Annotated in this window: 91 protein-coding genes and 8 tRNA genes (2 of these 99 running past the window's edge); 48 read left to right on the top strand and 51 right to left on the bottom strand. The window is 62.0% G+C overall.

Translation table 11 applies throughout. The features are described 5' to 3' along the window. Both argS and ACQRBR_RS03290 read right to left on the bottom strand, forming a co-directional pair. On the bottom strand, window positions 1-357 hold the 5' end (the start) of the coding sequence (gene argS, locus ACQRBR_RS03285) for an arginine--tRNA ligase (protein WP_204625156.1). Its footprint begins 1,299 nt before the window's first position; only the first 357 of its 1,656 coding nucleotides appear in the window; its start codon is at window positions 355-357; its stop codon lies off the left edge, out of view. A 30-nt stretch (window positions 358-387) separates the two neighbouring features. Continuing rightward, window positions 388-1,341 carry an ACP S-malonyltransferase gene (locus ACQRBR_RS03290; protein ID WP_427812310.1) on the bottom strand — a complete coding sequence of 318 codons (954 nt, stop codon included), beginning with the start codon at window positions 1,339-1,341 and terminating at the stop codon, window positions 388-390. Between the two features lie 97 nt (window positions 1,342-1,438). Here ACQRBR_RS03290 and ACQRBR_RS03295 point away from each other — a divergent pair, with 97 nt between their 5' ends. Beyond that, entirely contained in the window at window positions 1,439-2,107 is a 669-nt protein-coding gene (locus tag ACQRBR_RS03295) for a 16S rRNA (guanine(527)-N(7))-methyltransferase RsmG (protein ID WP_303899593.1), read from the top strand. 132 nt (window positions 2,108-2,239) lie between these two features. Next, the gene (locus tag ACQRBR_RS03300; protein ID WP_427812311.1) at window positions 2,240-4,522 is read left to right on the top strand and encodes an STT3 domain-containing protein; all 2,283 of its coding nucleotides are present in this window, start codon (window positions 2,240-2,242) and stop codon (window positions 4,520-4,522) included. A 74-nt stretch (window positions 4,523-4,596) separates the two neighbouring features. Here the strand turns inward: ACQRBR_RS03300 and ACQRBR_RS03305 are convergent, their stop codons facing one another. Beyond that, a complete protein-coding gene (locus ACQRBR_RS03305; RefSeq protein ID WP_204674929.1) occupies window positions 4,597-5,070 on the bottom strand; it encodes a 23S rRNA (pseudouridine(1915)-N(3))-methyltransferase RlmH in 474 nt (157 codons plus the stop codon). Between ACQRBR_RS03305 and ACQRBR_RS03310 the strand changes: the two genes are divergently transcribed. The 6 genes from ACQRBR_RS03310 (at window position 5,069) to ACQRBR_RS03335 (ending at window position 11,478) form a co-directional block, all read left to right on the top strand. Next, complete coding sequence (locus ACQRBR_RS03310) at window positions 5,069-5,737, top strand: L-threonylcarbamoyladenylate synthase (protein WP_427812312.1); 669 nt, start codon at window positions 5,069-5,071, stop codon at window positions 5,735-5,737. The genes ACQRBR_RS03305 and ACQRBR_RS03310 overlap by 2 nt on opposite strands. 115 nt (window positions 5,738-5,852) lie before the next feature. Then, window positions 5,853-6,344: an NUDIX domain-containing protein gene (locus ACQRBR_RS03315; RefSeq protein WP_204674933.1), complete on the top strand. Its 492-nt coding sequence runs from the start codon at window positions 5,853-5,855 to the stop codon at window positions 6,342-6,344. Then, window positions 6,344-8,185 carry a UbiD family decarboxylase gene (locus tag ACQRBR_RS03320; protein WP_321031649.1) on the top strand — a complete coding sequence of 614 codons (1,842 nt, stop codon included), beginning with the start codon at window positions 6,344-6,346 and terminating at the stop codon, window positions 8,183-8,185. Before ACQRBR_RS03315 ends, ACQRBR_RS03320 begins: the two co-directional genes overlap by 1 nt. Before the next feature lie 9 nt (window positions 8,186-8,194). Further along, window positions 8,195-9,847 carry an NAD+ synthase gene (locus tag ACQRBR_RS03325; protein ID WP_168934463.1) on the top strand — a complete coding sequence of 551 codons (1,653 nt, stop codon included), beginning with the start codon at window positions 8,195-8,197 and terminating at the stop codon, window positions 9,845-9,847. A 147-nt stretch (window positions 9,848-9,994) separates the two neighbouring features. Then, the gene (glpX, locus tag ACQRBR_RS03330; RefSeq protein ID WP_006006325.1) at window positions 9,995-10,978 is read left to right on the top strand and encodes a class II fructose-bisphosphatase; all 984 of its coding nucleotides are present in this window, start codon (window positions 9,995-9,997) and stop codon (window positions 10,976-10,978) included. Between the two features lie 17 nt (window positions 10,979-10,995). Next, window positions 10,996-11,478 (top strand): hypothetical protein, encoded by a 483-nt coding sequence (locus ACQRBR_RS03335; RefSeq protein ID WP_427812313.1) that lies wholly within the window; start codon window positions 10,996-10,998, stop codon window positions 11,476-11,478. A 551-nt stretch (window positions 11,479-12,029) separates the two neighbouring features. Here the strand turns inward: ACQRBR_RS03335 and ACQRBR_RS03340 are convergent. The 5 genes from ACQRBR_RS03340 to ACQRBR_RS03360 form a co-directional block, all read right to left on the bottom strand. After that, a complete protein-coding gene (locus ACQRBR_RS03340) occupies window positions 12,030-14,507 on the bottom strand; it encodes a hypothetical protein (RefSeq protein WP_427812314.1) in 2,478 nt (825 codons plus the stop codon). Next, window positions 14,504-16,546: a hypothetical protein gene (locus ACQRBR_RS03345; RefSeq protein WP_427812485.1), complete on the bottom strand. Its 2,043-nt coding sequence runs from the start codon at window positions 16,544-16,546 to the stop codon at window positions 14,504-14,506. The genes ACQRBR_RS03340 and ACQRBR_RS03345 overlap by 4 nt, the downstream gene beginning before the upstream one ends. Window positions 16,547-16,578: 32 nt before the next feature. Beyond that, the gene (gene mazG / locus ACQRBR_RS03350) at window positions 16,579-17,376 is read right to left on the bottom strand and encodes a nucleoside triphosphate pyrophosphohydrolase (RefSeq protein ID WP_168934459.1); all 798 of its coding nucleotides are present in this window, start codon (window positions 17,374-17,376) and stop codon (window positions 16,579-16,581) included. A gap of 21 nt (window positions 17,377-17,397) precedes the next feature. Continuing rightward, window positions 17,398-17,886 carry a CvpA family protein gene (locus ACQRBR_RS03355; protein WP_303878149.1) on the bottom strand — a complete coding sequence of 163 codons (489 nt, stop codon included), beginning with the start codon at window positions 17,884-17,886 and terminating at the stop codon, window positions 17,398-17,400. 324 nt (window positions 17,887-18,210) lie between these two features. Beyond that, a complete protein-coding gene (locus ACQRBR_RS03360) occupies window positions 18,211-18,675 on the bottom strand; it encodes a CvpA family protein (RefSeq protein WP_427812315.1) in 465 nt (154 codons plus the stop codon). A 340-nt stretch (window positions 18,676-19,015) separates the two neighbouring features. Here ACQRBR_RS03360 and ACQRBR_RS03365 point away from each other — a divergent pair, with 340 nt between their 5' ends. The 24 genes from ACQRBR_RS03365 to ACQRBR_RS03480 all read left to right on the top strand — a co-directional run bounded on the left by ACQRBR_RS03365 (window position 19,016) and on the right by ACQRBR_RS03480 (window position 50,472). Further along, window positions 19,016-19,798, top strand: a complete 783-nt coding sequence (locus ACQRBR_RS03365; RefSeq protein WP_204624979.1) for a class I SAM-dependent methyltransferase — start codon at window positions 19,016-19,018, stop codon at window positions 19,796-19,798. A 320-nt stretch (window positions 19,799-20,118) separates the two neighbouring features. Further along, complete coding sequence (gene nikR / locus ACQRBR_RS03370) at window positions 20,119-20,538, top strand: nickel-responsive transcriptional regulator NikR (protein ID WP_006006341.1); 420 nt, start codon at window positions 20,119-20,121, stop codon at window positions 20,536-20,538. Next, on the top strand, window positions 20,538-21,329 hold the full coding sequence (gene folE2, locus ACQRBR_RS03375) for a GTP cyclohydrolase FolE2 (RefSeq protein WP_006006345.1): 792 nt from the start codon (window positions 20,538-20,540) through the stop codon (window positions 21,327-21,329). Before nikR ends, folE2 begins: the two co-directional genes overlap by 1 nt. 274 nt (window positions 21,330-21,603) lie before the next feature. Then, window positions 21,604-22,479: a C40 family peptidase gene (locus ACQRBR_RS03380; protein WP_427812316.1), complete on the top strand. Its 876-nt coding sequence runs from the start codon at window positions 21,604-21,606 to the stop codon at window positions 22,477-22,479. A 71-nt stretch (window positions 22,480-22,550) separates the two neighbouring features. Further along, window positions 22,551-23,060, top strand: a complete 510-nt coding sequence (locus tag ACQRBR_RS03385; RefSeq protein ID WP_006006353.1) for a rhodanese family protein — start codon at window positions 22,551-22,553, stop codon at window positions 23,058-23,060. 114 nt (window positions 23,061-23,174) lie between these two features. Continuing rightward, window positions 23,175-24,269, top strand: a complete 1,095-nt coding sequence (gene gluQRS / locus ACQRBR_RS03390; RefSeq protein WP_427812317.1) for a tRNA glutamyl-Q(34) synthetase GluQRS — start codon at window positions 23,175-23,177, stop codon at window positions 24,267-24,269. A gap of 81 nt (window positions 24,270-24,350) precedes the next feature. After that, window positions 24,351-24,734 carry a hypothetical protein gene (locus tag ACQRBR_RS03395; protein ID WP_303878141.1) on the top strand — a complete coding sequence of 128 codons (384 nt, stop codon included), beginning with the start codon at window positions 24,351-24,353 and terminating at the stop codon, window positions 24,732-24,734. A 62-nt stretch (window positions 24,735-24,796) separates the two neighbouring features. Beyond that, a tRNA-Thr gene (locus tag ACQRBR_RS03400) sits at window positions 24,797-24,872 on the top strand. A gap of 750 nt (window positions 24,873-25,622) precedes the next feature. Beyond that, window positions 25,623-26,003, top strand: a complete 381-nt coding sequence (locus ACQRBR_RS03405; RefSeq protein WP_427812318.1) for a hypothetical protein — start codon at window positions 25,623-25,625, stop codon at window positions 26,001-26,003. Window positions 26,004-26,007: 4 nt separating this feature from the next. Further along, the gene (locus tag ACQRBR_RS03410; RefSeq protein ID WP_427812319.1) at window positions 26,008-27,285 is read left to right on the top strand and encodes a hypothetical protein; all 1,278 of its coding nucleotides are present in this window, start codon (window positions 26,008-26,010) and stop codon (window positions 27,283-27,285) included. Then, window positions 27,276-28,361 carry a hypothetical protein gene (locus ACQRBR_RS03415; protein ID WP_427812320.1) on the top strand — a complete coding sequence of 362 codons (1,086 nt, stop codon included), beginning with the start codon at window positions 27,276-27,278 and terminating at the stop codon, window positions 28,359-28,361. Before ACQRBR_RS03410 ends, ACQRBR_RS03415 begins: the two co-directional genes overlap by 10 nt. An 11-nt stretch (window positions 28,362-28,372) precedes the next feature. After that, complete coding sequence (locus tag ACQRBR_RS03420) at window positions 28,373-29,560, top strand: DEAD/DEAH box helicase (protein ID WP_427812321.1); 1,188 nt, start codon at window positions 28,373-28,375, stop codon at window positions 29,558-29,560. Window positions 29,561-29,607: 47 nt separating this feature from the next. Continuing rightward, window positions 29,608-30,645, top strand: coding sequence for an IS1595-like element ISSag10 family transposase (locus ACQRBR_RS03425; protein ID WP_002837184.1), 1,038 nt, complete (start codon window positions 29,608-29,610; stop codon window positions 30,643-30,645). A gap of 23 nt (window positions 30,646-30,668) precedes the next feature. Then, window positions 30,669-31,163, top strand: a complete 495-nt coding sequence (lnu(C), locus tag ACQRBR_RS03430) for a lincosamide nucleotidyltransferase Lnu(C) (RefSeq protein WP_019543803.1) — start codon at window positions 30,669-30,671, stop codon at window positions 31,161-31,163. 157 nt (window positions 31,164-31,320) lie between these two features. Then, entirely contained in the window at window positions 31,321-34,281 is a 2,961-nt protein-coding gene (locus ACQRBR_RS03435) for a hypothetical protein (protein WP_427812322.1), read from the top strand. A gap of 13 nt (window positions 34,282-34,294) precedes the next feature. Then, a complete protein-coding gene (locus tag ACQRBR_RS03440) occupies window positions 34,295-37,537 on the top strand; it encodes a DEAD/DEAH box helicase (RefSeq protein ID WP_427812323.1) in 3,243 nt (1,080 codons plus the stop codon). Window positions 37,538-38,408: 871 nt separating this feature from the next. Next, window positions 38,409-39,695: a thioesterase, FlK family gene (locus tag ACQRBR_RS03445; protein ID WP_427812324.1), complete on the top strand. Its 1,287-nt coding sequence runs from the start codon at window positions 38,409-38,411 to the stop codon at window positions 39,693-39,695. 532 nt (window positions 39,696-40,227) lie between these two features. Continuing rightward, entirely contained in the window at window positions 40,228-42,114 is a 1,887-nt protein-coding gene (locus tag ACQRBR_RS03450) for a hypothetical protein (RefSeq protein ID WP_427812325.1), read from the top strand. A gap of 45 nt (window positions 42,115-42,159) precedes the next feature. Next, window positions 42,160-43,308: a glycosyltransferase family 2 protein gene (locus ACQRBR_RS03455; protein WP_297137535.1), complete on the top strand. Its 1,149-nt coding sequence runs from the start codon at window positions 42,160-42,162 to the stop codon at window positions 43,306-43,308. A gap of 14 nt (window positions 43,309-43,322) precedes the next feature. Continuing rightward, window positions 43,323-44,483 (top strand): hypothetical protein, encoded by a 1,161-nt coding sequence (locus ACQRBR_RS03460; RefSeq protein ID WP_427812326.1) that lies wholly within the window; start codon window positions 43,323-43,325, stop codon window positions 44,481-44,483. Window positions 44,484-44,532: 49 nt separating this feature from the next. Further along, window positions 44,533-44,922 (top strand): hypothetical protein, encoded by a 390-nt coding sequence (locus tag ACQRBR_RS03465; RefSeq protein WP_303880298.1) that lies wholly within the window; start codon window positions 44,533-44,535, stop codon window positions 44,920-44,922. A gap of 442 nt (window positions 44,923-45,364) precedes the next feature. After that, entirely contained in the window at window positions 45,365-46,906 is a 1,542-nt protein-coding gene (gene ilvA, locus ACQRBR_RS03470) for a threonine ammonia-lyase, biosynthetic (protein WP_168934453.1), read from the top strand. Between the two features lie 310 nt (window positions 46,907-47,216). After that, on the top strand, window positions 47,217-49,376 hold the full coding sequence (locus ACQRBR_RS03475; protein ID WP_006003463.1) for a RelA/SpoT family protein: 2,160 nt from the start codon (window positions 47,217-47,219) through the stop codon (window positions 49,374-49,376). 337 nt (window positions 49,377-49,713) lie between these two features. Further along, the gene (locus ACQRBR_RS03480) at window positions 49,714-50,472 is read left to right on the top strand and encodes a carboxymuconolactone decarboxylase family protein (protein ID WP_204673852.1); all 759 of its coding nucleotides are present in this window, start codon (window positions 49,714-49,716) and stop codon (window positions 50,470-50,472) included. Between the two features lie 165 nt (window positions 50,473-50,637). On the opposite strand, the gene ACQRBR_RS03485 is transcribed toward ACQRBR_RS03480, so the two are convergent. Further along, window positions 50,638-51,579, bottom strand: a complete 942-nt coding sequence (locus ACQRBR_RS03485) for an AraC family transcriptional regulator (protein WP_427812327.1) — start codon at window positions 51,577-51,579, stop codon at window positions 50,638-50,640. Window positions 51,580-51,854: 275 nt separating this feature from the next. Between ACQRBR_RS03485 and ACQRBR_RS03490 the strand changes: the two genes are divergently transcribed. Next, window positions 51,855-52,262 carry a cupin domain-containing protein gene (locus tag ACQRBR_RS03490; RefSeq protein WP_303880293.1) on the top strand — a complete coding sequence of 136 codons (408 nt, stop codon included), beginning with the start codon at window positions 51,855-51,857 and terminating at the stop codon, window positions 52,260-52,262. A 162-nt stretch (window positions 52,263-52,424) separates the two neighbouring features. On the opposite strand, the gene ACQRBR_RS03495 is transcribed toward ACQRBR_RS03490, so the two are convergent. Next, window positions 52,425-53,945: an outer membrane homotrimeric porin gene (locus tag ACQRBR_RS03495; RefSeq protein WP_427812328.1), complete on the bottom strand. Its 1,521-nt coding sequence runs from the start codon at window positions 53,943-53,945 to the stop codon at window positions 52,425-52,427. A gap of 34 nt (window positions 53,946-53,979) precedes the next feature. Continuing rightward, window positions 53,980-54,417, bottom strand: a complete 438-nt coding sequence (locus ACQRBR_RS03500; protein ID WP_204673848.1) for a squalene cyclase — start codon at window positions 54,415-54,417, stop codon at window positions 53,980-53,982. Window positions 54,418-54,822: 405 nt separating this feature from the next. On the opposite strand from ACQRBR_RS03500, the gene ACQRBR_RS03505 reads away from it, so the two are divergent. The 3 genes from ACQRBR_RS03505 to ACQRBR_RS03515 are packed head-to-tail and all read left to right on the top strand — an operon-like array spanning window position 54,823 to window position 58,523. Then, window positions 54,823-55,800, top strand: a complete 978-nt coding sequence (locus tag ACQRBR_RS03505) for a DMT family transporter (protein WP_427812329.1) — start codon at window positions 54,823-54,825, stop codon at window positions 55,798-55,800. A gap of 40 nt (window positions 55,801-55,840) precedes the next feature. Further along, window positions 55,841-57,532: a hypothetical protein gene (locus tag ACQRBR_RS03510; RefSeq protein WP_303880287.1), complete on the top strand. Its 1,692-nt coding sequence runs from the start codon at window positions 55,841-55,843 to the stop codon at window positions 57,530-57,532. Continuing rightward, window positions 57,522-58,523 carry a glycosyltransferase family 2 protein gene (locus ACQRBR_RS03515; RefSeq protein WP_204673846.1) on the top strand — a complete coding sequence of 334 codons (1,002 nt, stop codon included), beginning with the start codon at window positions 57,522-57,524 and terminating at the stop codon, window positions 58,521-58,523. Before ACQRBR_RS03510 ends, ACQRBR_RS03515 begins: the two co-directional genes overlap by 11 nt. A gap of 97 nt (window positions 58,524-58,620) precedes the next feature. Here ACQRBR_RS03515 and ACQRBR_RS03520 read toward each other — a convergent pair whose 3' ends face one another. From ACQRBR_RS03520 to ACQRBR_RS03530, 3 genes are all read right to left on the bottom strand, one after another. Further along, window positions 58,621-59,001 carry a GtrA family protein gene (locus tag ACQRBR_RS03520; RefSeq protein ID WP_204673845.1) on the bottom strand — a complete coding sequence of 127 codons (381 nt, stop codon included), beginning with the start codon at window positions 58,999-59,001 and terminating at the stop codon, window positions 58,621-58,623. 281 nt (window positions 59,002-59,282) lie between these two features. Then, a complete protein-coding gene (locus tag ACQRBR_RS03525; protein ID WP_427812330.1) occupies window positions 59,283-63,233 on the bottom strand; it encodes an AAA family ATPase in 3,951 nt (1,316 codons plus the stop codon). Next, on the bottom strand, window positions 63,233-64,504 hold the full coding sequence (locus ACQRBR_RS03530) for a metallophosphoesterase family protein (RefSeq protein WP_427812331.1): 1,272 nt from the start codon (window positions 64,502-64,504) through the stop codon (window positions 63,233-63,235). The genes ACQRBR_RS03525 and ACQRBR_RS03530 overlap by 1 nt, the downstream gene beginning before the upstream one ends. A gap of 139 nt (window positions 64,505-64,643) precedes the next feature. Between ACQRBR_RS03530 and ACQRBR_RS03535 the strand changes: the two genes are divergently transcribed. Next, the gene (locus tag ACQRBR_RS03535) at window positions 64,644-65,729 is read left to right on the top strand and encodes a glycosyltransferase family protein (protein WP_427812332.1); all 1,086 of its coding nucleotides are present in this window, start codon (window positions 64,644-64,646) and stop codon (window positions 65,727-65,729) included. A 416-nt stretch (window positions 65,730-66,145) separates the two neighbouring features. Here the strand turns inward: ACQRBR_RS03535 and ACQRBR_RS03540 are convergent, their stop codons facing one another. The 14 genes from ACQRBR_RS03540 to ACQRBR_RS03605 all read right to left on the bottom strand — a co-directional run bounded on the left by ACQRBR_RS03540 (window position 66,146) and on the right by ACQRBR_RS03605 (window position 81,158). Continuing rightward, window positions 66,146-66,850: an ABC transporter ATP-binding protein gene (locus ACQRBR_RS03540; protein WP_006003506.1), complete on the bottom strand. Its 705-nt coding sequence runs from the start codon at window positions 66,848-66,850 to the stop codon at window positions 66,146-66,148. After that, on the bottom strand, window positions 66,843-67,631 hold the full coding sequence (locus tag ACQRBR_RS03545) for an ABC transporter ATP-binding protein (RefSeq protein ID WP_006003508.1): 789 nt from the start codon (window positions 67,629-67,631) through the stop codon (window positions 66,843-66,845). The genes ACQRBR_RS03540 and ACQRBR_RS03545 overlap by 8 nt, the downstream gene beginning before the upstream one ends. Beyond that, window positions 67,628-68,860: an ABC transporter permease subunit gene (locus tag ACQRBR_RS03550; RefSeq protein ID WP_303880342.1), complete on the bottom strand. Its 1,233-nt coding sequence runs from the start codon at window positions 68,858-68,860 to the stop codon at window positions 67,628-67,630. Before ACQRBR_RS03550 ends, ACQRBR_RS03545 begins: the two co-directional genes overlap by 4 nt. A 9-nt stretch (window positions 68,861-68,869) precedes the next feature. Further along, window positions 68,870-69,778 (bottom strand): ABC transporter permease subunit, encoded by a 909-nt coding sequence (locus ACQRBR_RS03555; RefSeq protein WP_168935217.1) that lies wholly within the window; start codon window positions 69,776-69,778, stop codon window positions 68,870-68,872. Window positions 69,779-69,866: 88 nt separating this feature from the next. Further along, window positions 69,867-70,997, bottom strand: a complete 1,131-nt coding sequence (locus ACQRBR_RS03560; protein WP_303880276.1) for a branched-chain amino acid ABC transporter substrate-binding protein — start codon at window positions 70,995-70,997, stop codon at window positions 69,867-69,869. A 167-nt stretch (window positions 70,998-71,164) separates the two neighbouring features. After that, complete coding sequence (gene der, locus ACQRBR_RS03565; RefSeq protein ID WP_040368902.1) at window positions 71,165-72,520, bottom strand: ribosome biogenesis GTPase Der; 1,356 nt, start codon at window positions 72,518-72,520, stop codon at window positions 71,165-71,167. A gap of 409 nt (window positions 72,521-72,929) precedes the next feature. Further along, window positions 72,930-74,072, bottom strand: a complete 1,143-nt coding sequence (locus ACQRBR_RS03570; protein WP_427812333.1) for a sensor histidine kinase — start codon at window positions 74,070-74,072, stop codon at window positions 72,930-72,932. A 104-nt stretch (window positions 74,073-74,176) separates the two neighbouring features. After that, a complete protein-coding gene (locus tag ACQRBR_RS03575) occupies window positions 74,177-74,650 on the bottom strand; it encodes a response regulator (RefSeq protein ID WP_006003526.1) in 474 nt (157 codons plus the stop codon). A 41-nt stretch (window positions 74,651-74,691) separates the two neighbouring features. Next, window positions 74,692-75,348, bottom strand: a complete 657-nt coding sequence (locus ACQRBR_RS03580) for a sensor histidine kinase (protein ID WP_303880270.1) — start codon at window positions 75,346-75,348, stop codon at window positions 74,692-74,694. A gap of 1 nt (window position 75,349) precedes the next feature. Then, window positions 75,350-75,760: a response regulator gene (locus ACQRBR_RS03585; protein WP_303880267.1), complete on the bottom strand. Its 411-nt coding sequence runs from the start codon at window positions 75,758-75,760 to the stop codon at window positions 75,350-75,352. A 1-nt stretch (window position 75,761) separates the two neighbouring features. Beyond that, window positions 75,762-77,483 (bottom strand): sensor histidine kinase, encoded by a 1,722-nt coding sequence (locus tag ACQRBR_RS03590; protein WP_303880266.1) that lies wholly within the window; start codon window positions 77,481-77,483, stop codon window positions 75,762-75,764. A 43-nt stretch (window positions 77,484-77,526) separates the two neighbouring features. Next, window positions 77,527-77,946, bottom strand: coding sequence for a DUF1634 domain-containing protein (locus tag ACQRBR_RS03595; protein ID WP_168935211.1), 420 nt, complete (start codon window positions 77,944-77,946; stop codon window positions 77,527-77,529). 27 nt (window positions 77,947-77,973) lie between these two features. Further along, window positions 77,974-79,062 (bottom strand): sulfite exporter TauE/SafE family protein, encoded by a 1,089-nt coding sequence (locus ACQRBR_RS03600; RefSeq protein WP_303880265.1) that lies wholly within the window; start codon window positions 79,060-79,062, stop codon window positions 77,974-77,976. 743 nt (window positions 79,063-79,805) lie between these two features. Next, window positions 79,806-81,158 carry an alanine/glycine:cation symporter family protein gene (locus tag ACQRBR_RS03605; protein WP_427812334.1) on the bottom strand — a complete coding sequence of 451 codons (1,353 nt, stop codon included), beginning with the start codon at window positions 81,156-81,158 and terminating at the stop codon, window positions 79,806-79,808. A gap of 207 nt (window positions 81,159-81,365) precedes the next feature. Between ACQRBR_RS03605 and ACQRBR_RS03610 the strand changes: the two genes are divergently transcribed. Beyond that, entirely contained in the window at window positions 81,366-82,319 is a 954-nt protein-coding gene (locus tag ACQRBR_RS03610; protein ID WP_303880258.1) for an alpha/beta fold hydrolase, read from the top strand. A gap of 250 nt (window positions 82,320-82,569) precedes the next feature. On the opposite strand, the gene ACQRBR_RS03615 is transcribed toward ACQRBR_RS03610, so the two are convergent. After that, window positions 82,570-83,826, bottom strand: coding sequence for a competence/damage-inducible protein A (locus tag ACQRBR_RS03615; RefSeq protein ID WP_427812335.1), 1,257 nt, complete (start codon window positions 83,824-83,826; stop codon window positions 82,570-82,572). A 39-nt stretch (window positions 83,827-83,865) separates the two neighbouring features. Beyond that, window positions 83,866-84,564, bottom strand: a complete 699-nt coding sequence (locus ACQRBR_RS03620; protein ID WP_427812336.1) for a glutamine amidotransferase — start codon at window positions 84,562-84,564, stop codon at window positions 83,866-83,868. A gap of 153 nt (window positions 84,565-84,717) precedes the next feature. On the opposite strand from ACQRBR_RS03620, the gene ACQRBR_RS03625 reads away from it, so the two are divergent. Continuing rightward, complete coding sequence (locus ACQRBR_RS03625) at window positions 84,718-86,409, top strand: diguanylate cyclase domain-containing protein (RefSeq protein ID WP_427812337.1); 1,692 nt, start codon at window positions 84,718-84,720, stop codon at window positions 86,407-86,409. After that, complete coding sequence (locus ACQRBR_RS03630; protein WP_303880248.1) at window positions 86,399-87,400, top strand: RluA family pseudouridine synthase; 1,002 nt, start codon at window positions 86,399-86,401, stop codon at window positions 87,398-87,400. Before ACQRBR_RS03625 ends, ACQRBR_RS03630 begins: the two co-directional genes overlap by 11 nt. Window positions 87,401-87,512: 112 nt before the next feature. Here the strand turns inward: ACQRBR_RS03630 and ACQRBR_RS03635 are convergent, their stop codons facing one another. From ACQRBR_RS03635 to ACQRBR_RS03660, 6 genes are all read right to left on the bottom strand, one after another. Next, window positions 87,513-87,908 carry a PaaI family thioesterase gene (locus ACQRBR_RS03635; protein ID WP_168935203.1) on the bottom strand — a complete coding sequence of 132 codons (396 nt, stop codon included), beginning with the start codon at window positions 87,906-87,908 and terminating at the stop codon, window positions 87,513-87,515. An 89-nt stretch (window positions 87,909-87,997) separates the two neighbouring features. Then, the gene (locus tag ACQRBR_RS03640; protein WP_427812338.1) at window positions 87,998-88,900 is read right to left on the bottom strand and encodes a Tim44 domain-containing protein; all 903 of its coding nucleotides are present in this window, start codon (window positions 88,898-88,900) and stop codon (window positions 87,998-88,000) included. Between the two features lie 169 nt (window positions 88,901-89,069). Then, window positions 89,070-90,056: a DUF4198 domain-containing protein gene (locus ACQRBR_RS03645; RefSeq protein ID WP_427812339.1), complete on the bottom strand. Its 987-nt coding sequence runs from the start codon at window positions 90,054-90,056 to the stop codon at window positions 89,070-89,072. Between the two features lie 83 nt (window positions 90,057-90,139). Further along, window positions 90,140-90,775, bottom strand: a complete 636-nt coding sequence (locus ACQRBR_RS03650) for a ComF family protein (protein WP_427812340.1) — start codon at window positions 90,773-90,775, stop codon at window positions 90,140-90,142. A gap of 182 nt (window positions 90,776-90,957) precedes the next feature. Further along, window positions 90,958-91,545, bottom strand: coding sequence for a flavodoxin family protein (locus ACQRBR_RS03655; protein WP_427812341.1), 588 nt, complete (start codon window positions 91,543-91,545; stop codon window positions 90,958-90,960). Beyond that, window positions 91,545-92,168, bottom strand: coding sequence for an MBL fold metallo-hydrolase (locus ACQRBR_RS03660; protein WP_303880231.1), 624 nt, complete (start codon window positions 92,166-92,168; stop codon window positions 91,545-91,547). The genes ACQRBR_RS03655 and ACQRBR_RS03660 overlap by 1 nt, the downstream gene beginning before the upstream one ends. Window positions 92,169-92,312: 144 nt before the next feature. Between ACQRBR_RS03660 and ACQRBR_RS03665 the strand changes: the two genes are divergently transcribed. Continuing rightward, complete coding sequence (locus ACQRBR_RS03665; RefSeq protein WP_427812342.1) at window positions 92,313-94,817, top strand: tetratricopeptide repeat protein; 2,505 nt, start codon at window positions 92,313-92,315, stop codon at window positions 94,815-94,817. Window positions 94,818-95,173: 356 nt separating this feature from the next. On the opposite strand, the gene ACQRBR_RS03670 is transcribed toward ACQRBR_RS03665, so the two are convergent. Both ACQRBR_RS03670 and ACQRBR_RS03675 read right to left on the bottom strand, forming a co-directional pair. Then, window positions 95,174-95,668 carry a protoporphyrinogen oxidase gene (locus tag ACQRBR_RS03670; protein ID WP_303880221.1) on the bottom strand — a complete coding sequence of 165 codons (495 nt, stop codon included), beginning with the start codon at window positions 95,666-95,668 and terminating at the stop codon, window positions 95,174-95,176. A 71-nt stretch (window positions 95,669-95,739) separates the two neighbouring features. Beyond that, window positions 95,740-96,669 (bottom strand): hypothetical protein, encoded by a 930-nt coding sequence (locus tag ACQRBR_RS03675; protein ID WP_427812343.1) that lies wholly within the window; start codon window positions 96,667-96,669, stop codon window positions 95,740-95,742. A 259-nt stretch (window positions 96,670-96,928) separates the two neighbouring features. Here ACQRBR_RS03675 and ACQRBR_RS03680 point away from each other — a divergent pair, with 259 nt between their 5' ends. The 3 genes from ACQRBR_RS03680 to queE all read left to right on the top strand — a co-directional run bounded on the left by ACQRBR_RS03680 (window position 96,929) and on the right by queE (window position 98,743). Beyond that, window positions 96,929-97,510, top strand: coding sequence for a manganese efflux pump MntP family protein (locus ACQRBR_RS03680; RefSeq protein ID WP_303880216.1), 582 nt, complete (start codon window positions 96,929-96,931; stop codon window positions 97,508-97,510). A gap of 139 nt (window positions 97,511-97,649) precedes the next feature. Continuing rightward, the gene (locus ACQRBR_RS03685; RefSeq protein ID WP_006003584.1) at window positions 97,650-98,066 is read left to right on the top strand and encodes a 6-pyruvoyl trahydropterin synthase family protein; all 417 of its coding nucleotides are present in this window, start codon (window positions 97,650-97,652) and stop codon (window positions 98,064-98,066) included. Beyond that, window positions 98,066-98,743, top strand: coding sequence for a 7-carboxy-7-deazaguanine synthase QueE (gene queE, locus ACQRBR_RS03690; RefSeq protein WP_427812344.1), 678 nt, complete (start codon window positions 98,066-98,068; stop codon window positions 98,741-98,743). The genes ACQRBR_RS03685 and queE overlap by 1 nt, the downstream gene beginning before the upstream one ends. A 409-nt stretch (window positions 98,744-99,152) precedes the next feature. Here the strand turns inward: queE and ACQRBR_RS03695 are convergent, their stop codons facing one another. From ACQRBR_RS03695 to ACQRBR_RS03735, 9 genes are all read right to left on the bottom strand, one after another. Then, a complete protein-coding gene (locus tag ACQRBR_RS03695) occupies window positions 99,153-99,806 on the bottom strand; it encodes a GntR family transcriptional regulator (RefSeq protein ID WP_168935195.1) in 654 nt (217 codons plus the stop codon). A gap of 231 nt (window positions 99,807-100,037) precedes the next feature. After that, window positions 100,038-100,112 (bottom strand) — tRNA-Gly (locus ACQRBR_RS03700). Between the two features lie 58 nt (window positions 100,113-100,170). Beyond that, window positions 100,171-100,245 (bottom strand) — tRNA-Gly (locus ACQRBR_RS03705). 19 nt (window positions 100,246-100,264) lie between these two features. Then, window positions 100,265-100,339, bottom strand: a tRNA-Gly gene (locus tag ACQRBR_RS03710). A gap of 31 nt (window positions 100,340-100,370) precedes the next feature. Further along, window positions 100,371-100,445: transfer RNA gene (locus ACQRBR_RS03715), tRNA-Cys, on the bottom strand. A gap of 8 nt (window positions 100,446-100,453) precedes the next feature. Next, window positions 100,454-100,528 (bottom strand) — tRNA-Gly (locus ACQRBR_RS03720). Between the two features lie 32 nt (window positions 100,529-100,560). Next, window positions 100,561-100,635: transfer RNA gene (locus ACQRBR_RS03725), tRNA-Cys, on the bottom strand. Between the two features lie 8 nt (window positions 100,636-100,643). After that, window positions 100,644-100,718: transfer RNA gene (locus ACQRBR_RS03730), tRNA-Gly, on the bottom strand. Between the two features lie 107 nt (window positions 100,719-100,825). Further along, complete coding sequence (locus tag ACQRBR_RS03735; protein WP_040368905.1) at window positions 100,826-102,130, bottom strand: phenylacetate--CoA ligase family protein; 1,305 nt, start codon at window positions 102,128-102,130, stop codon at window positions 100,826-100,828. 193 nt (window positions 102,131-102,323) lie between these two features. Here ACQRBR_RS03735 and rsfS point away from each other — a divergent pair, with 193 nt between their 5' ends. The 4 genes from rsfS (at window position 102,324) to ACQRBR_RS03755 (ending at window position 105,989) form a co-directional block, all read left to right on the top strand. After that, entirely contained in the window at window positions 102,324-102,716 is a 393-nt protein-coding gene (gene rsfS, locus ACQRBR_RS03740; protein WP_168935194.1) for a ribosome silencing factor, read from the top strand. Continuing rightward, window positions 102,713-104,248 (top strand): 2,3-bisphosphoglycerate-independent phosphoglycerate mutase, encoded by a 1,536-nt coding sequence (gene gpmI, locus ACQRBR_RS03745; protein ID WP_427812345.1) that lies wholly within the window; start codon window positions 102,713-102,715, stop codon window positions 104,246-104,248. Before rsfS ends, gpmI begins: the two co-directional genes overlap by 4 nt. Next, the gene (locus tag ACQRBR_RS03750; protein WP_168935192.1) at window positions 104,238-104,480 is read left to right on the top strand and encodes a hypothetical protein; all 243 of its coding nucleotides are present in this window, start codon (window positions 104,238-104,240) and stop codon (window positions 104,478-104,480) included. The genes gpmI and ACQRBR_RS03750 overlap by 11 nt, the downstream gene beginning before the upstream one ends. Before the next feature lie 93 nt (window positions 104,481-104,573). Further along, a complete protein-coding gene (locus ACQRBR_RS03755; protein ID WP_427812346.1) occupies window positions 104,574-105,989 on the top strand; it encodes a mannose-1-phosphate guanylyltransferase/mannose-6-phosphate isomerase in 1,416 nt (471 codons plus the stop codon). A gap of 490 nt (window positions 105,990-106,479) precedes the next feature. Here ACQRBR_RS03755 and ACQRBR_RS03760 read toward each other — a convergent pair whose 3' ends face one another. The 4 genes from ACQRBR_RS03760 to rpoB form a co-directional block, all read right to left on the bottom strand. Further along, on the bottom strand, window positions 106,480-108,078 hold the full coding sequence (locus tag ACQRBR_RS03760) for a (Fe-S)-binding protein (protein ID WP_303865987.1): 1,599 nt from the start codon (window positions 108,076-108,078) through the stop codon (window positions 106,480-106,482). Window positions 108,079-108,088: 10 nt separating this feature from the next. After that, the gene (locus tag ACQRBR_RS03765; RefSeq protein ID WP_279136794.1) at window positions 108,089-109,012 is read right to left on the bottom strand and encodes a respiratory nitrate reductase subunit gamma; all 924 of its coding nucleotides are present in this window, start codon (window positions 109,010-109,012) and stop codon (window positions 108,089-108,091) included. 677 nt (window positions 109,013-109,689) lie between these two features. Continuing rightward, a complete protein-coding gene (rpoC, locus tag ACQRBR_RS03770) occupies window positions 109,690-113,859 on the bottom strand; it encodes a DNA-directed RNA polymerase subunit beta' (RefSeq protein ID WP_303881409.1) in 4,170 nt (1,389 codons plus the stop codon). A 120-nt stretch (window positions 113,860-113,979) separates the two neighbouring features. After that, window positions 113,980-115,040 carry the final stretch of a DNA-directed RNA polymerase subunit beta gene (rpoB, locus tag ACQRBR_RS03775; RefSeq protein WP_300706156.1) on the bottom strand. 3,076 nt of this gene lie beyond the right edge of the window, so 1,061 of the gene's 4,137 nt are visible here — the last part of the coding sequence; its start codon lies beyond the right edge, outside the window; its stop codon occupies window positions 113,980-113,982.

The following is a 115,040-nucleotide window of genomic DNA, read 5'->3' on the forward strand; positions in this document are numbered from 1 at the left end:
CAGGGTCTTGCGGCCCTGGCCCACGCTGCTCTGGCCGTAGGCGGCACCGGCGGCTTCCACTTCACACACGGTCTTGCGCCAGAAGTGCTGGCTGAAGGTCACGTTGCAGAAACCGGGGCCGGCCACTTCCACCTTTTCGATGTCGGCGCAGCGCTGGGGCAGCTTTTCCACGAAGATCTGGGCCAGTTCGCGGGGATTCTTGTGGGCCTCACGGGCCAGCAGCATGGCGATGTTGGCAGCCAGGTCGCCGTGTTTGGGGTCGCGGGGCGGTTCAATGACCGCTTTGGCGGGCCAGTTGAGGCCCATCTCTTCCACAATGCCCATGAGGGCAGAGCGCAAAACGTCAGTAGCGCGCATGTATTTTATCTCCTGAGGCGGGGCTCGCGCCTACGCCGAAAAATTTTCCACGCTTTCGAGGCTGTTGACCAGTTCCACCCGCAGTTCCTGGCGGGCGGCCTCGTCCAGATGATTGAGGCAGGCGGGCACCATCTTGCCCAGCACGGCCTTGGGCCCCACTTCGACCCAGCGGCGCACGCCGTCGGCGTACTGGTTGCGCACGGTCTCGATCCAGAGCACGGACGAGGTCATCTGCTTGAGCAGGCTTTCCTTGGCGCTTTCACCATCGGTGACGGCGCGGCCGTGCAGGTTGCAGTAGACCGGGAATTGCGGCTTGCGCCACACGGCCTTGCGCAGCAGGGGCTCCAGCTCGCGGGAGGCCTTTTCCATCATGGGGCTGTGGAAGGCGCCGCTCACCTTGAGCTCGATGGCGCGGCCGCGGTGTTCCTTGGCCTTCTGGCAGGCCAGAGCCACGGCATCGCGATGCCCGCTGACCACGAACTGGGCCGGGGTGTTGTAATTGGCCACGATGAGCAGGGCGTCGGCTTCCACGGCGGCCTCGCGGGCCAGGGTCTCCACGTCTTCCTGCTTCATCTTGAGGATGGCGGCCATGCTGCCGGTGCCGTCGGGATCGGCCTCGGCCATGAGGCGGCCGCGCAGGGACACGATCTGCAGCACGGTCTCGGGATCCAGCACCTCGGCGGCGGCCAGGGCGCTGAATTCGCCCAGGCTGTGACCGGCGGCGGCACAGGGGCGCACCTTGCCCGCCAGCTCGCGCCAGAGGTTGATGTTGACCACGGTCAGCGCGGGCTGCAGGGCGCGGGTGTCGCTCATGGCGGCATCATCGCCTTCCCAGTAGATCTCGCGCAGCGGCAGGCCGCTGATGGCTTCGGCGCGCTTCCAGAGCGTCATGGCTTCGGGACGGGCTTCGGCCAGCTCCCGGCCCATGCCCGCTTCCTGCGAGCCCTGGCCGGGAAAAAGCAATGCACACGATGTCATTTTCATAGCTCCAAAAATGGATTGGCAAGCGGTATAAAGTTGTCTTTTTTACGACAGAGCGCCAGAGCTTGCAAGTCCCGCCGCCAGAGGCTACACAAGGCCCATGAAGCCCAACGCGAAACACGACGAAATCTCCCTGTCCGCCCTGGCGCGATGCGCCCGGGAGGCGGGCGTGACGGTGCCCGAGGCGGCCCTGCCCGGGCTGGCGGAATATCTGCAGCTGCTCTGCCGCTGGAACAAGGCCATGAACCTGGTGGGCGCGCATCACTGGCGCGACGCCATGCAGCGCCTGGTGGCCGACAGCTTCCATCTGGCGACCTTCCTCGACGGTCTGCCCCTGCCCGAAGATCCCCTGTGCTGGGATCTGGGCTCCGGTGCGGGCCTGCCTGCCATCCCTCTGCGTATGGCCTGGCAGCGCGGCACCTGCTGGCTGGTGGAGGCCCGGGAAAAACGGGCGCTCTTCCTTTCTACGGTGCTGGCCCGCGTGCCCCTGCCGGGGACCCATGTTTTCCGGGGCAGGGTGGAGCACTTTTTCCCCAAGCAGGCCCGCAAGGCCGATTGCATCACCAGCCGGGCCTTCATGCCCTGGCCGCAGCTGCTGGAACTGGTGGCCCCGCATCTGGCCGACGACGGCATCGTGGTGATCCTGGCCCGCGAGGAGCCGCCCGCCGCCGGGGACATCGACGGCTGGGAGCTGGTGGGCTCCTTCGCCTACACGGCCGACAACGTGCACCGCTGGTTCTGGGCCCTGCGCCGGAGAGCCGAAGGATAGTTATTTTGAGGGGAGGGGGCTGCCCACGCAAGAGGGCCCGGGCTCTTCTCCTTTTTCCGCACGTTTCTTCGTATCCCCGGGATGCGTCCCTTCTTCTGCCTGAAAACTCTCTTGCCACAAAGGAGAGCACGCATGACGGACAAACCGGTCTCCGTCTATTTTACCGCTGAAAACCGCACCTTCTGGCTGCACGGCCTGTTCTGGGGCCTGGTGACCCTGGGCCTGGCCTTTGCCCTGCGCATGCTGGAATGGCCCTGCTGGCAGAACCCGGAATACCGTCTGGGCTCGGAATGGCTGCTGGCCACGCACGATGCCTACCACTGGGTGGCCGGTGCCGAAGGTTTCGGCCATGCGGTGGGGCACCCCATGGCCGTCATGCTGCGCGGCATGGCCGATCTGCTGGGGACCTATCCCGCAGCGGTGGCGTTCTGGTTCCCGGCGCTGCTCTCCTGCTTCGTGGCCGTCATCGTCTACGCCTGGGTCTGGGCCCTGGGCAGTATGGAAGCCGGTGTGGCGGCGGGCCTGCTGACCAGTCTCGCACCGGGCTTTCTGGCCCGCACGCTGCTGGGCTACTATGACACGGACCTGGTGACCCTGTTCTTCCCCCTGCTCATGACCCTGGCGCCTGCCTGCTGGGCCATGCGCTACATGCTCCTGCCCCAGCTGATCCTGAAAAAGCTCATCGTGGGTTCCGGCCTGGCCGCGGCCAAGCGCCTTTGGGGCAGCTCGCTGGCCGAGCAGGACCTGCGCCTGGGCAACCCCCTGCGCTGGCAGTGGGTGGTGCTGCTGGGCGTTTCCGGCGTCATCTCCTGGTGGACGCAGGAATGGCACTCGGTCTTCCCCTATCTGACCCGCTATAATGTCTGCCTGCTGGCCTTCATGAGTCTGGTCATGGCGCCGCGCGGCCGCCGCAATCTCCTGCTGCTGGGCTCGCTGGCCTATGCTCTGCCCACGCTGGGCGGCCCCCTGTTCTTCGGTTTCAGCGCCCTGCTCATGACCGCGGGCTGGACGCGCGCCCGTCAGATGTACCGCCTGCGCCAGTGGCTGTGCCGCCCCTGGGTGCTCATCCTCCTTTGGCTGGGGGTGGGCTTCCTCTTCCTGTCGGGCGAGCTGTTGCAGACCATCACCCACCAGCTTTCCTTGTATATGAAGAAGGCCGAGGTCTCGGGCGGCAGCGGGGCGCTGGCCCTCATCTATCCGCCTGCGGGACAGGCCCTTACCGAAGTGCAGGACCTTGGCCTGCTGGCCGTGCTGGCCTATTTCCATCCTTGGCATGAGGCCGCGGCCCTGGGCCTGCTGGGCTTCGTGTGGGTGATCTTCCGCCGTCCCGGCGCGCTCTTCCTGCTGCCGCTGGCGGCGCTGGGCCTGCTCAGCACCAAGATGGGCGGCCGCATGGTCATGTTCGGCGCGCCCATCGTGGCCGTGGGCCTGACCCTGCCCCTGTACTGGATGCTCCAGCGTCTGCTGCGCAAGCTGCGCCCCAACGTGACGGGTATCCTGACCTCCGCGCTGCTGCTGGCGCTGCTGGTGGCCCCCTTCGTGAACATCATCCCGGCCATGTCGCAGGGCCCCATGATCAACCGCCGCCATGCCGAGATGCTCAGCCGGGCCCAGACCGTGGTGCCCAAGGATGCCACGCTCTGGCTGTGGTGGGACTGGGGCTACGCGGCCCATCATTTTGCCCACCGCCTCACCATCGCGGACGGTGCCCGCAATGCCGGAGCTCCGCTCTATCTTTCGGCGGCGGTGCTGGGTACGGACAATCCCCGTTTCGCCCGTCAGCTCATCCGCTATACCAGCCAGTTCGCCAAGGGGCGCGACCCCTTCGACGAGGAGGTGGCCAGCGAGGTCTTTGCCGGACTGGATGCCCAGCAGGCCCAGGACCTCATGGACAAGCTGCGTTCGCCGGAAACGGCGCTGGTGGAAGGCGAAGGGCGGCAGTTCGTGACGGTCAGCTTCGAGATGCTGCGCCTCGGTTTCTGGATCAGCAATTTCGGCAACTGGGATTTCGTGACACGGCAGGGAGAGGGCGCGGCCCTGTCCATCCTGCCGCAGGCCGTGGCCTACAATCTGGACAAGGGGGAGGTCCTGCTGGACGACAGCGCCACGCCCATCCGTCCTGCCTCCATCAGCGTGTTCGAGGAGACGGGCGTCACCCGCCGGGACTATATCCAGCAGTGGTTCGACAGCCATCCGCGGGCCACGGCGGCCCAGCGGCAGGAATTCCTTTCCGGACGCCGCAACGTGCACTTCTTCTTCAACCGCATCACGGACGAGAAGCTGGCCATGGATGCCAACCTTTACAATTCGCTCATGGTGCGCCTGCTGGTGGGCAATCCGCAGGACCCGGCCATCTCGCCCTATTTCAAGCTGGTTTATGACAACGTGTTCTGCCGTATCTACGAAGTGCTGTAGGGAAGGGCGGACGTTGAGGGATTCTTGAGGAGAGGAGCAAACCCTCTCCTCAAATTTCTTGTCCGCAGGCCGTATCAATGATGGTAGGGCACCTTGCGGATGATGCACTCCGCGCGGTAGAGCTGTTCCAGCAGGAGCACGCGGGCCAGCTCGTGGGGGAAGGTCATGCTGCTGAGGCTGACGAGCTTCCAGGCGCGCCGGCGCACGGCCTCGTCCAGACCGTAGGCGCCGCCGATGATGAAGCAGGCGCGGCCCATGGCGTTGTTGTCGATCTTTTGCAGCAGCTGGGCCAGCTGGGGCGAGGTCATGGTGATGCCGCGTTCGTCCAGTACCAGGGGCACGTCCTGCGGGCCCAGGGCCTCCAGCAGGCGACGGCCTTCCAGCTCGTTGCGCTGGGCCTGGGGCAGGGCGGGGTCCCCGTCCCGGACTTCCACACATTCCAGACGCCGCCAGCGGTTGATGCGCTGGCTGTAGTGGGCGGCGGCGTCTTTCCAGAACGGTACTTTCAGTTTGCCCACACTGAGCAGGCGCAAGGGTTTCCCTGTCATGATTCCTCGATCGTTGTGTCAGATATCCACGGCGGAAGACGCCGCCCGCAGACTGCGTGATGGCGGCGTGCTGGCCTTTCCCACAGAGACGTTCTACGGCCTGGGCTGCTGTGCCGACCAGGCCGTGGCCGTGGCGCGAGTGTATCAGGCCAAGCGCAGGCCCGTCCATATGCCTCTGCCCCTGCTGGCGGGCAGCCTTGATCTGCTGTGCCCCTATGTGACGCTGGAGCAGGCCCCCGAAGCGCTGCTGACGGCCTTTTGGCCCGGCCCGCTGACCGTGGTGCTGACCGCCCGGCTGACGCCGCTGGAAGGGCGTCGGCCCCTGGCCCCGCAGCTGGTGAACCCCAGAGGCAAGGCTGCCGTGCGCCTGACGCCCCATCCGCTGGCGGCGCGGCTTTCCTGCCTGGCAGGGGCTCCCCTTACGGCCAGCAGCGCCAACATCAGCGGCCAGGCGGCCGCCCGTGTGCCTGAGGAACTGGACGAACGCCTGCTGGCGGCCCTGACCGGGCCCGACGACGGCGTGGTGGTCAGCGGCCCGGCCCCGGCAGGCGGCGTGCCGTCCACCATCGTGGAGCCGCTGGCCGGTACGGACCTGCGCGTGCTGCGCCTGGGGGCCGTCAGCCTGGAGGCTTTGAAGGCCGCGGGCTTCACGCCGCACCTGGCCTGAGCCCGTTCCGTCGCCAAGGACGGAAGGCGCATCTTGGGGGGCGTCGAAATTCCTGCCGAACATGGAGCTTGCGGCCAACATGCTGCTGGCGTACCATGCGCCACTGGAGGCACCCATGCAGAAAGAACTCACCTGTCCCGCTTGCGGTCACAGCGTCATTCAGTATCTGAATCCCGCACCCACCACGGATGTGGTCATCTATGATCCCGAACGGGGCGTGGTGGTCATCGAACGTGTCAACGAGCCGCACGGCTTTGCCCTGCCGGGAGGCTTCGTGGACGACGGCGAGCAGGTGGAGCATGCCGCCGTGCGCGAAATGCGTGAGGAGACCGGCCTCGATGTGGAGCTGCTGGGCGTGCTGGGCGTGTATTCGCGCCCGGATCGTGACCCGCGCCGCCATACCATGAGCGTGGTCTTCGTGGGGCGTCCGCGTGATGCGGCGGCCCTGAGAGCCGGGGACGATGCGGCCCGGGCGGCCTTCTATCCTCTGGACAGGCTGCCGCAGCCCATTTGTTTCGACCATGCCCGCATCCTGGCGGACTTCGGCCGCTGGCTGGCGGGAGAACGTACGCTGGCGCCGGTGGAACCGGCAGGGGAGGATGACTGATGGGCTATCGTAACCTTCAGGAATGTGTGGCCGATCTGGAAAAGGTCGGACAGCTGCGCCGTATCGACGTCCCCGTGGACCCCAATCTGGAGCTGGCGCACATCCAGCGCCGGGCCTTCCGCTCCAAGTCCCCGGCCCTGCTGTTCACGCGGGTCAAGGGCTGCTCCTTCCCCATGCTGGCCAACCTTTTCGGCACCACGGAGCGCCTGCACTACATTTTTCGCGACAGCCTCGCCGGGGTGGAAGCCGTGCTGGCCGCCAAGGCCGATCCGGCCGCTGCCCTGAAGCATCCCCTGCGCAGCCTGCGGGCCCTGCCCGCCCTGCCGCACATGCTGCCCCGCCGCACCTCCAAGGCCCCCGTGCTGGAGAACCGTTGCGCCCTGTCGGCCCTGCCCCGTCTGGTGGGCTGGCCCATGGACGGCGGGCCCTTCATCACCCTGCCGCTGGTCTACAGCGAGGATCCCGCACGCCCCGGCCCGGATGCCTCCAATCTGGGCATGTACCGCGTGCAGCTGGCGGGCAATGACTACGCCGCCGACGAGGTGGGCCTGCATTACCAGATCCATCGCGGCATCGGCGTGCACCATGCCGAGGCCCTCAAGCGCGGCCAGAGCCTGCCGGTGAACATCTTTGTGGGCGGCCCGCCGGCCTTCACCGTGGCAGCGGTCATGCCCTTGCCCGAAGGCCTGTCGGAACTGCGCTTCGCGGGCCTGCTGGGGGGCTGCCGTGCGGCCATGCATTACAGCCGCCGTCTGCCCCTGCCGGTGCTGGCCGAGGCGGATTTCTGCATCAGCGGCCACATCCTGCCGCACCTCAAGCCAGAAGGTCCCTTTGGCGACCATGTGGGCTACTACAGCCTGAAGCATGATTTCCCCGTCCTGCAGGTGGAGGCCGTGCATCATCGCACCGGCGCCATCTGGCCCTATACGGCCGTGGGGCGCCCGCCGCAGGAAGACACGGTCTTCGGCGACTTCATCCACGAGCTCACCGGAGCGCTGGTGCCGCAGGTCTTCCAGGGCGTGCGCGAGGTCCACGCCGTGGACGCCGCCGGGGTGCACCCCCTGCTGCTGGCCCTGGGCAGCGAGCGCTATACGCCGTACGAGGCGCAGCGCCGCCCGCGCGAACTGCTGACCGCCGCCCTGCACATGCTGGGCACCACGCAGACGGCCCTGGCCAAATATGTGCTGGTGGCCGCGCATGAGGATGCGCCGGGACTGCGGGCGCGGGACGTGGTGGCCTTTTTCCGGCATCTGCTGGAACGCACCGATTTCGAGCGCGACCTGCATTTCATCACCCGCTCTACCACGGATACGCTGGACTACACCGGCTTTGCCCTCAACGAGGGCTCCAAGCTCATCTGGGCCTCGGCGGGAGAAAAGCGCCGGGAACTGGCGCTGGAAGTGCACGACCTGCCGTCGCTGCCCGAAGGCTTCGGCGACGCCCGCTGTGCCGGGCCGGGCATCCTGGTGCTGCGCGGTCCCCGTCATGAGCTGGGCCGCAACGAGACCGACCCGCGCATGGAAGAGCTGGCCGCCTGCCTGGCCCACTGGCCGCAGCGCGATGCCTTCCCGCTGGTGGTCGTGGCGGACGATGCCGCCTTCTGCGCCGCGGACTTCGACAATTTCCTCTGGGTGGCCTTCAGCCGTTCCGATCCCGCTGCCGACGTCTACGGCACCGGGGCCGTGGTCCGCGCGCGGCACTGGTCCTGCGAAGGGCCGCTGCTGCTGGATGCCCGCATCAAGCCCTTCCATGCGCCCGCTCTGGAGGAAGACCCCGCCGTTCAACGCCGTGTGGATGCCCTGGCCGCGCCGGGCGGCCCGCTGCACGGCCTTATCGAATAAGGATCGTCTATGAAGATCGCCCTCTTGCAATGCAATACCGTCACCGGTGACGTGGCCGGCAATGCCGAGCGCATCCTTGCCGCCGTGCGTGAGGCCGCCGCCCAGGGCGCCGACCTGTGCGTCACTCCCGAGCTGGCCCTGTGCGGCGTGGCCCCGGGCAGCTATCTGCGCGCCGAGGACTTCGCCGAGGGCTGCAAGGCCGGGTTGCAGATGCTGGCCGATGCCCTGCAGGACGGGCCGCCCCTGCTGGTGGGCGCGCCGGTGGCCAGCGTGTATGCCTCGGGCCTGCTCTCCAACGCGGCCATCCTGGTGCAGAAAGGGCGCTGGTCGGTGGTCTCGCGCAAGGTCTACCAGACCTACGGGCAGGACAGCGAGGCCCGCTTCTTCGACCGGGGCGTCTCCTGCGGTATCCTGGCCCTGGACGGCTGGCGCCTTGGCGTGGTGCTGTGCCAGGAATCGGCCACCGAGGACGGCGCCTTCTGGAAGACCCAGTACGCCAGCGGCCACAACCCGCTCATGGAGCTGGTGCAGCGCGGTGTGGACGCCATCGTCCACATGGCGGCGGTACCGTTCAGCAAGGGGGTGCAGCGCCTGAGCGAGCAGATGCTCTCGCATGTGGCGGCGCGGCATCATGTGCATCTTTTTTCCGTCAACATGGTGGGCGGCAACGACAGCCGCGTCTACAACGGCCAGAGCCTGGCCTTCGATCCCACGGGGCAGATCCTGGCCCGCGGCAAGGCCTTTGCCGAGGACGTGCTGCTGGTGGACACCGCGGGCAGCGGCGGCATCGTGCATCCGCGTCCCGCCTGCCTGCCCGAAGCCATCTGGGACGCCCTGACCCTGGGCGTGCGGGACTTCGTCCGCAAATGCGGTCTGGAAAAGGCCATCGTGGCCCTTTCCGGCGGCATGGATTCGGCCCTGGTGCTCTGTGTGGCTGCCGAGGCCCTGGGCGCGGACAACGTGACGGCCGTGCTCATGCCGTCGCCCTACAGCAGCGAAGGTTCGGTGACCGACTCTCTGGAGCTGGCCAAAAATCTGGGGGTGCGGACCCTGACCCTGCCCATCGAGCCGGTCATGGAGAGTTTTTCCGCGGCGCTGGCGCCGGGGCTCGACTTGTTCGAGACCTTCCCCGGTGACACCACCTTCGAGAACCTGCAGGCCCGCATCCGGGGCATCATGGTGTCCTCGCTGGCCAACCGGGCACGGGCGCTGGTGCTCAACACGGGCAACAAGAGCGAGTGCGCCGTGGGCTACAGCACCCTGTACGGCGATACCGTGGGCGCGCTGGGCGTCATCGCCGACCTGACCAAGACCGAGGTCTACACCCTGGCAGGCTGGTACAACCATCACCGTCAGGCCACCATCATCCCGCAGGCCATTTTCGACAAGGCTCCTTCGGCCGAGCTGCGGCCCGGGCAGAAGGATTCGGATTCCCTGCCGCCCTACGACGTGCTGGACCCGGTGCTGGAGAGCCTGATCTTTGCCGGGCAAACGGCGGCCCAGCCCCAGGAGGCCGACGAGGGCCTGCGCAAGGAAGTGCGCCGCAAGCTGTTCGCCGCGGAATTCAAGCGCCGTCAGGAGCCGTTGGGCCTGCACATCAGCCGCATGCCCTTCGGCACGGGCTGGCAGGTGCCGGTGGCCGGACGCTACCGTATGCCGTAGTGTCCGGGCGTTGTGACTTAACGAAGGGGACGCGCCGCAAGGCGCACGATATTTGATACCAAGGGAAGGCGGCTGCGGGAACGAGCATGGCCGCCGGAGCGCTCGCAGGAGCGCAGACAGACATCATTCGCATCTGGAGGAGAGACCATGCCTGAAGCACCAGAGAAAAACCTGGCTCTTGACATCGTTCGCATCACGGAAGCCGCCGCGCTTTCTTCGGCCCGCTGGCTGGGCCGCGGCAACAAGGAGGCCGGTGACGGCGCCGCGGTGGACGCCATGCGCAACAGTTTTTCCACCCTGCATGTGGACGGCATCGTGGTCATCGGTGAAGGCGAAAAAGACCACGCCCCCATGCTGTACAACGGTGAAAAGGTCGGCATGGGCGACGGCCCGCAGCTGGACGTGGCCGTGGACCCCGTGGAAGGCACCAGCCTGCTGGCTTACGGCCGTCCCAATGCCATCTCCACGGTGGCCGTGGCGCCGCGCGGCAGCATGTTCAACCCCGGCCCCAGCTACTACATGCAGAAGCTGGTGGTGGCCCGCGAGGCCCGCGATGTGATCGATCTGGATGCCCCGGTGGACGTCAACCTGCACAACGTGGCCCGCGCCCTGGGCAAGAACGTGCAGGACCTGGTGGTCTTCGTGCTGGACAAGCCCCGTCACAAGAAGCTCATCGAAGACATCCGCAGCACGGGCGCCCGCATCCAGCTGCATACCGACGGTGACGTGGCCGGCGCCCTGATGGCCGTTGATCCGCGTTCCGAAGTCGACGTCATGATGGGCACCGGCGGCACCCCCGAAGGCGTGCTGGCGGCCTGCGCCATCAAGGGGATGGGCGGTCAGATCCTGGCCCGTCTGGATCCCCAGTCCTATGTGGAGAAGGAAGCCATCAACGAGGCCGGCATCGACATCCGCGAAGTGCTGACCGTGCACGACCTGGTGCGCAGCGATGATTGCTTCTTTGCCGCCACGGGTATCTCCGGCGGCGATTTCCTGCGTGGCGTGCGCTACAGCGCCCGCCATGCGGTGACCCATTCCCTGGTGCTGCGCGGCAAGACCGGGACCCTGCGCTATGTGGAATCCTACCACAATATGGACAGGCTCTCCAAGATCAGCGCCGTGCAGTACTAAGCGAGGCTTGTTGCTTGATGAGAAAAACAGGATGCCAAGGCTGGCTGGCCGGCGGGCTGCTTTGCGGCCTGCTGCTGTGCGGCCTGACCGTGGTCGCCCCGGTGGACGTGAAAGCGGCCGCCGTGACGACGGTCTATGACGGGCAGAGCCCGGTGGAAGAAAAGGAACTGCTGCGCTTTCTCGAGGTGCTGCCCCAGTTCCGCAGCTGGGCCCGTGAGAACAGGATCGAGGCTCATCCCGTGGCCCGCAGGGGCAAGGCGGATTTCCTCTATCCCGAGGATGCCGCCCGCTGGGTGGAAGCCAAGGGCTGGGATGCCCGGCGCTTCTTCTGCGTCATGGGCCGCATGGCCGCAGCGCTTGTCATCGTGGAAGACGGCAATGACCTGCAGGCCCGTCCCAAGGATATGCCCATCGTGGACAAGACCGAAGTGGAGCTGGCCCGCAAGCATCTGGGCAGCCTGCTCAAGGTGAGCATGCCTGACGAGGGCATGTCCCACTAGCATCGCAGGCCCCTGCCTGCTGTTTTGAAAAAAAGGCGTCCGTCCCGTGTGGGATGGGCGCTTTTTTTATGTCGTTTGTTTGTGCGTTGCTTCTGTGTCCCTGTCTGCTGACGACGGATGTGGAGCATAGGGCCCCGACGATTCCTTCAGAGCCGTATCGGCGGCGACGGATGGAAACTCCGAACGGGGAGGATCTGCCGCCGAAACAGAGGGGCCGGGACTGTTGGCCTCTCTGCTTTACAGCTCAACATGGAAGCAGATCCGGTACGCTCGCCTAAGGTGGTGCGGTGTCGTGTTGCTTAGGGAAGATCTGCCATCTCGGATGACATTCTTTCCCTATGGTTGCGGCTACGCCGTCCGGCAGGGATAGAGGGATGCTGTCACAGCCCCGCTGTCCGAAATGGGCGGCGGCAGGCAGCCCGGCAGCAGACAGGTACAGGCGTCTTTGCCGAAGCTGGCGGGCGAAGTTTACGCTGGCAAGAAAACAGGAAACGCAAAAGGGGAGGGCCTTGGCAGGCTCTCCCCTTGTTTTTGGGATTATGAACGGGCGCTTACTGGGCCGGAACGGCTTCCGGAGGGATGGGCGCGCCGTGTTCGGGGCCCGCGGGCAAGGTCTGCACGGCGGGCGCTTCCTGCACGGGTTCGGCAGCCTGCGCGTTTTCCGCAGGCGCGGGCGTACCTTCCGCGGGAGCGGGGGCCGCGGCCTCCTCGGCCGGGGCAGCCGGCGTTTCAGCCGGAGCAGCGGCATCAGTCGCGGGAGCGGTGGCTTCCGGCGTTTCCGGGGCCGGGGCGGCTTCAGTCGGAGCAGCGGTTTCAGGGGCGGCAGGGGCCGTGCTTTCCGTCGCGGGAGCGGCTTCAGGGGCCGCTTCAGGAGCTGCCGTATCAGCAGGCGTTTCCGGTGCGGCCGTTTCAGCAGCTTCGGGGGCCGCAGGGGCAGCGTTTTCCTCAACAGCGGCCGGGGCTGCGGGAGCAGCGGCGTTCAGGGGCTGGGCGGCGGCGAGCTTGAGCTCGGCATGTTCGGCCAGCTGAGGGGCCAGCCACAGATGCGCAGGCTGGGCCAGAATAATGGCGAACAGGGTGCAGACCAGCAGGGAGCCGCCGGGCCAGGCGCGACGGGTGAAGCGGGCCAGCAGCACGGCAAAGACGATGCACAGGCCGCCCAGGACGGGCAGGGCATCCAGGCTGGTCAGCAGGGTTTCATACTGCTGGGGGATGGCCAGCGAGGTGGACGTGCGGAGCCATTCCAGCGCCACGGGGAAGTGCAGGGCGGCCAGCAGCATGCCCGCATGCAGGAAAAGCAGGGCGATGACCAGATAGAAGAACTTGCTGCCCAGGCTGCCCATGCGGACCAGGGCGCGGCCCAGCAGGATGGCCAGCAGACAGAGCGCGGGCGTGGCACCGGCAAGGCCGGAGCCCAGCAGGGACAGGGGCAGGGAGAAGAACAGGGCGATCCACAGGAAGGAGCTGCCGCTGTTTTCCTTGCGGCTGGCCCGCAGGGTCTTCCAGCTGGTGGCAAACACGCGGCCCCAGTTGACGCCGGTGACCACAAAGAGCCAGGGCAGGAGGCCGAGTACGGCCAGCGCCGGGGCCAGCCACCAGAAGGCGGGCAGGGGCCAGGGCAGGCTGATGAACTTGCCCGACACGGCCTGGGCGTAGCCTTCGGCCTGCACCCAGAAGATGATGGCGGCGGCCCAGAGGGTACCCAGCAGCAGGAGCAGGAGGAAGCCCGCCAGCGCGTCCAGACGCTGGGCGCGACGGATACGCCAGGTCCAGAACAGGTGGACGAGGCTGGTCAGCAGGGGCAGGATCAGGAAGAGCAGGCCGCCGGTCAGCGCGGCCAGACCGGAGGTCAGGAAGGCCAGCGGCAGGGAGATCCAGGCGTGTTCCTTTTTCCAGCCCATGCAGAAAAAGGCCATGGAGAGCAGGCACAGGCCGGTGGCCAGCCCCTGCGGGCCCATGAAATGCGCCAGCTGCGGGAACAACAGGCTGGAGAGCAGGATCAGGCCGGAGGCCAGGGCGGCCTGCGGGCCGAAACCGGCGGCACGGCTCAGGGCCCAGGTACCCCACAGACAGGCCAGCCCGCCCAGGGCGGCGCCCGCCGGCCAGACGAAGGCCGAAAGCTGCGGCACCATGCGGGCCACCAGGTCGAGGGCGGCCAGCATCCAGACAAAGACGGGCAGCTGGGCATCACCGTTATGCAGGGGCGCGAACCACTGGCCATTGGCCAGCGCTTCACGGACGGTATCCATAAGTTTCATTTCCGGCGGGCAGTACAGACCGCCGGTCAGGAAGGTGGGCCAGAGCTGGCAGACCAGAAGCAGGAGCAGGGCCAGGGGGCCCATCTTGGCCAGCACGGCAAAGGTTTTCTGGGCAGGCCCGGCTTCCAGCACGGCCACCGGCGCGGCAGCAGGGGCGGCCGGGGCTTCTGCCTGCGGGGCGGGCGCCTGGCCTTCTTCCGGCAGGGAAGCTGCTTCGGCAGCCGGGATCCGGTCATCCATCGCAGCGGGCTGCATGGTGGCCAGACCGCGACGTCCGCTGCGGGGCGCTTCGGCCATGGCGGCAGCCGCGGCGGCATCGGCAGCAACGTCCTCCGCAGAGGCTTCGCTGCCGTCGGCCTTTTCTTCGGCGGTGACGGCAGGCTCGGTCGCAGGTACGGACTGAGCAGCCTCGGCAGGGGCCGCAGGCGCTTCCCCGGCTTCCATGCTCAGAGGCGCTTCGGGCGTCTGGTCCGCGGCAGGGCCTTCCACCGGCGCGGCAACGGGCGCGGCGGGAGCGGTCGGGGCGTCCTCAGCCTGCACGGCCTCTGCGGCGGGCATGGGGATGGGGGCCTCTTGCTGCGGGGCGGGCGCCGGTTCCGGGGCCACAGACGCTGTGCCGGGGGCCGGGCTCTTCTGGCCGTCGGCAGGGGCGGGGCGACTCGCCCGGGCCCGGGCCTCTTCATCCAGCTGGGACCAGGGCGTCATGCCCATGGGGATCTCCTCTTCAGGGCAGGCCAGCTTGCTGGCGGCATCGGGATTTTTTTCTGTCATGATGGCTCCTTGGGCGATGCGGCGGCTCCGACCAGATAATGCCGGGCAGAACGGCCGTTCAGGGTCACGGTCAGACCTCCCTGGACAGCCAGGGACGTCTGTTCAACGATATTTTGCGCTGCACCGGAAACGGGCAGGGGGATGCGAAGGGTGGCGCTGGCGCTGCCGAAGTTGGCGGCCAGCACCCAGCAGCTGCCGTCAGGCAGACGGGTGACGGTGGCCAGAGTCCCGGCAGGGCCGCTGACCACGCGCAAAAGCTGGCCCCGGGCCACACCGGAGACGGCGCGGGCATGCAGCAGCCGGGCCATGATGCTTGCCGGGCTCCGGGGCAGGCGCAGCTCTTCCGAAAGCGGGCCAAAGGCCAGGGGCGCGGGCTCCACCTCTCCGGCGGCGGTCTCCGGCTCCAGCAGGGGGACGAGACCGCCGCTGGCAGCCGTGCCCGGCGTGGATTTGGGCAGGGGCAGGGCTCCCTGCAATTCCTGCGGGCTCACGAAGGCCAGACCGGGCAGGCCCACACGCCAGGCAAGCAGCAGCAGGCAGGCTTCTTCCAGCTCCGCGTCGCGCCGGTCGCGGGCGGGAACGGCATCGGGCTTGCGCCCAAGGGCTTCCCGGGCCAGCCCGGCGGGCGTGGTGGGCCAGAAATATTCGTCGTCATGCAGGCCGGCAAGACGGCAGGCACGCTGGAACAGGGCCTCGCCACCGGGCAGGTCGCGCAGGGGACGCCAGTCCACGCCCTGCCACTGGTGCAGGCCGCGGGCCAGACCCTCCTGCCGGACACCGCTGTTCATGGACTGGCGCAGCAATGAGGCCAGAGGCGCGGCATCGCCGGTGAGCAGGGCATATTCGGCGGCGGGGCTGGTGACGGTATCGCGGGTCAGATCCACGGGGGCCCGTTGGATAAGAGGTGTCAGCGACGGGGGCAGGATGTCGGCCTGCATGGCCCAGCCGCCGTAACGGTGGATCTCGCGGGCAAGGGCATCCAGGGCCTCCAGGCCGGGGGCCAGCTGGTCACGGGGGGAGGGCGCTCCGCCGTCGGGCGGCACGTCCAGGCCCATGACGGCTTCAAGGTGCAGCCCGGCCAGGGTCTGCTGCTGCAGGCCGGTATGCCGGATGACGGCGGCGGAGAGCACGCGCCGGGCCTGCCCCGAGGGGTCCTGCCAGAGCAGCACGGGGCGCAGCACGTTGCCCGCATAGCGGTAGAGCCAGCGCCGGGGCTTGCCGTCGGCCCCGCGCACTTCGCCGGTGACGGCCCAGCCGCCGGGCGTGGCCCAGGGCAGGCTGTCGCGCAGCAGGGCCGGAGGCAGCAGGCCCTTGTCGGTGAGGGCGCGACATTGCTGGGCGTTGAGGGGGAGACATTCCCATTCCTGCGGCGAAGAGGGCAAGGTGCTCCAGAGGGAGGACGGGGCCTCCATCATGGCGTACAGACCGCTGAAGCGGCTGGCGTGGCGGGCCTGAAGGAAAAAGTCCGGGCCCAGGCCTGTGGCGGCCGGGGGCAGGGAGCCGCCGAGCTGGAAGCCGCTGGTGGCGGCGCGGGCGTTGAGCCGGGCGAACTGTTCGTCATCGCCGCTGCGGGCGTCGAAGGCCAGGGACGTGGTGCCCGTGCCGAAATCGGGGCGGAGCTGGTTGTGCCAGAGGGCCCCCTGTTCCTGGGACGGGGACAGGTAAAGGCCGGAAAAGCCCATCCGCCGGAAGGCTTCCAGTGTGCCGGAGCGGGCCAGGGACTGCATGGCCGTGGCCTTGCCCCGCAGGGTGTGGGGATTGACCTCCAGCCAGCAGGGGGCGGCATCCAGCAGCAGGGGCAGGCGGTCATTGCTGCCGCTGTTGCCCCACAGGCGTTCCGAGCCCGAGACCTCGGCGGCCAGGTCATCGGCATTGCCCAGCATGGACTGGCGTTCCAGCCACTGGATATAGCCGGGATCGGCGCGCAGCAGGCTGCCGGGGGCCCTGTCGGGGCGTTCCGTCCCGGACAGGAGCAGCGGCTTGCGGCCGTGCGGGCCCATGACCTCCTGCGAACAGGCGCAGAGCAGCAGGGCCAGCACGACCGTCAAAAGCCGCCAAAGGGCAAAGGTCGCTAATGGGCGGCCTTTTCTTCTTCCTTGGCCGCGTTCCACAGCTCATCCTTCTCATCCAGCGACAGGTCGGGGAAGTCCTTCCCCTGCTGCCGGGCCAGTTCTTCCATGCGGGCAAAGCGGCGCAGGAAGCGGGCCGTGGCCAGGTCCAGGGCTTCGCTGGCCTTGATGCCCTTGCGGCGGCCCATCTCGGTGATGCTGAAGATCAGGTCGCCCAGTTCGTGCTTCTGGGCTTCGGCGTCGTCCCCGGCGGAGGCGTCCAGCCATTCCAGCCATTCGGCTTCCACCTGCTGCTCCACTTCTTCGTCCTCGGGCCAGGTGAAGCCCACGCGGGCGGCCTTGGAGTGGATGCGGTAGGCCTTGGTCAGCGGCGGCAGGCTGGAGGGCAGGGAGTCGAACAGGCCCTGGGGTTTGCCTTCGGCATCGGTGTGCTCGGCGCGCTTGATCTTTTCCCAGGTCTTGAGCTGCTCGTCCAGATTGTCGAAGGTCACGTCACCGAACACATGGGGATGGCGGCGCACCATCTTGGCCCGGTTGTTGTTCAGGGCGTCGTCCAGGCTGAACTGGCCGCGCTTCTGGTACAGATGGGCCACGAAGAGCAGCAGGAAGGCCACGTCGCCCAGTTCTTCGCACACGTCGGCCGTGTTGCCGGAGCGGATGGCGCTGACCAGCTCGTGGCTTTCCTCGATAAGGTATTCGGTCAGGCTTTCGGGGGTCTGCTCCTTGTCCCAGGGGCAGCCGTTCTCGGCATCGGTCAGCCGCTCGATGACGGCCTGCAATTCTTCCAGAGCGCTTTTCATGAAACTGTTCCTTGTGGAGGGTTAAAGTCCGAAACGGCTGATGAGGTCAGGCGGCAGCCAGCCGCGCACCTGGCTTATCAGGGAATTGAAATAGGGCAGGGCGCGCGAGTTGCGCAGGAATTCGGCATCGCCGAAGAGTTTTTGCAACAGCAGCAGGACCACGGCGCAGAGCAGCACGCCCTTGGCCAGGCCCAGCAGGCCGCCGGTGAGCTTGTCTATCCAGCCCACGAAGGAGAAAGCCAGCAGCTTTTGCAGCAGCCGCGCCAGCAGACCCACGGCGATGAGCACGCCCAGGAAGAGCAGCACATAGCTGGCGATGTTGCGCCAGGCCGGTTCGGTGATGAAGGTGAGGTGCGGGGCCAGCACGGTGTGGAAATGGTGGGAGACCCAGAAGCCGCCCACGATGGAGATCAGCCCGGCGACCTCGCCCACGAAGCCGGTCCAGAACCCGCGGGCCGCGAAGGCCGTCAGGACCAGCACGATGATGACGTCGAAAATATCCTGTCCCATAAGCTCCCTGCGGGAATGAAGGTCTTCCCGCGCCACAGGCCGCGACAATCCACGGTCCCCGGTCCTTCCCGGCGGCCGTCGCGTCCGCGCTCCTGTACGCAGGTACGCGGGCAGCATAGCAAAAGGGGGGGCGGGACACAATCCGTCCGTCGGGGCGGCGGGGGCCGCCGGAGTCGGGCTGCCAGACCAGGGCCGCAAGAAAGGAGGCACCGGGCCGATGCGCCGGGACAGGCGGTACGGCGCCTTTGGGCCAGGCGGCTCAGACAGCGGTGAAGCTAGTCGGAGATGGAGCGGAGACACACGGTCTTCCGGTCAGCAGTCCAGTCATCCGGGAAAACCGGGCGGCAGCCAGTCCCAGTCATGCACCTGCACCATGATGGGGGCGAAACAGGGCAGGACGCGCGAATGGCGCAGGAATCCGGCATTGCCGAAGATCGTCTGCAGGATCAGCAGGATGACGGCCATGATCAGCACGCCCCTGGCCAGGCCCAGCAGGCCGCCGGCGACCTTGTCGATCCAGCCCGTGCAGGAGAAGGGCAGCAGCTTTTGCAGCAGGCCTACGGCGATGAACACGGCCAGGAAGAGCAGCACGTAGCTGGCGAGGTCGCGCCAGGCCGTGATGAAGGTCAGGTGCTGGGCCAGCACGCTGTAGAAATGGGAGGCCACCCAGAAGCCGCCCACGAGGGAGAGCAGGCTGGCCGCCTCGCCCACAAGACCTGTACAGGCTCCACGGACCGCGAAGACCGCCAGGGCCAGCACGATGATGCCGTCGGAGATGATCTGTCCCATAAGCTCCTCCGCAGGCTGGAGGTCATGCGCTGCAGGAGATGGCGGCTCACGGTCCCCGGTCATCCCCGCGGCCCGCCCTATGCGCATCCCTGCACGCAGGTACGCGGACAGTATAGTAAAAGGGGGTACGGGGCACAATCCGTCCACCAGTGCGGGCAGGGCCGGCGGGCCGGAGCCATGGGGGAGAGGAACCGGGGAAGCGTTCCGCTCCAGTGCGTGGAGGATGGTGGGCCTGCTCCCCTCCGGGAGCCGTCGCGCCCGCATCCCTCTGCCGGGGCAGGGCGGCAGGACACAATCCGTCCGTCTGTACAGATGGGGGCCGATACGCTATGCTTGCGGGATGGATACGCGATTGGGAAACTTGCTGGAACAGGCCGGACTGGCCTGCAACAGTACGGAAGCTCCGGCGGCGGAGACCGCTCCCGGAGCCGAAGAGGAAAGCCACGGCCTGACGGCCTACACGCCCTTCATCTCCGTGCGGGCCTGCGGCCGTTTGTGGCGCCTGCAGCGCGCCGCCGACCTGGAGACCCTGTGGAACGCCATGCTGGACGATCCGCAGAACTTTGAGGACGAACGCCTGCCTTACTGGACGGAACTGTGGCCGTCCAGCATCGCCCTGTGCCGCTGGCTGGAAGAGCGCCGCGCCGAGATCGCCGGGCGCCCCTGTCTCGACCTGGGCTGCGGCCTGGGGCTCACGGCCATGGTGGGCCAGTGGCTGGGCGCGCAGGTCATCGGCATGGACTATGAGGAAGAGGCCCTGCACTTCGCCAGCCTCAACGCTCGGCACAACGGGGTGACCTCGCCCCTGTGGACCGTCATGGACTGGCGGCAGCCCGCCGTGCGGCCTCGCAGCATCTTCCGCCTGTGGGGCGGCGACATCATGTACGAAAAGCGCTTTGTGGCGCCGGTGATGCACTTTCTTTCCCATGTGCTGGCCGACGACGGCGCGGCCTGGGTGGCCGAGCCCGGGCGCGGCGTGTACGAGGCCTTTCTGCAGGCCCTGCACGGCGGCGGTCTGGAAGGGCGGCGCGTGTTCACCGAGCGTGTGGAACCCCTGTATGCCCAGCCCGTGCCCGTCACGGTGGCCGTATGGGAGATACGCCGCCGCGTCCGGCCCGCGTAGGCCCGGATCATGGCCCTTGGAGCCCTCCCGCTCCGGTAGCCGGCGCTGGTTGCCTGCATAAGGGCGGCTTGTCCCCGCAAGGCATACGGCTGTATGCGCAGGCAGGGCCTTCCGTATCCCTTGCCGCAGCGGCCCGGTATAACGGGTGCGCTTCTGTGGCCGACATCCGGTCTGCCTGCCCCTTTCCCGGCACGTTTTTTCGTGAAAGGCGCCGCTCCAGCGGGCAGGGGCGGAGAAAGGCCTCTGGATTTTCAGGAAGATTTTGCTAGATTCACCACCGGGCACCGCCGGACGGTGTCCCGGCCGCATGAGGGCGAACAATGGGAAAACTGACACGTTTTGGTGTTTCTCTGGATGAAGAGCTGCTGGAACCTTTCGACGCCCTGTGTGCCGTCAAAGGGTACAGCAACCGCTCCGAAGCCATCCGTGACCTCATCCGCAAGGCCCTTGTGGCCGAGGAGTGGCAACAGGCCGACGGCCAGGGTGCAGGCACGCTGACCCTGGTCTATGACCATCACAAGAACGACCTGGCCCGTCGCCTGACCCAGATGCAGCACGACGAGCATGACATCATCATCGCCACTCTGCATGTGCATCTGGACCATCACAACTGCCTTGAGGTGCTCATCCTCAAAGGCGAGGCCGCCCGCGTGCGGGCGCTGGCCGACAAGCTCATTTCCTGCAAGGGTGTCAAGCACGGCACCTTCAGCGGTACAACTACAGGACAGGATCTCGCATAATGGAAGACGTGCAACGCCATGCCCCCAAGGTTCCCATCAATATCGACCGCGTCGGTATCCGCGGCATCACCGTGCCGCTGCTGGTGCGCGACCGCGCCCAGGGCAGCCGCCAGACCGTGGCCCGGGTGGACCTTGGTGTGGATCTGCCCGCCTCGTTCAAGGGCACGCACATGAGCCGCTTCATCGAAGCGCTGGAAGAATGGAACGACGAAATCAACTACCAGTCGGTGCGCCGCCTGCTGGCCACGGTCAAGGAACGCCTGGAAGCGCGCCGTTCCTATGTGCGCTTCTGCTTCCCCTATTTCGTGCACAAGCCCGCGCCTTCGTCGGGCATCAAGAGCATCATCTCGTATGAATGCCGCCTGACCGGCGAGCTGGACGAGAAGGGCCAGTCCTTCCTGCTGGAAGTGGATGTGCCCGTGATGACCGTGTGCCCCTGCTCCAAGGCCATCAGCCGCGAGGGCGCGCACAGCCAGCGCACCATGATCCATCTGGCCGTGCGCATGTCGGGCTTCAGCTGGATCGAGGAATTCATCGAAATGGCCGAGGCTTCGGGCTCATCCGCCGTCTACACCCTGCTTAAGCGCGAGGACGAGAAATACGTCACCGAGCACGCCTTCGCCCAGCCCACCTTCGTGGAGGATGTGGTGCGCAACGTGGCCCAGCGCCTGACGGAGCACGAGCATGTGCGCTGGTTCCGCGTGGAGGTGGAGAGCATGGAATCCATCCACAGCCACAACGCCTTTGCCTGCATCGAACGCGACCTGCGAACGCAGGACGAACAGGCTTAGCCCACACCTGAGGAAGCCGGAAGAGCCCGGCTTCCTTTTTTTTGCACGATACTGCGGTCAAAAAATTTTTCCCAAAAAGTTTTTTACACTTGACAGCAGCCTGTGCTAATACTCTCACGCCCAAGTTTCGTATGGCCTTGGGGCAGGGCAGGCTGTCCGGCCGTCGTCCTGTCCCCCTCAGGGACTGTCCCTTTGCCGGCGGCATGCGGGGCTTTTCCCTGCCGCCCGGGCCCTTCCCCCGTTTTTGGTTGCGATTTCTTACCCCGGAGAAAGCATGCGTCTTGTCCCAAGACTGCTGATACCCCTTGCCATGGGCCTGTTGGCCCTGAGCGCCGGTTGCGCCTCCCATTCCGGGTCCGGCTCTTCCGGTTATCCTGAAGAATCCTGGTATGCGCAGCGCCAGCGCGCGGCGCAGGAAGCCCGCTTCCGCCGCTCCTATGAAGCCGTTTTCGATGAAAGCGCCGAGGAGGGCGGTCCCCGGCAGGCCAAGGCCGTGCAGGTGGCCCGTTCCGCCATCGGTACCCCCTATGTGCCCGGCGGGCGCAATCCCGGCGGTTTCGACTGCTCCGGCCTCGTCCAGTGGGCCTACAAGAGCGTGGGTATCAACCTGCCGCGCACGGCCCGGGAGCAGTCGGCCGTAGGCAAGCGCATCACCCGCGTGGAAGACATGCGCGCCGGTGACATCGTGGCCTTCCACCATCCCCGCCGCGGCTACCATACCGGCATCTATGTGGGGGACGGGAAGTTCGTCCACAGCCCCCGTCGCCGGACGCGTGTGCGCATCAACAGCCTTGACGACCCGTATTTCAGAACTACCTTCATGGGAGCCCGACGCGTGGAAGGCAGCGACGCCTTCAGTGCCGAGGAACTGCGCATGGCCGCCTATGCCGAAGAGCAGGCCGTGCGCGAGATCTCGCACAGCCGCAGCAAGAGCAAGGCCGGTGTCAGCCAGAAGAGCTCGCGTGACAAGAAGAGCAGCGTCAAGAAGAACAACAGCCGCAGCAAGAGCAAGAGCAGCGTCAGCCGGAAGGGCAGCAGCAAGAAGAGCAGCGTCAAGAAGAGCAGTCGCGGCAAAAGCAAGAGCAGCGTCCAGAAAAAGAGCAGCAGCAAGAAGAGCTCCGGCAAGCAGGGACGCAATACCAAGAAATAGTCCGTCCTTTTGTCGGCAACGGGAGGACGGCATGACCCGGGCCACAGGTCCGGCATACACGGGAGTCGATCATGCTTCCTCTCATGAGCCCCCAGGATGTCAAAAGGAAACTGGAAGCCGGCGAGATCCGGCTTGTGGATATACGCGAACCTGATGAAGTGGAGTCCCTGCGCATCGAAGGCGCGGAGATCGCCCCCCTGTCGGTCATCCGCTGGCAGGATTTCCGTCCCGTGACGGACAAGCCCGTGGTCTTCACCTGCAATTCGGGCCGCCGCACCAAGAACAACAGCGACCTTCTGGAACAGCTGGCCGCCGGTGAGGCCTGGCAGATGGAAGGCGGGGCCACGGCCTGGGACAAGGCCGGTCTTCCCGTGGTGCGCAGCCGCCGCAGCCTGCCCATGTTCCGCCAGATCCAGATCGGCGCGGGCGGCATGGTGCTGCTGGGCCTGGCCCTGAGCCTTGCCTGGCCCCAGTGGCTCTGGCTGAGCGCTTTCGTGGGCGCGGGCCTGGTCTTTGCCGGGGTGACGGGCTTCTGCGGCTTGGGTCTTTTGCTGGCCCGTATGCCGTGGAACAAGAAATAGTCTCCGCGCAGACAGATTTTCCCAAAGGGGAAGGTGCTCCTTGCCAGGGGCCCTTCCCCTTTCGTTCATATCCTTCACACCCAGACGACCCGTACGGGCGTTTCCGGAGGCGGCATGACCATCCCCTGCGCACTGCCCCGCAGCCTGCAAGCCTATCGTTACCATCCTGCGCCGTCAGCCTCTTCCCGTCCCGTGCGGGGACGGCTGGCCCCCAGCCCCACGGGCTACATGCATCTGGGCAATGCCTGGGCCTTCCTCCTGGCCTGGCTGGCGGTACGCAGCGCCGGAGGGACGCTGGTCCTGCGCATGGAGGACATCGACCCCCAGCGTTCGCGTCCCGAATATGCCCGGGCTCTGGTGGAGGATCTGCGCTGGCTGGGGCTGGACTGGGACGAAGGCCCGGCCGTGGACGGTATCATCCCGGCCGAGGGCGACATGGTGGAGCAGGGCCCGTGCGGCCCTTATTTCCAGAGCGCCCGCGCGGCCCTGTATGATGCGACGCTGGATGCCATGGACCGTGCCGGGCTGGTCTATCCCTGTTATTGCACCCGCAAGGAGCTGCGCCAGCTGGCCGGAGCGCCCCATGTGGATGATGCCGGGGCACCTTATCCCGGTACCTGCCGTCATCTGAGCCCGGAAGAACGGCGTCAGCGCGAGGCCCAGGGGCGGCGTGCCTGCCTGCGTCTGCGCTGCCCCGAGGGACGTTTCCATTTTCAGGACGGCCTGCTGGGCGAGCAATCTTTCACTCTGGAGGACTGCGGCGGCGATTTCGCCCTGCGCCGTTCCGACGGCGTGGTGGCCTACCAGCTGGCCGTGGCCCTGGACGATGCCCTGATGGGCATCACCCAGGTGGTGCGGGGCCGCGACATATTGACGTCCACGCCGCGCCAGCTGGCCCTGCTGCGTCTGTGGGGCTTCGAGCCGCCCGTCTATGCGCACATCCCGCTGCTTCTGGACGGACAGGGGGAGCGGCTGGCCAAGCGCCATCAGAGCCTGGGGGTGCGCGAGCTGCGCCGTCAGGGCGTCGCGGCGGCGGAGATCGTGGGCGTGCTGGCCCGTCTGGCAGGTCTGCGCCCGGACATACGACCGCTGGCGGCAGCGGATCTGCTGGCGGATTTCCGGCTGGAGCGCCTGCCCCGGCAGGACGTTTGCCTGCGGGACCTGCCCTGTGTGCCGGATTGGTTGCGGCCCTTGTGCCTGCCTTGCTGATGGGTGGATTTGTCTTTTATGAAAAAAAAAGCTATCTTTAGCTTTTGAAATTTTCTTGCCCGTTGTCGGGCTGGAGGCAATATGAGCAAGGTTCTTGATAAGGCCTTTCTTGAAAGTGTGTTCCCTCCGGAGCGCACTGAGGCTTTTTTCGACGCACTGTTCGGCGGCGCTGAGGAAGGCGCTTATGACATCGTTCTGGTCTGCCGCTCCGAAGGAGAAGGGAAGGCGGAACTGGCCTTTGAGCTGCATCAGCGTCCCGGAAAATGTCTTGCCTGCAATCTGACCTACGGACTGCCGCAGGTCTTCCAGCGCCATCCCATCCTCAATGTGGCGGGCGTGGCCCGTGCCGTGGCGGAAAAACTGGGCTGGCCCGGCGATAAAGTCCGCTGGTGGCTGGGTCATACTGAAGAAATCAGCCGCAGCCTGCACGTCATCCCCCTGTATCTGGAAAGGACTGCGGACTGATCCCCGAGCCGGGCATATTTCCGCTTGACAGTCCGGCCATATTTTGACACAACAAGCCGTCCGCCAGCTTAGCTCAGTTGGTAGAGCAGCTGATTCGTAATCAGCAGGCCAAGAGTTCAAGTCTCTTAGCTGGCTCCATAAAAAATAAGCCCTTACGGAATTTTCCGTAAGGGCTTTTTTTGTGGCCTTTAGTCCGTCGAACGTCGTAGAGGCTAAACAAAAAAGACACCCAATAGCGGGTGTCTTTTTTTGTTTAGTTAGTACGCGGATAAAAATAGAAATGACTATATTATCAATTGGTTGTGTTGATATGATTTAAATAAGTATTAAATATATAATAAGTATTTTATAGTTGGTAAAATATTGCTTGCTGTTAATATATTAGCAGGTATTATAAATTATTTAATAACTATAATGTTATTTACAATTGAGGGGGAAGAAGGCGCAGAAAATTTTTTCTCTTATAGTAATTTTACACAAAGGAAGATTGGAGTCAGCCAGACTGAATGGAAGTGAATCTCTGCGTCTGGTTTCCGATCGGTACGCTATGGGGATACCTCATTCGGTAGGGGCGTTCAGAAAAAAACAAAAAATTTTTGCAAGGGTGTGAAAATTCTTCGTACAGTTCCGGAAAAAGAAATAGCCAGGATGCTCATCAGGAGTCCACGGAGAAGGTACAGGCCTGCAGGAAATGTTTTTAGCCGTAGCGAGGAAATAACATGATGATTTTATTGTATATGGTTCAATACTTTTCTTTAAATCCTTTTTTGAGTATACTTTGCGGTTATATTGCATGTGTTGCTATGTAAGGAGCTGATTGGGGGTATAATTATGCAGAATTACAGTATATTTCCTCAAAATATGAACCTGCCGAGGTGGAAGAGGAACATGTTTTTTACAGGAGTACGCAATGCAACGCTTTTCAAATGGACTGTTGGAGGCTTTCCGGTAACAGAGGAACATAGCAAAAAGACAACACATCCCATTTTTGTTTTGGCTATCACGTCTTATGGCCCTGAAGTTTGTCCATGTAGCCGTAAAAACTGGTATGATAAGGATGACAGACGATATATCAGGGGCGGTGCATGCACGAGCACAAAGCATATCATCCGTGATACGACCTATCTTGTTGAAGAACATCGTTTTAGTATCCCACGTGGTGTTTGCTACGAAGAGGGATTCAAAGAGGATTTTACAAATATAGAGCACAGAGACTATCTTCCTCTGTATTGCATGGGAGTCGTGAAAGACGATGATATCAAAGGATAATCCGATGTCTGGAAAAAATACAGATGATAGGAAATGCACTCGAGAAAGGTTGTTCCCTGTATCTGACAATTCAGAAGGGTATGTAAGATCAGTCAACAGGATGCATGATGCCTGCAAAAAACTTCTTGAGAATGCAATTTACGTAATAAATAAAGATATTTCAAAACATTATTGTAACAAAAATGTTTTTATAAACGATATTTATGTATGTTTATTAAGTCTTTATATGTCAGAGAAGAAAGGGGAAGAGAGAAATACCTTGACAAGTGCTCTCAAATCACCAAAAGGGCTGAAATATAGGTTCGAATTATGGTATAGGGAGCGGGAAAATAGCTATAGTCATAGCCCGGGGGCGCAGAAAGACGCGGACCCCCTTCAAGCGTTCGACGAGGATCTGGGTTCAGTCCTTCGGCGCCGGGGATACTATCGTAAGCGTTTTCAGACTGTCTTGCGTGAGAATAAGCGAATCGTCGAAGAGGTCGCTGGAACCTTTTTCACCTATGGCTCTAGGGAGCTTCCTTGTTTGTCCCTGTTAATTTTTCGAGAGTATGTAGATGAGATCGCTTCCAGTTTCAAGCCAACATTGAGCGATCAAGACTTCTGGAAAGGGGAAGAGCCCATCTACAAGGACGGCGAGTGCACCGGGAAGCGTGAAGGGCCCAGCGCGGTACAACTTGACCAGTTCTGCGAGCAGCTGTTCCAGCATGTCGCCACACTATTCAGCTGCTCCTATCTGATCAGTCTGGATATGGTCATGGATATTCTTCCCAGATGCTATACCTACTTCGAGAGTAAAAATTTCCTTGCGATATCCTCTTCCTCTGGAGATGAGGACAAGGTCCCGGGGGAAATCGAGGAATCGCAGATCCCCGGCACCAGACGCTGGACGCAGGAAAGGGACTATCTTTGCAGTTTTGTCGAAAAAAACAGTGAACGGATCAGGACCGTAGTGCGTTCGCTGGATCAGAAAGAAGCCCTTCTGCTGTGCTGCAAGTTTGATGGCATGCCGCAAACCAAGATCTGCAGGGTTATCGGGCAGAAATCCTCTGGGCGAATACAGGAAAAGTGCGTCAAGGCCGCACAAAAATTGCGAACTGCCATCGAAAAAGCCGATTTGTGGCTGGATATGCATCGTCTCTGCGATAGTGACGAGGGAGCCAGCACCTTGCAAAAATACTATTTCGAGGAGATTCTTTCTGTTGTTCGGGATGAGTGGCGGGAAGAGATGGAACACGCCCTCCAGGCACTCGATGCATCTCAGGAGACGAAAAAATGGAACTGACCAGAGAAGAGCTTCTTCAGATGGTAGCACTGGCTGAACAGGAGCGTTTCTGCCCCAGCGCCGCTGTTCTCATGGAGAAAGAACACGGGGCAGAGTTGCAGGAGCATCTCGACCATTGTGCGCGGTGCCGTTCCCGGCTCGAATCCTCAGAGATCCTTGCCGGGGAACTGGCCTTTGAGAAACTGGCGGATATGTTCAATGAGGACATCTTTGCCCAGACGGTTCCCCAGCAGTTCGAACCGGGCCAGGTATGGCAGTTGGGCCAAAGTTATGGAGGCTGGGGTGCCTATGCATGTTACTATCACGCTCCCCAAGTGCTCGTGCTGGATGTTTTGCCCTATGATGTCGCGCGGGTGGCCCATATCAGTAGCTTCGGCGCTCTTAAGCATCAGGGCGATATCTCTTTGACGGATGATTCTTCTGACTGCTTTGCTGAATTCTGGAATGTCTACTCTGTGCCCACGTCATGGCTCGACGTGTATGTGGGCAAGGTCAGAGCGGGACTGATCGCGGCGGGCGATCTTTTGTTCCATGCACAGCAGGAGCAGGAAGGACCTGAAGAAGGGAGTCCCATCGATATGTTCCGGCAACATGAGCTGTTCCATAGCATGCATTTTGCCATGAAGGCTATGAGTACAGTTATGGAGCTGACGGAGGCATACTACGAGGAACAGCAGCGACAGGAGATCGCAAAATATTTCGACGAGCTTGGAGAAGGAGAGCGCTGGTCGCCTGTTTCGGTGGTCGCCAGAGATGATTCCCTCTATGCTGTTGCGGCGGCCTCGGCCATGCTGAAACTAGAGTTCGGAGAAGGGGATGAGAGGAATGTCTGTCTTGTAGAGTATGATGACGGCCAACTGTCATACAGTTTTGATTACATTCCCTCCCATACGACCTATGCCGTCATGCTGCTGCTGGATGATGTGCCCGTCTCCGTAAAAAATGAGCAAGGTGAAGAAAGCACCCGGGTCATCGTGGATTCCGATGCCGCGCAAATTCGCCATTGCGGATTGGACGAACAAGATTTCAACCGCTGTACCCTGCTGGTTTTCCAAAATACTGGTTCTCCCCGTTAGGAGATGTCGACATGCCCACGCCGCTTTACTTTCCCACAGTAGCCAAAGCCAATTCCGGGGGATCAGAATCTGTCCTGTGCAGCCTTACCCTGAAGAGGGGGGAAAAGCCGGGGCTTTTCCCCCAGGACCTGCCGGAGAAGACAGACGATAGATTCTGGCAGCCTTTGCTCCGTGTCGCCAAACGCTTGCCTATCGAGCTGAATGCCCGCGGTTTTAACATAAGTGAGCTTCGTTTCTCTGGTCCCTCCGCCACAGGCTGTGTCTCCTTCTTTGAAAAATATGATGTCGATGCCATGGAGGATGGAGGTGACCCCCTTCAGATCGCCATCAGTGTTAGGAGCGCCTATGATGACGATGGCGTGGACAAGGCCAAACGGGTCAGTGACATGGAGGCGAAAGTAAAGCTCTGCTTACGGTACGAGATGGACCTCTTCGTACTTTCCAAGGAAAATAAGCCTGATTTAGAGGGCATGACGATCGTTAAGGAGGAATATGAAACGCTAGATCTGGATACTGTCAGAAAGAAGGATCTCCAGCGCAGGATTCGAGAGAAAAAATTACTCATCCTGCTGGCGGCCAGAGACTGGGAGAAAAAATTGGCGGACCTTTTGGGCTTGCGGGAGCGGGATGACAGTCAACGCTCCATGCTGTCTGCCACTGAGGAAATAACTACGCAGCAGCCCCGCTTGTATGATCTCTTTCTTGCCGCCTTGGCTGGCGATGAGGAGGAGCAGCGGATGCTGCACAAAATTTTCCATGGGGGCGGTAAATCCCTGGGAGATGCCGGCATGAGCAGGGATACCTTTCCTTGGAAAGTCATGCACGAGCAGGATGAAGAAGGGAAGCCATATCGCGATATCGTCTTCGGAGACTCCTCTCTTGTGCTTTCCGGCTCCACGAGTACCGGCAAGACAACGCTGGCCAAAGCTCTGATGCTCCATGCGTTGGCCCAGGGAAAACAGACTGTATACATCGCGCCCACGCGCGCCCTGGTATATGAAGTTTATCAGGATTTTTGTGACCTGTTGGAATCCTTGCGTGCACGCGCCAAGGATCTGGATAAGGACGAAGGGAAGGGGGAGTACCGGCAGCTTATAGAAGATCTTGTAACTGCTGATGATTCCAGATTTGTCCTGTCCACGGGAGAAAAAAACGAAAGGCTCTGTCACAACAAATGGTTGATTTTTGACGAGAAATAGCGTATAATAATGGTAAGAAACAGTACCACCGAAGGAGGTAATTGGATATGCCTACTATCAAAGACGCATTAGATATTATCGGTAAGTTGACTGTCGCAGAGCAGGAAAGCCTTAAAACAATGCTTTTAAGTCCTGCCTTTGTAAAGTCTTTGAATATTGAAGATTTCGTAGCAAAGGAACGCTTTGCAAATGGTCGTGTATGCCCTCTTTGTGGCTGTATCCATGTGGTTCGCAATGGTCATCGTAAAGATGGCACACAGCGATATGTATGTAAGGATTGTGGCAAGTCCTTCGTGATTGCTACGAACTCCATTGTGTCTGGTACAAGAAAAGACTTGTCCGTGTGGGAGCAGTACATTGATTGTATGATGAATGGCTTATCCATTCGTAAGACTGCTGTTGCTTGTGGGATTCACAGAAACACCGCATTCCTTTGGAGACACAAGATTTTGGATGCACTTCAGAATATGGCAGACGATGTTACCCTTGACGGCATTATTGAGGCTGACGAAACTTTTTTCGCCATCTCGTACAAGGGCAATCATAGCAAGAGTAAGACATTTGCTATGCCACGCAAGGCTCATAAGCGTGGTCATTCTACACATATCAGAGGCTTGTCCCAAGAAAAGGTATGTGTTCCTTGTGCGGTTAATAGGAATGGCTTGTCTATCTCCAAGATTACGAATACTGGTAGAGTTTCTACAAGAGATTTACATCATATTTATGATGGTAGGATTAAGACCAATTCCACTCTTGTTACGGACAAGATGAACTCCTATGTGAGATTTACAAATGCCAATGGCATTGACCTTGTGCAGTTAAAGACTGGCAAAGCCAAGAAAGGCATTTATAATATCCAACATATCAATAGCTACCATAGCCAGCTAAAGAGGTTTATGCGTGGCTTTAACGGTGTTTCTACCAAGTATCTGAACAACTATCTTGTGTGGAATAACCTTGTAAATTACGCCAAAGAAAGCGACATGGAGAAAAGGAACATCTTCTTAACTTTTGTTTTGGCAACATTGAAAACTGCTAAATGCAGAGATTTATCAAACAGACCAGCAGTTCCTCTGGTCGCCTAATTAGAATTTGTGGAGATGATAAGATGGTCAATATAACAGATGTAAAACAGATTCTTCAATTTGCAATAGATGCGGAGATTAAAGTCTTTCTTGATGGTGGATGGGGTGTAGATGCTCTTCTTGGATATCAGTCAAGAGCCCATAATGATATTGACATTTTTGTAGAAAAGAACGATTATCAGAACTTTATAGAAATAATGAAAGCTAATGGCTTTTATGAGATTAAGATGGAATATACAACATTGAACCATACTGTATGGGAAGATTTGAAAAACAGAATTATTGATTTGCATTGTTTTGAATATACGGACGAAGGTGAAATTCTTTATGATGGGGATTGTTTTCCGGTAGAAACTTTTTCGGGTAAAGGAAGAATTGAGGAAATAGAGGTTTCCTGTATTGAACCATATAGTCAAGTAATGTTCCATCTGGGATACGAGTTTGATGAAAATGATGCACATGATGTGAAGTTATTGTGTGAGACACTTCATATCGAAATTCCAAATGAGTATAGATAACTGCAAATAACAGTTTGTAGGGGAGTTCTGATACTCCCCTATAAAAATGGCTATTTATCAACTGTTTGTTGTGACATAGCCAAACGAAAAAGATGGCCAGGTCCTGCGGGGCGATTATCTTATTCTTTTCTCCGTATATGAAAAGGCCAACCTTTTCATGAACATGCTGTCATTACAGGCTGAGGGGCGCAGGCCGGATATCATCATCATCGATGAGCTCCACATGCTTTGTGATGAGGATCGTGGTGGTATTTTGGATCTCTTTATGGGCAAAGTCTTGTCCATGCGCTGGCAGGATGAAGTCCGGCTTATCGGCATCACGACGGAAGACAAGGGGGCGGACACCGTAAAGAACTTCCTGCGCAGCCTCGGTAAACCCGTTTCCTTACTTTCCATACCGCATCGCCCTCTTCCTGTGGACCATTACCTATTGGCCGGCGAGAAGACATCTTTGATCGCTAGTCTGCGCGGCACGGTGGACGGTATTTCCCAGAGGGAACAGCGGCGCATCGCAAGAGAGCTGTACACAGAGGAAAATGTCAGATTCGATCCTTTGGTCATGCTCAACAGCCGACATCCCGAAAAGCATACGCCGCACAAAAAAGTCATTGCTGTCTTTGATTCCATTGCGGCGATATACAGAGCCGTCGAGAGTCTGAGCTCATGTCGCCTCAAGAACGCCGATGGCGAGGTATTTTGTACGCCAGGGACCGTAGAAAGATTGAAGGAAGCCCTGGAGACCAGTTTTATTAATGGAGACGAAAAGAAGATTCTGCTCAAGGGGATACAAGCCGGTATCTTCGTCTACTATTCTCCGCTGGATTACACGCTGCGGGAAGAGATGGCCAGGGCTTTTCAGAAGGATTGCGACAAGACGCAGATCCTGCTGACGACGGAAGCTTTGGCCTATGGTGTCAATTTTCCGGCTGATGCCATCTATCTTACCTATCTCCGGGAGAGCGATCCTGTTGCCGGAGCCAGAGAGGGGAACTTCATCAAGCGCAACCTGTTCTTCAATATCCTGGGGCGCGCAGGCCGTTTGGGAAAAAGTACACACGAAAGTGCCTGTTGTGCCTTCATTGCGCTGAGCGGGAGCGGCATCCCTCTAAAAAACGATATCAGGTATGTGTTGAACCTGTATGGCGAGGATAGTGCGTTCCGGGTGAAGACCCTGGACAGGGATGCGGAAGATGGCATCCTTGCGCGTGATACCGTCAGGTCTTTGGATGATGTGTCATTCATCACGTTTCGTTCTGCACTTGATGCGCTGCGTTTCGTCGCCTCGAACATGGAGGGAAAGCGCACCACGGTGAGAGAAGTCCGTGATTTTCTTGAAAGATCGATGTACGGGTGGCAATTTTGCGCCGGAGAGGATCTGAGAAAGCGCAGAGAGAATCTGGAAACACTGCTCTCGGCTCTTTATGGATTCGTTTTTGATGCGTGTCTTTTTCAGAAGAACAGGCTCGTAGAATCATCCAGCTATCATGAGGATACGCTCTACAGCTGTACGGATCTGGCGTCCGCGCTTATCGATACGGGCACGAGCTGGAAGGCTATCGAACCCATGTCCCAGTGGCTCCAGGACATCGCCGGCTTCGAGAAGCCGTTGCCCGTGGAACTCCTTCTTGTAGGCATGCTTCCTGTAGAAGAATTATGGAGCAGCATCCGCAGTTTCGACATGCTGTCCCGGGATATCAATGTATCGCCGACATCGATTGAGAGCAATGAGCGGGCGCGGGAGTGGCTGCGGCAAGAAGTGAAAAAAACGCTTCCGCAGGGAGCCGATGGGGAATCTGATGTAGACAGAATCCTGAAGGCAATTTCCGACTATGTCGAGCACTCTTGCGCAGATTTGATTCTCTCGCCCCGGCATAAGCAGATGCCCGACCATGCCACCCGGCTCAATAGTTTCTCCCGCCTGCTGGCTGCGCTTTTTGCCTGGGCACGGGGGGCTTCTTCTGATGAGATCCAGAAATTCGCTTTCCCCAAAGATAAGCGGGACCTGGCCAACAGCTTTTCTCCCCGTTATGGAGAGCGTGTTTGCTGGCTTTGTCTGTTGTGTTTGCGTTTTTTCAGCAAAACCAGAGAGATTCGGCTGTGCCCAGAGCATGAGGGCGCTCTTCAGAACTTGGCCATGCGCATGCGCTATGGGGTGCCCAGTGACTGCATACCGCTTATGGGTACAGGCAAATATCAGCAAAATCGTACGGCCGTACTGATGTTCCGGGAAAGATTCGGTACGAATTTGCAAACAGTCATGCAGCATTCTGTTGATTCCTATATCAGGATAAGAGGAGATTTGGAAAAACTCTCTGAAAGAAAATATGCTGTCATCCAAAAAAATGCTGTAGAACATTATTGCAGGGCGGCAGTTGATTTGTGTGCTCTACTCATGCGAGGCAACTTTTCCGAAACGACAAAATCCTCGTTTGAACAGCTGCAAGCATTCTTTCAGTCGTATAAACCCTCATGGGACGATGCATATGATGGGCTTGAGGGGATAAAACATGTCAAAGATGCCTTGTGCGGTATTCCAAGAGAAGACTTGTTCAGCTCAAGATGGATCGGTGATGAGCTCATTATCCGCAGTAAACGGAAAGGTAGCTCTGCATGGGAGCTGGTCATCGTCTTGCTTGATCCTTCGGATACCCTTGTTAAGGCGCAATGTAGTCTGCAAAGACAAAAAGACGCAGCGAAAGATAGAGAAGCGTATGAGGAGGCAATGAGCTGCCAGAGCCGTCTGAAGGAGATCGGTGATGTAAAAAGCGTCCGGGAGCGTATTAAAAATATGAACAGTGCCCGGGAGCTTATCTATGTCTGGCTGCCGTGGAACACCCTCCATGATATCCCCGCGCCCCAGCTGCCCGCGCTCAATCTCATGAGCCTTGCCCTGCTGCTGCGTCAGCTGGAGGAGACGGGTCTGACCGCTGTTTGCAAATGGATCCAGAGGCAAAAAGCCAACGGGCCTTCCCATCTGCGTATCCAGCAGCTCATCGCCGGGTCTCTCGACAGCGAGGCCCCTGAAGCCATTGAGGGACTGCGAACCTCCCTTTCCGGTGATATCCTGCAGGGGGTGCTGCAGATGGAAGATCCCGTGTTTCCCTACATGAACTGTTGAGCTTGGAGTTGCCATGCGTCTAGCCTTTCTTCTTCAGCCCAGAGCAGACAGTGCTTTTGTTCTTTGTCACACTCGTGCTGCAGAGACGACAGGGCCCCGGCTCTGGTGTACAGCCAGCGGGGCATCTGTCATATTCTCCCTGGAAGATATCCAAAAAAAGCATCCTGATGGAGAACTTTGGCGGCTGGTTCTGGCTATCCTGATGCGGGGGAGAGATCTCATACTGGAGTATCGTCCATGGCAGGAAAACGGGGAGGAAGGCAGCGTTTCCCCAGAGGAATTCGTGGCAGCGCTGGAACGTTGCCCCTGTCTGCTCCCGTTGCATGTTCTTGGCAGCTATCGCAGTCTGGACAGCTTGCAGGAGCTCGTCATTCTCTTTGTGGCACAGGGCAGCAGATCCCCCAGTCCATTGCCGCAGGCAGACATTTTGAAAAAATTGCCGCTGCGGGACTGGATGCTTTTCGCATGCCCTAATGAAAAAAATTTCTCCGGTAAACTCAGCAACATGGCCGCGCTGCTTGAGGTCAACCCGTCTTTGGCGCAACGCCTGGACAAATTGGCCGCTGACTGGACACGGCACAGAGATCTTCGCTGCATCCCCCTGGAACAAGGAAAAGGCTGGATAGACAGGATCGCCCACAGCCTGCACATGGTCCACCTGGATCGCTTTTGTGATAGCTCGGGACCAGCGCGGAAGAACAGTCCGCTGACTTGGGAGAGGGATGTCTTCCCCGCTGTGTTGGGCAGCGGGGCCCCTTTCCCTTCCTCTGGCACCCGCCCTCCTATCCTGAGCGGGAGCATGTTGGAGAGCGCCCTCTCTCCAGAGACCAGGGAACAGCTTTTTTTTCGGGATAGTGGTTCCCCTCGCGAAAAAGTGCGGCATGTCATCCTGCAGGGGGCGACCGGGACGGGAAAAAGTACCCTAGGGCGGTTGCTTTTAATGCATGAGGTGCTCCATGACGATACGGCCCGTGTCGTGTACATGGGCCCGACCCGTATGCTGGTGGAGGAGAGCTATGCTGCTTTTTGTGAGCTGGCCGCGGAATTTTCCCAGCAGGAAGATGTCGAGGCTATCTTGCCAGAACATATCGTCATTTCGACAGGGGAGAGGGCAGGACAGGACGACCGCATACGGAATGGGGATTTTCGTGCGCTGTTCATCGTCTATGAAAAGCTGAACAATTTCTTCCACGACACGACCCTGATCAGGCATATCAACTGTGTGATGGTCGATGAAGTACAGATGATATGCGACTATACCCGGGGGGGGATTCTCGATATCATCCTGACGAGTCTTTGTCATGAGGCTGATAGACGTTTTGATGAAGACAATGGCCTGGACTTCCTGCGTCTCATCATCTGTACGACAGAACATTTTGATTTGAAAGGACGACTTACGATCCATCCTGGTTTTAGAGAAAAGGATCGTTCTCCACTCATACTCGAAGACAGGCAGCATTTTCGCAAGCCGGACACCTGGTTCCAATTTCGCGTCAACAAAAAGTTTCATTCCTTACCAACGGCTTTTGATGACCTGCATGCAAAGAAAAGTCTCATCACGCCTCATCCAGGTCTTAAATATGTTTCTTTCAGGACGGAGGGTGATCCTCGTATCTATTGGCTAGAAGAATGGATGTGGGGGCATGAAAAAGTCCTTTATGTTCATTACAGCCCAGCCGTGATGTTAGCTTTGGCGCGAAAACTGGTGGCCAAAGACCGTCCGGATATGGTCACAGATGAGACCTGGCTTGCACGCCTGCATGACGCCCTGCTGCAAGAAGCATTCAATGAACAATACTGTGAACAGATCGTTACATGTGCACGTAAAGGGATATTTTTCAATTTCTCGACCATGGGGTACGCAGCTCGTGGAATCTCCGCGAGCATGTTCAGGGCATGCCCTTATCAGCAGGGAGTGCCTGTCATCGCCTTTGCTACCAGTACCATCATGTATGGAGTGAATTTGCCCGCTGATCTGCTGATCTTGAAAGAGCTGGTATGGCCGCAAGCAGGTATCGAGGCATCCTTCACCGATCATGCCTCCACGGCCAGTCCTCTGGGGAGCCGTTTTGCCTACCTGCGGCCGTGCGAAATGCGCAATATAGCGGGCCGCGTAGGGCGTCAGGGGCTGGCCAGTCCCCATATCGTTCCTACGGTACTCTACAGCAACTTTGTTCCTGCAACGGAACAGCAGCTCCATTCTTTCCAAAAGTTCATCAAAGGTCTGGATGCGTCCGAGCCCGATCTCTCCTTTATCCTTGACCGTAAACGATTCCCTCCCCAGCAGCTGGCAGACTTTTCTCCGGTGCAGCAGCGCTTTCTCATGAACTCTTTGTTGCACAGCTGTAACAGAGAAAGAGGATGTTCGTTGGAGCGACTTCAGGATTTCATCGCGTCGACATGGGCATGGGAACGGGTCCGCAGGGACTGCGAGACAGAGGACTGGCGTCAATATATCGCTGACTTTTTTACCCTTCTTCAGCAGGATTTTCCTGAATGTCTGCGCCGGTTAGAGATAAGAGGCAAGACGTTGCTTATCCCGCTGCCGCTCTGTTACAGCGTTTGCCAGACTGGTTCAGACCTAGCCACTCTCAAGGAGTTGCAGGAACTTCTGGATAGATGGGATATGGCCGTATATCCGCAAAAAGCCCATGCGGCCATAGTGCTCCTGTCCTTGGTCATGACAAGGGAATGCTGGACCCTCTTCCTGGATTTCCATCAGGAATCTAAGTGGGGCCAAGAAGAGCTGGAGGATGAGGTACCTGTATTCAGACTGACAGGTTATCAGCAAGGCCGTCTGGAAGCGACCGGGGAGCAAGAAAAGATAATGGAAGAAGAATTCAGGTCCGAGTTGCGTACTTTCATGGATGAGAGGGCTATCGAAGCTGTTCTTCTGCAGATGCGACAGATTCTTACCGGGAAAGATTTCCCCATGTCGCTGGGTAAAAATATCGCGGGCATGGAGGTACGTAAGGTCCTCATGGCTTTTCGTAGTGCACTTGCCCTTCTTGCCTGGTGCCGTGGAGGAAGAGGGGAGGACATTACCAAATATCACTATGCTGCTCCTCAAGATCAAAAAAGGTCGGAATCAGATTTGCCGTATGAGCATGCATCCTTCAAAGATAAATTTGTCATGCGCTTAGCATATACTCTTAGTGCTATGCATGTTTATTGTGAAGAGAGAAATGCAGATAAGATCATTATTGAAGCTATAGATGAAGCCAATAATTTTCTTCAAAAAGGACAGTTGATCTAGATATATCATAGAAGAATCAATGTTTTGTTGAATAAAAAAAAGTGTAGTTATCTTTTTCTGCAAAAAATTAAAAATATAGTAGGAATAGATAATCTATTCCGGGAGTATGCCGGAACAAGGGGACGTGCTTTGTCCCGCATTTTTCCACGACCGGAGCCATTCCTCAGGCAGCAGGGATGGGGAGCGGAACAAGGCAAAAAGTGCTTGAACAATAAAAGGCAGGAAAGGTTATTTTTTTATAATAAATCAATGATATAAGTAGGATAATAAAAAAGTAACGAAATATTTTTACATGGCTCGCGATCTGGAACGATCCCGCAGCAGGATGGGACATTCACTGCCGGACAGTGTCACTCCAATCCTGTGAGGTACGTCATGCCTGTGTGTCCCACCTGCGGTTTTCCGGGAACAATCTATAAATGTGATGTTTGCGGCGATGTCCGTTGCAATGGTCGTACGGTGAGCGCCGGAGGCCAGCGCGGCGCCTGTGGTTCCTCCAAGAGTCCCTTTGGTACGGCCAAACCGGCTGTGCCCAACGGTCGGTGCCATGTCTGCCACAAGGGGAAGTACAGAAAAATATAGTACTTACCGGCTGTCCTGACGTGAGGGGCCGCCGGCAGAGCAAGGCCGCATCCGGGAACGAGAGCTGCCGTGAGTTGCGTCGGCGTCCTGCCGGCGTGATGATGGCAAACGTTTTGCCTTGGCGCTATCGTCCTTCCGGACAGACTTTCCGGGCAGGACACAGGCCCTGGTGCCGCGTCCTGCCTTTTTGTTTTTCTTTACTGTGTTCATTCTGTGGCAGCCGCTTTCCGGCTGGAGGGCGGTGACACATGACTTCGCCATGCGGTGCCGTGCATCAAGGAGATCGATCATGCTGGGAGCCATCATCGGTGACATGGTGGGCAGTCCTTACGAGTTCCATCCGTGGCAGGGAGCTGCGGAGGCCTTTCCTTTGTTTTCTCCCCGTTCCCGCTTCACGGATGATACGGTGATGACCGTGGCCGTGGCCCGCGGGCTGATGCAGGCCTATGGGCAGGAACAGGCCTGCCGGGAGGCCTTCATCGACGCCATGCACGAATATGGCCGTGCCTACAGCCGGGCGGGCTACGGTCAGCGTTTTTTTCGCTGGATCGTCACAGGCAGCCGTGAGCCGTACAACAGTTTCGGCAACGGTTCGGCCATGCGTGTCTCGCCCGTGGGCTGGGCCTGTGACAGTCTGGAAGAAACGGAACGTTATGCGGCCCTGAGCGCCTCCGTGACGCATGACCATCCCGAGGGCATCAAGGGGGCCTGCGCTACGGCCGCGGCCATCTTCCTGGCCCGGGACGGTGCCGGACGGGATGCCATCCGTGATTATGTCTCCTTCCGCTACGGATATGACCTGGATCGCAGCCTGGCCGAGATCAGGCCCGCGTACCGCCACAAGGAAAGCTGTCAGGAGTCCGTCCCTGAAGCCATCATCGCCTTTCTGGAAAGCCGTTCCTTCGAGGAGGCCGTACGCAATGCCGTCTGGCTGGGCGGCGACAGCGATACGCAGGCCGCCATCGCCGGAAGCATAGCCGAGGCCTTTTACGGCGGTGTGCCGCAGGAACTGCGGGAAGCGGCTCTGGCCCGCCTTGATGACCGCTTGCGCGGCGATGTGGCTGCCTGGTACCACTGGCTGTCGGAGCATCGGGGCATCCGGCTTGACAGGAAGGCCGATCCTGTTCAGGAACAGAAGACAGCTGTATCCGCAACAGGGAGGGACATCATGGAGACCGTGCCGAAAGCCGGGATGACAGGACAGTGGGAAACAACGGTGGAAGAAGGGCTGCTGGCCGCGCAGGTGGGCAGCGGCGAGGTCCGGGTGCTGGCCACGCCCATGATGATCATGGGCATGGAACGGGCCGCCATGGAAGCTGTGCGTCCCTGCCTGCCCGAAGGCATGACCAGCGTGGGTACCCGTGTGGACATCAGCCATATGGCACCGACCCCCTGCGGCATGAAGGTGCGCTTTGAGGCGAAATTGACGGCGGTCTCGGCCAACGGGCGCGGTCTGACTTTTTCCGTGGCTGCCTATGACGAGGTCGGCCCCATCGGAGAGGGGACCCACGAGCGCGTGGTGGTGGACAGGGAAAAATTCCAGAGCCGGGCTCAGACCCGTGGCGGTCAGGGCTAGCACAGACCGTCAAACCGGACAGAAGTACCGCTGCAAAACAGGACGTTACTGACAGGGAGGGGCAGAGGCTCCTCCCTGTTTTTTGTTCCAGGAGAGAAGGGGCGGCTGGGCGTATCTTGCGTGGGAAAGTGTTGTTTCCTGGGGAGTAAGGCTGTTCCTGTCTCGTCCTATCACTGGGCAGATATCTTCAGCAGCCTGCAGTGCGGACAGGATGCCGGTGCGCAAGGCAACGCCAAGGGATGAGAAGAGGCTTGCCCGCACGTCTGGGGAAGGGTAGTCTCTACACGTCCTTCTGCGGGAGGAGAAAAAGCGCAGGCAGCAGGAGGAAAGCGGCCTGCCGGCGGCCAGGCGGAACCGTTCCGGGCCTCTGCCTTGGGCCAGCCCTGACCTGCAAGCTGTGGCGTCAGATTTGCCCTTTGTCGCGATATTGCGTACTTGTCTGGCAGCCGTCCTCTGGCTGCGGATGCCGGGGCGGATACGGCACGGCAGCCATCTGCCCTGTGCTGCATAGCAATGCTTCGAGGAGGCACCGTTGTTTTTTATCGGATCACTGACCTGCCTGAGCATCTTTCTGGCCTGGCGTCTGGCTGCACCCTGGTGCGCCCCCTTCCTGGCGGTCTGCGTGACAGCCCTGCTGCAGGTCCTCGCGGCCATGGGGGGCGTGTATCATGAAGTCCGCCTTGCTGTGGCTGTCCTCTCCTTCCTTTCCCTGCTGCCTGTCTGCCTTTCGTTGTTCACCGCGGGGGCGCCGCGGCGGCGCTATATGTGGACGGCCGCTCCCTCCTTGCTCTTCGCGGGCCTATTGCTCCTGTTCGCCTGGCATTATGCCGGGGCCAGGCTCGTCTATTGGGACGAATACTTCTGGGGGGGCTTCGTCAAGCATCTGGTGCAGGAAAACAGCCTCTGGGCCTGGGGCTCCGTCCTGCCCCGCCATGATTCGGTGCTGCTCTATCCCCCCATGGTCACCATCCTGCAGGCCCTGCTCCAGCCCATGGGGACGTTCTCGGAGCCTGCCATAGCCCTGGGCGAAGGAGCCGTCCTGCTTTCTGCCACCGGTGTCGTCATTCATCTGGCCCGGGAACGAGGGCTTTCGTTCTGGCCGGTTTGCTTCTGCGCTCTGCTGACGTTCGGCCTGCTGCGCTCTCTGGGGGCGCATGTGGACTATGGTTCCTACATCTTCGGCTATGGAGAAAGCCTGCAGACAGCATTCTATACGGCACTGGCCTTGCTGGTGATCTTCTCCTCCTGCCGGGACCGGCTGCTGCGTCTGCTCCTGCAGGGGGGCTGCGCTGTGCTCATCCTGTGTAAACCTACCGGGATATTGCTCGTCCTGTGTGTGCTGGGCGCCTTTGCGCTGCGGCAGTGGTTTGGTGTGTCAAGGCAAAGGTTCCATCATGTTGTGTGGTCGATCGTCAGCGTGATCTGGCCGGCTGTCCTGTGCTGGGGGCTGTGGAAGGTCTATCGTGCCATCTGCATCACGGGAGCGGCCGGAGCAGATTTTTCTGCCATGGCCAATGCTTGGGGACTGGAGACCATTCTTGATGCCATTCCCATGTATGCCTGGGCGTTTCTGATGCGGCCTCTCGTCAGTATCCCTGCGATAGGGTTGCTGACGTTCGCGACCGGTACAGCCGTGTTGCTGCTTCTGGCCTGTGGAGGGAGCTGGTACCTGCTGCGCAAGGATCCCCAGATGCTTCCTCAGGGCAGGGGATTTGCCGCGCTTCTTTTAGCAGCAGGCTTTCTGGCCTGGGTAGCGGTCCATGCCTATGCGACCATGGCCTATATGGATGCGCGGGAGCTGGTTTCCGCGGCCAGTTATGAGCGCTACGCGGCCGTTGCCATGGGCCCTGTGCTGGTCGGGACGGTTTTTCTTTTCCTGCTGCGTGCTGTAAAACAGGGCCACTTGTGGCAGGCCAGGCTCGTACGCTTTTTCAGTGTGGCGCTCATGGCTGTGGTCGTGTGTTTTTCGCTGCAACGCCCTGCGGATATCCCCGGACATCTGGCAGAGATGGAGCAAGCCGCCCGTATCCTGCAACAGGCTACGCCAGAAGGGAGTTCTTGGTGGCTCGTGGCCGGAAAGGCTTCCTACGAGTATGGCATGATCTGCCGTTATCTGGTAATGCCGAAACGCAGAGCTGCCCGCGTGAGCGACATACTGGAATTCAATCCAGTGGGTTCCCTGGAGGAACGCCTGCTCGGTGGTACGCTACCTGCCGACCTGCGGGCCACGGCCCGACGGCAGAAGGTGGATTATCTGCTCCTGTGGCGCGTCCCTGCCGACTTCGTGGCGCGTTACGGCAAGGAGCTGGGTTTGTGTGAAGGTGAGGCGTTCCCGCTCCTCCTGCGTCTTGATGCCTGGCGTGAAGGGGAACGGGAGCTGCCTGAAAAGATCGTGTTGCCGGCAGAGCTTGGCCGGTAATGAGGGAGATGCGGTACGACCGTGTCCCCATCGAGGGGAAATGCTATGGAACAGACCTGTGAACTGACTATCCTGATGCCCTGCCTGAATGAATCCGAGACGCTGGCCACCTGCATCATGAAGGCCAAGGCCTATCTAGAACGCTCCGGAGTCGACGGGGAAGTGCTGATAGCGGACAACGGCAGTACGGACGGGTCCCAGGAGATAGCCCGCGGCCTGGGGGCCCGGGTGGTGGATGTGGCGCAGAAAGGGTATGGCGCGGCCCTGCTGGGGGGGATCGCTGCCGCACGCGGCAAGTACACCATCATGGGCGATGCCGATGACAGCTACGATTTCTCCAGCCTTCAGGTCTTTGTGGACAAGCTGCGTCAGGGCGTGGATCTGGTCATGGGCAACCGTTTCAAGGGTGGAATCGCTCCCGGGGCCATGCCGCCGCTCCATCGCTATCTGGGCAATCCGGTCCTGAGCTGGATTGGCCGTCTGTTCTTCCGTATCAGTATCGGTGACTTTCATTGCGGGCTGCGCGGCTTCAATACCGAAGCCATCCGCCGCTGCGGCCTGAAGACCACCGGCATGGAGTTCGCCTCCGAGATGGTGGTCAAGGCTTCCCTGTATGGCCTCAGCATGGCCGAGGTCCCCACCACGCTGGCCAAGGATGGCCGCAGCCGTCCGCCGCATCTGCGTACCTGGCGCGATGGCTGGCGCCACCTGTGCTTTTTGCTGACCTATGCGCCGCACTGGCTGTACATGTATCCGGCGCTGGCCCTGATGGGCGTGGGGCTGCTGGGCGTGCTGCTCCTCCTTTCCGGCCCGCTGTCCGTGGGCAGCGTGACCTTTGCCAACAAAAGTTTCGTGACCTTTGCCATGCTGCTCATGCTGGGCATGCAGGTCATGGGGCTGGGGGTCGTGGCGGCCGGGCTGGCCGGTACGCATCTGCCGGGTCGCGGCGTCAGCCTGCTGGCGCGCCTGGCCTCCCGTGACAGGCTGGCTTTCGTGGCGCTGGCCTTTCTGGTGCTCTTCGTATCCAGCTATGGCTATTGTTTTTCAGCATGGTCCAGTGCCGGTTACGGTGATATGGCATCGCCCTTTGTGGACAATCTGAGCATCCTTGCCATCGTCTTCGGTGCCATGGCTGTGTTTTCCTTCATGCTGGCCTTCATCATCGCTGTGTGCAAGGAATTTTCCTCTAAATAGATTTTTGAAGTGTGATGACTAAAAAAATAAGAAAATATATTGTCAAAGGTATATCTATATATTTGTTGCTCATTTCTCTTTGTTGCTCTTTGTTGTTTTTAAGTTTTTCCTTAGATGGAGATATAGAGACTAATGCTTCTATAGGAATTTGTGAAATATCAAATGGGGAGATATATCCAAAAGTTCTTGAGCATTATCTGCCGATGCCATGGACATATTTTTTAAGTTCATGGGCCCATTACTTACAACAGGATAGATTTACTGACCGTGAAATGCTCAAGGCTGTAATAGCACCAGGGGATAATATTTTTGAGCGAGCTATGGTCCCAGAATATGGACGTTATTGGCATGGGTATCTCGTGTTTTTACGTCCGATTTTGATGTTTTTTCCTTATGAAGAAATAAAATATATTGGATTGATTATTCATATTTTTGGCATAAGTATAATTTATTTTTCTGTAAAAAGGATTTCTAATTTTTTAGCGAAAGGATTGGTAGTTTCTTTTTTTCTTTATGGATGGCTTACTGCATGGTTATCTTTTCAATTTTATTCAACATATTTTATTGTTTATATTGCAGGAAGTTTAGCGACGAGGATAAGGGAAGAGACATACCCAATATTTTTCTTTATAACTGGGATGATTGTAGCTTTTTTAGATTTATTGTCAGTACCATTGCTGACATTAGGAATTCCATTGCTTATTATTTATGCAAAAGAAAAAAGAATTACTTTTATGCATATTCTTTTGTATTGTATTTTATGGGGGATAGGGTATGGATTATTTTGGATAGCAAAACCGTTGATAGCAACATATATTCTTCAGCAGGATATTATTGCTGATTTTTATCATCAGGCAATCTATAGAATCGGAGGTTCTAGTCCCCGGCCAGCAGAAATACCGATATGGCTTCAAGCTATCACTTTGAATGGGCGTGTATTGATTGCTCTTGTTCCAATTTTTCTTTATTTTCGGAAAAAAATTTTTTGGAATATAAAGTGTGGGATGCCATTGCTTTTTATAGGAGGAATGCCTGTTTTATGGGTATGTATTTTGGCAAATCATTCTGCAATTCATTATTGGTTTACAGCACGGATATTTATGATAAGTTGTTTTGCTCTACTTGTTTATATATATAAAATAAATAATTATAAAAATAATCATGGCGATATTTAATGATAAATTACAGAAATTTTTACTGTCTATTGGATTAGTTGGCCTCTGGATGTTCCCTTTGTCCGTCCTCGCCTCCCCCCTGGGGGCGGACAGTTTCTTCACGGTAGACATCCCCGAAGGCTGGACCATCGAGGCCCAGGACAAAGGCTCCGTGACCATGCTTTCCCCGGATGCCGGCATCATGGTGAGCCTGGTGACAGGTCTCAACGGTGCGCGCAGCCGTGCCGATATCGTGGAGGAGTACCGCAAGATGCTGGACGCGCCGGATGTCCGGCCCCGGGCCGATGATGTCTACGAGATGCAGGGCCATGCGGGGAACATCCCCATGCGGGGCGTGCTGGCTCTGGGAGCTGACCGGCATGTGCTCGTCCTGCTGGCCGGGAAGGTGGATGATGCCCAAGCCCAGGCCATCGTGGATTCGCTGGCCCTGAAAAAATAGGCTGCTTCCGTACCGCTTCCTGCTGGGGGGACAGCGAACGCAGGCGCGGACTGCTCTTGACGGGGCAGGAAAAGACCGTTTGTCTAAAAAGACCGTCGTCCTTGAGATGGCGGTCTTTTTTTATGGCAGGAAGATCCATGTGTGACTGGTTCCGTCAGGTGGAGGCCCGTGGGAGAGATGGCGGGCTCGGGGCATGTCTGCAGCTGTCGTCATATGCAGGAGAAGTCGATGGGCCTGAGGCAAGGGCCGCAGCGTCTGCGGGACGGGAGCGCGTTGCAGGGAGAGGGGAGCCCGCAGGAGCAGCCGTGGCCGGAAAAGCCGCTGTTCTGCGGAAAGGCGGCTCTCCGGCCCCTTGTGGGGCGTGTGTAATGGGTATATGCTCCAAAGATTCCGCCTGCCTCTGGCGTGAGCAGGCGCACCGTTTTTACAAGGGATGTTTTCCATGTCGAATCATAGCGAGTACCTGAACAAGGTGTTGTTGAGCCGGGTCTACGACGTGGCCGTCGAGACCCCGCTGGATGAGGCCGTGAGCCTTTCCCGCCGCCTGGGCAACCGCGTGCTGCTCAAGCGGGACGACCTGCAGCCTGTGTTTTCCTTCAAGCTGCGCGGCGCCTACAACAAGATGGCCCGTCTTTCTCCCGAAGAGCTGCGCCGCGGTGTCATCGCCGCCTCGGCCGGCAACCATGCCCAGGGCGTGGCCCTGGCCGCCCGCCGTCTGGGATGCGAAGCCGTCATCGTCATGCCTGTGACCACGCCCGCCATCAAGGTGGATGCCGTGCGCCGTCTGGGCGGACAGGTGGTGCTGTTCGGTGAGTCTTTCAGCGATGCCTGGCGGCATACGCTGGATCTCATCAAGGAGACCGGCTACGTGTTCATCCCGCCTTTTGACGATCCCGATGTCATTGCCGGACAGGGCACCATCGGCATGGAGATCCTGCGTCAGCATCCCGACCCCATTCACGCCATTTTCGTGCCCATCGGCGGGGGCGGACTTGCCGCCGGCGTGGCCGCCTATGTGAAGAACCTGCGGCCCGAGATCCGCGTCATCGGCGTGGAGCCCGTGGACTCCGACGCCATGCGCCGTTCCATCATGGCCGGGCATCGTGTGGAGCTCAAGGATGTGGGCCTGTTTGCCGACGGCGTGGCCGTGAAGCTGGTGGGCGAGGAGACCTTCGCCCTTTGCCGCGACCTGCTGGACGACATCATCACCGTGGACACGGACGCCATCTGCGGCGCCATCAAGGATATCTTTGAAGATACCCGCGTGGTGGCCGAACCGGCCGGTGCGCTGGCCCTGGCCGGTCTGCGTGCCTATGCCCGTGCGGGCAACCTGCGCGACACCACCCTGGTGGCCGTGGTCAGCGGCGCCAACATGAATTTCGACCGTCTGAGCCATGTGGCCGAGCGTGCGCGCTTCGGTGCCAATCGCGAAGCCCTGCTGGGCGTGACCATTCCCGAGAAGGCGGGCAGCTTCCGCCAGCTGGTGCAGGCCATCAGCAGCCGCAACATCACCGAGCTGTGCACCCGCTTCGCCGACCCGGTCAACGCCCATGTGCTGGTGGGCATCGACATCAAGAACAGCGACGAGGTGGCCTCCGTGCTGGAAGACCTGCGGGCTGCCGGTTTCAGCGCCTGCGATCTTACGGACAACGAACTGGCCAAGCTGCACCTGCGCCATATGGTGGGCGGCAACGCGCCCCAGGTGCACAACGAACGCCTGATCCGCTTCTTCTTCCCCGAGCGGCCCGGTGCCCTGCTCAATTTCATGGACGCCATGCGCGTGACCTACAACTTCACCCTGTTCCAGTACCGCTACCACGGGGCGGACTTCGGCCGCGTGCTGCTGGGGGTGGAAGTTCCCGAAGAGCGGCGCGAGGACTTCGAGGAGTTCCTGGCCCGCGTCGACCGCATGGGTTATCCGCATGTGGACGAGACCGACAACCCGGCCTACAAGATGTTCCTGGGCTGGCATCACGACAACTAACTGATGCCGGTCTGCACGGACAGACCATGATGCTTGTCGGGAGGCCGCTCCTTCGGGGGCGGCCTCCTGCTGTTCACAGGCCCCGGAGATCCCGGCGGAAATAATAAGAAGAGCGGGAGGCCTGAGGGAAGCTCCGGCGGTGTGGCTCCTTTGCGGACTATCCTGATGCCTGTATCGGCCCTCCCCGGGCCGGAGGGGCCTTCCTCCGCCTGTCCCTGTCTTCCGGGCCGTCGTCATTGACAAGCCGGGACAGTTGGCCGAACATGGACAAAACCGGTATCGTCAACTTTTTACCGTCTGGCAGGACGCTATGATTCGTATTCAGGAAATTCTCGACAAGGTGGCGGCCAACAACCATGATGCCAATCTGGAGCTGATCCAGAAGGCCTATGTGTTCGCTGCCACAGCTCACGCGGGGCAGACGCGCCTTTCGGGCGAGCCCTATCTGTCCCATCCGCTGGCCGTGGCCTATACCCTGGCCGACATGGGCTTTGACGAGCCCACGGTGGCGGCGGGCCTGCTGCACGATACGGTGGAAGACACCGGCACCACCATCGAAGAGATCGACGACAAGTTCGGCGAAGACGTGGCCGACATCGTGGACGGTGTCACCAAGATCAGCATGATCGTCTTCGAGAACAAAGAAGAGGCGCAGGCCGAGAACATCCGCAAGATGATCCTGGCCATGAGCCACGACATGCGCGTGCTGATGGTCAAACTGGCCGACCGCCTGCATAACATGAGCACCCTTGATTTCCAGAAGCCCCACAAGCAGCGCCGCATCGCCCAGGAGACCATGGACATCTACGCGCCCCTGGCCAACCGTCTGGGCCTGTACCTGCTTAAGCGCCAGCTGGAGGACCTGAGCTTCAAATACCTGCGGCCGGACATCTACAACCAGATCGACCACTGGTTGGACGCGCATCAGGTGGTGGAAAAGCAGATCATCGAAAAGGTGGTCTCCCTCATCCAGGATCTGCTGGCCTCCAACGGTCTGGAAGGGCAGGTCTACGGGCGCATCAAGCACAAGTACAGCATCTACAAAAAGATGCAGTCCCAGTCCCTGACCCTGGACGAGATGCACGACATCATGGCCTTCCGCGTGCTGGTCAAGGACATCCGCGACTGTTACGCGGTGCTCGGTCTGGTGCACTCGCAGTGGAAGCCGGTGCACGGGCGCTTCAAGGACTATATCTCCATGCCCAAGGCCAACGGCTACCAGAGCCTGCATACCACGGTCATCGGGCCCGAGGGTGAGCGCATCGAGATCCAGATCCGTACCGAAGAGATGCACCGGCAGGCCGAACACGGCGTGGCCGCGCACTGGCTGTACAAGGAAAAGGGCCGGGTCAACTCCAAGGACCTGGAACAGTTCTCCTGGCTGCGCGAGATCTTCGAGCGCCAGGGCGACGAAGCGGACTCGCGCGAGTTCATGCATTCGCTCAAGCTGGACCTGTTCAAGGACGAGGTCTACGTCTACACCCCTGCCGGTGACGTGAAGGAACTGCCCGAAGGCGCCACGCCGCTGGACTTCGCCTTCCACATCCACAGCAAGGTGGGCCATCATTGCGCCGGGGCCAAGATCAACGGCCGCCTCATGCCGCTGGGCACGCCGCTCAAGAACGGCGACATCGTGGAGATCATCACCGATCCTTCGCGCAATCCCAACCGCGACTGGCTCAAGATCGTCAAGACGGCCCGCGCCCGCAGCCGCATCCAGCGCTACCTGCGTACCGAGGAACGCGCCCATGCCCTGGCCCTGGGCCGCGACATGCTGGAAAAGGAAGGCCGCAAGGTCAACCTCAATGTGGCGCGCGCCCTGAAGGACGGCCAGCTGGCCATCGTAGCGCAGGAGATGAACTTCGAGAACGTGGACGAGCTGGTGGCCTCGGTGGGCTATGCGCATATCACGCCGCGCCGTGTGCTCAACAAGCTCTATGCCGTCCTGCATCCCGACAATGCCGCGGCTGCGGAACCGGCCACGCCCACCATCAAGGAAAGCAAGGAAGCCGCCAAGCGCAAGAGCGACGGCGTGGGCATCTCCGGCTGTGACGGCGTGCTCATGCGTTTTGCCAAGTGCTGCAACCCGGTGCCGGGGGACCCCATCATCGGTTACATCAGCCGCGGCATGGGCGTCACCGTCCACCGTGCGGACTGTCCCAATGTGGCCAATATGGAGCCGGAACGCCTCATCTCCGTGCATTGGGACGGCGAGGTGGAAAAGCCCTACGAGGCCGGCATTTTCATCCTGGCCCAGAACCGCAGCGGCGTGCTGGCGGGCATCGCCCAGCTCCTGGCCCTGCAGGGCATCAACATCACGGCGCTGTCTTCGCGGGCGCTGGTGGACGGCCGGGCCGAACTGCGCCTGACCGTGGAAGTGTGCAATGCCACCCAGCTCTATGATGTCATCGAGGCCATCCGCGGCCAGTCCGGCATCCTCGAAGTGGTGCGCGATACCGAAGAAGCCTAGTCCATCCCGTCCGGCTGCCGTGGCGCAGCCTGTCAGTGAACATACGCAGGGGACACCGCAAGGTGTCCCCTTTTTTGTGGGCCATCCCGCGACAGTTTTGGGCAACTATTTGCCAGGAACAGGTCTGTACCCGGCAGCCGGGGCGGCGTATCCCGGTAAGCACAGGACAAAGGTCCGTTGCACGGACGGGATCTGCCGGAAAAGGGCGGACCCTTCCGGTCTGTATCGACGGGGAGCGGGAGGCATCTTTGCGTTGCGTTCCCCGGTATGCGGCAACGGACCGTCTTTCTCATGCCGGGAATCCGGCACAACCGTTGAAGATATCGTAGGGAACACCATGGACAGGATGCAGAAAGCGGAAGCGTACAGGAAGGAACTGGGAAAGACGGGGGCTCCGGCACTGGCAGGGACGGAGCCCGAACTGGCGGCCATCCGGGAGCGCCTGGAGTATGGCGAGATCGCCGGGCAGGGCTGCCTGGATGCGCGTCAGCGCCGCCTCATCACCCTGGTCGTCCTGGCCGCCATCCAGACGCCGGAGGGGATAGGGGAGGAGACACGGGCTGCCCTGCATCAGGGCGTGCGCCCCGAAGAGATCCGCGAGGCCCTGTACCAGTGCGCGCCCTATATCGGCTTCCCGCGGACGGAGGCGGCCCTGCGCCATGCGGATGCCGCCCTGGAGGCCGCCGGTATCGCCCTGCCTCTGCCTGAAGGCGGCACGGTGAGCGAAGAAGACCGCTTTGAAAAAGGCCTTGCCGTACAGACCGGTATTTTCGGGGATGCCATCAGCAAGATGCACGCGTCGGCCCCTGAAGGACAGCGGGAGATCCTCGTCCGGCATCTTTCCGCGTTCTGCTTCGGCGACATATATACGCGCACGGGGCTGGATTTGCCGCTGCGGGAGCTGCTGACCTTCTGCATCATCAGCGCGCTGGGCGGCTGTGAGGCCCAGGTCAAGGCCCATGTGCAGGGCAATGCCGCCGTGGGCAACGGCAAACAGCTGCTGGTGGATGCTCTGCTGCAGATGCTGCCTTGCATCGGCTTCCCTCGTACGCTCAATGCCCTTGCCTGCGTCAACAGCGTGCTGCCGGAGGCCTAGAGCATCGGGCAGGAGGATAGTGCCCCCATGCCCCGGCTGTGTTCCTGTTGCCGGGGTATGCGGGAATTGCGGGATGGTCTGGAGGCCAGGATGGGCGCGGCTTGCGCGTGGAGGGCACCATCGGCGCGAACATGCCGGCCCGCAGGCGGGGAGCACGGGTCTGGACTAAAGGCCGCCTGCCCCGGCTTCTTCCACAGGCGCAAGCGTACGCTTTCGCTGGATGTCCCGGTGGGGCGGCTCGCCGAACATGCGTTTGTACTCCCTGCTGAACTGGGTCACGCTCTCATAGCCTACGGAAAGGGCCGCCGAGGCCGCGCGCATGTCTTCCATGAGCATCAGGCGCTGGGCCTCGTGCAGCCTGAGCTGCTTGAGGTATTGCAGGGGGCTCAGGCCGGTGACGGTCTTGAAATGACGATGGAGCGTGGACAGGGACATGCCCACCTGCCGTGCCAGGCTCTCCATGCGTACCGGTGCCCCCAGATCCCGGCGCAGGATGGAGACGGCCTGCAAGACCTGGCTGTTCTGCGAGCCCTGGGCATAGAGCCCGCGCAGCACATGGCCCAGGGGCCCGATCAGCAGCAGATAGTGCAGCTCCTGCAGGATCATGGGCGCACGGATGGCGATCTGCTCCGGCTTGTCCAGCAGCTCGGCCAGACGCAGCACCGCTTCCAGGAATTCCGGTTCGGCATCCGCCACGGCGACAGCGGGGCCGTCTTCCTGCGGCGTTTTGCCCGTAGGCCGCATCCTGAGCATGAGGTCCGTCAGGATCTGCCTGTCCAGATAGAAGAAGAGGGAGAGGAAAGGCTGTCCGGGAGCCGTATCGAAAAAGGAAGACGAGCTGGGCATGTCGATGCCGGAGACCAGGAACTGGCCCCGCCGGAAGACGAATTCCTGCGAGCCGATGAGCGAGCGTTTGCTCCCCTGGACGATGACGGACACCAGCGGTCCTTCGAAGCAGCGGTCAGGTGCGGGCGGGTCCTCCCGCCGGACGAGCACCAGGCCGTCGATGGGGCTGGGGCGGATCTCCGGGGCGGGGAGGTGCCGCATCAGGATGTCTTTCAGGGCGGCAAGGATATCTTCTTTGATGGACAGGGCTGAGGATGCCATGAGGACCTCCGGTTCGGGCTGTCTGTCCAGTGTAACCAAAAGACGGCAGGGAGAGAAGACGCCGCCGATGGCGCCTGCGGGCAGGCGGCACGACTGTGCAAGAGCGCCGGAGGGGATGCGAGCCCCAAGACAAGGCGCTGCCTTTGCCCTGCTGACAGGCAGGCGGCAGGGAACGGTACAGGGAGCTGTCCGTCCGTGGTTGCCCGGCAGTGTGGCTATACCTCAGGCGATACCGACCGGGCGTGCCCTATAACGATCAACAAAAGGAAACGACCATGCAGGAAAACAGGGGGCCTTTCGCCCAGGGCGGTGCCAACACGGCCTATGCCCGGTACTTTGTCGGCAACAGTTATTTGAACATGCTTTCCACCGAAGGGGTCATCATCGGTAACGTGACCTTCGAACCGGGATGCCGCAACAACTGGCATATCCATGAGGCGACCAGCGGCGGTGGGCAGATATTGCTCTGCACCTCCGGGCGCGGCTGGTATCAGGAGTGGGGCAAGCCCGCACGCGAACTGCACGCAGGCGACGTGGTCCACATTCCCGCCGGGGTCAAGCACTGGCACGGCGCGGCCAGGGACAGCTGGTTCGTGCATCTGGCCGTGGAAGTCCCCGGTGAGGACTGCCGCTCCCAGTGGCTGGAGCCTGTCAGCGAAGAGGAGTATGCCCGTCTGCCCTAGGCAGGAGCATCTTGCATCCGGTGTTCACGGCGCCGGATGAGCATGTCGGCAGCTGCCGGAAAAAGGAGGCCGCCGCTGTTCCTGCAAAAACAGCGGCGGCGGAGTGCGCGCGGGAAGGAGAAGCACGCGCGGGAGAGAGACGGATGGTCCGCCCCGGGAGGGCTAGAAGGTGTAGGCGAAGATCAGCTGGGCTTTCCAGGCATCCTGCTTGGAGCAGTTACGTTCGCTGACGTAGCTTTTGTCCCAGGTGTCCTTGTCCATCATATTGACGATATAGCCGAGCTCGAGGTTGGCTTCCAGGTTCTCGTAGATCTGCCAGGAGTTGACCAGGTTGAATTCCAGCAGGCCGTCATTGGTGGTCAGATAGGGGCCGTCCTGGGCTGCGGTGGTGTCGTCCCAGGCCACGGCGGAACCCATATATTTGACCATGGAGGGGCTGTTGGTGCCGCCCCAGTAGGCCACGCGGAAGGTGTGCTTGAGGTCTTCCACAAAGCTCACGTCCGCGATCTGCAGGCCCACGCCCCAGGTACCGGCGTAGGTCAGATTGTTGTCGTAGAAGTTGTAGCCGGTGCCCCAGGCCAGGTTGCCGTCACCCATGAAGGACGTGAAGTTGCCCGCGCCGGCGATGGAGGGCAGGCGCTCGGAACCGTTCTTGACGTTGCCGTCGTCACCGGAGGCATACCAGCCGAAGATGCCGGGGGTGCCCCAGTCCATCTTGTATTCCACCAGGGCCTTGACCAGCCAGCCTTCACGCTTGCTGTTGCCGCGCACCCAGTCCGTACCGCGCTTGAGCACGTCGTAACGGCCCATGGCTTCCACATAGCCGTAATTGATGTCGAATTCGATGTTCAGGGGATCGAAGGCCGTGATGGCCACGGGCAGACCGGCCCAGAACATGGAACCGTAGGCCTTGCCGGTTTTGCCGAGGGCAAGGCCGTTCATGCCGGGCAGATAGCCGGGCAGAGTCACGTCCAGCGCGCCGTCGGCCGTACCCACGCCGCCTTCATTGAAGCGGGTGTTCTTGCCCTGCATGCCGTACATGGCCCAGGGGGTCAGCTCCACACCGTCGAACTTCAGGGGCAGCATGAGGGCGAAGAGGTCCATGTTGTCCAGATAGTTGTTGTAGCCGTTGCCGTAGGCTTCGCCGTCGGCATTGGTGCCGGTGTAGTTGTCGTTAAGCGGACGCATCCAGAGGGCGGTCAGGCCCACGTTGTCGTTGAACTGGTAGCTGGCGACCACGGCGGCGGCGTCACCGTCCATGATGGCGGAACCGCCGGCCACGTTGGGCAGGGCCACGGCCTGCAGGCCCATGCGGAGCTTGAGGTCGGTATTGGGCACCATCCAGTCGATATAGGCGTTTTTGACCTTCACCACCTTACCGTCGGCACCCAGGGCGCCGCCGCTTTCGGCATTGCCCCACATCTGGTCGCCGATCTCGAAGAACACCGTACCGGACAGGGATTCGGAGGCCACGGCATCCAGCTGCAGGCGGACGCGCTGACCGGCATTGAAGGTATCCTCATGGTGGCGCTTTTTGTTGTCCACATCCTTGATGAGGCTGCCGTCACCAAGGCCGAAGCCCACCAGCCATTCGCCGGAGGCTTTGAAGTCGATGGCTTTGGCGCCGCTGGCAGCCCCCAGGAGCATGCCGGCAGCCAGCATGAGGGTAAGAATCTTTTTCATGACCTTCTTCCTTACTGTTTGAGGTTCACACCTATCAGGCGACAGCGGCGCCCCCCGACGCCGTAGCAGCCGCCCGGGCCGTATTCCGCGCCTTGGCGCGGGCTTTTTTGTCCTTGCAGCGGCAGTTGGGGCAGGTGCCCTTGCAAACATGCTTTGCCTTTTCAGGGACGATGAGGACCTTGTTGCCGCTCGACGCCAGCTCAAAGCCGCGGGAGCCTTTGTAGTGGATGCGCTGCGGCGCGATGGAAGGCTGGGGCGCACCGCGCAGGGCGGCGGCTGCCGCAGGCTGGATACGGGTCACGTGGCGCACGTCGATGAAGAATTTGTTGCAGTCGTTGCTGTGGCAGCGCATGAGGTTCAGGATGGCACGGGCCTGTTCCAGATCCAGATCCTCGCCGGTGGCGATATGCAGGTTGTTGGCGCTGCGGCGGAAAGAGATCCGGGTCTGGGGAAGGTTTTCCAATCTCGGCATGGTGGCTCCTGTGGTAATGTGTTTTGTTGGGGTCAACATGTCATGATTGAAAATCAATGTCAATGGAATTGAAAGTTGTTTTCAATTCAATTTTGTCTTTAAAAAATAAAAACAAATATTCCAAGATGATGGCGAAGAAAAAAACTTGGTTATCTTTACAGATATGAGATTTGAGAGCTCTGGAAAATGATGAATAACCAAGCCGCTTTTTTTCGGTAGGGAGCCATGGAACAGACAAAAGGTGATATGTTTATAAAAAACGTGTCACTTTTGCCGTACTGCCATGAAAGCTGTCGACGCCAGCTCAAGGTCGGGGCACCCACCGGGGCCCCGTTGTATGGACGTCTCGAAAAATCTTTTACTTTGCGCTATGGTGCGCCCACAGGAAGGCCTCTGGAGAAGATCATGACGACAGCCACAAGCCGATATTTTGCCCTGCTGGCCCTGACGGCCGCCCTCTGGGGCGCCCAGCCGCTGCTGGTCAAGATCACCATGCGGGAGCTGAACCCGTCCACCATGACCGCGGTGCGCTATCTGCTCATGAGCATCACTTTTTTTGCGCTCATGCGCTGGCGGGGCCTGCCGCTCCTGCCGCCGCTGCGCCTGGTGCCGGCCCTGCTGCTCATGGGCATCACCGGCGTGGCGCTCAACAATATCGCCCAGTTCACCGGTCTGCAGCTCTCCACGGTCAGTAATGCCACCCTCATCGCCACCACCACTCCGGCCGTGACTGCCCTGGTTGCCCTGATCTTCCTGCGTGAGCGCCTGCTGCCCATCGAACTGCTGGGGATCCTGCTATCCGTAGCCGGGGCGCTGTTCCTCGTCAGCAAGGGGCAGATAGACGTCCTGCTGCATATCTCCTTCAACAAGGGGGACCTGCTTTTCTTCACCGCTCAGCTGGGCTGGGCCGTCTATTCCCTGACGGGCTTCCGCGTTATGCGCCATCTTCCGCCCCTGACGACCACGGCCTGGGCCGGGCTGTTCGGGACGGCGGGCACCTTCCTCTACGCTGCGCTGACCGGGCAGCTGGACGTGCACACCGTGGGCGGCACAACCCTGGCCTGTATGGTCTATATCGTCTGGATAGGCGGCGTGTGTGCCATGATTTTCTGGAACATGGGGGTCAAAGCGGTGGGGGCAGGGCAGGCGGCCATCTTTCTCAACATCATGCCGCTGGTGGGCGTTGTCCTGGGCGTGACCCTGCTGGGAGAGGACTTTGCCTTCCGTGAGGCCTTCGGTGCCGTGGGCATCCTGGGCGGGGTGTATATCCTGACGCACAGCCGCCAGATCATGCGGCGCATGGACCAGCGCCTGATCCGGCGCGCCCGGGAGCTGGCGGCCGCCCGCCGGCAGGCTGCGGAAAAGGAATCCCGCCGGGGCTAAGAGCGGCGGGACATTATGTATCAAAGGACAGGCTGCGGCTATGAAAGAGACTGAATATGGAAGACACCGGCTTGCGGATCTGGTCCTGCTCCTGCTGGCCGTCCTGTTTTGCTGGTGTGCCCTGCAGGGGACGCTGGACCTCAATCCCCAGGGCATCGGCATGGACAGCGACCTGCAGAACTATGCGCAGATCCTGGAAGCCGGGGAATATCCTGCGGCCTTTGCCGGTGACCCGGTGGCGTCTTTTTTCCCGCAGGATCCGGGCGTGCCCAACTTGCTGACAGCCCTGGCCGGCCTGTTCCCCGGCGGGGACAACGCGGCCACGGATATGCTGCGTGTAGGCGCGCTGGGCGTTTTTTTGCATTTCCTCGCCTATTACATCCTGGGGCGCTGCCTGTTCCGCAGTCCGTCTCTGGCGGCTCTGCTCTCGATCCTGATGTGCATCGCCGTGCACTGGTCGTTCGGCACCTTCTGGGGCAGCATGCGTTCGGATCCGGTGCCGCGCATCTTTTATGCCGACCTCTGGCCTTTCCTGTTGCTGCTGGCCTGTGCGGCCGTCAAGCGTCCACAGCTGCAACCCGTGGTCATGTTCCTGGCAGGCTGTGCCATGCTGGTGCATACGGTCAGCGCCCTTATGGGCGGAGCCATGTTCTTCATGGCCTTTTTCCTGCTCTGGCAGGACAGGGGCCTGTGGCGCCATGCAGGCCTGAGCCTGCTGAACCTGTTGAGCTTCGCGGTCCCCGTTGTTATATACATGGGGATCTTCCTTGCGGATACGCCTGCGCCGCCGGCCGGATATGCCGGGCTTTTTGCCGAGGTGCGCGCCCTGCGCTACAGCAAGGACTGGCATGATGTCTGGCAAAGCCTTGCAGACATCCTGCGCTATTATACGTTCCCGATCCCGATACTCCCTGCGGCGGCCGTGTCGGCCGTGGTGCTGTTCAGAAAGCGGCAGCAGCTGGCCGGGCCGGTGCGCACCCTGCTGCGGCTCATGCCGGGCATGGTGCTGGGCATTGTGGGCGGCTGTGTGCTTTGTGCCCTGGAAATGTGGCTGGCCCGCCATCTGGGGCGGCAGAACATGAGCCAGGAGATCCTGCGGGGTACACGCTTTTTGGTGCCGCTTTCCTGGCTGCTGCTGACTTGCCTCCTGTCCCTGTACTGGCAGGGCATTGCCCCCCTGCTGCGCCGGGGTTTCGTCGTCCTGCTGGCTGTCGTATTGCTGTCTCTCGGACAGGGCAAACAGGTGGTGGCGGCCCGGCATGCCCTGGCGGACGTGACCGGTCTTAGCTGGCTGGATACGCAGGAGGCCCGACAGATCAAAGTGCATTCCTTGCGATTGCAGGATGCCCTGCGGGCTTTACGTGCGCAGGCGGGGCCGGAAGAGTTGGTTTTTGCTGATGGAGATTGCATGGCGGTACGTTTTGCGGCCCGTATGCCCATGCTGCCCGTGCACAAGGACGGGAACGTCATCTATTATGCAGGCGATCCGGTCCTGGCCGGGCGCTGGCTGGCTATGCAGCGCTGCATGGCAGCCGATGGCGCCGGTTACATGGATGTCTGGCGTACGGAGCAGGCCGCGTTGCTGCTGACGCGTCATGTGGAACATAAGGCCCAGTTGCTGCGTTACGGTTCCCTGCTTTTTGAGAACGAAGATTGGCTGTTGCTGCGGCGTTCGCTGCCGCCAGCTGCGGACGGCAAGGCACAGACCATGAGGAGTGGACATGCAGACTGAAAAAAAAGGCAACAGGATCGCGGTCCTGATCCCCTGCTATAACGAGGCGCTGACCATTGGGAACGTGGTCAGGGATTACCGGCAGGCCCTGCCGGATGCCGACATTTATGTGTATGACAACAATTCCACCGACGAAACGGCTCGTCTGGCCCGTGAGGCCGGTGCCATCGTGCGCTCCGAGCCCCGTCAGGGCAAGGGCAACGTGGTACGGACCATGTTCCGTGACATCGAGGCAGACTGCTATCTGATGGTGGACGGAGACGATACCTATCCGGCTTCGCAGGCGGCGGCCCTGTGCGCGCCCGTGCTGGAAGGCCGTGCGGACATGGTCATCGGTGACCGGCTGTCCTCCACCTATTTCACGGAGAACAAACGTCCGTTCCACAACAGCGGCAACATGCTGGTGCGCCGTTGCATCAACATGTTCTGGAGACGCGGCCAGCAGATCGAGGACGTCATGACGGGCATGCGGGCCATGTCGCCCCTGTTCGCCAAATCTTTCCCCATCCTTTCGCAGGGGTTCGAGATCGAGACGGAGATGACCATCTTTTCCCTGGCCAACAACTTCCGTATCGCCTCCATGCCCATCCAGTACCGTGACCGGCCGGAAGGGAGCTTTTCCAAATTGAGCACGTTCCGGGACGGTTTTCGCGTTCTGAAGACCATTGCCGTTCTGTTCAAGGATTACCGTCCTCTGCTGGTCTTCTGGTCGCTGGCCTGTCTGCTGGCCGTGATCTCTCTGGGGCTGTTCCTGCCTGTACTGGGCGAGTACATGTCCAGCGGGCTCGTGCCCCGATTCCCGTCCCTGATCGTGTCCGGGTTCTGCATGCTGGCGGCCCTGCTGAGCTTTATTTCCGGTCTGATCCTGGACTGCCAGCGCAAGCGGGCTCGGCAGACCTTTGAGATTCAGCTCAATATGCTGTCACTGCTGCTGCGGCAGGAGAGGATAGCGATGCCCTCCGGCGGGAACAGGCCGGAGCAGGACCTATAGGCGTCAATGAAGAAAGCCGGGCTGTTGCCCGGCTTTTTGCATTTTTGCGGCAGTGTTGGACAGATGCGGCGAGGAGAGGCAAGAGCTCCCTGGCCGGCTAGCTGAGGGCCTTGCGCTTCATGATGTAGTTCCAGATCATGACCACGCCTGTGGCCACGACTTTGGCCAGCATGTAATGCAGGGCCAGCTTGTCGACCAGCAGCCACATGCAGATCTGGTTGATGCCCAGGCCGGCCAGGCTCGAACCCACAAAGACTACCTGCCGGGCGAAGCTGCGTGCCGCCTGATGGAAGACAAAGAACACGCAAAGGTAATAATTGACGATGACGGCCACGATGAAGGCCCAGGCGGACGACCAGAGATAGTGGACGTCCAGCACGCTGGTCAGCAGGAACAGCAGGCCGTAGTCCACCAGGAAGGTCAGGCCGCCCACGATGCAGAAGCGGAAAAATTCCGCGCCACGGCTGGCAAGGGACATAAGAACTCCTTTGGGATTGGGGCTGCCCTGACTTACCCTGTTCCCCGCCGGGGCGCAAGCCGGACGGCAGGAGGACGGCACGAGGAACATGCGGGCCCCCAGTCCTGAGATGCCTGCGCTGCAGAGAAGGGGCATGCAGCCCTCTACCGCAGGGACAGCGTGGCGGAAAGCGCAAGTCCCCGCGAGCCATCAGATAGCACAAGCCGTACGGTAGGAGGACGCTTCCTTTACCGGCTGCTGTCCTTCCGGGGCCTGTTTGTGCTTGTGACCGGCAATACCTCTCAGATGCGTGCGATCTCTTCTTTCGGTTCCTCCGGTCCGGCGGAGCGGATCTGCCCCTTGTCCAGCAGGAAGAGGGGGGCGGAGGGCTGGATTTCCCGCAGCAGGGCAGCCGTATGGGGATGGCAGGTGAAAAAGAGGATCTGCTGCCGGGGGCCGTATCTTCCCTGGCTGAGGTCCCCCAGGATGCGGGCCGTGCGCCGTGCCCGGCCGGGATCGAAGTCCACCAGCACATCGTCCATGATGACCGGCAGGGGGCTGGCCTGTGCCGCGTGATCCTGGATGTAGGCCAGACGCAGAGCCAGATAAAGCTGCTCCTGTGTGCCCCGGCTCAGCTGCTCCGGGCTGACGGGCTCGCCCTGCGGCGGCATGACGCGCAGGCTGGAATCACCCACGACGGCCCCCACGTCCTGCCAGGCCCCTGCGGTGATGTCCCGGAATATGGCCGCGGCACGGCGGATGACACGGGGCTGGCGTTCCTTCTCAAAGGCCAGCTTCGCCCTGTGGAGCAGGGCATGGGCCAGACGCAGGCGGCACCAGGCGCGGGCCTGCCGTTGCAGCTCTTCCCGCTGGTCGGCTTCCTGCTGCAACAGGTCGGCCAGGGTCCCGTCCTGCCGCATGGCTTCCACGCGCACACCCAGAGCCGCGACGTCTTCCGCCAGTGCGTCCTCTTCCTGATGCAAGCCCTCCAGCAGATTCTTCTGCCCTGCACAGGCCTGTTCCTCTTCCTCCCGGGCTTCTTCCCGGAAAGAAGACAAAAACGCTTCCAGCGGCTGCGTCCCGGCCACCAGGCGCAGGCTGTCTTCCAGCAGCAGGCGACGCTGCTCCGTCTGGCGACGTTCTTCCAGCAGGGCGGCTGTTTGCAAAAAATTCCCATCGTCCCGGGCTTCCCCCTGATGCAACAGGGCCGCCAGCTCGGTACGGATGCTGTCCAGATCACTTGCCGCACGGTGGCAGGCCGTTTCCTGCTCATCCAGCAGCTGACGCAGGCGGGCCTGCTCTGCGGCGCGGTGGCGGGCGTCCTCCGCCGCCTCGCCCAGCATTTCCAGATGCCGGAGCCAGTCGGCATCCTGCGGCGGCACGGGGCGTCCCGTTTCTTCCAGCAGGGCCGCCAGCGGTGCCCGCAGGGCTTCTGTTTCGCCGTGCAGACGCTGCAGATGCGAATCTTCCTGTTGCAGCTCTTCTTCGAGGCGTAAACAGGTCTCCATGCCGTCCAGGACCGCATGGACGGTCCCCGGCGTCAGGTCTTCCGGCAGGCCCAGAGAATGCAGGCCGCTGGTCCAGGCGGTCCGGGCCGTCTCCAGTTGGCGGGCCGCTTCCTGCGTGCGGCAACGGCTGTCCTCCAGTACCTTGCGGCAACGTTCCAGCAGCCCGGCACTGGTCGCGGCCTCGGCAGCGGCCTGCGAATGTCCGGCACGGGCCTCCTCCGCTTCCCGGCAAAGAGCAAGGCCGCGGCGGACAGCCTCCGGCAGGCTGGGGCAGGCGGCATCGGGAGGGAGCAGGGCCAACAGATCGCGCAAAGCCTGTTCCGCCTGTTGCAGGGAAGAATCCGCATGTCCTGCATCATCTCCGGCTGCGCGCAGTGCCTCCGCCAGTGTGGCGGCGGTGGCTGCCCGCTCGAAAAGCAGCCCTGCCGCTGCCGGGGCAAAGGCCGTCGCCGTGGCTGCGGGCAGCATGTCCTGCCAGCGGTTCTCCCCGTCCTGTATGGCGGCAAGGAGTTCCTGCTCCTGTTCGGCCAGTCGGGCCAGCGTTTGCCTGACGCGCCTTAATTCCTGCCGCAGGCTGTCGTGTTCCTGCAAGAGCTGATCCAGCTGGCGGCGCGCGGTCTGCTGTTTTTCCAGACAGCTTTCCAGTTCATCGGCATCCGGGATCTCGTTGTTCATGCTGCGCGGCAGGGGCAGACGGGCAAGGCGGTGCTGCTGTTCCCGCAGGCGTCCTGTGCTTTCTTCCAGCAGCTGCCGGATGCGCGCCGCTTCTTCCCGGCGATGGCGCTCCGCCTTCCCGGCATGGGGCAGGCCGCCTGCCAGCAGGGCAAGACCGCAGACCGCCGCCAGTCCGCCTGCCCAGGGCGAGGCCGTTATTCCGGGCCAGGAGAGCAGCTCCGGGGCCCACTGTCCGGCCAGCAGAAGGGCCAGACCGGAGAGCAGGAGCACGATGCCCATGCAGAGCAGGGGCAGGCTGCCGCCTGTCAGAGGACGCTCCAGCTGTTGGGCCTGCTGTGTCAGCCCTTCCTGCCGGACCGTCTCGGCGGCGATCCCGGAGCGGAGCGTACGGCAATGCCGCACGGCGGCAGCAAAACGATCCAGGGCTTCCTGCTCCAGGGCCGGATGCCGGTCGATGGCCTGGACAAGGGTCGTCTCGCGCTGTTGCAGCTTGTCCTGCTCCTGCCGTGTGTGGTCCTGCTGTTCCCGCAGGCTGCGCAAGCGGTCCGTCAGATGGTCGAGGCGGGAGGCCAGCGCGAGGGCCTCGTCCCTGTGGCGGAGCAGCCGCTCCGGCCCGGCAAGGTCGTTTTCGTCCAGGCGCAGCGGCGCGCAGGCACGCGAAAAGGCTTCCCGGGCCCGTTGTTGCCGTCGCTGCCAGCGGGGAAGGTCTCCCTGTTTTTCCTGCCAGTTCTCCAGAAGGCGCTGCAGGTGGCGTTGCTGGCCGCTGTCCAGAGGCGGCTGGCAGTCGGGCAGGACCTCCAGACGTTGCAGATGTGCCTGATGGGTCTCCTCAGCCTGTGCCAGTGCGGCGGCGGCCTCGTCTTCCCGCTGGCGGGCCATCTGCAGGGCCGTCGTACAGGTCGCCAGTGTGGCGGCCTGCCGTTCCACTTCCTCCCGGCCGAAGACAGAGCGGTCTGTGGCACGGATGCGGGCGCAATCCCAGTCAGGGCCCAGACGGGAAAGTTCTTCCTGCAGACGGCGGGCGATCTGTTCCTTGCGCAGACGCGCCAGCGGCAGGTCGGTCAGGGCTTGCCGGTAGGTGGCGGTCTGTTCCGTCAGGGCGCGCAGGCGGGGCTGAGCCGCCACAAGGGTCTGGTCCGGGCACAGCTCCCGGAGTTGTTCGCGTGTCCGCGCGTACTGTTCCCGAAGGCCCTGCAGGGCACGCTGCCCTTCCTCCTCCCGTTCGCGCAGACGGGCCAGACGCTCGCGTCCCTGCGGCGGGAAATCCTGCGGCAGGCCGGAAAGGCGCTCCAGCCGCATCCCCAGCAGATGCCACTCCCGCCACTGCTCCCAGACCGAGAGGCGCCGTTCCGTACGGCGCAGGGCGGTCTCCAGCTCCGTCTTGCGGCGGCGGAGGTCTTCCAGATCCTGTTTGCGCTGCTGCCACTGGGCGCACAGGGCGTCGTAGCTGCTACTTTGGGCATCGGCCTGACGGATGCGGGCCCGCAGCTCCTGCCAGCAGCCTGCCTGGACGTTGAGGGGCAGCTTGCGGCCCTGCGGGCGATAGATGGCGTCGGCCTGCTGTTGCAGGGCGCGCAGCACATCGGCCGGGGAACGCAGGCCCGTGCCGAAGCTGGCCCCGTAGAGGGCGTGGCGCACGGCCTCGTCGTCCAGGCTCTCGAAGCGCTGCAATTCCCCCAGACTGAAGCCGAAAACATTGCTGTAGACCTGACGGTCGATGCCCCGGAAGAGTTGCTCCAGCAGGCTTTCCGGCACAGGGGCCCCGTCGGGGCCGGTGAGCTGCAAACGGCCGCTGCCCGGACCGGGGCGGCGATGCAGGTGCAGCAGGCCGTGGAGGCCGCTTTCCAGCGTCAGGCTGCCCCCGGCCTGTCCGCCGCGCAGGGGCTGGCCGGCCTGACGCTCCTTGCGCCCGGAGGGGTAGCCGGTGAGCATGGCCCGCAGGAAGGCCAGACAGGTGGACTTGCCGGCTTCGTTGCCGCCCAGAAAAATGTTGATGCCCGGGCCGAGGTCTTCGGCGCCCGTTTGGGCGAGGATGCCGAAACCGTCTGCGTGGAATGAGAGCAGGCGCATCACTTTCCCTCCAGCATGTCCAGGCAGAGATAGCGGGCTTCGTCCAGCAGGCCTTGGAGCTCTTCCCCTTCCGGCATGTCGAGCATCCCTGTGGGGTAGTGCCGGAACAGGGGCGCCAGCTCTTCTTCGGCAAAGGCGGCCAGCGCTTCGGGCTGCTGTCCGAGCTCTTCCGCCAGGCGCAGGGCCTCGCCCAGCAGATCCTGACGTTGCAGGCAGGCGGCCATGTCCACAGCGGGGGCCGTCTCCACGTACAGGTCCTTGATATGGACAGGCAGAGGCAGGGGAGCCTGATGCAGGCGCTCCCGCAGGTCGCGGCAGGTCTCCGGACGGCGCAGCAGGCTGTCCAGCGGGGTGCGCCCCTGCAGGCAAAGGCGCACGACCATGAGCGTGCAGGATGCGTCAGCGCTTTCCGTGACCGTGGTCAGGGCCTCCAGTAATCTGTCCTCCACGGCATCGAGCCGGTCCACGGCATCCAGGCCGATGGTTAGACGCTGCCATTGCACCGGCCCCAGCGGCAGGAATTCTTCCCGGCAGGAGAAAGCACCGTCGCAGGCCTCGGCAGTGACCAGCAGACAGCCGCGCGGGCCGCCTTCATTGATGTGGAGTCCCTGGGCATTGCCGGGATAGGCGATGAAGGGATGGCGCGCCAGGGTGCGGCGTTCGTGCACATGGCCCAGGGCCCAGGCATCCAGACCGGCGGCGCGCAGATCGTCCAGCGAGCAGGGGGCGTACCTGTCCTGTGTGGGGCTGCCTTCCACGCTGCAATGCAGCACGCCCAGCTGGAAGCAGGCTGCGTCCGGCCGGCGGTGGAAAAGGAGGGCCAGGTTGCGGGCCTCCCTGATGCGGGCATGGCTGATGCCGTGGATCACGGCAAGGGGAGCCCCGTCCCGGTACAGCACATGCTGTTCGGGCTCCGGGCCGAAGATGGTCACGTTGTCGGGCCAGTCCACGGTCTTCAGCCGCGAGTCCAGCGGGTCATGGTTGCCGTGGGCCCAGAAGACCGGGATGCCGCAGGCCTGCAGGCGCACACAGCCGTCGCGCAGGGCCAGCTGGGCTTTGACGCTGTGCTCTTCCTGATTGTAGATGTCCCCGGCCAGGACGAGAAAGTCCGGCCGCAGGTGCTCGCACTGGTCGAACAGGCGTTGCAGGGCCGTGAAGGTGGCGTCGCGCAGCTGCGCTTGCAGGGCCTCTCCGGCATCGGTACGGCTCAGGCCCAGGAAGGGGGTGTCCAGATGCAGGTCGGCGGCATGGATGTATCGGAGGCTGTTCATGGCGTGTCCTTGGCGTGGGCTCCTCCGGCAGAGATATGTTTTTTCCGGCGGCAGGACAAGTTGCGCGCGTGGAGGCGTGCGCGGTTGACGCTGTCAAAGCCCGTTGGTATGACTAGCGTTTATACCACAGGGGGAAAGAATGGCGCGAATCCTTTACGGCATCCACGGGACAGGGCATGGCCATGCCATGCGCGGGCTGACCATCGCCCGCCGTCTGGGCGCACACGAATTTCTGTTCGTGGCCAATGACGACGCCCCCAAGATACTGGAGCCCGAATTCCGGGTGCACCGCATCCCCAACCTGGGCACGGTGTTCCGCAACTATCAGGTGGATGTGGGCGCTACGGTGCGCAAGGCCATCCCGTTGCTCTGGCACCGTCAGCGCTATGTGGATGAAGTGCTGCGCCTTATCGACCAGTTCAAGCCCGACGTCTGCATGACGGACCTGGAATACTTCGTGCCGCGTGCGGCCGAGAAGGCCGGGCTGCACTGCCTGACCCTCGACCATCAGCACGTCATCACCTGCTGCCGCCACGGCTGGCTGCCGCCGCGCATGTGGTGGGATCACCTGCTGCAGGGCATCACGCCCCGCTATCTGTTCCGGCCCACGGAGCAGAATTTGCTGGTCTCTTTCTATGCGCCGCCGGTGCAGCCCCGCTATCACGCCCGCGTGGTGCCGCCCATCCTGCGCGAAAGCGTGCTGCGCCTCAATCCCCGGGACGACGGCCATGTGGTGGTCTACCAGAGCAATTCCACGCACCGCAAGCTGGTGGACTTTTTGCTCCAGGCCACGGACCGCCCCTGCTATGTCTTCGGCTATGACCGGACGGAAGGCCGCGAGGGCAACGTCATCTTCATGAAGAAGAGCGAAGAGGGCTTCCTCAAGCTGCTGGAAGGCTGTTCCTACGTCATCCAGGGCGGCGGTCACACGCTGATGACCGAGGCCCTGCATCTGGGCAAGCCCATCCTGAGCCTGCCGCTCAAGGCCATGGTGGAACAGTGTTTCAACGCCCTGTACCTCGAACGTCTGAACTACGGCATGCAGGCCGACATGATGAGCCTGGAGCCCGCCTTGCTGCGCCGCTTCGAGGAACGCCTGCCCGAGTTCCGGGCCTCCATCGCGCGCGGGCATTTCTGCGGCAATGACCTGGTCTTCGGCCTGGTGGATACCTTCATTCGTACCGGTACCCTGCCGGTCTCGGGCACGCCGAAGGTGGTGGAGTAGGAGAAAAAGCTTTCATCACGGCAAGGATGCCATCCCTGTTTCCATGATAGCAAAACGCCTCTTCCGTCTCATGCGGGAGAGGCGTTTTACGTGGAGCGCTCCACGCGCAGGGGGGCTCTTTGTTATTCCCCTTGTCCATATGTTCGCTCGGCCATCCCCATGGGAGTGGGGAATACGGCCTTCGTCGGCAAGCTCATCGGCGCGTTCTCGGTCTATCCTCACGCATGTGGGGAGTACTCTTCAACGAGATGCAAGAGATAACAAACTGTCAGCGGAACGGCTGCATACTGCCGAACCAGACCATGCTTGCTGCAATCCTGCGCCACGAACATCAAAAAAGGGAAGGAGCTTTCGCGCAAGGCGGCTCCTTCCCTTCCAACAATACTGCCCGGCAGGGCAGTGACGATCCCTTGATTTTACATGCCCAGATAGGCGGAACGCACGTCCTCGCTCTTGAGCAGGTTCTCGGCGCTGTCGCTGGTGACGATACGGCCGTTCTCCATCACATAGCCGCGGTGGGCGATGCGCAGGGCCTGGTTGGCGTTCTGTTCCACCAGGAAGACCGTGGTGCCGTTGGCGTTGACGCGCTGGATGATCTGGAAGATCTGCTGGATGATGATGGGCGCAAGGCCCAGCGAGGGTTCGTCCAGCAGGAGCAGCTTGGGCCGGGCCATGAGGGCGCGGCTGATGGCCAGCATCTGCTGTTCGCCACCGGACAGGGTGCCGCCGGTCTGCTTGCGGCGCTGGGCCAGGATGGGGAAGAGGTCGAACACATAGTCCATGTCTTCCTTGATGCCCTGCACGTCGTTGCGCAGGAAGGCGCCCAGGTCGAGGTTCTCGCGTACGCTCAGGTCGGGGAAGATGAGGCGGCCTTCGGGCACCTGCGAGATGCCCAGGCGGACGATCTCGTGCGGGGGCAGCTCGTGGATGGGCTCGCCGTTCCAGAGGATCTCGCCCTTGCGCGGCCGGTTGATGCCGCAGATGGTCATGAGCGTGGTGGACTTGCCGGCGCCGTTGGCACCGATGAGGGTCACGATCTCGCCGTCATCCACGCGCAGGGAAACGTCGCGCAGGGCCTGGATGTTGCCGTAGTAGGTATCAATGCCCTTGACTTCAAGCATCTTCGCTTTCTCCCAGATAGGCCTGAATGACGCGCGGGTTGCTGCGCACTTCCGCGGGAGTGCCGGCAGCGATGCGCGAACCGTATTCCATGACATAGATGCGGTCGGACAGGGACATGACCATGCCCATGTCGTGCTCGATAAGCAGGATGGAAAGATCCCGGTCCGCGCGGATCTGGAGCACCAGATCCTTGAGCTCGTTGGTTTCCTGCGGGTTCATGCCGGCGGCGGGTTCGTCCAGCAGCAGCATGCGGGGCTCGGTGGCCAGGGCGCGGGCGATCTCCAGACGGCGCTGGGCACCGTAGGCCAGGTTGCAGGCCTTTTCGTTCCACAGATCCTGCAGGTGCACGGTCTCCAGCAGGCTGTAGGAGATGTCGATGGATTCCTGCTCTTCGCGGCGGGTGGCGGGGTTGCGGGTCAGCGCGCCCCAGATGCCGGCCTTGGTGCGGCAGTGGCGGCCGATCATCACGTTTTCCAGCACGGTCATGTCGCTGAACAGACGGATGTTCTGGAAGGTGCGGGCCATGCCCAGCGCCGTGATGAGGTGGGGCTTGCGTCCGTTGAGCAGATGCTTCTCGCCGTTGGCGCCGTACAGGTGCACGGTGCCTTCCGTGGGCTTGTAGATGCCGGTGACGCAGTTGAAGAAGGTGGTCTTGCCGGCGCCGTTGGGGCCGATGAGGGCCACGATCTCGCCTTCGTTGACGGTCAGGTCCAGCTCGTTGAGGGCGCGCAGACCGCCGAAGTCACGCGTCAGGCCCTTGACTTCAAGGACGGGTTTCATGCGCGTTCTCCTTTGTTGCCGCCCTGCAGGGCGGTGATGCGGTAGCGGCGGCGCTCACCGGTGACGAGGCCCTGGGGCCGGAAGATCATCATGATGACCATGATGGCGCCGAAGATCAGCATGCGGTACTCGGAGAAGGCACGCAGGTATTCGGGAGCCAGGATGAGGATGGTGGCGGCGATGACCACGCCCACGATGGAGCCCATGCCGCCCAGCACCACCATGGAGAGGATCATGGCCGATTCCATGAAGGTGAAGCTGGCGGGGTTGATGAAGGTGGTCTTGGCCGCGAAGATGACGCCGGCGAAACCGGCCCAGCAGGAGCTCAGGGCAAAGGCCGAGAGCTTGACGCGGGCCAGGTCGATGCCCATGGCCTCACAGGCGATCTCGTCTTCACGCAGGGCCTGCAGGGCAAGACCCACACGGGAGTTCTTGAGGCGGCTGATGACGATGATGGTCAGGATCACGGCCAGCAGCACCAGATAGTAGATGAAGATGGTGTTGGCGGCGATCTCCAGCTCCTGGCCGAAGAAGGAGGGGCCGGGGATGTTCTTGATGCCGCCGGAACCGCCGGTGAGGCTGGTCCAGTTGAGCAGCACCAGGCGCACGATCTCGCCGAAGCCCAGGGTCACGATGGCCAGATAGTCACCGCGCAGGCGCAGCACGGGGAAGCCCAGGGCCAGGCCGAAAACGATGGCCATGAAGCCGCCCACGGGCAGACAGGCCCAGAAGCCCAGGCCGAACGCCTGGTTAAGCAGGGCGTAGGAATAGGCGCCCACGGCGTAGAAGGCCACATAGCCCAGCACCAGCTGACCGGCGATGCCCACGGCGATGTTCAGGCCCAGGGCCAGGATGACATAGAGCATGGCCGAGATCATGATGTTGGTCTGGTAGAAGGAGCTCACCAGAGGCATGGCGATCATGACGGCCAGCAGCAGGCCGAGGCTGGTCAGACGGGTGGTGGTATTGCGGTTGGGCAGGGTGACCAGGCTGTGCAGGCCCTTGCCCAGGCCTTCGGGCAGGCGGATCAGCGGGATGCCGCGAGCCTTGCGGCTGAAACACCAGTTCCAGAGCATGGAAAGGAAGAAGATGGCCACGCCCAGCAGGATGACCCTGTCGAACTGCCATTCCACGGTCTGGTCAACGCTGTTGAGCTTGATGCCCATGACCGGGAAGGTCAGGAGCATGAACCAACAGGCAGCCAAAAGGGCTTTTGTAAGATATTGCATCATGATTGGCTACACCTTCTGCACTTTCGCTTTGCCGAGGATGCCGTCGGGACGGAAGATGAGGATGAGGATGAGCAGGGCAAAGGCCAGGGCATCCTCATAGTTGCCCGACAGGTAGCCGGTGGTCATGCTCTCGGCGATACCCAGCACAAGGCCGCCCACCATGGCACCGGGGATGGAACCGATGCCGCCGAGCACCGCGGCCGTAAAGGCCTTGAGGCCGGCCAGGAAGCCGATGCCGAAGTTGACCTGTCCCATGTGGGAGGCGATAAGCACGCCGCCCAGGGCCGCCAGAGCCGAGCCGACGATGAAGGTGAGCGAGATGATGCGGTCGGCATTGATGCCCAGCAGCAGGGCCATCTTGCGGTTCTGCGCGGTGGCGCGCATGGCCTTGCCCATGCGGGTATAGCGGATGAACAGGCTCAGGGAGACCATGGCCAGCGTGCTGGTGACGAGGATCAGGAAATCACTGGGGCCCATGATGTTGCCCAAGTAATCCAGAAACTCCATCTCCGGCAGCAGGCGGGGGAAGGGGACATAGTCAGAGGTCTGCGCCAGCAGCACATAGTTCTGTAGGAAGATGGACATGCCGATGGCCGAAATGAGGGGCGACAGACGCGGGGCGCCGCGCAGGGGTTTGTAGGCCACCTTTTCCAGAGTATAGCCGTAGGCCGCGCTCCAGACCACGGCCGCGAGGGCCGCAACGATGAGGATGCCTCCGGCGGGGAAACCGACGATGCCTAGCACACCGGCTACCAGCAGGGCCGTGAAGGCGCCCAGCATGTAGATTTCGCCGTGTGCGAAGTTGATCAGTTCGATGATGCCGTACACCAGCGTGTAGCCCAGGGCGATGAGGGCATAGATGCTGCCGCGTGTGAGGCCGCCGAAGAAAAGTTCGATAAAGTACTGGAAGTCCATGCCGTTACAGGGGCTGCGGTTTACCCGGGCGCAGCGGGCAAGAGGGCGCGGAGGCCATGCCTCCGCGCCCGTGCGCCATAGTATCCTATTAATGCAGAGTGATGCTGTGGTCGCTTTCGACGAACTTGCCGTCCTTCACCACGTAGACGGACAGGCCCAGACCGGTGGCGTCACCGGCCTTGTTGAAGGACATCTTGCCCAGAGGGGTGTCCACTTCGGTGCTCTTCAGAGCGGCCATGATCTTGTCGGTCTCGGTGCTGCCGGCCACTTCGATGGCCTTGATGAGGGCCTGGGTGGCGGCATAGGCGTTGTAGTAACCGAAGCCGGGCTCGCTGCCGAACTGCTTGACGTGGGCTTCGCGGGCGTGCTTGTACATATCCAGGGTACTGGTATCCTTGGGATAGGAGGCCATGACGCCTTCGCTGTCCTTGCCGGTCATCTTGAGGAAGGTTTCGTCCTTCACGCCGTCAGGACCGATGAGGGGGGTCTTGACGCGGTCGCGGCGCATCTGCTGCACCAGCTTGGAGGCGGTGTTCTGGTAGCCGCCGAAGATCAGGACGTCGGCCTTGGCGCGACGCAGCTTGCGCACCACGGCGGAGAAGTCCACGGCGTCGGGGGTCACGGCTTCGAACAGGACGGTCTCGATACCGGCCTTTTCGAGGATGCCGCGGTTCTGCTGGGCAAAGCCCTTGCCGTATTCGCCGTTGTCATGCAGGTAGGCGACCTTCTTGGCCTTCAGCACTTCGATGATGTAGCTGCTGGTCAGCTGGGCCTGGGCATTGTCGTTGGCCACGGTGCGCAGGAACAGGGGGTGCTTGCCTTCCAGGGTCAGGGCAGGCGTGGTGGCCGTGGGGGAGATGCTGATGATGTTGGCGCTTTCAAACATGGGCAGGGAGGCGTTGGTGGCGCCGGAGCAGATGGGGCCCATGATGGCCACGACCTTGTCGGAGATCAGCTTGGTCGCGGCGTTGGTGGCCAGTTCGGGCTTGCACTGGTCGTCCTGGGACACCAGTTCGATCTTCTTGCCCAGCACGCCGCCCTTGGCGTTGGCTTCTTCAATGACGATCTTGGCGGCATTGAGGCTGGGAACGCCGTACGAGGCCAGGTCGCCGGAATGGGCGCCCTGCACGCCGATTTTGATGGTGTCGGCGGCCATGGCAGGAGCCGCAACGGCAACGCTGCACAGCGCGGCCATGAGCCAGGTCATGCACTTTTTCATTTTCTCCCTCCTTGAGAGACTCCATGCACTGCCGGGCGTCGCACAACAGCAAAGCGACGTCTACCTTGCGGCAGTATAAGCCCTTTCTATTGCATCTTTATCTGATTCCTGTCAATGCGGTTTGCCGGATGGACACACAAATCCATCTCCCCCGCACGGCCACATATCTACTGTGATTTCTTGTGGCTGGAACGCAGGTGCAGGCGCATGGGCGCATGCGTGATGCCGAAGATGCGGCGCAGGGCGCGTTCCAGATAGCGGGCATAGCTTTCCGGCACGCGGTCGGCGTCACTGACGAAAAAGACGAAGGTCGGCGGCTGGGACTCGGCCTGGGTCAGATAGAAGAACTTGGCGCGCACGCGCTTGACCACCGGGGGCTGGTGGCGGGTCAGCACTTCTTCCATGGCCCGGTTGAGCTGGCCGGTGGGCACGCGGATGGCGCATTCCTCATGGATTTTGCGGGCCATGGGCAGGATCTTGTTCAGGCCCGTGCCCTTGAGGGCCGAGACCGTAAGGATGGGCACATGCTTGCAGAAGGCCAGCATCTCGCTCACGTTCTGCAGCAGCTGCTTGAGCTGCCCGGCGGGCACCAGGTCGCACTTGTTGACCAGCACCATGAAGGGGATCTTGCGGGTATCCAGCAGATCCATAAGGCGCTTGTCCTGCTGGCTCACGCCTTCGGTGGCGTCCAGGGTCAGCAGGGTCACGTCGGCCTTGGTGGTGGATTTGAGGGCCGCGTTGACGGAGTACTTTTCCACGATGTCCGTGATCTTGGTACGACGGCGCACCCCGGCGGTATCCACAAAGACGTAATCCTGGCCGTCGCGCTCGAAGCGCACGTCCACGCTGTCGCGGGTGGTGCCGGCCACGTCGGAGACGATCATGCGTTCCTCACCGGCCAGGGCGTTGATCATGGAGGACTTGCCCGCGTTGGGGCGGCCCAGCATGGCCAGGCGCAGGGCCGGGGGCTCGTGTTCGGCCTCGTAATCATCGGGCAGCAGGTCGGCCAGTTCTTCGGTGAGGGCGCGGATGTTGTGCCCGTGCTCGGCCGAGACCGGCAGCAGGGGGAAGCCCAGGCTGTGGAACTCGGCCAGCAGCTCGTCTTCCTTTTCCAGACCGTCCACCTTGTTGACCACGCAAAGGGTGGGCAGGCCCATGCGGCGGATGTGGGCCGCCAGATATTCGTCCAGGGGCAGCAGGCCGTCACGGCCGTCCACCACGAAGGCCACGGCACAGGCGTCCTTCATGGCCGCCTCGGCCTGGCGCAGGATGTCGGACTCGAAGCCGCGGATGCCTTCGGGGCCTTCGGTGACCATGGCATGGGCATCCAGGGTGATGCCGCCGGTATCCACGATGCCGAAATCAGGATGGCCCTTGCGGCGGACCACACCTTCCATGCGGTCGCGGGTCACGCCGGGACGGTCATGGGTGATGGCGCGGTTGCTGCGGATCAGGCGGTTGAACAGAGTGGACTTGCCCACGTTGGGGCGTCCCACCAGAACGATGCAGGGTAATGAGGACATGGGTCTCCCTTCGGCCATGACGGGCCGTTGTTGCGGAAATGGGGCCGCACGGGGCGGCGGGCATGGCGCACGGAGAAACGGGATGGAAAAAAGGCCCCTCAAAGCGGGGTGAGCGCCACACGCTGCGCTTGTGTAGCATCCTTGAGGCCGTTTGAAAAGAAAAAAATGCCTCGCGGGCGCATTTGCCGGAGTCGGCAGGATGCGGGCAGGTAACATATCGGGATGACAGGCATTTTTTCAGGAAGCTGCCAGGGCGGCAAAAATCCGTTCCGGGCAGTCGTAAAAAAACAGCCCCTGCCGGTCCGAAGGGCCTGCAGGGACTGTGTGGGTGTGGCTGATCGCTGGGGGCCGCCGGAGCGGCCGTGGCCCGGAGAGGGGGCCTTGGGGAAAAATGTGGTGCGGAAAGCACTCACTCGTTGCCCTCGCTCCGGCTCTCGCTGGCGGGCAGGGGCAGCAGCAGGCGGAACAGGGCCCCGCCTTCGGGGCGGTTGGCCGCCGTGATCTGGCCGCCGCGACCGTGGGCAAGGCCCGTGGCCACGGAAAGGCCCAGGCCCGCAGCCCGCCCCGCCTGACGGTGGGTGGTGAAGAAGGGCTCGAAAATATGGGGCATGATGTCGTCAGCGATGCCGGTACCGCTGTCGGCCACCGAAAGTTCGTACCAGGTGGTGCCGTCGTCATCGGCGGGCAGCAGCCGGGCGCCGATGTCCAGCGTGCCGCCCTCAAGCATGGCGTCCAGAGCGTTTTCCACCAGATGCAGGCAGATCTGCTCCAGTTCCAGCGCGGAGCCCAGGGGACGGGGCGCCCCCTCGCCCCATTCCGGCGGGAAGTGCAGCCGGCAGGTCACCTTGAGGCTGTCCATGCGGCCCTGCAGCAGGGTCAGGACACGGGAGACCACGGCCTGCACGTCCATGGGCGCGCTGCGGGGGTCCAGGCCCACACCGGCCATGAGCAGCTTGCGGGTGATCTCGCGCACGCGCATGCTCTGGGTCACGATGGCCTTGAGGGACTCGCGCAGGTCCTCGATGTCGGGCAGGGCCTCGGCCTCGGGGCTGTCCAGGCTGTCGCCCATGAGGCCCGCGGCCTGAACGATGATGTTCAGGGGGTTGTTGACTTCGTGGGCCACACCTTCGGCGATGCGGCCCAGACTGCGCAGGCGGGCTTCTTCGGCCAGACGCCGGGCCTGGCGCCGGGACTCGGCCCGCTCCCGGGCCTTGCGGCATTCTTCCAGCACCGCATCCAGCGAGACGGGCTTGGCAAGCCAGTTGAGCGCGCCGCGCCGCATGGCCTTGACCGCCTGGCTCATCTCCGTGGCACCGGAGAGCATGACCACATCGGGACGCGGTTCATGTTCCTGCAGGAGCTTGAGCAGGGAGACGCCGTCCATACCCGGCAGGCAGACATCCAGGAAGACCAGATCCCATTCCTGCCGGGCGAGCATGCCCAGGGCCGTTTCCGCATCGCCGGCCACGGCAGCCTCGATACCGCGCAGCTCCAGGCGCTGTGCCAGCGGTTCGGCAAAGGCCTGTTCGTCGTCGACGATGAGTACACGCATGACGTCTTTCCCCCTTGCGACAATGCGTCAACATGATGCACGCCCGGAGCGTGCGGGATCTTTCCTGTCCGGCGGTGCTGCCGCCGGACAGGGGCAATGGCGGCCTAAAGCTTGTGCTCGGCCAGGAGGTCTTTTTCGTTGAGGACATCCTGAGCGGCGTCGAAATCGCCGCCTTCGGCCAGGCTGACGGCCACCATGGCGTTCTCCACCTTGTCGCGGTAGGCCATGCGGATGCTGTTCAGCAGCTCGTCGATGTCCATGGGTTTCTTAAGGAAGTTGTAGGCGCCCATGCGGTAGGCCGTCTGTTCTTCGGCATCACCGCCGTGACCGGTCAGGATGATGACCTGCACCTGGGGGTTGCTCTTCTTGACGCTGCGCAGCACTTCGAAACCGTCCATGCCGGGCATGCGCAGGTCCAGGACGATGACGTCGGTGGGCTCTTCAACGGCTTTGAGGGCCTGCGGGCCGTCATAGGCCACGCGCGCTGAAAAACCGCGCATGGCAAGGCGCTCGGCAAGCGTGTCCACAAACTGTTTTTCGTCGTCTACCAGCAGAATCTTGATCTCTTCCTTGCTCATGCCATTCTCCTTCACCCGGTGATGCCGGGAAAAATGTCGTTCTAGTCTTCACTTCCGCAAGCGGAAATGGAGAGGAAAAAGCGCTGTGCCGGATCGCGCCAGGGCATCAGCAGGGCCTGCCAGCCGGGCCGGGGCCGGGCGTTGAGCAGGGGGCTGCCCGTCAGGGCCGCCAGGGCCATGTCGCGATTGGCGCCGTCGCAAACTTCGATGATGATGCCTTCCACCTTGTTCTGGCGACCGGCGGAAAAGCGGAGCTTCACCTGCCCGCCCACGGAGGCGCACAGGTCGAAGATGTCCAGCAGGGCACGCAGCACCGCCAGGGCGGGCACGGCGGACCATACGGGTTCTTCGCTGTCGGCAGATTCCAGCACCATCTGCACGGCGCGGGCCCGACGGGCCGCCATGAGGCAGAAGGTGCTGGCCACACGCGCCAGGTCGCAGGGCGCGTTCTCGTTCTCGCTGTGGCTGACCTGGGCCAGGTACTCCATGCACTCGGCCAGGGCCGCGCCCCGCAGGATCTGCTGCTGGGCTTCCTTCAGGGCCTTGATGACGCGCGGGTCGGCGGACTTGTCGGCCCCGGCGGCCAGCTGCACCATGTCCTGCGCCAGTCCGGCGGATTCGCGGATCACGGCCAGCACATTGCGCATGTCGTGCGTGGCCGAGGCCAGCAGACGTCCCATGCATTGCGAATCGGTCATGCTACGCCCCCCTGGCCTTGTCGCTGCCGGTGCCGCCGGAACGGGCAGCGGCTTCCAGCGTTTCCAGGAACATGCCCAGGCTCAGCGGCTTGGTCAGGCAGGCGAAGGCACTGGCCACGGGGCTGTCGCCGGAATCGTCCACGGAGTCATGCCCCGTGAGCACGATGACCGGCAGGCCGGGGTACTTCTGGCGCACTTGCTGGAGGACGGCGTCCCCGGTCATGCCGGGCATGAGCAGATCCACCACCATCACGTCGGGCAGGGCCTCCGCGGCCGCCATTTCGTCCAGGGTGGTCAGGGCCGTCTTGCCGTCCAGGGCCACCCGTACTTCGATACCGCGCAGATCCAGACGTTCGGCCAGGGTCTCCACGAATTCCTTCTCGTCATCGGCCAACAATACACGCAGTGCCATCTCAAGCCTCCACAGGACGTTCCGGCGGTGTAAGCGGCAGCGTGATGCTGACCGTCGTGCCCTTGCCTTCGGTGCTGTCCACGGTGATCTCGCCGCCGAGACGGCGCACGATGCCGTAGGTGATAAACATGCCCAGACCGTTGCCCTTCTCCTTCTTGGTGGAATAGAAGGGCTCGAAGATGTGCTTGATCACTTCCGGGCTCATTCCCTTGCCGTTGTCGGTGACGCGCACCAGCAGCCCGCCGTTGGCCGTCTGGCTGCAGGCGATGTCCACCTTGCCGCCGTCAGGCACCGCATCCAGGGCATTGCCCATGATGTTGAGGAAGACCTGCTGCAGCTGGCCGCGGTCAGACACGATGTCCGGCAGGCCTTCGGCAAAGTCCGTGCCGATGGTCACGCCGCGGTTCTTGGCGCCGCGTTCCAGAAAGCCCATGGTCTCGGTCAGCACTTCGGGCACGCTCAGTTCCTGGCGGTTGGCCTCCATGCGCCGGGCAAAGCCCAGCAGACGGTGGGTGATGCCGCGGGCACGTTCCACGGTGCTCTCGATGGCCTCCAGCAGGCTGATGAGCCTGTCCTTGCGCTCGAAGTTGCCGCTCATGTGCAGCAGGTCGAGACCAAGGCCCGCCTTTTCGTTTATGACGGCCAGGGGGTTGTTGACCTCGTGGGCCACCCCGGCTGCCAGCCGGCCGATGGAGGAGAGCTTCTGGTTGTGTTCCATCTGGGCGAAGACCGCCACGCGGCGTTCGTCGCTGGCCTGCAGGCGTCCCACCAGATGCTTCATCAGCAGGTGCGAGACCAGCACGATGATGGCGATGCCGCCGCAGAAGACCAGCAGCAGTTCGCTGCGCAGGGCCGTCCAGGGTTTGTAGATGTCCAGGGTGGGCTTGACGGCCAGGAGCATGAAGTCCGTGCCCGCCAGGCTGGTATAGGCCACCATGAGATCCTGTCCGCTGTCGTCCTTCCAGGGCCGCACCGTGGTCTCGAAGGACTGGGGCGGCAGGGTCAGGGGCAGCTTGTCCAGCACCTTGCCGTAGAAACGGGAGTTGGTCTGGAGCACGCCCCGGCTGTCACAGAGGAAGGCGTCGGTATCCTGCATCAGGCCCACGGCCGCCACCAGGCGTTCCAGCCGGGAGGTGTCGATGGTCACGCGCAGGGTCCATTCCCGGCCGCTCTCTTCCATGCGGTGCACGGCGATGACCATGTGCGGGAAGCCGCGCAGCCCCAGGAAGACGTCGCTGATGTAGCGGCCCTTGACCTGGGCCTCGCTGAGCCAGGGTTGTCCGGCGTAGTCGGCGTCCTTGAGCTTGTAGGGGCCCACATAGGCCACCTGCCGCCCGTTCACATCCACCAGGCCCATGTCCACGAAGCCCTGGAACTCGCTCTTGAGCGCCAGGAAGACGCGGTTGAGGGTCTGCTCGTTGGTCAGGTCGTCAAAGCTGTAGGCATGGGCGATCAGACTGACGGTGGAGGCCCGCTCGCCGAGGAAAAGCTCCAGCGAGGCCTGCGATTTGCGCACCATGGCGTAGAGCGGGTTCTCCATCTCCCGTTCCAGGGTGCTCATGTACTGGGCGTGGTTGATACCGGTGAGGATCAGCAGCGGCGTCACCGACACCGTGACCATCAGGATGGTCATGATGCGCCGCAGTGAGCGGTAACGCGCTGGTGATACGGCGTCCGGCACTTCCAGCAGATGCCCGAAATACGCTTTGATTGCAGAAAACATGCGACCTCCCGCGCAGGAACGGCGCGGCCTGTGATCCGTCGGTCTAATGCCCGCCGCCCACCAGGATGCCGGAGGCGGCCAGCACCAGTACCAGCACTTCGAGGATGGCGATGACGCACAGCAGCCACTGCTTGCGACGCGCCAGGGAAAGCGCCAGCTGGGCGAAGCAGACGATGGTCAGGCCCGCCAGGATGATGATGCCCACAAAGTTGCAGATGTCGCCCTTGCCGATGAGGGCCAGCCAGCCCCAGCCCTGCGGGATGCTGCCGGCGGCACGGTAATCGGCGGCGCTGCCGGTCCACAGGCGCGGCAGGTCGTCCAGGGGGATCTGCGGGGTGAGGATGCCCGTCACGTACAGGACGTAGGTGATGAGCATGATCACGAAACCGATGAGAGAACCATAAAACAGAGTATCGGCATAGCGCAATTGCGCGGGCGAAGCCTGGATGTCATTCTTGTTCATTTTTCTGTCTCCTTCATGCCCGGCGGCTTACCAGCCCAGGCCCTTCAGCAGCGCCTTGGCGCCAGAGAAAAACAGCACGGCGATGACCATGATACGGATGAACTTGGGCTTGGCCTTGGCCAGCAGGCGCACACCCACCACGGAACCGAGCATCAGGCCCACGATGGACGGGATGGCCATCAGCGGGATCACGCAACCCTGGTTCAGGTAGACCCAGGCGGCGGAGGTATCGGTGATGGAAAGCAGGAACTTGGAGGTACCCACGCTGACCTTCAGCGGCACGCCCATGAGCAGGTTGAGCACGGGCACGTTGGCCCAGCCGGCGCCCAGACCGAACATACCGGCCATGATACCGATGACGATGAACAGCAGCAGACCGGCCAGGGTGCGGTGGGTCTTCCAGTCCACCACTTCACCGGTGCTGGGCTCAAGGAACACACCGTTCATGCCCAGGGCAAGGCCCACGGCGTCCTGCTTGTTGACCACGGGACGCACGGAGTTCTTGGAGAAGAAGAGCAGCACGGCGATGCCCAGGATGGTCACGCCAAGGCAGGTCTGGATGATGTCGGTGGGCAGGGCCAGGCCCAGCATGGCGCCCACGATGGAGCAGGCCGAGGCGATGAGGGCCACGGGCAGGGCCAGGCGCAGGTTGGCGAAGTTACGGCGCAGCAGACCGGGACCGGCAGCCAGAGCACCGGCCAGGGCCACCAGCAGGCCCGCGCCGCGGACGAAGTCCAGATGGAAGGGGAAGAAGCCCGAGACCAGCGGCACGAAGAGCACGCCGCCGCCCACACCGGCCATAACGGCGATGATGCCGAGGATGAAGCAGAAGAAGAGCAGCGCCACGGGCCAGAACCACCAGGGATGGTTGTCTACGACCTGAGCGGTCTGCACGTCGCCCGTGGTGGCAGCCACCGGCGAAGGCGTCACGGCCGCATCCTGGGCATCGGCCACGGTGACGACGCTCGTCTGGGCGGCAGGAGCCGTAGCGGCGGCATCGGCCGCCATGCTGATGGCCGGACAGGCCAGGACGAAGGTCAGGAAAAACAGAACGAGCCACTGCCCGGCAGTGGCTTTGACGGCACGGGCCGTCGTTGCAAGTGCGTTGCGCGCCATGTGATCCCCCTTTACTGTCTGGTGGGGCGATGCCCCACATGCATTCCTTTTGATGGCCTTACCCTACGCGCACGGCGGGGCGGCCGGTATCAGGAGAATCCTGAAATTGCGCCTCTCAGCGGACGATGTTCGGAAGATGCGATACAGGTGACTGCTTTTATTAGTTATTTTCTTCACAAAAAGATCTTTTCGCCCAGGTCCGGGCAGGAATATCCCCCAGAAGAGAGAGGCGGACATGGGGAAATCTCCCCATAGCGGCGGGGAAAGCCGCTTTTTTCCTGATGCTTTTTCCGGCATCCCCGGAGAGGGCCCTGAGCGCAGGAGGCACGGGCCTGAAATGCAGAGGGGCAAGAGGGAGAGGAGTAGAGGCCGGGGAACCTTTTTATAAGTTGGGACGAACCTTCGAAAACCAGGGACAGGTGAGCACAGGGCATGTGCTGCGCCGTCCTCCTCTGGCAACGCCCGCGACGGACAGGCGGAGGGCAGCAGGCCCGCCTGTTCGCGGCAACAGGGGGCAGGCACTCGGGACGGAAAAAGGCTGCCGGAACTGAGGGCGCAGGCAGCACGGCAGGCGTCCGGTCTGCGGCCCGCCGGGGCATGCCGGAGGGGCTTCACAGGACGCAGGACGGAAGAAAGCCCCCGCAGGGCAGGGGCTTTCCGTTCGGAAGGCGGACAGCGGCAGGATATGACGGATACCGCTGTGTGGTGGAGCAGGCAGGAGGGGGGATCCCCTGCTTCAGATGCTATCCTTCGGCGGCCGGTTCCTTCTTGAGGGAGCGCAGGTAGGCCAGGGTCTCGGCCTTGACCACCGGGGTCAGCATGATGAGGCCTATAAGGTTGGGGAAGGCCATGAGGGCGTTGAAGATGTCGGACAGGGTCCAGACCAGATCCAGCTTCATGGACGCGCCCAGACCCACGGAGATGATGAAGGCCCAGCGATAGGGGATGATGGCCTTGCTGCCCAGCAGGTATTCGATGGCCTTTTCACCGTAGTAGCTCCAGCCGAGGATGGTGGAGTAGGCGAAGAGGATGATGCCGATGGTCACGATAAGGCCGCCCAGTTCGCCGGGCAGGCCCGTCTCGAAGGCATAGGAGGTGAGGGGGGCGCCGTTCTTGCCGGAAGTCCAGACGCCGGTGACGAGGATGACCAGGCCGGTCATGGAGCAGACCACCAGGGTGTCGATGAAGGTCTGGGTCATGGAGATGAGGGCCTGCACCACGGGCTGGCTGGTGCGGGCGGCCGCGGCGGCGATGGGGGCGGAACCCAGGCCGGATTCGTTGGAGAACAGGCCGCGGGCCACGCCCAGACGAATGGCCATCATCACCGTGGCACCGGCAAAGCCGCCGGTGGCCGCCACAGGCTGGAAGGCGCTGGACACGACCATGGCCAGGACGCCGGGGATCTCGGTGATGTGCATGAGGATCACCGCCAGAGCGCCCAGCACATAGAGAGCGATCATGACGGGCACCAGCAGGGCGGTCACGCGACCGATGCTGCGCACACCGCCGATGATGACGGCGGCGGTCAGGCCCATGAGCACGATGCCGGTGATGCCGGGAGCGATGGAAAAGCTGTGGTTGAGGGCGTCAGCCACGGAATTGGACTGTACCATGCTGCCGATGCCGAAGGTGGCGATGGCCGCGAAGAAGGCAAAGAGCGTGGCCAGCCATTTCCAGCCCAGCCCGCGCGAGATGTAGTACATGGGGCCGCCGCTGAAGGTGCCGTTCTCGTTCTGCACGCGGTATTTCACGGCCAGCACGGCTTCGGCGTACTTGGTGGCCATGCCCACAAGGCCGGTCATCCACATCCAGAACAGCGCACCGGGGCCGCCGATGTAGATGGCCGTGGCCACACCGGCAATATTACCGGTGCCCACGGTGGCCGAAAGGGCCACCATCAGGGCCTCGAAGTTGGAGATGTCGCCCTGGGCCTTCCTGTCGGGGGTCTTGCGGACGATGAGGGTGAATGCGTGGATCAGATGACTGAACTGCAGGGCTCGCAGGGAAAAGGTCAGCCACAGGCCCGTGCCGACCAGAAGGATCATCAATGGCCATCCCCAGACATACCCAGAAACCATGTTCAAGAAATCCAGCATGTTCCCTCCCGGAAAAGAGGCCGCAGCCGCGTACCTCCCGGCGCTTTTGCATTAAACTGAATACGCCGTTGTTTACAAATATTAAACCATGCTATAAAATTTTTTTGCGACTGCAAAGGGGTTTCAGCCGCAAAAGCTCACATCTTTCACATTTCATCCAAGGCCGCTCCTGCGGGGATGATCCGGGGAGCGGACACGGGGGGAACCATGATCCGTTCACTTCTGTCCTGCCTGCTGATGCTGCAGGTGCTGCTTTTTTCCCTTCAGGTCGCCACGGTACAGGCCCGTGCTGATGCCGCCACGGAATACCAGATCCAGACCTTCCCGCTGGAGCGCAACGGCATCGCCCTGCATCTGCAGCGTCTGGCTGTGGCCGGGACGCAGCCCCAGCGCCAGATCCTGCTGGTGCACGGCCTGACCTATTCTTCGCATGAATTTGACGTGAACTATGCCGACTACAGCCTGGCCCGCTACCTTGCCTCGCGCGGCTTCGCTGTCTGGACCTTCGACGTGGCCGGTTACGGCGATTCCCAGGAAGTGGAAGACGGCTTCATGCCCAATTCTGACTATGCCGCCGAGGATGCCGCGGCCGCCGCGGCCGAGATCCTCAAGGTCTCCGGCCAGAAGAAGCTGGATGTGCTGGGCTGGAGCTGGGGCACCGTCACCAGCAGCCGTTTCGTGGCCCGTCATCCCGAGATGGTGAAGAAGCTGGTGCTGTATGCGCCCATCATGGTGGGCCTGGGCGCCGCTGAAGTGAAGGTTCCCTTCAACCACAATACCTGGCTGCATGCCGCTGGCGACTTCCAGACCACCAAGGACGGCGCCATCGACTACACCATCGTGGATCCGCAGGTGGTGGCCGTGTTCCAGTCCAACTGCTGGCGTTATGACAAGGACTCCAGCCCCAACGGCGGCCGCCGCGACCTGCTGGTCTCCGCGGAGACGCCCCTCATCGACCCCGCTTCCATCCAGGTGCCCACCCTGGTCATCGGCGGGGACAAGGACCCGTACCTGAACCTCGACAGCATGCGCGCTGCCATGAACAAGCTGCCTTCCGGCTCCAAGCTGGATATCATGCCCGGCGCCGCCCATGCCATGATGATGGAAAAGCCCTATTACAAGGAGTTCCGCCAGAAGGTGGTGGAGTTTTTGGAACATTAGCCCCGGACTGCGACAGGCCGGGATCCCGGCTTGACGGAAAAGCCCAGTCATGACATACCGCCCCGTCCATCAGCTCGTGCCGATAAACGGGGCGGTATCATTTCAGGGAAGAATGGGACACGACAGCGTGTTCGACGTACCGGAGCACGGCTGTCTGTTATGCGGGCAAGCTGCCGGTCTTCACACCGGGATGGGGCGCATTACAGGATGTTCCGGGAAATGCCCCTCCTTCCCGGCTTTGAGCAGGCTGCTACGCTTCCATCTCCACAGGCAGGCCGAGCATGGCGCGGCGCAGCATGTCCAAGGCGTGGCTGGCGGCGCGCTGGCGGGTCCAGGCCCGGCCCATGTAACGGCCGTGGGGACGCATGACGCGTAGCCAGGTCTGCCGGCCGTTGCTGAGGGCGATGTATACCAGCCCCACAGGCTTGGTGGCCGTGGCGCCGCCGGGGCCCGCGATGCCGGAGATGCCGACGCCCCAGGTGCTGCCGTAGCGGATGCAGGCCTGTTCGGCCATGCAGCGGGCCACTTCGGGACTGACGGCTCCCACGCTGGCCAGCAGGTCTTCGGGAACGCCCAGCAGTCGGGTCTTGGCTTCGTTGGCATAGGTCACGACCCCTTGATGGAAGACCGACGACGCACCGGCCACGTCGGTGATGCGCTTGGCCAGCAGGCCGCCCGTGCAGGATTCGGCCGTGGTCAGGGTCTCGCCGCGTTGCAGCAGCAGGGGGACGACGACGCTTTCCAGATTTTCTACGTCCACGCCGTAGACGTGCTCGCCCAGACGACGGCAGACGGCATCCCGCACGGGAACCACCAGCTGTGCGGCCTCTTCGGCGGTGGCGGCCTTGGCCGTGATGCGCACGAACATCTCGCCGTCGGTGGCGTAGGTGGCCACTGTGGGGTTGGCGGCATCGGTCATGTCGCGCAGCCGCAGTTCGGCATCGCCTTCCCCCAGGGCAAAGGTGCGCACCATGCTGGAGTGGATGCAGGCCCCGGTCTTTTGGGCAAGCCAGGGCACGACCTCGTCATGCAGCATGGGCAAAAGCTCGGACGGCGGGCCGGGCAGGAGGATGACCAGCTTGCCGTCTTCCGCAGGCGCGGCGCAGCCCGGGGCCGTGCCCACACTGTTGGCAAAGGCGTGGCTGCCGCGCGGCAACCAGGCCTGCTTGTACTGGTTCTCGCCCACGGGCCGGTCACCAAAGTATTCCCGTAGCCTGCGCAGGCTGTCCGCATCCTCTTCCAGCGGCAGGCCCAGGACACGGGCCACGGTCTCCTTGGTCAGATCGTCGTTGGTAGGGCCCAGGCCGCCGGTGGTGATGACCAGGTCGCTGCGCTGCAGGGCGGCGCGCAGGCATTCTTCCAGGCGGGCGGCGTTGTCGCCCACCACGCAGGCATGGTGCAGGTCGATGCCCAGGGAAGAGAGGGCGCGGGCCACATGGGCGGCGTCCGTATTGATGGTGTGGCCGAGCAAAAGCTCGGTACCCACGGCAATGATCTCGGCTTTCATGCTATGTTCCTTGTCTGTGGGGATGCGTCGGGGGCGGGCTCAGGCGGTGAAGACGCCGGTCAGCCAGCGGCGGAAGAAATCTTGTCCGGCGGCCGCGGCACGGTTGCCCAGATCGTGGGCATCCTGCCGGATGGCCGCCACGTCCAGACGGGCGGCGGACAGTTCGCAGGCATGGCCCATGAGCCAGTGTTCCATGCGGGCGGCATCGGCCTCGGCATGGAATTGCAGGGCCAGCTGGCCTGCCCCTGCCTGAAACGCCTGATGGGGCGTGATGTCCGTGGAGGCCAGCAGGGTGGTGGCGGGCGGCAGGTCGAAGGTATCGCCGTGCCAGTGCAGCACGGGGGCCCCGTGCAGAGCCGCCAGTGGTGAGGCTTCTCCGGCTTCCGTCAGCTGCAGGCCGCCCCAGCCGATCTCCTTGGCCTTGCCCGCATAGACTGCCGCGCCTAGGGCCTGTGCCATGAGCTGGGCGCCCAGGCAGATGCCCAGCAGGGGCCGTCCTTCGCCCAGGCGGCTGTGGACGAGCTCCAGTTCACGGGAAAGGAAGGGATAGGCCGCCCCGTCGTGGACGCCCATGGGGCCGCCCAGGACGATGCACAGATCGGCAGCGCGCCAGTCCCGTGCATCCGGGAGGCCATCCGCCACATGGCAGGCCTGTATGGTCCAGCCTGCTTCAAGGAGTACGGGCGCGAATGTCCCAAGATCTTCAAAAGCCAGATGTTGCAGTACGCAGCAGCGCATGGGGACCTCCTGTGAGGGAGCGTCGTCCGGTGTCATGGAAGGTACGGGCGCTCCCGCTGCCCCCTGTCATACACGCGGAATGCCGGGAGGGAAAGGCTTGCTCCCTCCATGCGCTTTTGATAGAAAATCATGTATGATACCCGGGATGACCCTATGAGTGATGTACCTTTACCGGCTGACTGGTATGAATCCCATGTCATGGGTGCCGCAGACCCCCTTTGGCAGTGGGACGTCCACAGTGACCGCATCGTCCTGAACCCGGAGGCCGCCAACCTGTTGCAAGGCGGGGCGGTGAATGGGTACCGGGGCGAATGCGGGGCCTTCTGTGACGGGCTTGCCGAAGACAGGCAGGAAAGCGTCCGGCAGCTCTTCGGCAGCCTGCGCCGCTCTTCCTTCGACAGTGCCATGGAGATCCTGCAGACCGTGGGCGAGGACATCATCTGCTGCCGGGCCATCGTGCTGGAGCGTTTTTCCTGCGGCACGCCCCGCCTGCTGGTCGGGGCCCTGACCAGGTTGGACGGCAGGGGATGGTGGCATGAGAGCGGCGCGGAAGGCCGGTGGATCTATGATTGCGCCCGGGAGGAATATACGCTGGACAGGAACTGTGCCCGGCTGCTCCGCCTTCCCGGCAGCGTCGGCCTGCGTCTGCCCCGCCAGACCATCCGGGACATGCTGGGGTCCGATGCCACACGCTTTTTTTCCAGCCGCTTTTCCCGGCTCCTGAACGCCCGTGACCATGACGGCAGCTTCGTGGAGCGCGTACTGCTGCATCTGCCGGACGGCAGCCGTAAAAATTTTCTGGTTTCCGGCACTCTTGTGGGCCATGACGATTCCGGGCAGCCCGTCTATGTGACGGGGAACCTCGTGCAGCGGGACGGGGAAGAACCTCAGGAGGCCCTTTCCAGCAAAAGTTGCGAGATTTCCCTCATGGCCCTGTTCGGCAGTGGTGACGGCCTGTGGGACTGGAACATGGAGACCAACACCATCTATTACAGTCCCCGGTACATCGCCATGCTGGGCTATGACCGGAGCATGTTCGGCAACACCTTCGAAAGCTGGCGGGACAAGCTGCATCCCGATGAGCGTCCGGCGGTTCTGAAGCGGCAGATGGATGTCATCATGTCGCCCCGTTACGGCGACAGCTACGAACAGTCCTTCCGCATGCTCAAGGCAGACGGCACCTACTGCTGGATACTGAGCCGTGCCCGCGTCCTGCGGCGCAACGCTCATGGCCGCGCCACGCGTCTTATTGGCCTGCATACGGACATCACCACCACCCAGGGAGAGCGCGACCGGCTGGCGGAGATGATCGAATACGATCCTCTGACGGACGCCCACAGCCTGGTCTATTTCCATAACGAGCTGGACCGGCTGGACATGCAGCCGGGCAAGGTGGGCAGCATCATCAGCTGCGACGTCAACGGACTGAAACTGATCAACGACTATCTGGGACACGACACCGGCAACAGCATGTTGCAGACGGCCGCCCGTCTGCTGCGGAGCTCGCTGCGTTCCACGGACTGCGTAGCCCGGCTGGGCGGTGACGAGTTCGCCGTGCTGCTGCCCCAGTGCAATCTGCGCGATGCCGCGCGGGTCCTGGAAAAGATCAGGGCAGTGTTTCGACATTACAACGAACATTCCGGCAATGTGCCGGTCATCATGTCCTTTGGCCTTTCCGGTGCGGAGGAGGCGCCCTCCCTGCGGGAGGTCCTTGCCCTGGCCGACCGCCGGATGCTCCACGAAAAGCACGGCAGCCGGCTGGTTTCCGGCCATGCCATCAAGGCCTGGATAGAAAAACGCAAGGATTGCGTGGTATCCCTGGAGGAGAGCCGATATGATGGGTGAAGCGCCCGACCCCAATACAGTCATCGTGGATCCCCGCGAAGGCGGGCAGAAGCTGCTGCAATTCCTGCAGCGGCGCCTGGACCTGCCGCCGTCGCTGCTGCATCGCTGGATCCGTACGGGTCAGGTCCGCATCAATGGTGGCCGGGCAAAACCGTTCGGCCTGGTGGCCGCGGGCGACAGTGTGCGTCTGCCTCCCTTTGCTCTGGGCATGAGCCGCCGGAGCAAGGCCACGGGAGGTCAGTCCTCCCCGGAGCAGGGGCATGAGCCGCGCCAGAGGACGCAGTCCCTGCCCCCGGCTCCTCGTCCCCTGCAGAAGGACGGGGACCTCTGGGTCTTCTGCAAACCGGCCGGTTTGCCCACGCATCCCGGCACCGGTCATGAGGACAGTCTGTCCAGCCGTCTGGCGGCCCGGGCGGGGGATGCTCCCTTCAAGCCTACGCCTGTCCATCGTCTGGACAAGGACACCTCGGGCATCCTGCTGGTGGCTGCCAGTTTTTCCGTCCTGCGCGAGCTGACCACGGCTCTGCGTGAACGGCGGATGAAAAAAGAATACCTGGCCTGGGTGGAAGGGCGCTGGCCCCATGCAGGGGTGCGCCTGTTCCGGCACTGGCTGCGCAAGGAGGCCGATAACGGCCGGGAACAGATGCATGTCCGGAAGACCGGCGCACCGGCCAATGGGGAGACGGAAGCTCTGCTGCTGGTCCGCCCCGTACGCGTGGAAGAGCGGCGCAGCCTGCTCCTGGTACGGTTGCTGACCGGCCGAACCCATCAGATCCGGGCCCAGCTTTCCTCCCTGGGGCATCCCATCGAGGGGGACGTCAAATACGGGGCCCGCGGGCGTGCCGCCGGGACGCCCATGTACCTGCATGCCATGCGGGTCATCCTGCCGGACGGACGGCGTTTCGCCTGCCTGCCCGACTGGCCCGCCGACAGGCTGCCGCAGGCCGTGCCGGACGAGATCGACGAGGCAACGGCCCGGCAAGGGAATTGAATCCTGAGATGACCATAAAGAAAGGGGACGGCATCATGCCGTCCCCTTTTTGTTTGCCTGTTGCCTTGCCGGAAGGGGAGCGCCCTGCTGGCAAAGGACTTTTTCGCTCGCGTTAGCGGGGCAGGGGCACGTTGGTCTGGAAACCGGTGGCCAGACATTTGGCCACATGGGCGCCGCTGCCGTCATAGACGTTGACGTCGTAGGTGAGCACGTGGGCGCCGTTGCGCACTAGACGGGCTTCAGCCTTGAGGGGGCTGACCATACCGGGGCGCAGGTACTCGATGGTAGTGGACAGGCTGACCACACCGTGGTCGTTGCCGGCATTGGCCGCACAGCCGAAGGCCACGTCGGCCAGGGAGAAGATGGCGCCGCCGTGGGCCACGCCCATGCCGTTCTTGTGGTTCTCGGTGATGGGCATGGTCACGCGGGCGTATTCACGGCTGACCTCTTCGATGCACATATCAAGATGACGCACGAGCTTGTCGTGCTTGCGGACATAACATTCCATGTGGACTCCTTGCCCCGCCGGGCGGGGGATAAAAAAGGCCGGAAGAACTTCCGGCCTTAGTGACTAGTAACAGTTCTTTTTTGCGTATATTACGCTACTTGCTGGATGCCGTCCAGCTTCCAGGTGCCGCCGTCGAGCTCGCGGACAAAATGCCAGATCTCGCGCATATTGGAGGGCGTGGGCTGATCGGGACGTTCGCGCATGAGGACATCGAAGTAGACCTGGGCGCGCTGTTCCTTGTCTTCATTGACCACGCTCAGGAGCTGGGCGTTGACCAGCAGGATCTCGGTCTTGCTGGGTTCCGTTTCTTCGGCCAGCTGCTGACGCACGGCGTCCATGACGGCCGGGCTGGCGAACTGGGCGATATCGTTGAGATCACGGCTGTCCCAGGCGGCCTGGAGACGGTTGTAAGCCATCTTGGCGCCGCGCAGGAATTCTTCGGCATCGAAGTCGGCGGGCATGGGGATGACCACTTCGGGCTGGCTGTTGTAGGCGTTGTTCTGGCTGCTCAGGGTGTCCCAGCCGGAGGCCGCGGTATCGTTGCGCTGCAGGGGGGGCTCCATGCCGCCCATGGGAGCATTGCCGGCACCGGCGGGCGCGGCGGTGGCCTTGTTGCGGGCACGGGCAAAGAGCTTCAGGCCCACGAAGAGCAGGATGCCGAGCAGCAGGATGTCCATGATGCCGCCACCGGAGAAGCCGCCGCCGAAGAGCAGGGAGCCGATGAGCGAACCGGCCAGAAGACCGCCGAGCAGGCCACCCATACCGCCAAGAAAGCCCTTGCGCTGGGGCTGCTGGGCCTGGGCCGCCTGCTGGCGCTGCTGCGTGGACTGGCGCTGCATGGCGCTGGGGGCCTGGGCAGGCTGGGACATGGAAGGACGGCTGCCGAAAGACCGCCCCCCGCCCAGACGGGCCGCATCGGCCGTGTCGGGCAGGGCATACATACAGGCGCCTCCCAGCATGATGAGCATGGTCAGGATAGCTTTGATCTTCATTGATGTCTCCGTAAGGGTGAAAGATGCGTTTAGGCTTCTTTTCTCAATACCATGTACTATAGCTGGCTTGGGCAAAAAGGCAAGGCCCGCAAGGCTCTCCCGGAGGGAAGGGCAGGGCTGCCCGAAGATAATCGCGGGAAATACCTGCTGAAAAAAGTGTATTTTCGGCCTACCGGTTCTTGTCGGGCTGTTCCGCCGCATCCACGTACAGCCAGAGGACGCTCCCCACGATCAAAGGCGTAGGCTGGCCGTCAGGGCCCTTGAGGGGCTGGCCGGGCACCTCTACCACGCAGCACCACCAACCGGGCGCCCCGGGGATGAAGGTGAACTGGCCATTGGCGTCGGTACGGGCTTCCAGATCATGCTGCCAGGGCAGGGTGCCTGGCTTTTTTTCCGTACGGATGCGGTCCATGTACACACGGGCATTGACCAGGGGGCCGTCAGGCCCCAGGGCCTTGCCCGTAAAGCAGCTTCCTGCGGTCAGGCCGAAAGGCCGGGTCAGGGGCAGGATCTCCAGGCGCAGCCCGGCGGGCCGCTCCCAGCCGTCTTCCACACCGCAGACCGGCAGGATGCTCTTGACGTACTGCTGTTCGAAGCACTGCCGTTCCGCATTAAGGCGAGGACGGGTCTCAGTGATGAACTGGTAGAGGCCGGGTTGATCGATGGCCACATTGGCGCCCCAGGCCTTGGTATCCAGGTACAGGCTTTCTTCCATGTCGCCCAGCAGGTCACGACGTTCAGGCTGGGGCGTCCCGTTGACGAAACGAGTCCCGGCATCATGGCGCAGCACGGCGAAGAGCTGCGGCATGTCCATGGGCTGGGCGGCATGTTCTCTGGGACGCATCAGGCTGATGAGCATGTCCACCTCCGCATTGAGCGGCGGCGGGGCGGGCTGGGCGGCAGCCTGGGTCTTGTTCTCCTCTCCGGCGGCAGCTGTGGCAGGGGCATCCTTGCCGCTGTCGGCGTTGCTCTTGGCTTCTTTGGCGGCGGGCGCTTTGGCAGCCTGTGTTTCCGTGCCTTTTTTCTCGGCAGGAACGTCGATGACGGTACGGCTGGGGATGAGCAGGGTGACTTCGGCGCGGGCCGGGGCAGGGACAGTGAGGGAGACGGCCAGGGACAGCATACAGCCCAGCAGGGCGGCACGTGGCAGTGACATGCTTCAATCCTTATTTTATGGGTAATATAGGGCAGATGTAGCAATTTTCCCCATTTTTGTCATGCGCCATTTCCAGAGGCGGCTTAGGGACGGGGCGTCCGCGCTAGGGCCAGGACATCCACACGGGCGGCCCCGGCACGGCGCAGTTCGGCGCAGGCGGCCCGCAGGGTGCTGCCGGTGGTGATGATGTCGTCCACCAGCCACAGGTGCAGCCCCCGGACGTCGACAGCCTGAAAGCTCCCGGCGGCGTTGCGCTGCCGCTGGGACGCGGTGAGCCCTGTTTGGTGAGGGGTATCCGCCGGACGCCGCAGCAGCTCGGGACGGACAGGAAGGGAGAGTAAAAGTCCCAGCGCCACGGCCAGTTCATGGGCCTGGTTGTACCCGCGCCGGCGCAAATGATCCTTGTGCTGGGGAATGCCCAGGACCGCGTCGGGCAGGGGCAGACAGGAGGCGGCATCGACCAGCATCCCGGCCAGCAGGAATGCCAGAGCCGGCTTGCCGCCGTGCTTGAAACGCAAGATGAGCTGGCGTAATGGCCCGCGGTACTGGCCGTGCAGTGCCAGCCCCTGCCAGGGAGGCGGGGAAGCCAGGCAATCTCCGCACAGCAGCGGCTGCCCGGCGGCAGGCCAGGGCATGGGCAGCCCGCAGGCCCGGCAGCGGCCCCCCACGTACGGGCCCAGGGCCCGGGCACAGGAGGGGCAGAGGCCATGGGCCGGCATCCCGGCCTCCGGGCCGAAGGCATTCGCTCCTTCCTCATCCACAGGCGTGCCGCAGACAGGGCAGCGGTGTTCGGTGAATCCCAGCAGACGGGCCAGTCGGAGCAGGGGAGAGGGGCGTCGCAGCGGTGCCTCCGGGACAACGCCCGGTCCCTCCTCCCTGACGGCATTCTGCCCGGCAGGGATCACGGGCGGCCCTCCGCCATGTGGACGGCCCAGTCCCGGCCCCAGCGTTCAAGATCGGCGCACAGATCGGGGCGGGCACGCAGGTCCTCGGGACAGGCCAGACCCCGAAGGGTGCGGGTATCCGCTATCCGGGTGCCGAAGCTGGCAAAAAAGTATTTCAGGCCCAGCAGGCTGCCGGTAAAGAGCTGTTCCCCCCGCGGGCGGGCCGCCGCCAGAGCCGCCAGCACCAGGGGGCCTTTGCCTGCCGGACGGCCCGCCTCCACCCCGGCCCAGATGCGCTGGGAACGATCCACCAGCGCTTTGGCCTGGGCGGGCAGACCGTAGAAGTAGACGGGGGACGTCCAGAGGACCACGTCCGCGGCGGCGATGGCCGCAAAGACGGCCTCGACATCGTCCGTCCGCGCCAGCGGGCAGACATGGGGCGCGGCGTCACAGCTCTGGCACCCCCGGCAGGGACGGATATGCTTTTCCTGCAGGGCGATCTCTTCCACGGGCCCGCCGCCGGACAGTCCCCCGGCGATGAGGCGGGCCATGGTATGGGTGGTGCCGTTGGCGCGGGGACTGCCCAGCAGGGAAAGGATGCGCATCAGACGAAGTCCCCGCAGAAGGGGTTGTTGCGGCGTTCGTTGCCGATGCTGGTGGCCGGGCCGTGACCGGGCAGGACGGCCGTTTCTTCCGGCAGGGCGAAAAGCACCTTGCGGATGGAATGCAGCAGGGTGTCGTGATCGCCGCCGGGGAAGTCCGTGCGGCCCAGGGAGCGGTAGAAAAGGGCGTCACCGGTGAACACGGCCTTTTCGTCCGGGAAGTAATAGGAAACGCCGCCGGGGGTATGGCCGGGAGTGTCCAGCACGGTGCAGGCCATGCCGCCGAAGATTTGCCGGCCCGTGGGCAGGTCACGGCTCTCGAAGGCAGGCACCGGCGGGAAGCCCCAGATGCCGCCGTCGGAGGATTCCGTACCGATCAGGCAGGCATCATGGACCGGGGAGTAGACAGGGGCGCCGGTCTCTTTCACCAGCGTGGCCACGCCGTACATATGGTCGAAGTGGCGGTGCGTAAGGCAGATGGCGGCCAGCGTCAGGCCCTTGGCGCGCAGGTCGTGCAGGATGGGGGCGGGATCGCCGCCGGCATCGATGACCACGGCCTGACCGTCCTTGTAGACGAGGTAACTGTTGGTCTCCAGCGGACCCAGAGGATAGACGGAATACGGCATGGGATTCTTCCTTTTGCGAATGGGATTTTCTTCTAGGTAGCGCAGGAGGGTCCGGGGGGCAAGCCCGCCTGGTACGGCATGCTTGTGAACAACATTTCTTGATTTTTTCTAGACAATGCCGGAGGGGACAACTACACTGGGGCCATGAATACCGTTCCTTCCGCCTGTGATCTGACCCGCAGGGACCTCATGGACATGGATGCCCTCCTGATGCAGGAGCTGGACAAGTTCATCCAGTGTTCGCACCATGCTTTGTATTTTCCCACGACCCATGCGCCGCGCCAGCCGGAACTGCTGCCGCGCGAACGCCGCCTGCTCCTGCCCCTGTACCGGCAGGGGAGCCTTTTGGGCGTGCTGATGCTGCACGGCGTCAAGGTGAGGGATGCCCGTGTCCTGTTGCCGCAACTCCCTGCCATCGCTGACCTTTGCCTGGAACTTCTGGCCCGGGTCAAGGCTACGCGCGTGGATGCCGTGACAGGGCTGGCCACGGAGAACGTGCTCTACGGCTCCATGGAAGACGAGGCCGCCCGGGTACGCGAGATATTCGCGGACCCTTCCCGCGGGGACGGACAGAGCTCCCCCCTGCACCGGCTGTGCATGGGGCTGGTGCTGCTGCATTTTTCCAACGGGCGCGAGATCGTGGGCCGTATGGGCTTCCGCTTTGCCGATGAGCTCATGCGCCGCGCGGCCGAAGCCTTGCAGGAGGAGCTGCCGTCGGATGTGGTGGCCGCCCGTGTGGGGCGCTTCGGCATGGCCCTGCTGCTGCCATCGGTGAGCGGCCGCAGCGCCTGCCAGAAGATGGCCGAGGCCGCGCTGGCCCGCATGGCCGGGGCCGCCATGCCCGCCCCCCTGACGGGCAGGACCATACGTCCCCGTCTGAGCGCCGGTCATGCCGTGTACCCGCAGGACATGGAAGGCGCCGAGCTGCGTCTGCCCATGTTCGAGCAGGCCCGTATGCTCATGGAACGTGCCCGGCTCGCGGCCCGGATGACCTCCCAGCCGGGAGCGCCGCGCGTCATGCCTTTTGCCCGCATCCTTCAGGACGGTGGTACCGTGCTCCGGGCCCTGCCGCAGGGCCGGGTGCGGGTGGGGCTGGGGGCCCAGGCCAAGGCTCGCGAAGGTATGCGCTTTGCGGTCTGGGGGCCGTCGGGACAGGAAGGCTCCGGCAACCAGTACAAGGGCGAAGTGGTGCTCCTGCAGGTGCGGGAATTCCACTCCGTGGCCGAGACCGTGCATCTGGCCGATGCCACGGCACCGCTGGAAGCCGGGGACAGGCTCAGCTTGCTGGAAGTGCCTTCCCTTGCCGCGTCGCATCCCCATACGCCGGGCGGCAAGGCCGCTGCCGCCGATGCATCCGGCACGCTCGGGCAGGAAGGGACGGCCGCGGCGGATAAGGAAACGGAGGAGGCTTCCGTTGCCGGGAGCGTGCAGGAGGTACGCGCCCGTATCCCTGTTCTGGAGGACGGCTCCTGCGCGGGCATCTACGGGCATGGGGACTTTTTGCATCTTTTTGCCCAGGAGAAAGAGCGCACGGGGCGCTTCGTGCTGGCCATCGTGCGGGTGGATGTCCCGCATGACGCGCGGCAGGAAGCGGCGCTGGGCGAATGCCTCGCGGCATGGCGGCAGATCCCCGAACTGTGCGCCGGAGAGCCGCTGGCGGGGCTCTATGGCAGCAATGCCCTGATCTTCTTCCATGCGGACAGCAATGCCGAGGCGCTGCTGCCGCACTACGCCGCCCTGTGCGCCCGGCTGGAAGAGGCCGGACTGCCGGTCTCGGCCGGTCTTGCCGGGTATCCCCTCCTGCACTACCGCAAGGGCGAGATGCCCGACTGCGCCCTCAAGGCCCTGGAATATGCCCAGCTGCTGCCATCGCCGCGCGCGGGCCTGTGCAATTCCCTGGCCCTGAACATCAGTGCGGATCGCCGCTATGCGCTGGGGGACGTCTTCGGCGCCATCGACGAATACAAGCTGGCCCTGCTGGCGGATGCGGAAAACGTGCTGGCCCGCAATTCCCTGGGGGTCTGCATGGCTGCCCTTGGCCGTTATCACGAGGCCCGGCGGCATTTTCTGGAGGCCCTGCGCTACAAGGGCGATGCCGGGCCGGAACGGCAGGAACGCATCGCCCAGACCCATTACAATCTGGGCACGGTCTGCCAGCAACTGGGCGAGCGCCGTGCCGCGGCCCGCTATTACCGGGAATGCATCAAGGACGCCCCGGAACACGTCTATGCCCATCTGCGTCTGGGGCAGCTGTGCGAGGAGGGGGGGCGCCGCAACGAGGCCCGGCGCTTCTATGAGCTGGCCGCCGCCATCGAGGACAGGCAGGCGGAGCAGGCCGGGGAACAGCGGCCCAGCCTTGCCCGGCGCTATCTGGCCCGGCTCGCGGCCCGGCAGCGGCATGGCGGCGAGGCCCGCGAACTGCTGCACGATACCCTGCTGCGCAATCCTTTCGATGCCGCGGCCATGCTCCTGCTGGCCCGCCTGTATCTGGACGGCGACGAGGATCCGGCCATGGCCGAGCTGCTGGCCCGCAAGAGCGTGGGCCTGCGCGACACGCCCGAAGGCTGGCAGGTACTGGCCCGGGCCCTGCGCGCCTTGGGCCGTGAAGAGGAAGCCAGCCTGGCCGAGGCGCATGCCTCCGTGGGCTAGCAATCAGGCGGGGGCGGCAGCTGAGGAAGGGCCTTTGCCGCATTCCGCCGTCTGTGCTCGTGAGGGCAAGGGGACGCCCGCGCCTTTGGGGTGCTGTGGCGGCCCAAAAGCCCTTCGCCCAAACGGGCCGGGAAGGAAAATGGATAAGCGGCCCGCCATCGGGATGGCAGGGAGATATTTCTCCGCTTCGTGTGTCCGGCGGAGAGGATGCGGGACGGATCAGCCGTACCGTGCATCGTGAAGAGGGGGGAGCCTGCGGGCCCCCCTCTTTTCGCATTTGCGGCGGCCGGGCATGAAAAAAGGCCATCCGCATGGCGGATGGCCCTGGATGTTCGCGATGCTGTGGAAGGCCAGGCCTAGCGGCCCAGAAGGGCCTTGCTGGCCGGGGTCAGGCCGCGCAGGCTTTCCACGACCTTGGCCGTGCCCAGACCGGCCGGATCCTGTTCCATGATGATGAGGATGCGGGCGTCATCGGCGCTGACGCGGGTCAGGGTCTCCATGGCCATGGCCCGGCTGCGGGGCGTGCCGCGGAAGGTCCACATGGTGCCTTCCTGCTGCAGGTCCGTGGGAGCGTCCTGCATCTCGCGCATGCGGGAAGCAAAGGTCTTGGCGTCCATCTTGTCCTTGTTGGGCAGGATGAAGATGGTGATGTGGGCCTCCACGGCTTCCTCGCCGCGCTTGCCCAGCAGGAGCATGTATTCGTCCGGGTGTCCGCTCTGGAAACCGGGACGTTCGTCACTGGTCCAGCCGTCGGGCAGGTCCACGGCGAACTGGCTGAAGGTCTTTTCGGCGGCCGGAGTACTGACGGCGGCGGTCAGCAGGAACACGAGAGCAAGAAGAATATGGCGCATAACGGATCCTTTGGAGTGGGGTAAGATGTTCTCGCCAGCATAGCCCGCAGCGGGGACGGGAGCAAGCGGGGTCAGGGCCGCGGCAGCTGGGTGAGCGGTACGACCATCCGTATGATGAGGAAACACCAGGGCAGGAGCTGCAGCACAAGGCTGCGGGCCTTCTGAGGCCGGTACAGGAAGACGCTCCAGCTGATGATGGCCAGGGCGGCCAGCACCGACAGGATCAGGGCGTTCATCTGGGGCATGATGTCGAAGGGGACGCCGCTGTGCAGGCTGCGCAGCAGGGCGGCCAGCAGGGTGCTCCAGAAGTCTATGATGGAAGGCAGATACCCCACCACGGCCCAGACCGTGCACCAGCGGACGGCCAGGGTGAACGCCCTTTCGTCCGTCAGCGGCGCGCGGTGGCGCAGATACCAGAGCCAGAGCAGGGCAGCGCCGCCCGCCAGCGAGAGGTAGCGGAAGAGCAGGTGCAGGGCCTGGCGGATCTGGAGCAGGATGAAGTTGCTGCGCTCCATGCCCTGCGGCGGCTCCAGCAGCAGGCCTGTGGACAGCAGGCTGCCCAGCAGGAAGAGCAGCAGGGCCAGCAGACAGCCCCAGAGCGTCAGGCGCAGGTCAGTGGTGCGATAGACCGTGATGGCCGGATCCGTGGCGTCGGGCCAGTGACGGGAGGCACGCAGCAGGCCCCAGAGCAGCAGGGTGGCCGGCAGCCAGGCCAGCAGGGCCACGCTGGCGGGCTGGACGAGAAGGTCGGCCAGCGGAGGCATCTGCGGTTGCCGCAGGGTTTCCAGCAGGAGCATGAGCGGGAACAGGGGCAGGGAGAGGGCGGCACAGAACAGGTCCAGACGCAGGAGCTGACGTCCGCCCCAGAGGCACAAGGCCGCATTGCCCTTGCGGCCGGCCAGCAGGGTCATGAGGATGAGGAAGGGCAGGGCCTGGGCCGTCTGTGCGAGCAGGGCCTGCAGGTTGCCAAGCCAGTATATGAGGATGAAAGTCATTTGCATGGGATACTCTCCTGCCCGCTATATAAGCGTTGCCCGTGCAGGCTGCAAGAGGAGGGCGCGGGACAGCAGCCTTTGTCCGGCCGTCAGGATGCGGATGTGCCGTGCGGGCGCGTGATCGTGCTGCAGCGCAGGAACGCGGAAGCGTTTTCCGGTTCCGGCACCTCCTCCCAGCCGGGGATGCTGCGGCGGAAAACTTGCCGCCGTCGTGCGCTTGGGGTATGACTCGTCTGTTTCACCTCCGTCAACCTGCGGGATAATCATGTCATTTTTTACTGTTTTTCTGCTGGCTGTGGCCCTGTCCATGGATGCTTTTGCCGTGGCGTTGGCCTCGGGATGCGCCATCCGCGAAGTCCGGCTGCGCCAGTATGTCCGGGTCAGCGTGGCCTTTGGCTTTTTCCAGTTCTTTATGCCCGTGCTGGGCTGGTTCCTGGGGCAGTCGGTACATCATTTCATCGAGGCCTGGGACCACTGGCTGGCCTTCGTGTTGCTGGCATGGATCGGCGGCAACATGTTGCGCTCCGGTATCGGTGGCCTGCGCAAGAACGAGCCCGTGTCCTGTCCCCAGAGCGACCCCACCGCAGGCTGGAACCTGCTCCTTCTGGCCGTGGCCACCAGCATCGATGCCCTGGCCGTGGGCCTGACCTTTGCCATGACGAATACCAATGCCTTCCTGCCTTCCTGTCTCATCGGGGTGGTCTGTGCCGCCATCTCGGCCTGCGGGCTCTTTTTGGGCAAGAAGCTGTCTTCGCTGCCCATGCTCAACGGCTGGGCCGAGGTGCTGGGCGGCGTGGTGCTGCTGTGCATCGGCCTGAACATCCTGCACGAGAGCGGTGTCATCTAGCCTGCCGGAAGGCCGCAGGCCCCTGCCGGATGGTTGCCGAGCCGCGCCAAGATGCCCTATAGTGCCGGAGGCCCGGAGACCGTCCGTGCCGCAGGCATGTCCGAAATCATCCGGCATGCCGGAGTGTTGAGAGGAGACCATGATCAGTATCTGCCGTTATCATGATATTTCCGTGGGACACCGCATCTGCGGGCACGAATCCCACTGCGCCCGTCTGCACGGGCATAATTACCGCATCCACTTCACGTGCACCGCCGACGAGCTGGACGCCCTGGGGCGCGTGCTGGACTTCCAGGTGGTCAAGGAACGCCTGTGCCAGTGGCTGGAAGATCACTGGGATCACCGTTTTCTGGTCTGGGACAAGGACCCCCTGCTGGAAGGCCTGCGGGCGCTGGATCCTTCGGTGAGCGTCCTTCCCTGCAATCCGTCCGCCGAGAACATGGCCCGCTATCTGGGCGAAGTGGTGGGACCGGCCCAGCTGGAAGGCACCGGGGCCCGTCTGGTGGCCGTGGAAGTGGAAGAGACCGCCAAGTGCAAGGCGCGCTGGAGCCTGTAATGCGGACCCTGGCGGTCAACGAATTTTTCGTCACTCTGCAGGGCGAGGCCTCCTTTGCCGGGACGCCTGCCGTGTTCGTCCGTTTTCAGGGCTGTCCTGTGGCCTGCCCGTGGTGCGATACGCAGTACGCCGCCCGGCTGGACGGCGCGACGCTGGATTTTGCCGCCGTGCGTGCCAAGCAGGGGCCGGGAGCGGGCTATGCCGATGTGGAGCCCGAGGCGTTGCTGGCAGCCATCCGGGAGGCCGGGCCGCGCCATGTGGTGCTGACCGGCGGCGAGCCCTGTCGCCATGACCTCACGGAGCTGACCTCCCGACTGGTGGCGGAGGGTTTTCGTGTCCAGATCGAGACCAGCGGCACCATGCCCATCCGTTGTCATAAGGATGTCTGGGTGACCCTGAGCCCCAAACTGGACATGCCCGGTGGGCTGGAAGTGCGTCAGGATGCCTGGGAGCGGGCCGGAGAGATCAAATTCCCTGTGGATACGGCCGCGGATCTGGCCCGTTTCGAACAGGCGCTGGCAGCGGCCCGCAAGGCGGCTGCCCGGCCGCTGACGGAGCTCGTCTGGCTGCAGCCCGTGAGCCAGGGGAAGGAAGCCACACGACTGTGCGTGGAGGCGGCCTTTGCCCATCAGTGGCGTGTGAGCGTCCAGGTCCACAAATATCTGGACTTGCGTTGACGCAGCCCTTTGAACAGGGAAAGACACAACGAATATGGAAGGCGGCATGCACGGCATGTCGCCTTTTTCTTTAGCTGGTGGCCGCAGCAGCAAAGGATTCGGGAACGTTAGGGACGACCTTACCGGATGGAACGGCTGCCGAAAAGGGAGCAAGCCATGCCTGCCGATGTGGCTAGGCATCCGGCGATCAGCCGCAGCGTTTCGCCGGGGAAACGGGGCAAGGCTTATGGAGAGGCCATCCATAGTACAGGCAGAGGATGCAGGAAGAGGGGATCTTGCCGGGTGGCATTCCGCAGGCTTCCGGCATCCCGTTCGTGATGTGAAAAGCGTGCGCAAGGTACAGGCCTGTCCCCAGAACGAAAAAAGCCACCCGAAGGTGGCTTGTCATATCCGGTGGAGCGCGCGCAACCTAGTGGCGCTTCAGGCGCTTCATCTCGTCCTGCATCAGCTCCAGGCCGACCAGGATGTTGCGGCGCATGGCTTCCATGAGTTTTTCTTCATCCTTGTCGCGCATGGCGGTCAGGATGTCCTTGTGCTGCTGGATGAAGAGCGAGATGTCTTCGGGAGAATAGCGGCGGGTGTTGAGGAAACCTTCCACATAGTCCAGCAGGTGGCTGTCCACGGCCAGCAGATGGTGCATCCGCGAAAGGGAGTAGAGCTGCAGGTGGAAGTCCCTGTCTTTGTGGAAGAAAAAGTCGGCATCACGGGTATCGGCCAGGTCGCCGGCCAGCTGCTCCAGCCTGTCCATGTCTTCGGCGGTCGCCTGCTGCATGGCTTCCTTGGCCAGGGCACATTCCACCTGGATGCGCAGGTTGAAGATGTGCTCGATTTCCTTGGAAGAGGGCGGCATCATGACGATGGCCCCCTTGTAGGGGATGTTCTGGACCAGGCCGGATTTGTCCAGGCGCATGAGGGCATCCCGGATGGGCCCGCGCCCCACGCCAAGTTTTTTTTCCAAGTCTACAAGGACTAGTCGGGTGCCGGGCAGGGCCTCACCGGACAGGATCATGTCACGGATCAAATCGTAGGCCGCCAGCGATTTGATGGTAGAAGCAGTACTCATGGAAACTCCTTCTGTAAGGTACATATTTTGATAAATAATTTATGAAATTATGTCAAATGGCCCGGGATGGCAAAAAAAGGAGGAAACTCGCCTGCATGGCACGTTTTTTTGCGGTCCGCCAGCAGGGCGGGGAAGCCTCCGGACATGCGTACAACAGGGGAACGCTGTCGGGGAGATATGTCCGGATACAAAAAAAGGGGCTTTCTCCTAAGAGAAAACCCCTGAATTTGCTGGAGCGGGAGACGGGATTTGAACCCGCGACTTCAACCTTGGCAAGGTTGCACTCTACCACTGAGTTACTCCCGCGCGGGATGCGGAACGATCCGCTATGGAAAGGACCTCATAAGAAGTCCGTGTCGGCTTGTGGAGCGGGAAACGGGACTTGAACCCGCAACCTTCAGCTTGGGAAGCTGACACTCTACCGTTGAGTTATTCCCGCCCGAAAGGGCAGTTTTTTATGGAGCGGGAGACGGGATTTGAACCCGCGACTTCAACCTTGGCAAGGTTGCACTCTACCACTGAGTTACTCCCGCACACTGGCACGGTATGTTGCGATCGTTTTTATGGAGGCGACATCCAGATTTGAACTGGAGAATGGAGGTTTTGCAGACCTCTGCCTTACCACTTGGCTATGTCGCCTTATGTTGTGGAGCGGGAGACGGGATTTGAACCCGCGACTTCAACCTTGGCAAGGTTGCACTCTACCACTGAGTTACTCCCGCGCATATGCACGGCATATCCACCGATCGTTTTTTGGAGGCGACATCCAGATTTGAACTGGAGAGTGGAGGTTTTGCAGACCTCTGCCTTACCACTTGGCTATGTCGCCTCATTTGTTGGAGCGGGAGACGGGATTTGAACCCGCGACTTCAACCTTGGCAAGGTTGCACTCTACCACTGAGTTACTCCCGCTCAACGAAAGAGGGTTCTACGCTAGAGACCCCCTTTCTGTCAAGCAGCTTTTTTCATTTTGTCGAAAAATAAAAAATTTATTTTCCAACATGCTGCTTTTGTTGGTTTTATTCTGTAGGCCGCTTGTCGATGATACGCTTGGCCTTGCCTTCGGAACGCTGGATGGAATGCGGCTCCATAAGGCGCACCTTGGTGGTGACGCCCAGGAATTCCTTGATGCTCTTCTGGATGGAGCTTTCCAGGCTCTGCAGCTTGCGGATCTCGTCGGCAAAAAGGGTCTCGTTCATCTCCACCTGGACTTCCAGGGTATCCAGGTTGTTTACGCGGTCCACGATGATCTGATAGTTGGGGCTCAGGTTCTGGTTTTCCATGAGCAGGGCTTCGATCTGCTGCGGGAAGACATTGACGCCGCGGATGATGAGCATGTCGTCGCTGCGGCCCCGGATGCGGGTCAGACGCACATGGGTACGTCCGCAACGGCAGGGAGTGTAATCCAGGCTGGTCAGGTCGCGGGTGCGGTAGCGGATCAGCGGGATGCCTTCCTTGGTGAGCGTGGTGATGACCAGTTCGCCCACTTCGCCCTCGGGGAGCTGTTCGCCGGTGACGGGGTCGATGATCTCGGGCAGGAAGTGGTCTTCCCACAGGTGCATGCCGCACTTGGATTCCAGGCATTCCATGGCCACGCCGGGGCCCATGACTTCGGAAAGGCCGTAGATGTTCAGGGCATTGATGCCCATTTTCTGCTCGATGTCCTGGCGCATCTCTTCGGTCCAGGGCTCGGCACCGAACACGCCGGTACGCAGGGGCAGGTCACGGAAGTCGATGCCCACTTCCTGGCCGGCTTCCCACAGGTGCAGGGCGTAGGAGGGCGTACAGCACAGGGCCGTGGCGCCGAAATCGCGCAGCAGGTAGGCCTGGCGACGCGTGGCGCCGCCCGAGGCCGGGACCACCGTAGCACCGATGCGCTCGGCACCGCCGTGGGCGCCCAGACCGCCGGTGAACAGGCCGTAGCCGTAGGCCACATGCACGATGTCCGTCTGGTTGACGCCGGCGGCGGACAGGCTGCGGCCGGCCAGTTCGGCCCAATTGTGCAGGTCGCGGGCGGTATAGCCCACCACCACGGCCTTGCCGGTGGTGCCGCTGGAGGCGTGCAGGCGGACGATGTTGTCACGCGGCACGGCGAAAAGACCGAAGGGATAGTAATTGCGCAGGTCCTGCTTTTCGGTAAAGGGCAGGTTCTTCAGATCGGCCAGGCTCTTGATGTCGCCGGGCTTGATACCGCTCTCGTCGAAGCGTTTGCGGTAGAAAGGCACATTGGCATAGACACGGGAGCAAAGGTCCTGCAGACGGCGCAATTGCAGGGCTTCGATATCTTCGCGGGGCAGCGTTTCCTTGTCGATATTGAAAATCACGGCGTTTCTCCTTGAAATCCTGAGTAGTCTATGGATGACGCAAAAGCCCCCCAAGGTCAAGATATCTGCTTGAAAAACATGGATAACATATTGCAATGCAATGTCTTTTTTTATGCCCGGAACAATGCGCCGGGCCATCCCCGGGCCGGGCGGCATTGTTGCCCTCGGGTACGCTTTGAGGTATGGGAGGGACATGCAAAACCTTATCTCTACCCCCAAGAAATATTCGGAACTGCCTACGGCGGAAAAAATGGCCGTCATCAAGGCGTGGCTTGAGGAACACAAGGCTGTCGACGTGGCCGAGATCGACCTGGCCGGCCAGGGTGCCTTCACGGACGCCCTGCTGGTGGTCAGCGCCACCTCCGTGCGTCATGCCCAGAGCCTGGCGGACGGCGTTTCTGCCCTGTGCCATGAACAGAACTACGAATACCTGCGCATGGAAGGCTACAACACCGGCCAGTGGATCCTGGTGGACTGCAACGACATCGTGGTCAACATCTTCCAGCAGTCCGTGCGTGATCTGTATCAGCTGGAGAACCTGTGGGGCGCGGCTGCCGCTGCCCTCAACAAGGAGCCCCGTGCATGACCCCCACCCTGTTGCTCATTCTTGACGGCTGGGGCCTGACGGAAAAAGGGGAAGGCAATGCCCCCTGGGTGGCAGCCACGCCCCATCTGGATGACCTGATGGCGCGCTGCCCCCACAGCCGCCTTGCCGCCTCCGGGCGCGAAGTGGGCCTGCCTGCCGGCTATATGGGCAACTCCGAGGTGGGACACCTCAATATCGGTGCGGGACGCATCGTCTATCAGGACATGACGCGCATCGACGTGGCCCTTGAGGACGGCTCCCTGTTCCACAACCCCGTGCTGCAGGACGTGCTGGAAAAAACACGCCGCAGCGGCGGCCGTCTGCATCTGGCGGGCCTGCTCTCCGACGGCGGCGTGCACAGCCACATCAATCATCTGGTGGCCCTGTGCGCCATGGCTTTCGCCGCCGGTGTGCCGGTGCGCATCCACTGCTTCATGGACGGGCGCGATACCCCGCCCCAGAGCGGCGCCTCCTATGTGCGCAGCCTGCTGGAACAGATCGTCTCCATGAAGGACGTGCGTGTGGCCAGCCTGGCGGGGCGCTTCTATGCCATGGACCGCGACAAGCGCTGGGAGCGCGTGTCCGAGGTGTGGGATCTCATGGTCCACGGCAAGGGCCGCAAGGCCACGGATGCCGTGCAGGCTGTGGAAGATTCCTATGCCGAGGGCGTCAGTGACGAATTCATCAAGCCCGTGCTGCTGGAAGGCGAGGATGCCTCCACCCTGCAGGACGGGGACGGCCTGTTCTTCTACAATTTCCGCGCCGACCGCATGCGCGAGCTTTCCCAGGCCTTCGTAGACGCGGACTTCACCGGTTTCGAGCGGGGCAGGGTGCCGCAGCTGGCTGCCGTGGCTTCCATGACGGCCTACGACGCCCACTTCCCCCTGCCGGTGGCCTTCCCTAAGGAATCCGTGACCATGGGCCTTGGCGAAGTCGTTTCGCAGCAGGGCATGCACCAGCTGCGTCTGGCCGAAACGGAAAAATACGCGCACGTCACCTATTTCTTCAACGGCGGTGTGGAAGAGCCCCTGCCGCTGGAAGACCGTATCCTCGTGCCTTCACCGCGCGAGGTGCAGACTTATGACCAGAAACCGGCCATGAGCGCCCGCGAGGTCACGGACAAGTTCGTGGAAGCCTGGCAGAGCGGCCAGTACGACCTGGTGGTCTGCAACCTGGCCAACGGCGATATGGTGGGCCATACGGGCGTGCTCTCCGCCGCCGTGGAAGCCTGCGCGGTGGTGGATGAATGCGTGGGGCGCATGGTGGCTGCCGTGGAGGCCCGCAAGGGCTGGATGCTGCTCATCGCCGACCACGGCAACTGCGAAGTCATGAAGGACGGAGAGGGCAAGCCCCAGACCGCCCATACCACCAATCCCGTGCCCTGCATCCTGCTGGATGCCTCCGGCAAGGAATGGCGTCTGCATGACGGCAAGCTGGCCGATGTGGCACCGACCCTGCTGCGCATGTGGGGCATCGCCCAGCCCGAGGCCATGACCGGGACGCCGCTGGTGGAGGAAGCCCATGTCCGGTAGCCAGAAACCTTTGGAGCCTGTGGCTCCTGACGGCATGGAGTTGCTGTTTTTCTACCGCTGTCCCCACTGCCTGCGTCATGTACCGCTGGTCAACCCGGTGGAGCCGCGCAATGTGCGCTGCGACGGCTGCGGCAAGCAGTTCCCCATCATCCCGGTGGACGAGCATGGCCTGCATTATGTGCGCATCATGCTGGCCAACGGCAAGGCCGCTGCCAATCCCGACTATCTGTAAGCGTCGCCATACGGCCGGAGGAAAGTCCTTCCGGCCGTTTTCTCTACCGCGATGCTTTTTTCTCCACGTTTCCAAATATACCGAGCAAACGACATGAAGATCTGTCCCGTCATCTTGTGCGGGGGCGCCGGTACACGCCTGTGGCCCCTGTCCCGTCGCAAGTATCCCAAGCAATTCATGGACCTGGGCGGTCATACGCTGTTCGAGGATACGCTGCAGCGTCTTGCGGCCGTGCCCGGACTGGCCGCGCCCGTAGTCATCTGCAATGAAGAGCAGCGCTTTCTTGCTGCCGCAGCCCTGCAGCGTCAGGGACTGAACGGCCGGATCCTGCTGGAACCGGAACCGCGCAATACGGCACCGGCCATCGCCGCTGCCGCGCTGGCCGTGACGGCTGCCTGTGATGTGGAAGACGGTGATCCTGTGCTGCTGGTCCTGCCTTCGGACCATGTGCTGGAAGATTTGCCGGCTTTTGCCGCTGCCGTCGCGCAGGCTGCGGAGTGTGCCCATGAAGGGGCCCTGGTCACCTTTGGGGTCACGCCCGACCGTCCCGAGACCGGCTACGGCTACATCGAAAAGGGCGATGCCCTGGCCTCCGGTTTCGCGGTCCGCCGTTTTGTGGAAAAGCCCGCGCAGGAGGCTGCCGAAGCCATGCTGGCGCAGGGCGGCTACTTCTGGAACAGCGGCATGTTCGTGTTCCGTGCCTCCCAGTATCTGGCCGAGCTGGAAGCCCAGGCCCCGGCCATCATGGCCGCAGTGCGCAAGGCCTGGGCCCTGCGCCGGGCTGATTATGACTTCATCCGCCTGCATCGGGAATCTTTTGCCCAATGTCCCTCTGATTCGGTGGACTATGCCCTGATGGAAAAAAGTGCGCATGTGGCCATGGTGCCGCTGCCGTGCCGCTGGAGCGATCTGGGCTCGTGGGAAGCCATCTACGAGAACAGCACGCAGGATGCGGAAGGTAATGCTTGCGTGGGCGATGTGCTGGCCCAGGACAGTCAGGGCTGCTACATCCATGCCGGGAGCCGCCTGGTGACGACGCTGGGCGTGAAGGATCTTGTGGTGGTGGAGACCGGCGACGCCGTTCTGGTGGCCGACAGGGCTCGCAGCCAGGAGGTCAAGACCCTGGTGGCCCGGCTTGCCGCCCAGGACCGGCACGAGCAGGAGATGCATCTGCGTGTGTACCGTCCCTGGGGCTGGTATGAGACCCTGGCCCTGGGCGAGCGCTTCCAGGTCAAGCGGATCCAGGTCAATCCCGGAGCCGCGCTTTCCCTGCAGCGTCATCGGCACCGGGCCGAGCACTGGGTCGTCATCGCCGGGGAAGGTCTGGTGCGCGTGGGGGATGAAGAGATGCACCTGCATGTGGACCAGTCGGTCTACATCCCCCAGAAGACCATGCATCGGCTGAGCAATGCTTCGGCGCAGCCGCTGGAGATCGTGGAAGTCCAGACCGGTGATTACCTGGGCGAAGACGATATCGAGCGTTTTGACGACCGTTACGGGCGTGAATGAGTCTGAGATGGCCTGAGGCCATCACTAGAGATACTAAAAGGCTGCGGGAGATTTTCCGCGGCCTTTTTTATTTCTGGCCGTTAGCCTGTTGAGTGTTACGAGGCGAAACGAAATAACGGATGATTTTGGGGATGTCCCCTAGGGACAGACATCAGGCAAACGCCCGCAAACGTCGCGCAGTCCTTCAGAGCCCGTCTGATATACGACTCACAACCAGATGGATGAAACGGATCTTTCGTTGTAATCATCCAGACGTTTTTCCTGGTGTCACAGGGCAATCGCCGACAGTGGACAGGCCCGGGAAAAAGTTTTTTGGCGAGGAGGGGAGGCGAGGGGGAGGGCACACCTTTTATCCATAAAAGGGGGCCTCCCCTCGCTCGCAGGGAAACACGGGGGCAGAGGGATGCGCCGCAGTTCTCCCGCTTTTTCTGTAGACATAAAAAAGGGGGGAGCATCGCTGCTCCCCCCAAAGATGACACACGGTCGAAGATTACTCTTCGTCGCCTTCCCACTTGATGAAGCCGGGATTGACGTTGACCATGGCGTTGACGATCAGTTCCACCAGGCCGCCGTAGGCGAAGCTGTTCTTGGTGTACAGGTCGCTGTGTTCCAGCATTTCGCGGATCTGGCCCTTGCAGTTGGAGCAGGGAGCGCAGATGTACTTCTTGGTTTCGGGGCCAAGGCAGTCCTTGAAGGCCTGGGCGATCTGCCACATCTTTTTACGACCGGAGATGTTGCCGCGCCATTCGTCGATGTTCTGACGGGTCATGATGGCGAAGCCGGAACCACCGCCGCAGCAGTAGTTGTCCACGCCGTGGCAGGGCATTTCGCGGAACTGCGGGGCGATCTTGTGCAGGATCTCGCGCTGGGGCTGCACAATACCCATCAGGCGCACGGCGTTGCAGGGGTCGTGCAGGGTGACGGGGAAGTTGTTGCGCGAAGGATCCAGCTTCAGGCGACCGGACATGACGATGTCACGCAGGGTCACGTAGCAGGATTCGCGGGGCACCTGGTATTCGTAGGGGATGACGCGGTCGGCGATAACGGTCATGGCCTTGTGGGCGTGGCCGCATTCACCGATGACGATCTTCTTGGCACCCAGTTCCTTGGCGGCCTGCATGTGCTGCAGGGCGATACGGGCGGTCTGGGCGTCGTCGTAGAACACGCCGTAGTTCACGCCGTCATAGGCCACGGCCTTGCTGGACAGGGTCCAGGACAGGCCGGCTTCCTGGAAGATCAGGGAGAAGCTGGCGATGTTTTCGGGCCAGGCCATGACTTCGCCGGCGTTGTGGATCAGCAGGATGTCGGCACCCTTCACGTCGAAGGGGGTGTGGATGCCCACGCCGGTGATTTCGGTGTAGTCCTCGTCGATGAACTCCACGTTTTCTTTCACCACGTCGGGGGTCATACCGGTGGAGGAGCCCACCTTCATCTGGTTGATGGTGCCCTTTTCGTGCAGTTCGCGGGGCGAGAAGCCCAGTTCCTGGCTGAACAGCTTGCGGATTTCGCGGGCGATCAGGCCGTTATCCACACCGATGGGGCAGGTCTGGGCGCAGCGACGGCAGAGGTTGCAGCGGTAGGCCAGTTCGCCCAGGCGGGCAACGGTCTTCCAGTTCAGGCCCATGTCGCCGTAACGCCATTTGGCCAGGGGCTCTTTCTTCACATACTGCTTGTAGATGCGGCGGAAGATTTCAGAGCGGTAGTTGGGGCGGTACATCTCGTTGTGGCCGGACATCTCGTACAGATGGCAGGCATCGGAACAGGAGTTGCACTGGGCGCAGTAGTCCATGCTGGTTTCCAGCATGGGCAGGAAGGTCCAGTTGTTTTCCTTGCTGAACAGCTTGCGCATACCGTCCAGGAAACGGTTGACCAGCTCTTCTTCTTCCTGGGGGGTCTGGGGCTTGGGGATATTCAGCACGCAGACTTCGTCCAGGATGCAGGCCACTTTGGCCTTCTGTTCGTCGCTGACGGGACGCCAGGGCATCTTGACGAGGTCAAGACCTTCCACATCGGGGATGTCCTTGAGGTCGATGCTGACCATCTGGCCTTCGGCCGTGGAAATATCAGTCAAACGCAGCGTATCTTTCATGATGTACTCCCTAGTCCTTCTTGGGGGATTCGGTAGCGATGTCCAGCCAGGTCTTGGTGCCCTGACCGTTGATGTGGTCGGCAGCCCAGCTCACCTTGAACTGCAGGGCCTGCTTCATCTTCTCGTTGTTCTTCTGGCTGAAATCGGTGGGGGTGTCGCCCCAGCGGATGTCATGGTAGGTGAAGTACTTGAAGATCAGGTGGCCCATGTGGGTCATGGGAATCCAGATCAGCACGAAGAAGCCGAACAGCATGTGGATCACGAAAGTGGTGCTGTTGATGTCGGCAAAGTTGAAGGTGAGCAGGTTGTAGATGAAGTCACCGGACATGCGGGCAAAGGAGGGGTTGAAGGCCCAGGCCACCAGACCCACCAGGGCGAAGACGATGAACACGCCCAGGTTGAAGAAGTGTTCGGGGGTGGTGTACTTGCGCAGGCCTTCGTCGTGCAGACGACGGCAAATCAGGCCGATGCCGCCACCGATGATGCCGAACATGCCCAGCAGGCTGATGGCATTGATGACGTTGTGCACGAAGGTCAGGAAGCCGCCGTCGGGGTTCATGCCGAACAGGCGCAGGAAGGCGGCCACGACCAGGATGATGGTGCCGCCCATCAGCATGTACAGACCGAAGTGGAAGGGATAGGTGCGGAACCACAGCTTGAGGTTATGGGTGAAGGTGGCGTGCAGGAAGAGCACTTCTTCCAGCAGGGCCTTGATGTCGCCCATGTGGTCGACGTGGCGGGGCTTGGTCCACCAGTCGGTCTCTTCCATGAAGCTGCCGCCGTAGGAGCCTTTGGGGCCTTCATGCGGCACGGGGTAGAGCTCCCAGCGGGCGTGCAGGGGGCTGGCAGCCAGATAGCCTTTCACCTTGATGGCGGCAGTCGCCACAAAGCCGATTACTGCAAGGTAGGCCAGGATGTAGAACAGAGTTGTCATGCGTTTTCTCCCATGAGTCGAGATGCCTGCGGCATCGTGGTTTCTGCGCATGACCGAGCCAGATCCGGTCATGAGCAAGAGGTGCAGCGCACCAGGAACCAACCTCTCCAGAACAATGCGCCGGGATTCGGCGGGTCGGATCATGCCGGGGCACGACCTGTCGCCGCCTGGTCTCAGGCGCGGAACAATTCCTGCCTTCTACCGTAAAATGCAAGAAATGCAAAGATGGCACGCAGATTCCCAAAATACTCCGACCTGGCTATGTTTTCTTGTTTATATAATTATTTTAATATGTTAACTTAAGCGAAGCCATGCTTTGCGCGTATGAAAAATTTTTTGGCCTCCTTTTCACAACACGTTGGCTCCGGCGGAGGGGGATGCGTCTTTGCCCGCAGGTCCTCCCGGCTTTTGCCGGGAGGTCTTATCGTTCTCTTATCAGGAATTAATCACAAAAAGAAAGGAGGGAAGGGCTTCTCTACATTTTGTTGCATTGGGGAAGATATCCGGTCCCAACCGCAGAGAGGAAGGCGCCGGGACAGCACCGGCAAGCGCGGCTGGGTCGGCGATGGCGAGAGGGCATGGCGTGCTGCATACGGTACCTCGGCCGATCGGCCATACATAAAAAAAGGGCGACCGCCATATGACGGTCGCCCTGATGTTCAGCAGAGGAAAGGGGCCTACTGGCCCAGATCCACCAGCACGGGGTTCTCTTCCAGATCTTCCAGGAACTTGTCCGGACGTTCCTTCTGGTCGGGCACGGTGATGTCGCCGTGGACATACTCGCGATAGCCCGTACCGGCCGGGATGAGACGGCCCACGATGACGTTTTCCTTGAGGCCGCGCAGGTAGTCCATCTTGCCCTTGAGGGAAGCCTCGGTGAGCACCTTGGTGGTTTCCTGGAAGGAAGCCGCCGAGATGAAGGACGAGGTGGTCAGCGAAGCCTGGGTGATACCCAGCACCAGGGGTTCGGCGGTGGCGGGCTGACGGCCTTCGGCGATGGCCTTGTGGTTCTCGGCCTTGAACTCGGCCTTGTCCACCTGTTCGCCCACCAGGAAGCTGGTGCCGCCGGAATCCAGCACGGTGACCTTCTTGAGCATCTGGCGCACGATGACTTCGATGTGCTTGTCGTCGATGCCCACGCCCTGGAAGCGGTACACTTCCTGGATTTCGTCCACGAGGTAGCGGGCCAGGTACTTTTCACCGCGGGTGCGCAGGATGTCGTGCAGTTCGGGCGAACCTTCGGTCAGCGGATCGCCGGCTTCCACGAAGTCGCCGTCGGCCACGGTGATGTGCTTGCCCTTGGGCACCAGGTATTCCTTGGAATCACCGATTTCGGGGGTCACCACCAGCTTGCGCTTGCCCTTGGATTCGCCGGCGTAGGACACGGTACCGGAGATTTCGGAAACCACGGCCATGTCCTTGGGCTTGCGGACTTCGAAGAGCTCGGCCACGCGGGGAAGACCACCCACGATGTCCTTGGTCTTGGAAGTTTCGCGGGGCTTACGGGCGATGATGTCACCGGCCTGGATGGCCTCGCCGTCCTTGACCATGATGATGGAGCCCACGGGCAGGCTGTACACGGCGGACGCCACGCTGTGCGGACGCTGCTTGACGTTGCCGTGCTCATCGCAGACCGAGATGGACGGACGGTAGTTGGTGGTACGGTATTCCATGATGGTCAGGGAGGCCTGACGCGTCACGTCGTCCACCTTTTCCTGCACGGTCTTGCCGTCCACGATGTCGGTGAAGCGGATGATACCTTCTTCTTCGGACACGAAGGGTTCGTTGAAGGGGTCCCACTCGGCCAGCACGGTGCCCTTGGTCACTTCCTGACCGTCGGTCACATGCAGGCGGGCGCCGTTGGGCAGGATGTACTTTTCACGTTCGCGGCCCTGCGGATCCACGATGGTCAGCTGGCCGCTCTTGCCCAGCACCAGCTGGATACCGTCACGGTTGGTAACGGCGCGCACGCGGTTGAGGATGACGCGACCGGTGTTCTGGGCTTCGAACTTGTTCTTTTCAATGGTGCTGGATGCGGTACCACCGATGTGGAAGGTACGCATGGTCAGCTGGGTACCGGGTTCACCGATGGACTGGGCAGCAATGATACCCACGGTCTCGCCGGTGTTGACCAGATGGCCGCGGGCCAGGTCGCGGCCGTAGCACAGGGCGCAGATGCCGCGCTCGGCCTGGCAGGTGAGGGGCGAACGCACCGTGATGGAGCTGACGCCGTGTTCACGCAGCACAGCGGCCTCGGCTTCGTCGATGAGGGTGTTCTCGGGCAGCAGCACCTTTTCCGCGTCTTCGGGATCGTAGACGGGGTAGAGCAGCACACGGCCCATGGCGCGTTCCCACACCGGGGTCTTGATGTCGCCGCCTTCGCGCAGGTGGGTCAGCTCGATGCCGTCCACCGTGCCGCAGTCGTGTTCGGAGACGATCACGTCCTGCACCACGTCCACCAGACGACGGGTCAGGTAACCGGAGTTGGCCGTCTTCAGGGCGGTGTCGGCCAGACCCTTACGAGCACCGTGGGTGGAGGTGAAGTACTGCAGCACCGACAGGCCTTCGCGGAAGGACGAGGTGATGGGCGTTTCGATGATTTCACCGGAAGGCTTGGCCATCAGACCGCGCATACCGGCCAGCTGACGCATCTGGTCCTGGTTGCCTCGGGCACCGGAGGTGGACATCATGAAGATGGAGTTGAAGCTCTGGTTCTTCTCTTCACGGCCGGTCTTGGGATCCTTCAGGATATCGTAAGAGATCTCCTTGATCATTTCCGTGGAGACGTCCTGGGTGGCCTTGGTCCACACATCGACGACCTTGTTGTACTTTTCGGTACGGGTGATGATACCGTCGCGGTACTGGCGTTCGATGTCGTCCACCTCGGCCTGGGAAGCGGCCAGGATGTCCTTCTTGCGGGCCGGGATGATGAGGTCCTTCACACCGATACTGACACCGGCGCGGGTGGCGAACTCATAACCCATGTTCTTCAGATTGTCGCAGAGGATGACCGTGGCCTTGATGCCGCACTGGCGGTAGCAGTTTTCCACCAGCTTGGCGATCATCTTCTTGGTCAGCACCAGGTTGACGTTCTCGAAGGACATTTCCTTGGGCAGGATGTTGCTCACCAGCACGCGGCCGGGCGTGGTGCGGTAGGTCTTGCCGTCGGGCATGCGCACGTTGATGCGGGCGTGCAGGGACACGGCATCGGCATCATAGGCGGCTTCCACTTCCCAAGGAGCGCAGAAGGTCATGCCTTCGCCCTTCTCGAAGCTGCGCTCGGAGGTCATGTAGTACAGACCCAGAACGATGTCCTGGGAAGGCACGATGACAGGACCGCCGTTAGCGGGCGAGAGGATGTTGTTGGTGCTCATCATGAGCACGCGGCATTCGATCTGCGCTTCCACGGAAAGCGGGATGTGCACGGCCATCTGGTCACCGTCGAAGTCGGCGTTGTAGGCCGAGCAGACCAGGGGATGCAGACGGATGGCCTTGCCTTCCACCAGCAGGGGCTCAAAGGCCTGGATACCCAGACGGTGCAGGGTAGGGGCACGGTTGAGCATGATGGGGTATTCGCGCACCACTTCCGAGAGAATGTCCCAGACCACCAGCTCTTCACGCTCCACCATCTTCTTGGCGCTCTTGATGGTGGAGGCATAACCGCGCTTTTCCAGCTCCGAGTAGATGAAGGGCTTGAACAGCTCCAGAGCCATCTTCTTGGGCAGGCCGCACTGATGCAGCTTGAGGTAAGGACCCACGGTAATAACGGAACGACCGGAGTAGTCCACGCGCTTACCCAGCAGGTTCTGACGGAAGCGGCCCTGCTTGCCCTTGATCATGTCGGACAGGGACTTGAGCGGACGACCGTTGGTACCGGCGATGGCGCGACCGCGGCGGCCGTTGTCGAACAGGGCGTCCACGGCTTCCTGCAGCATGCGCTTTTCGTTGCGGATGATGATGTCGGGAGCGCCCAGTTCGATGAGGCGCTTCAGACGGTTGTTACGGTTGATGACGCGGCGGTACAGGTCGTTGAGGTCGGAGGTGGCGAAACGGCCGCCGTCCAGGGGCACCAGGGGACGCAGCTCCGGCGGGATGACGGGAATGACTTCCATGATCATCCATTCGGGCTTGTTGTTGGACTCCAGGAAGGCCTCGACGATCTTCAGGCGCTTGGTGAGCTTCTTCTTTTTGGTCTGGCTCTTGGTGGTCTCGCTTTCTTCGCGCAGTTCGGTGCGCAGCTTTTCCAGATCCAGCTCTTCCAGAAGGGAGCGCACGGCTTCGGCGCCCATGCCCACGGTCAGGGCGTCTTCGGTGCCGTAGTGGTCCAGGATCTGCAGGTACTGGTCTTCAGAGATGACCTGGCGGCGCTGCAGATTGGTCTGGCCGGGATCAAGCACGATGTAGGAATCGAAGTACAGGACCTTTTCCAGATCGGCCATGGTCATGTCGAGCAGGGTACCGATCTTGGAGGGCAGGGTCTTGAGGAACCAGATGTGGGCCACGGGCGCGGCCAGTTCGATGTGGCCCATGCGCTCGCGACGCACCTTGGAGGCAATGACTTCAACGCCGCACTTTTCGCAGACGATGCCGCGGTGCTTCATGCGCTTGTACTTGCCGCAGTTGCACTCGTAGTCCTTCACGGGGCCGAAGATCTTGGCGCAGAACAGGCCGTCGCGCTCCGGCTTGAAGGTACGGTAGTTGATGGTTTCCGGTTTCTTGACCTCACCGTAGGACCATTCGCGGATGGCTTCGGGCGAGGCGATGGAAATCTGGATGGCTTTCAGGTTGCGGATGTTGGTCACATTGGCCGACGTGCCGCGTGCAGTGAAGAGATCGTCCAGGCTCATATATCTACCTTGCTTGTCAAAAGCTCGTTACAGTCGTTGTGGCGTATGGTTGACGCTCCGTCCCGGGGAATGGCGCTGCCGGGCACCGCGCGATGGCGTGATGCCCGGCGCATCCATGAATTATTCCTCGGGTTCCTGGTCGCGCATGAAGCCGATACGCTTGGGCTTTTTCTTGCCGTCTTCCTGATGCAGGGTCACGTCGAGGCCCAGGCTCATGAGTTCCTTGACCAGAACGTTGAAGGATTCGGGCAGACCGGCTTCCAGGAAGTTGTCGCCCTTGACGATCTTCTCGTACATCTTCACACGTCCGGTCACGTCGTCGGACTTGACGGTGAGGAATTCCTGCAGGAGATAGGCGGCGCCGTAGGCTTCCAGAGCCCAGACTTCCATTTCACCCAGACGCTGGCCACCGAACTGCGCCTTACCGCCCAGCGGCTGCTGGGTGACCAGGCTGTAGGGGCCGGTGGAGCGGGCGTGGATCTTTTCGTCGACCAGGTGGTGCAGCTTCAGGATGTACATGACACCGGTGGTCACGCGGTTCTTGAAGGGCACGCCGGTACGGCCGTCGTACAGGATGGTCTTGCCGTCGCTGTCCTTGCCGGCCTTTTCCATCCAGCCCCAGATCTCTTCTTCGGTGGCGCCGTCGAAGACCGGGGTCTTGGTCACGATGCCGTTGCGCAACTTCTTGACCGAGGCGATGAACTCTTCGTCATCCATCTTGTCCACCAGCTCGCTGATGGCCGGAGAATCGAAGACGTCCTTGACCTCGTCACGCACCACCTGCAGGGCCGCGCCGGAATCCAGCAGTTCGGCCAGCTGGCGGCCAAGTTCCTTGGCACCCCAGCCCAGGTGGGTTTCCATGATCTGGCCGATGTTCATTCGCGAAGGCACGCCCAGGGGGTTGAGCACGATGTCCACGGGGCGACCGTCGGCGAAGAAGGGCATGTCTTCTTCGGGCAGGATGCAGGAGACCACACCCTTGTTACCGTGACGGCCGGCCATCTTGTCGCCCACCGAGAGCTTACGCTTGATGGCGATGTGGACCTTGACCATCTTGATGACGCCGGGAGGCAGATCGTCACCTTCGGTGACCTTCTCGCGCTTGGAGTCATAGATGGCGTGCAGGTAATCCACCTGATGGTCGTAGTCCTTGAGCTGGTCGGCCACGATGTCGTTGACTT

It is taken from the genome of Desulfovibrio sp. SGI.133 (assembly GCF_050313955.1).
In the GTDB taxonomy this organism is placed as follows: Bacteria; Desulfobacterota; Desulfovibrionia; order Desulfovibrionales; family Desulfovibrionaceae; genus Desulfovibrio.

Bases quoted from the DNA above. Each gene is read 5' to 3' on its own strand.
- ACQRBR_RS03290 (WP_427812310.1), bottom strand. From the start codon at position 1,341: ATGAAAATGACATCGTGTGCATTGCTTTTTCCCGGCCAGGGCTCGCAG.
- ACQRBR_RS03295 (WP_303899593.1), top strand. From the start codon at position 1,439: ATGAAGCCCAACGCGAAACACGACGAAATCTCCCTGTCCGCCCTGGCG.
- ACQRBR_RS03300 (WP_427812311.1), top strand. From the start codon at position 2,240: ATGACGGACAAACCGGTCTCCGTCTATTTTACCGCTGAAAACCGCACC.
- ACQRBR_RS03310 (WP_427812312.1), top strand. From the start codon at position 5,069: ATGATTCCTCGATCGTTGTGTCAGATATCCACGGCGGAAGACGCCGCC.
- ACQRBR_RS03305 (WP_204674929.1), bottom strand. From the start codon at position 5,070: ATGACAGGGAAACCCTTGCGCCTGCTCAGTGTGGGCAAACTGAAAGTA.
- ACQRBR_RS03315 (WP_204674933.1), top strand. From the start codon at position 5,853: ATGCAGAAAGAACTCACCTGTCCCGCTTGCGGTCACAGCGTCATTCAG.
- ACQRBR_RS03320 (WP_321031649.1), top strand. From the start codon at position 6,344: ATGGGCTATCGTAACCTTCAGGAATGTGTGGCCGATCTGGAAAAGGTC.
- ACQRBR_RS03325 (WP_168934463.1), top strand. From the start codon at position 8,195: ATGAAGATCGCCCTCTTGCAATGCAATACCGTCACCGGTGACGTGGCC.
- glpX (WP_006006325.1), top strand. From the start codon at position 9,995: ATGCCTGAAGCACCAGAGAAAAACCTGGCTCTTGACATCGTTCGCATC.
- ACQRBR_RS03335 (WP_427812313.1), top strand. From the start codon at position 10,996: ATGAGAAAAACAGGATGCCAAGGCTGGCTGGCCGGCGGGCTGCTTTGC.
- ACQRBR_RS03340 (WP_427812314.1), bottom strand. From the start codon at position 14,507: ATGACAGAAAAAAATCCCGATGCCGCCAGCAAGCTGGCCTGCCCTGAA.
- mazG (WP_168934459.1), bottom strand. From the start codon at position 17,376: ATGAAAAGCGCTCTGGAAGAATTGCAGGCCGTCATCGAGCGGCTGACC.
- ACQRBR_RS03355 (WP_303878149.1), bottom strand. From the start codon at position 17,886: ATGGGACAGGATATTTTCGACGTCATCATCGTGCTGGTCCTGACGGCC.
- ACQRBR_RS03360 (WP_427812315.1), bottom strand. From the start codon at position 18,675: ATGGGACAGATCATCTCCGACGGCATCATCGTGCTGGCCCTGGCGGTC.
- ACQRBR_RS03365 (WP_204624979.1), top strand. From the start codon at position 19,016: ATGGATACGCGATTGGGAAACTTGCTGGAACAGGCCGGACTGGCCTGC.
- nikR (WP_006006341.1), top strand. From the start codon at position 20,119: ATGGGAAAACTGACACGTTTTGGTGTTTCTCTGGATGAAGAGCTGCTG.
- folE2 (WP_006006345.1), top strand. From the start codon at position 20,538: ATGGAAGACGTGCAACGCCATGCCCCCAAGGTTCCCATCAATATCGAC.
- ACQRBR_RS03380 (WP_427812316.1), top strand. From the start codon at position 21,604: ATGCGTCTTGTCCCAAGACTGCTGATACCCCTTGCCATGGGCCTGTTG.
- ACQRBR_RS03385 (WP_006006353.1), top strand. From the start codon at position 22,551: ATGCTTCCTCTCATGAGCCCCCAGGATGTCAAAAGGAAACTGGAAGCC.
- gluQRS (WP_427812317.1), top strand. From the start codon at position 23,175: ATGACCATCCCCTGCGCACTGCCCCGCAGCCTGCAAGCCTATCGTTAC.
- ACQRBR_RS03395 (WP_303878141.1), top strand. From the start codon at position 24,351: ATGAGCAAGGTTCTTGATAAGGCCTTTCTTGAAAGTGTGTTCCCTCCG.
- ACQRBR_RS03405 (WP_427812318.1), top strand. From the start codon at position 25,623: ATGTTTTTTACAGGAGTACGCAATGCAACGCTTTTCAAATGGACTGTT.
- ACQRBR_RS03410 (WP_427812319.1), top strand. From the start codon at position 26,008: ATGTCTGGAAAAAATACAGATGATAGGAAATGCACTCGAGAAAGGTTG.
- ACQRBR_RS03415 (WP_427812320.1), top strand. From the start codon at position 27,276: ATGGAACTGACCAGAGAAGAGCTTCTTCAGATGGTAGCACTGGCTGAA.
- ACQRBR_RS03420 (WP_427812321.1), top strand. From the start codon at position 28,373: ATGCCCACGCCGCTTTACTTTCCCACAGTAGCCAAAGCCAATTCCGGG.
- ACQRBR_RS03425 (WP_002837184.1), top strand. From the start codon at position 29,608: ATGCCTACTATCAAAGACGCATTAGATATTATCGGTAAGTTGACTGTC.
- ACQRBR_RS03435 (WP_427812322.1), top strand. From the start codon at position 31,321: ATGAACATGCTGTCATTACAGGCTGAGGGGCGCAGGCCGGATATCATC.
- ACQRBR_RS03440 (WP_427812323.1), top strand. From the start codon at position 34,295: ATGCGTCTAGCCTTTCTTCTTCAGCCCAGAGCAGACAGTGCTTTTGTT.
- ACQRBR_RS03445 (WP_427812324.1), top strand. From the start codon at position 38,409: ATGCTGGGAGCCATCATCGGTGACATGGTGGGCAGTCCTTACGAGTTC.
- ACQRBR_RS03455 (WP_297137535.1), top strand. From the start codon at position 42,160: ATGGAACAGACCTGTGAACTGACTATCCTGATGCCCTGCCTGAATGAA.
- ACQRBR_RS03460 (WP_427812326.1), top strand. From the start codon at position 43,323: ATGACTAAAAAAATAAGAAAATATATTGTCAAAGGTATATCTATATAT.
- ACQRBR_RS03465 (WP_303880298.1), top strand. From the start codon at position 44,533: ATGTTCCCTTTGTCCGTCCTCGCCTCCCCCCTGGGGGCGGACAGTTTC.
- ilvA (WP_168934453.1), top strand. From the start codon at position 45,365: ATGTCGAATCATAGCGAGTACCTGAACAAGGTGTTGTTGAGCCGGGTC.
- ACQRBR_RS03475 (WP_006003463.1), top strand. From the start codon at position 47,217: ATGATTCGTATTCAGGAAATTCTCGACAAGGTGGCGGCCAACAACCAT.
- ACQRBR_RS03480 (WP_204673852.1), top strand. From the start codon at position 49,714: ATGGACAGGATGCAGAAAGCGGAAGCGTACAGGAAGGAACTGGGAAAG.
- ACQRBR_RS03485 (WP_427812327.1), bottom strand. From the start codon at position 51,579: ATGGCATCCTCAGCCCTGTCCATCAAAGAAGATATCCTTGCCGCCCTG.
- ACQRBR_RS03490 (WP_303880293.1), top strand. From the start codon at position 51,855: ATGCAGGAAAACAGGGGGCCTTTCGCCCAGGGCGGTGCCAACACGGCC.
- ACQRBR_RS03495 (WP_427812328.1), bottom strand. From the start codon at position 53,945: ATGAAAAAGATTCTTACCCTCATGCTGGCTGCCGGCATGCTCCTGGGG.
- ACQRBR_RS03500 (WP_204673848.1), bottom strand. From the start codon at position 54,417: ATGCCGAGATTGGAAAACCTTCCCCAGACCCGGATCTCTTTCCGCCGC.
- ACQRBR_RS03505 (WP_427812329.1), top strand. From the start codon at position 54,823: ATGACGACAGCCACAAGCCGATATTTTGCCCTGCTGGCCCTGACGGCC.
- ACQRBR_RS03510 (WP_303880287.1), top strand. From the start codon at position 55,841: ATGAAAGAGACTGAATATGGAAGACACCGGCTTGCGGATCTGGTCCTG.
- ACQRBR_RS03515 (WP_204673846.1), top strand. From the start codon at position 57,522: ATGCAGACTGAAAAAAAAGGCAACAGGATCGCGGTCCTGATCCCCTGC.
- ACQRBR_RS03520 (WP_204673845.1), bottom strand. From the start codon at position 59,001: ATGTCCCTTGCCAGCCGTGGCGCGGAATTTTTCCGCTTCTGCATCGTG.
- ACQRBR_RS03525 (WP_427812330.1), bottom strand. From the start codon at position 63,233: ATGCGCCTGCTCTCATTCCACGCAGACGGTTTCGGCATCCTCGCCCAA.
- ACQRBR_RS03530 (WP_427812331.1), bottom strand. From the start codon at position 64,504: ATGAACAGCCTCCGATACATCCATGCCGCCGACCTGCATCTGGACACC.
- ACQRBR_RS03535 (WP_427812332.1), top strand. From the start codon at position 64,644: ATGGCGCGAATCCTTTACGGCATCCACGGGACAGGGCATGGCCATGCC.
- ACQRBR_RS03540 (WP_006003506.1), bottom strand. From the start codon at position 66,850: ATGCTTGAAGTCAAGGGCATTGATACCTACTACGGCAACATCCAGGCC.
- ACQRBR_RS03545 (WP_006003508.1), bottom strand. From the start codon at position 67,631: ATGAAACCCGTCCTTGAAGTCAAGGGCCTGACGCGTGACTTCGGCGGT.
- ACQRBR_RS03550 (WP_303880342.1), bottom strand. From the start codon at position 68,860: ATGCAATATCTTACAAAAGCCCTTTTGGCTGCCTGTTGGTTCATGCTC.
- ACQRBR_RS03555 (WP_168935217.1), bottom strand. From the start codon at position 69,778: ATGGACTTCCAGTACTTTATCGAACTTTTCTTCGGCGGCCTCACACGC.
- ACQRBR_RS03560 (WP_303880276.1), bottom strand. From the start codon at position 70,997: ATGAAAAAGTGCATGACCTGGCTCATGGCCGCGCTGTGCAGCGTTGCC.
- der (WP_040368902.1), bottom strand. From the start codon at position 72,520: ATGTCCTCATTACCCTGCATCGTTCTGGTGGGACGCCCCAACGTGGGC.
- ACQRBR_RS03570 (WP_427812333.1), bottom strand. From the start codon at position 74,072: ATGCGTGTACTCATCGTCGACGACGAACAGGCCTTTGCCGAACCGCTG.
- ACQRBR_RS03575 (WP_006003526.1), bottom strand. From the start codon at position 74,650: ATGAGCAAGGAAGAGATCAAGATTCTGCTGGTAGACGACGAAAAACAG.
- ACQRBR_RS03580 (WP_303880270.1), bottom strand. From the start codon at position 75,348: ATGACCGATTCGCAATGCATGGGACGTCTGCTGGCCTCGGCCACGCAC.
- ACQRBR_RS03585 (WP_303880267.1), bottom strand. From the start codon at position 75,760: ATGGCACTGCGTGTATTGTTGGCCGATGACGAGAAGGAATTCGTGGAG.
- ACQRBR_RS03590 (WP_303880266.1), bottom strand. From the start codon at position 77,483: ATGTTTTCTGCAATCAAAGCGTATTTCGGGCATCTGCTGGAAGTGCCG.
- ACQRBR_RS03595 (WP_168935211.1), bottom strand. From the start codon at position 77,946: ATGAACAAGAATGACATCCAGGCTTCGCCCGCGCAATTGCGCTATGCC.
- ACQRBR_RS03600 (WP_303880265.1), bottom strand. From the start codon at position 79,062: ATGGCGCGCAACGCACTTGCAACGACGGCCCGTGCCGTCAAAGCCACT.
- ACQRBR_RS03605 (WP_427812334.1), bottom strand. From the start codon at position 81,158: ATGCTGGATTTCTTGAACATGGTTTCTGGGTATGTCTGGGGATGGCCA.
- ACQRBR_RS03610 (WP_303880258.1), top strand. From the start codon at position 81,366: ATGATCCGTTCACTTCTGTCCTGCCTGCTGATGCTGCAGGTGCTGCTT.
- ACQRBR_RS03615 (WP_427812335.1), bottom strand. From the start codon at position 83,826: ATGAAAGCCGAGATCATTGCCGTGGGTACCGAGCTTTTGCTCGGCCAC.
- ACQRBR_RS03620 (WP_427812336.1), bottom strand. From the start codon at position 84,564: ATGCGCTGCTGCGTACTGCAACATCTGGCTTTTGAAGATCTTGGGACA.
- ACQRBR_RS03625 (WP_427812337.1), top strand. From the start codon at position 84,718: ATGAGTGATGTACCTTTACCGGCTGACTGGTATGAATCCCATGTCATG.
- ACQRBR_RS03630 (WP_303880248.1), top strand. From the start codon at position 86,399: ATGATGGGTGAAGCGCCCGACCCCAATACAGTCATCGTGGATCCCCGC.
- ACQRBR_RS03635 (WP_168935203.1), bottom strand. From the start codon at position 87,908: ATGGAATGTTATGTCCGCAAGCACGACAAGCTCGTGCGTCATCTTGAT.
- ACQRBR_RS03640 (WP_427812338.1), bottom strand. From the start codon at position 88,900: ATGAAGATCAAAGCTATCCTGACCATGCTCATCATGCTGGGAGGCGCC.
- ACQRBR_RS03645 (WP_427812339.1), bottom strand. From the start codon at position 90,056: ATGTCACTGCCACGTGCCGCCCTGCTGGGCTGTATGCTGTCCCTGGCC.
- ACQRBR_RS03650 (WP_427812340.1), bottom strand. From the start codon at position 90,775: ATGCCGGCCCATGGCCTCTGCCCCTCCTGTGCCCGGGCCCTGGGCCCG.
- ACQRBR_RS03655 (WP_427812341.1), bottom strand. From the start codon at position 91,545: ATGCGCATCCTTTCCCTGCTGGGCAGTCCCCGCGCCAACGGCACCACC.
- ACQRBR_RS03660 (WP_303880231.1), bottom strand. From the start codon at position 92,168: ATGCCGTATTCCGTCTATCCTCTGGGTCCGCTGGAGACCAACAGTTAC.
- ACQRBR_RS03665 (WP_427812342.1), top strand. From the start codon at position 92,313: ATGAATACCGTTCCTTCCGCCTGTGATCTGACCCGCAGGGACCTCATG.
- ACQRBR_RS03670 (WP_303880221.1), bottom strand. From the start codon at position 95,668: ATGCGCCATATTCTTCTTGCTCTCGTGTTCCTGCTGACCGCCGCCGTC.
- ACQRBR_RS03675 (WP_427812343.1), bottom strand. From the start codon at position 96,669: ATGCAAATGACTTTCATCCTCATATACTGGCTTGGCAACCTGCAGGCC.
- ACQRBR_RS03680 (WP_303880216.1), top strand. From the start codon at position 96,929: ATGTCATTTTTTACTGTTTTTCTGCTGGCTGTGGCCCTGTCCATGGAT.
- ACQRBR_RS03685 (WP_006003584.1), top strand. From the start codon at position 97,650: ATGATCAGTATCTGCCGTTATCATGATATTTCCGTGGGACACCGCATC.
- queE (WP_427812344.1), top strand. From the start codon at position 98,066: ATGCGGACCCTGGCGGTCAACGAATTTTTCGTCACTCTGCAGGGCGAG.
- ACQRBR_RS03695 (WP_168935195.1), bottom strand. From the start codon at position 99,806: ATGAGTACTGCTTCTACCATCAAATCGCTGGCGGCCTACGATTTGATC.
- rsfS (WP_168935194.1), top strand. From the start codon at position 102,324: ATGCAAAACCTTATCTCTACCCCCAAGAAATATTCGGAACTGCCTACG.
- gpmI (WP_427812345.1), top strand. From the start codon at position 102,713: ATGACCCCCACCCTGTTGCTCATTCTTGACGGCTGGGGCCTGACGGAA.
- ACQRBR_RS03750 (WP_168935192.1), top strand. From the start codon at position 104,238: ATGTCCGGTAGCCAGAAACCTTTGGAGCCTGTGGCTCCTGACGGCATG.
- ACQRBR_RS03755 (WP_427812346.1), top strand. From the start codon at position 104,574: ATGAAGATCTGTCCCGTCATCTTGTGCGGGGGCGCCGGTACACGCCTG.
- ACQRBR_RS03760 (WP_303865987.1), bottom strand. From the start codon at position 108,078: ATGAAAGATACGCTGCGTTTGACTGATATTTCCACGGCCGAAGGCCAG.
- ACQRBR_RS03765 (WP_279136794.1), bottom strand. From the start codon at position 109,012: ATGACAACTCTGTTCTACATCCTGGCCTACCTTGCAGTAATCGGCTTT.
- rpoC (WP_303881409.1), bottom strand. From the start codon at position 113,859: ATGAGCCTGGACGATCTCTTCACTGCACGCGGCACGTCGGCCAATGTG.